Raw genomic sequence first — 115,343 nt, forward strand, 5'->3', positions numbered from 1 at the left:
CAGTGGGCATCTGCAAGCGATGGGCCGCCTCGATCGCCGCGTGAACATACAAGGGCAGGACATCGATCTGGCCGGTATCGAGGCGAAGCTGCTGGCGCTACCCGGCGTCGCCCAGGTCATCGCCGTGGTTCGCGCGCACCGCACGGATGGTCAGCATATCGACGCGTATGTGGTGCCACACGCCAACGCGCTGCTGCATGCACAAACGCTTGGCGAACAACTTGCCGATGCATTGCCGGCTCGCGAGATGCCACGGCATCTTGTGGTGTTGCAGGAGCTGCCGCGACTGGCCGACGGCAACACGGACTCGGACGCGCTGCCCGCGCCGCAGGAGGGTACGAGCGATGAGCCCGTGGCATTGGCCATGCAGCCGAAGACGCCCAATGAAAAGCTGCTTGCGGGCATCTGGTGTCAACTTCTGGGTGTTGCCCAGGTGCGTACCAGCGACAACTTTTTCGATATCGGCGGCCATTCGTTGTTGGCGGTCGACATGGTGGCGCGCGTGCAACGTGAGCTAGGGGCGAGCTTGAACCTGCTCGATGTCGCCAACAGCACGCTGGGCACGCTGGCGGCGGAACTCGCACACGCACCGGTAAAAACCGAGCCGCCGGCCAAACACGGGCTGCGCCTGCGCAACCTGTTCGGGCGACGCTGATATGAACCTTTCGGTCCGGGGGGAGCCGATATGATGTCGCTGGCCATCCTTGCCTGCTGGGGTTGCGCAGGTCTGCTTGCCCACGTTTTCGTGGGCTATCCCTTGTGGATGTGGCTACTCGCGCACGTGCATCCGCGCCCGGTCCACAAGCGCGGCATGACACCGACCGTGACGGTGATCATCGCCGTCCATGAAGGCAGCCGCCACATCAAGGCGAAGCTGAAAAGCCTGCACAGCATGGATTATCCGCCGGAACTGATCGACATCATCGTTGCCTGCGACGGCTGCAACGATGCGACGCCGGCACTGGCGCGCCATTTCGGCGGCAGCAATACCCGCGTGCTGCGCTTCCCGGTACGTCGCGGCAAGGCGGCTTGCCTGAACGATGCGGTGGCGCTCGCACGCGGCGACGTACTCTTGATGACCGATGTTCGGCAACGGTTGTCGCCGATGGCTCTGCGCGAACTGACGGCGAATCTGGCCGACCCGACAGTCGGTGCCGTGGGCGGTGAATTGCAGATGGAAAACGTCCGTTCCGGCTTCGCGCAAGGCGTGGACGCCTACTGGCGCTACGAAAAGCTGATCAGGCAATCGGAAAGCCGCTCGGGCTCCACCATTGGCGTCAGCGGCGCGCTGTACGCCATCCGGCGCGAACTGTTCGAACCGCTGCCGCCGGGCACGGTGCTCGACGACGTGCTCGTTCCGATGCGCGTTGCCGCGACGGGACGGCGCGTGGTGTTCGAACCGCGCGCCATTGCCTGGGACCAGCCTTCGCAACTTCCCGAGCAGGAGCGCAAGCGCAAGATTCGTACGCTCGCCGGCAACTATCAGTTGATCCAGCTCGCGCCGTGGCTGATCGATCCCTGGCGCAACCCGCTGTGGTTCCGCTTCGTGAGCCACAAGCTGTTGCGCCTGATGGCGCCATGGATGCTGCTGCTGTTCGCATTCAGCACCGCCGCGTTGGCGACGCGTCACCTGCCCTATCTATGGCTGCTGCTGTTGCTGCTTGCCGGCGCCTCGCTGGTCGTGGTCGGGCGCGTACTGCCCCGGCTGTCGCGCTGGTTACCGGTGCGCCTGGCTGTCGCCTTCTACTACCTCAATCTGTTCGCTGCACAGGCGTTGATCGCCTTTACCCGCAACCGAGGGCTTCATTTATGGTGAATGACATGGAAGGCGATGGCCGCGCATCCGGCATCCGCGGTCGACTGGGCGACCTTTGCTACAGCAGCGGCCTGTTGCATTCGCTGCAGCGCGTACGCTCGTGGTGGCAGAAAGACCTGCGCATCCTGGCCTATCACCGGATCATGCCGATACCAGATCCGGCAACCTACGATTTCGACCTCGAGTTGATCAGCACCTCGCCCGAACGGTTCCGCGAGCAGATGCGTCTGTTGAAGCAGCGCTTCCAACCGGTACGCCTCACCGATGTCGCCGCTGCCCTGGAAGCCGGCGACCCGTTGCCGCCCGATGCGGTGGCGGTGACCTTCGACGATGGCTACGACGATAACTACCGCATCGCTGCTCCCATCCTGACCGAGCTGGGCATCCCCGCCACGTTTTTTGTTTCCACCGGACATATCGACAGCGGGCGTCCCTTTGCCTACGACTGGCTCGTGCACATGTTGTTGCGTACCGGCTCGCCCAGTCTGCAATTGCCTGAGCTTGGCATCGACATGGCCATGCCGGCCGATCGCCAGGCCCGTCGGGATCTGGCCGGGCGCATCCTGCTTGAAATGAAAGATCTGAGCGCACTCGCACAGTCGGCGCTGATCCAGCGTCTCGAAAACGACTGGCGCATGCCCAGTGACGTGACACCCGACGAGTGCCGACCGATGACCTGGCAGCAGCTGCGCGAAATGCGTGCCGCGGGGCTCGAAGTGGGCTCGCACGGCGTGCACCACCGCATGCTGGCCAAGCTGCCGGACGATGAGATGGAGCGCGAAGTACGCGAATCGAAGGCCACGCTCGACCGCGAACTCGGCAGAATGCCAGGCTTGATGTCCTACCCGGTCGGCGGCGATCGCGCCTTCAACGATCGTGTGGTGCGGGCAACGCGCGACGCGGGCTTCGATCTGGCGTGCTGCTACATCTGCGGCACCAATCCCAGCCCGGCATCGAATCGGTTCTCGCTTTATCGCCTGCCGGTGGAACGCATGATGGGCCTGGGCTGGTTCGCCACCATGCTGACCCTGCCCAGCCTGATGAGCTACCAGACGGTAAGCCGCGAACCGGCTGCGCAGAGCGAGGACGCATGTACCCCCTGATCCTGCTCTATCTGATATTGACCATCGTCCGCCCGCAGGACTACCTGCCGGGCCTGGAGAACGTGCCGCTGCTGCCGGTGGTGCTGGTGCTGTCGTTCCTGGCATGGCTGGCATCGTCTGCCAAGACCTTCGCCGCGCCGCAGTTCGTGCTGCTGCCGGCGTTCCTCGTCGTCCTGATGATTTCCCAGCTGACCAACGGCTGGGCCGGCGGCATGAAGGACGAACTGATCAAGTTCGGGCCGACGGTCATCGCGTTCTATATCTTTGCCGCGGGCTGCACCACGCAGCGACGCGTCACCATCGGCATGGCTGTGTTCGTCCTTTGCTCGATGATCCTGGCGTTGCACGGCGTCGAGCAGGCCAAGACCGGTATGGGCTGGACCGGCATACCGTTGAGCGAGGAAGGCCGCATTCAGTACGTCGGCATCTTCAACGATCCGAACGACCTGGGCCTGCTGTTCGCCGCGACCTTGCCGATGGCCGTGTTTCTGAGCCGGCGCAGCGGGATGCTCGGCCGATGGTTCTGGTTGGCCGGTGCGCTGCTCCTGCTGTACGGCACCTACCTGACCAATTCGCGCGGCGCCCTGCTCGCTGTCCTGGTCGTCGCTGGATGTTATGTCTGGTATCGCCGCGGCCTGTTCACCGCCAGTGTGTTGGGCGTGATCGGTCTGGCCTGCATGAAGATACTGTCCTCGCGCATGCAGGAACTGGATGCCGAAGAGGAGTCCGCCGCCGGACGTGTCGATGCATGGTATTCGGGCATTCACATGTTCATGTCTCACCCGACCTTTGGCGTCGGCGCCGGCAACTTCACCGAATACAACGAACTCACCGCGCACAACTCGTTCGTGCTGGTACTGGCCGAGACCGGTTTCATCGGCTTTCTGCTGTGGCTGGCCTTCGTCGGCTACAGCTTCTGGATGGTGCTTGCCGTGGTACGTCACAAGCCGGACCTGACCGATCCCGTGCTGGCAACGTCATGGCGGGCCGAACGCGCGATGGCATTGACGCTGCTGCTTTCGCTATGCGGTCTGTTCTGCGCGGCGTTCTTCCTGAGCCGCAGCTACATGATCGTGCTGTATCTGTTTGCCGCGATGGTCACCGGCTACTACATCGGCGCAAGACAGCGACATCCGGGCCTGCCTGATCTACGGCTGTCCGATAGCGGATGGCGCTGGGTACCGGCGGCGGCAGGTGGCGTCGCGGCTTTGTTTGTTCTGGTTGCCGTGCTGTTGCGCACGACATGACGATCATTGAATTTCCAGGGAGACCGACGCCATGAGCGGCTGGTACGAAACGACGTTCCGCAAGGCGCTGTACCCGGCCTACGAAAGTGGCTTGCGCGGGCGACGTACGCTGGCCTATCTCGACGACTATCAGCACGATCAATGGCTGAGCCCGGAACGGATCGCGGCCCTGCAATGGCAACGTCTCAAGCGCCTGCTCGAACATTGCTACAACGAGGTGCCCTATTACCGCAAACGCTGGAGGGCACTGGATATCGCGCCGGCCGATATTCACAACCTTGCCGACTATGCGCGTCTGCCGGTGCTCACCAAGGCCGATATTCGCGACCATTTCGACGACCTGAAAGCCGAGTCCCTGCGCGACAAGCTTCTCTACAAGGCCACGGGCGGCTCGACCGGCGAACCGCTGCGATTCGGCTATACGCGCGAAAGCAACGACCGGCGCGTTGCGGTGATGTGGCGCGGCTACGATTGGGCCGGCTCGCGGATGGGCCGCCGTACGCTGTATCTGTGGGGTGGCTCCGTAGGCGAGCCCACGCGTGCGCATCAGCTGAAGGACCGCATGTACAACGCGCTGTTCGCGCGGCGTGTGCTGAACACCTTCCACATGACCGACGCCAATATGGCGCAGTACGCGGACGCGATCGATCAGTATCGACCCGAAATCATCGTTGCCTACGTCGGCCCCTTGCTGCGCCTCTCGCAATGGCTGATCGCCAACGGGCGCAAGCCCTGGCAACCCCAGGCCATCATCGGCGGCGCCGAAGCGCTGCACGATTTTCAACGAACGATCATCGAGCAGGCCTTCGGCTGCCCCGCGTACAACACGTATGGCTGCCGCGAATTCATGCTGGTCGCCGCCGAGTGCGAGCAGCATCGCGGGCTTCACGTCAATGCCGATCACCTGGTGGTCGAGTTGCGCCAGTCCGGCGACACCCACACGGAGTCGCAGGCCGGCGAAGTGATCATTACCGATCTCTTCAACTACGGCATGCCGTTCGTGCGCTACCTCAATGGCGACATGGCCACCGCGTCGGACGAACAATGCGCCTGTGGCCGCGGCTTGCCGATGCTGGCGCGCGTCGACGGCCGCGTACTCGACACTATTCGCACACCGGCCGGCCATGCCTTGCCGGGTGAATTCTTCCCGCACATGCTCAAGGACGTGCCTGGACTGGCTCGCTTTCAACTGGTGCAGCGCGAGCTGGACCGGCTCGACCTTACCATCGTGCGCGGCGATGGCTTCGACGAGAACTCGCTTGCCTATATCCGACGCGAAGTCGGCAAGGTTCTGGGCGACAGCGTCCAGCTCCAGTGCCACTTTACCGACGACATTCCGTTGACGCGTAGCGGCAAGTTGCGCGTGACCGTGTCCGAGCTGGCGCCATGAACATCACCCACTTCGTCGAGAACCTCGACCGTGGCGGCCTGGAGCGCATGGTGCTCGAACTGGTCAAGCTGCAACATCGGCAAGGCCATCGCTGCCAGGTCGTCTGCCTCTACGAACGCGGCTCACAGGCCCATGAGCTTCATGACCTGGGCATTCCGGTCACGGCTTGCGATAAACGGCAAGGACTGGATCTGCGCGCGTTGGCGCGCGCGCGGCAGCTGATACGTAACCACGCTACCGAAGTGCTTCACACGCACAACGCGGTAGCGCATTACCAGGCGGTATGGGCAGCCTATGGGCTGGGCACGCGGCAGGTCATCAATACCCGGCACGGCATGGGCAGCAACCAACGCGCGGCCCGACGCGAATGGCTCTATCGCCGCGCCTTGGCGAGTACCGACACGGTCGTCGCCGTCTGCGAAGCGGCACGCGACGATGCGATCCGGCGCGGCATCGTACCGATGGCCAAGACACGCGTCGTCCCGAACGGAATCCAGGTCGGCAGCTTCCAGGCAGCATCGAACACCATGCGCCGGCGCCTGCAGGACCGACTCGGCCTGCCCGAGCAGACACAGCTGATCGGCAACGTGGGGCGCCTCAACTGGGCCAAGGACCAGGCCGGCCTGATCCGCTCCTTCCGCCGCGTCAATGACCAGCTCCCGGACACCGCCTTGTTGCTGGTCGGCGAAGGCGAACTGCGCAAGGACCTTGAAGTCAGGGCCGCCGAAGAAGGCGTCACCGATCGCGTGCATTTCCTCGGCGATCGCAACGATGTGCACGAGCTGCTGCAGGGTCTGGATCTGTTCGTGCTCTCGTCCGTGAGCGAAGGCTATTCGCTGGCCCTGCTCGAAGCAGGCGCTGCCGCCTTGCCGATCGTCGCCACCGATGTCGGTGGCAATAGAGAAATCATTCGCGACGGCAAGACCGGACGACTGGTACCCGCGGGCGACCCGATCGTGCTGGCCGACACCATGCTTTCGCTGTTGCGCAATCCATTCGAAGCACGTGCCCTGGGCAAGTCGGCGCGCAGCTGGGTCGAACAACACGGTTCATTGGACGCCATGGCCGGCAGCTATGCCCGGCTCTATCTGGGCTCGCCCGCATGAGCGACGCGATGAAGATCCTGGTACTCACCAACCTGTTCCCGACGCCGTGGGATCCCTTGCGCGGCGCATTCAATCGCCAGCAGTTCGAGCGACTCGGGCAGCGCCATGAGGTCGACGTACTGGTCGCGGTGGATTTCCGTGAACGACTGCGGCGCGCGCCGGCTGCGGTGCACGTGCCGAATGTCCGCACCGATTACTTCTCCTTCGTCTATCCGCCGGGCATCGGACGCTTCCTGCATGCCTTGTTCTGGCTGCTTTGCCTGCTCTGGCAACGCGGCCGTCGGCTGCGCGCAGCACACTACGATTGCATGCTGGTGAGCTGGGCCTATCCCGACGGCGCGGCGGTGAGCTGGCTGGCCCGTCGCCTGGGCATTCCGTGCGTGCTGAAAGTGCATGGCAGCGACCTGAATGTGCAGGCCCAATACGCGTTACGCCGCCCGCAGATTCGCTACGCACTGCATCACGCCGATGCGGTCGTGTCGGTCAGCCAGGCGCTGGCGGACAAGGCCATTGCGCTTGGCGCGGATCCCTCCCGGGTGCATGTGCTCTACAACGGTGTCAACCAGGCATTGTTTGCACCGGGCCTGCGCAGTGAAGCGCGAGCCCGGCTGGGGCTCGCCACAACAACACCGCTATTGCTCTATGTCGGCAATCTCAAGGTAAGCAAGGGCTGCCTCGATCTGCTCGAAGCCTTTCCGGCGGTGCGTGCCCGGTATCCGGCAGCCCGGCTGATCTATGTGGGCAATGGCCCCGACCGCGATGCACTGCGCGCGCGCATCGTTGCGCTGGGCTGCCAGGCGCAAGTCGAACTTGCCGGCGCGGCGGCCCACGACGCACTGGGTGACTGGTTCCGCGCGGCGGATCTGTTGTGCCTGCCCAGCCACAACGAAGGTGTACCGAATGTCGTGCTCGAGGCCATGGCTTGCGGTACGCCGGTGGTGGCGACACGCGTGGGGGGCATTCCCGAGGTCGTTCCCGACTACGCCGGCATCCTTGTCCCGCCACACGATCCCGCCGCGCTGTCCGAAGCGCTGATCGAAGCGAGCGGGCGGCACTGGGATCCACGCAAGATTGCGCTGCACGCGGGCGGTTTTCGCTGGGAAGACAATGTGGACCGGCTGGAACGCGTGCTGCAGGAAGTCGTCGTACATGGCACCGCGGCATGGGAGGCCCGGGTATGAATATGCGGCCGAGAAAACAACAACTGCTCGGGCTACTGCCCGACTCGCTGGTCATGACGCATGGCGCTCGCCAGGGAAGCACCCGCTATCTGACCTTCGATGACGGCCCCGATCCGGATTACACCCCGCCGTTGCTGGATTTGCTTGCCAAGCATGGCGTGCGCGCCAGCTTCTTTCTTGTTGGCGAAAAGATCGAACGCCATCCGCGCCTGGTTCGGCGCATCGTCGATGAAGGTCATCTGGTCGGCAATCACTCTTACAGCCACTGGTCGTTCAAGAACATGACGACGGCCAAGAAGCTTCGTGAGATCCACAGTACCGATGCCTTGCTTCAGACGTTCGACAGGCGCAAGCATCATCTTATGCGCCCGCCGCACGGCTACGTCGGAGCCGACCTGCTGTGGCATTTCGCCAGGGAGCGTCGCAGCTTTGCCTATTGGTCGTACGACAGCCTCGACTATCAGGAACGACCGACCGACGCCTTGATTGCTCAGTTGCGCAACTCGCCGCCTCGCGCCGGCGATATCGTCCTGATGCATGACGACAGCGATCGAGCGCGGGCGGCGTTGAGTGTCATGCTGCCCGAGTGGCTGATCGATGGCTATCTGTTCGACGTACTGCCGGGGGAGGCAGGATGAACATCATTTATCACCACCGCACGCGTGGCAGGCATGTCGAGGGAGTGCATATCCGTGGCGTGGTGCACGCGCTGCGTGAACTGAAACACGACGTAACGGTGATCTCGTTCCCGGGCGCCGACCCCGAGCACGAGCCAGCCATCGCCACGAGCGCGACCCGTCGCGGGCTGCTTGCCGCGATGGTCACCGGCCTGCCGGGCGTCCTGTTCGAATTCCTGGAGATCGGCTACAACCTGGTTACCTTGCTGCGAATGAGTGCAGCGATCCGTCGCCTGCGTCCGCAGCTTATTTACGAGCGTTACTCGCTATTCCTGTTTGCCACGGTGTGGCTCGCGCGGTGGCGGCGCATTCCCATCATCCTGGAAATCAACGACTCGGCACTGGTCGAGCGCGTGCGCCCGTTACGACTGAAAGCGCTGGCACGTCGCATCGAAGGCTGGTGCATGCGCCAATGCACCGGTCTGGTGTTTATTTCCAGCTACTTCCGCGAACAGGCCGAAACGGCGTATGGCGACATAGCCCCCGCAGTGATTTCGCCCAATGCGGTCGACCTGGCCCGCTTCGATCCTTCGCGTTTCGACCATGCCGGCCTGCGCGCCGAGCGCGGCCTGACCGGGCGCATCGTCTGCGGCCATATCGGTGTGTTCGCACACTGGCATGGCGTCGATGCGTTTGTGGAAGCGATCGCCGCGCGTCTTGCCGAAGTACCGCAACTGGCCCTGGTCTTCGTCGGCGACGGGCGCACCCTGCCCGCCGTACGCGCGCTGGTCGCCGAACGCGGGCTGGCCGATCGCGTGCTGTTGCCCGGCCGCGTCGCCCATGACGAGATCGCCAGTTGGATCGCCTGCATGGATTACGCCGTGCTGCCCAATTCGAACCGCTACGGCTCACCCATGAAACTGTTCGAGTTCATGGGCATGGGTGTAGCCGTCGTGGCACCCGATTACGCGCCGGTGGCCGAGGTCATCGGCGACGGCCATACCGGCTGGCTGTTCCCGCAAGGCGAAACGGCAACCTGCGTGCAGCGCGTACTCGACCTGGCCACGCAGGAAGAAGAACGCCGTCGCGTCGGCGCCGCGGCACGCGACTACATCGTGCGCGAACGCCAATGGCGCAACAACGCCGAGCAGCTGCTTGGGCTGCTGCCGGCCACGGAGTCACGCTGATGTGGACGATACTGATCGCGCTGCTTGCCGCGTTTGTCGTACTCGTGATCGGCCTGCTGGCCTGGGCGATTCGTGCGCGAAACATGCAGATCTGGCTAGGCAGCTATCTGCGCCGACGCCGGCCGGTTCCCACCAAAGGGCCGGTCCATGTGATGTTCTGCTTCGTCGACCACTTCGAACCGGCCTGGGGCAAGGTCGACCTGGAAACCCAGCGCGCACGCGTCGACCGCTGGTGCCGGGACTATCGGTCATTGGCCTCCGCTCACCGCGATGCGGACGGCCGCCATCCTCAACACACGTTCTTCTATCCGGAAGAGGAATATCTCGAGGAACATCTGGACAAGGTAGCCGCGCTCTGCGCCGACGGTTATGGCGAGCTTGAGATTCACCTGCACCACGACAACGATACGGCAGAAAACTTTCGCGAAACCATTTCACGTTTCAACGAGCTGCTGCACGAGCGTCACGGCGCCCTGCCGCGCGACCCGGTAACCGGACAGCTACGCTTCGGCTTTATCCATGGCAACTGGTGCCTGGACAATTCACGCGCCGACGGGCGCTGGTGCGGCATCAACAACGAGCTGATCCTGCTGCGCGAGCTGGGCTGTTATGCCGACTTCACCCTGCCCTCCGCACCCAGCGACACGCAGACGCGCACCATCAATTCGATCTACTACGCCACCGACGACCCGCTGCGACCGAAATCGCACAACACGGGGGTGCCGGTTCGCGTTGGCGGCAAGCCATCGGGCGACCTGATGATCGTGCAGGGTCCGCTCGGGCTGAATTGGCGCGAACGCCGGTTCGGCTTGATCCCCCGTATCGAGAATGCCGATGTGCGGCGGGCCTGTCCGCCCACGCCGGCTCGCGTGGATGCGTGGGTGCGCACTGGCATCCATGTCGAAGGACGGCCGGAATGGATTTTTATCAAGGTGCACACCCATGGCACGCAGGAGCGGGATATGGACACCCTGCTCGGCGCCGCGGCGCACACCATGCACGATCACCTGGAGCGGGCGTACAACGACGGTGTAAATCACGTCCTGCATTACGTCACTTCGCGCGAGATGTACAACATCATCAAGGCCGCCGAAGCCGGCAAGGACGGCAACCCCAACGCCTGGCGGGATTTCGAGCTGCCGGTACCGTCAAAGGGGATGGCCTATGCGTAGCGTACTGATCTGTCATGCCGGCGACGATTTCGACCGCGAAGGTCTGGCCGCATGGCTGGCGTCGTTCTCGCAGCTGGCCGGCGTCGTCGTGTTGCAGGAGAACTCAGCGCAGAAACGCGCCCGAGTGCGCCGCGAAATTCGAAGGGTCGGCTGGATGCGGTTCCTGGACGTCGTGGCCATGCGGCTCTATCAACGCTTTGCGCTTGCCACCCGCGACCGCCACTGGATGCAGTGGGCCTTGACGGCCATGCACAATCGCTACGGCTCGCCACCTCAGGTTCCCGTCATCGTTGCCAGCGACGTCAACGATGCCGACGTGATGGCCTTCCTGCGCAAGGCCAAGCCCGACTTCGTCCTTGCCCGCTGCAAGCAACTGATCAAGAAGAAGCTGATCAAACTGCCACGGCTGGGCTGCTTTGTACTGCACCCGGGGATATGCCCCGAATATCGCAACGCGCATGGTTGCTTCTGGGCGCTGGCGCAACGCGATCTCGACCGGGTCGGCATGACCCTGCTCAAGGTCGATGCCGGCGTCGATACCGGGCCCGTCTATGGCTATTACCGCTACTCGTTCGACGAGCGCCAGGAATCGCATGTGGTGATCCAGTACCGCGTCGTGATGGAAAACCTCGACGCCATCGCCACGCGACTCAAGGACATCGATGCCGGCACCGCGAAACCGCTGGACACCAGCAACCGCGCCAGCGCCGCGTGGGGGCAACCCTGGTTGACGCGCTATCTGCGCTGGCAGCGCGAGGCCATGCGAGTCCAGACCTCATGAGCTGCGCCGCACTGATGTATCACGATGTCGTCGTCCCCGGGGCGAGCGATGCGAGCGGGTTTCCCGGCCCGGCTGCCGCACACTACAAGCTCGATGTCACCGCGTTCGCCCGCCACCTCGCCGCGCTTGCACAATCGGGCCTGTCGTTCGACTCGGTCCTGACCGAGCCAACACTCGGCACCGTTCGCTGTCTGCTCACTTTCGACGACGGCGGCGCCAGTGCCGCTGCCGTAGCTACCGTGCTGGCCGAACACGGCATGATCGGGCATTTTTTCATCACCACGGCGCACATCGGAACACCCGGCTTTGTCACCTACAGCGACATACTCGCGCTACGCGCGGCCGGTCATGTCGTAGGCACCCATTCGCATACGCATCCGGCAGAGATGTCCAGGCTGTCGCCCACCGTTCTTGCCTCGGAGTGGCGCTTGAGTACTGATCGCCTGAGCCACTTGCTGGGCGAACCGGTCACCGTCGGTTCGGTACCGGGCGGATTTTATTCGACCGATGTGGCAAGAGCGGCAGCCGCCGCTGGCATCCGTTACCTGTTTACCTCCGAACCCTCCACAAGCACATGGCAAGTGGATGGCTGTACCGTTTTAGGGCGATACGCGCTTTGGCAGGACTCACCGGCATCGCTGGCAGTCGCGCTTGCCCTGGGCACGCAAGGCGCCCGGCAACTGCAATGGTTGGCGTGGAATGCGAAGAAGCCGCTGAAGCGCTGGGCGCGGCCGGTTTATCGGGTGGTGCGTGGGAGTTTGTTGAGGGCGCGCTGATCTGCGAGAGAAAGCGAATAGATCGTCTGAACACCGAGACAGGAACGAAGCCATAACGCCACTGGATTCCGGCCTTCGCCGGAATGACGAGAGGGGTAGCAAGGCAGAGGAGCTTTAAGTCCTCACCGCCACGACGCCTCGCGCACAGGTTCGGCGTACATCAGAAGCGCCGGAAGCGTCCCCTATCGGTTCGAGTAGACGGTCCGAACGGTTTTATCCCTCAATGCTGCTCAGAGCCTTGGCTCTAAAGGCCATTCTCTCTTTGGTTACTTTCTCTTTACTCCGGACCTAAAGGTCCTCCGCCCTCCGGGCCGGCTTCGCCGTTCGCACTACGTGCGTGGGCCAGCAAAGAGAAAGTGACTCGCTCGCCGGCAGGCGAGTGAAACGCCCGCTGCGTAAGCGGCCAGGTCGCCCGAACACACAGGCAAGAACCGGGCACAGCCGAAACCGGCTTCATATTTTCAAGCACAACGCACGGTTACATCACGGCCTGTCGCGACTGAAGTCGCTCCTACAAACATCTTGAAACGCCTAGCTTCGTATCAATCTGTCTTACGCATTGCCTTGTGCGCACGCTGGTACAACCGGCGCACAGGCGCAATCACTCCGAAGCAGAGGCGCGGCAGCAGTCCGCGAACCACATACAGCGACCCACATGCAGTTTGCCGATCAGCAAGCACCCGCTTGTACTGATTATCGCCATACCCAAAATCGATAACTTCCCCAGGATAACGATCAAGCAAATCCTGCACCGCTTGAAACACCAGCGCCGACCCCACGCCCAGCGACGCGAATTCTTCGTCATACCCCGTATCGTCGAGCAGATAACGCCCACCCAACCGATAACCATGCACATAAGCGATCGGACGCTCACCCAGCATCAACATATGACCGATAACCTGCTCTCCTGCGGCCAAATGCTGAAACAGGTTGCGTCGCGCGGGCAGTTCCCAATCGATCGCCTGCGCGGACGCATGCCAGCTACGTGCATAGACCTGGTTCATCAGCGCCGCGTATTCGTCGATCTGCTCCGCACGATCAAACAGACGCAACTCAGCCTGGTCGCCCAGCTTCTTGTACACATTGCGCAACCGCCGCGTCAGGTCATTACGCCGCTTCGAACCGAGCGTAGCCAGATACGCCGCCGATGAGCCTTGCGGTTGGATCACCCAGTTCAGTTGATCGAGCAGATTGGCCTGGACGGTGGCGAACGTTCGCTTACCTTGCGACAACGCCGCCGCAAATCGATTAGGCAGCTCCGTTTCCTGGATCCGCATGACACGCACCGAGCGATCCCGCTGCAACACGTCGGCAATCATCCGCTCGACCAGGGAACGATCGTCGGGCAATGCTACGACGCCGGCACCCAGCAAACGCCATGTCCGGCCGCGGTAGATCGAAACCCGATACTTGCCCAGCGCCAGTTGGGCGCGGTGCTGCTCCACCAGGAAGGGAGCGTAACCAATCACCTGCCCCAGCCCGTTGCTGGCAACCACCAGATGCAGGGTCGCCTCCGAACCACGCCACGCCAACTCGAACGCCAGCCAATCAGGGTGCTGGACAATGCCCGAGGCAGCGCCCGTGGTTTCGGCCAGTCGCGCCAGTTCGTCGCGCGATGCATGCAGCGCCACGGTGGTACCGATCACCGTACAGGACAAGCGCGCTTCCTGAGGCGTAGTCATGGCACGGAGTTCACGGGAGGCCGCTGCAGGTTGTTCAAGCCACGCATCACCATGCGTCCCGGCGGACCGAGCCGAGCGGCGATCGAAGCCATCAGGCGGAAGTCGTCACTGCTCCAGTACCCCACCCACACGCTGCCCGGCGTGAAGATGGCGACGAACACGACGCTGCCGAGCAGGAATCCGTAGTGCCCTGGTGTCCACGCCGTCACCAGCCACGCAGCGCCCGTCGCCATCGCACCGACCACGAACAACTTTGCCATGGCCGCCACCGGCAGACCGTGGCTGGTGGCCCGGCGCAGGTAATAAATCGCCAGGCCCAGCTCGGTCAGTCGCGTTGCCGCATAAGCGAGGACGGCACCCGGCAGGCCAAGCGGCGGTACCAGCAACAGTCCGAATACGGCATTGGCGACAAGCGAAACAACCGTCACGCGTACGCGATCGGCTTGACGGTCCACCACGGTCTGGAAGGCGCCGATCCCGTTTCCTATAAGCAGCAAGCCCGCCAGGACCAGGAAGGACTCGATGGCCGGGATGGCATCGACATAGCGGTTGCCGTACATCAAGGTGACGATCTCAGGTGTCGTCACAAAGCCGAGCCCCGCAATAATCAAGCCGACCGCCCAATAGAAACGCGTGGCCTCGGCCAGGAAATATGCCGTACGGTCGTGGCCGTGCTCGCCGAACGACTTGGCCATGTAAGGCAGCAAGGTGCTGGTCAGTCCCACCGAGAAAAGCTGCACGGCACCGCGCGTCAGTGTCACCGCGATCGCAAAGAAACCTACCGCCGTGGAACCGCTGAACGTATTGAGCAGGAACACCTCAAAAGTACCGGCCTTGAAGGAGCCCAGCAGTACCAGCATCGCCGTCAGTCGCAGATGCCGCGACAGCCGCGCACGCATTTCCACGGGGATCGGACCGGCTTCATAAGGCTGACAGTAACGACGATAGGCAAATCGATTGATCAGATTGAGCAGCAGCGACGCAATCGCAAACAGTGCGATGAATGCCAACAGCCCTGCATGTGCCAGCGTCGCCCCGATCACCAGCACGATACCGATGGCTCCCGCGCCCACCACGGCTATCGCTTCGGGCTCGAAATGTTCCTGGCCTTTCTCGATGGCCACCAGCATGCCGTAATTGGCTTTGGCCACCGTCGCGATGACGACCAGGCCAGTCACCGGCAGAAGGAAACCCTCCCACTCGTCCGGCCTGACGATAAAGACGACCAGCAGAAAGATCGCCATCACGATCAGCGAGCTCAGATGCTGCACCTGGCTCAGGCGATAGGCGATATGCGATGCAATACGGGTTGCACCGGAGCCATCGGCTTCGGCGATAAACTTGGTCGACGATGTCGTCAAGGCGTGGTTGCTGCAGGTAATCAGCCAGCCGCACAACCATACGGTAAACGCGTAACGGCCGAAGTCGGCCGGTCCCAACGCTCGCGCAATCCAGATGCTGACGACCAGGCCGAGCGCGTATTCGATATAACTCGACACCGAAACGATGGTCACGCTGCGCAGTACGGCCAGACGACGATTCATGGCGTAGCCCGCCGGGCTATCGTGAGCGCAGCGCCACTACCTGGCGGCTGGCGGATCAGCCATTGCGCGACGCCGCTGCCGCGGTTGTTCCAGTTGAAGCGCCGCAAGGTATCGTCGGCAGCGGCACAGGTCTTGTCGTAGGAGGCGGCCAATGCATCGAAACGATGCTTCAACGCGGCGCGTTGCGTCGGGTCGCGCTCGAAGTAATAGGCCGCGGCAATCGGCAATCCCAGCTCGACGTTGTGGGCATCGCTGTACCAGCCTTCCGATTCCTGGATACCGGTGATGGCCTGGTCGGTCGCATGCGCGGACGACCAGTACCAGGCGATCTGTCCACCGGCACCGGAACAGGGATTGCGCCAATCATGCGGATGGACCAACCGTTCCTGCGCGATCCAACCATAACGTTCGAGATACCGGCCGAAGCCGGTAATCATTTCAGGGATGCGCGGATCGTCGGTTACCAACCATGCGTGCCACAGCCCGTCGATAATATTCTCCGTCATCCACGGCGAGCTACCACGCACGTCAGTGCCGGGATTCCAGCTATCGTTCTCGTGCAGATTCCAACTGTTGCGCCACGAGCCGTCGTTGCCCAACTGGTCCGGATTGTTGTGCTGATGATCGTAAAGCCAGCCGACGCGCTCGTTGATGCGTTCCAGATAGCGCTTGTCGCCGGTCAGCTCATAACCGCTGACCGTTTCCAGCAAGCCGAGCCCGGCCAGCCGTTCGGTGAAATAGTCCGAAGCGTGCCGATAAGGACCGGCACGATTGTTCCAGCCGCCGTTCTGCCAAAGCGTCATCATATGGTCGACCGTGGCCGCATCGTGCTCGCTGTCGTCGCCGGTCAGGGCCAGCGAAAGCAGGATCGGTTCCAGGTAGACATATTTCACGTCGCAAGGCTTGTCGCCATAGGTCCAGCCGCCGGCGCATTGCGGGCTGATAGGCAAGCCATCGCGACGGATGTATTTCATGTAGAAGCGATAGCTGAGATCGGCCGCCTGCAGATAGTCGAAACGACCGGTGCGTATATACGCCTTGTAAAGCGTCGAGGGACGGTCGAACAGCCAGGCCGTCGGGTCGCTCGCCGGTAGCTTCTTCGCCCATTGGAACTGCGCGGCAACGTAGCCGGCATACGCTTCGTCGGACGCGGCCGGCAGTTGCGGGCCCGCCAGCAACGAGGCGCATAGCCAGCTCGGTGTCAACGTTGCCAATACCGCCGGGGCGCGCAAACCCTGCCCGCTGTCGACCAGTCCATTTGCATAAGGCCAACCGGCAAGATCGTGCTGTCGCGGCTGACCGAGTGCAAAGTAATAAGTGGCCGGTTTGGCGTCCAGATGAGCACGAAACTGAGCGCGCACCGCACGCACGCTACCGTCCTTGGCATACCACAACAGTGTCGCCTGCACGGCCGCGGGCACTTCCATGCCCTTGTCGTCGAGGATGCGTACAAGGCGCGCATCGCGCAGCATGCCGGGCGGAAACGGAATACCCACCGTCACCTGCACATCGGCATCCGTCCCGGCGTTTCTGTGCAACACCATGCTTTGCTCAGGCACCACACCCGGCGGCAAGGAAGCCGGCTTCGGTGCGCTTCCCTTGGCAAAGGCACCCGCCGCCATCGTCATGGCGACGATGCCGGCTAGCAGAATCAGTATCCTTGGCATACGACGACCATCGGCTAGGCCACCGACGTCAATGGCGATTTACGGGCGAGCTGCCACTCCCACATCAGCGCCGTGCGCACGATGAAGTCCAGATCGTCGTATTGCGGTTGCCAACCCAGCACCTGCTTGAGTCGCATGCTGCTGGCAATCAGTTTGGGCAAGTCCCCCGGTCGGCGCGGCAGCTCGAGCACGTTCAACGGCTGTCCGCCGACGCGCTCCACGGCATCGATCACTTCGCGCACGCTGTAGCCGTGTCCATAACCGCAATTGAGCGTCAGCGAGTCGCCGCCGTCGCGCAGATGATCGAGGGCGTGCAGATGCGCCGAGGCCAGGTCGTCGACATGGATATAGTCGCGGATCCCCGTCCCATCAGGCGTGTCGTAATCGGTACCGAATACCGAGAGACTGGCACGCTTGCCGACCGCGTGCTCGCAGGCCACCTTGATGAGCAGGGTCGCCTGCGGCGTGGAATGCCCGATGCGCCCTTGCGGGTCGCAGCCGGCCACATTGAAGTAACGCAGAATGACATGCCGCATGGCACCGGTTGCACAGTGATCGCGCAACATGGTTTCGGACATCAGCTTGGAGGTGCCGTACGGATTGATCGGCTGGGTCGGCGTGTCTTCGTTGGCAACGCCATCGGAGGTAAAGCCGTACACCGCGGCCGTGGACGAAAAAATGAACTTGTCCACGCCGGCCTCGGCGCAGCAAGCCAACAGATTGCGGGTATTGCAGGTGTTGTTGCCATAGTACTTGAGCGGATCGCTTACCGATTCGGGCACCACGGTGTGCGCCGCGAAATGCAGGACGGCATCGACCTGATGTTCGGCGATGACCCGGGAAACGAGCGAGGTGTCGCCAACGTTGCCGACGACGAGCTCGGCGCCGCGTACCGCTTCGCGAAAACCGGTGCTCAGGTTGTCGATGACGACGACACGGTCGCCACGCGCAACCAGCTGCTGCACCACATGGCTGCCTATATAGCCGGCGCCTCCGGTAACAAGAACCTTGTTCATGCTCGTGTACCCGCTTTAACGATAGGGAAGTTCTCTGCTATCCAGTGCTCGATGTTGTCGAGCAAGCGGTGGCGATCGCCGGTCAAGATATAGGTGTGGTCGCTTTCCCGCAGAAAACTGGTACTGACGTAGGGATGGCTCATGACGCTGCCAAAGCATTCGCGAAACTGGCGCGCGTGATTGAAGTAGTTGCTGATGCCACCGCTATAGATCAGACACAGCCGCATGCCGCGCTCGATCATGCCGGCCAGATCCGTGCGTACGACCGCCTGCGGCGAAGGCGCCACGGCGAAGACCGGCTCCGGGCTGCGCGGCGCAGCAACCTGCTGGTTGCGACTACGCGTAAGCGCATGACGCCAACGTTCCATATCGAACAGGCGCGGGACGTAGTGCCGCACGCGATAGCCGAAGGTGCGATACGCATAACCGTCGAGAAACACCACGCCGGCCACCTTGTTGTCGTTGCAGGCCACGCTGTGGGCGTTCTGAGCGCCGGAACAAAGACCAATCAGCACGAAACGATTGCAACCGGCCTGCTGCCCGAGCAGCGTCATGGCATCGTCGACATCGGCGCAAACCTGCTGCACTTTCGTCTGCGACTCGCCGCTGGAGCCGCTGTCGCCCAATGTGGATAAATCAAAGCGCAGGGTTGGATAGCCCTGGGCATTGAGACGCCGGGTCATTTCCACATGCAGGCGGAACGGGCCGATGCGATGAACCAGACCGGCATTGAGCACGATCACGCCGACGGCGGCTGACGCTTCGTCCGGCACCCCAGCGATACCGACCAAGTGCCTGGCACGCCCGAAACGGAAGGCCTGCTCGCGTGTCATGCCGAGGCCCTCACATGGCTGGTCACGGTCTGAATGAGCGGATGCGACAAGATCGCCACCTCCAGACGATTCAGATCGTCCCAGGGCGCGGCCGGCTCCAGCCTCTTGACCGAGATATTGGCTACGCCGCTGTCAGGCAGCTCGCCGAGCGAGTCCAGCACCAGCGTGGGCACCGACGAGGTATCCAGCTGCAATTCGGTAATCTGGCCGCGCAAGCGCTCACTGGTCGCAAATCCCAACCATTGCTCGGCGACATCCGATGCCGAACGCGGACGTGTGAATCGTTGTCGGTCCTGTCGCAACGCCGACTGCATGGCATCAAGGCGCGACACGTAGCTTCCGCCATCGAACACCGGATCCCAGGCCACCAGGCCGGCGAAGCGAGCGGCGGGTGCCGCGGCGATGGCCATGCTGCCGCCCAGGCGTGCACCAAAGGCAATCACCCGGTCGGCGCCGCTACGCCTGCGCAATTCGTCGGCAGCGGTGGCGATATCCGCCACGCAGCGCTCCCAGTCGACATCCGCGCTCCCGCCTGCGGAATCGCCCGTGCCGTAGTAGTCGAAACGTAGCGCGGCAATACCCTCGCCCGCCAAGGCATTGGCTAGCTGGCGATACAGCCGATGGCAGCGGATATGATCCTGACCCAACGGCGGACACAACAGCACTGCGCGACGCGCAGGCCCACCGGTGGCATGAAAGAGTCCGAACAGCGCCGCGTCGTCGCCGAAGTAAAAGGGCAGCTCGGCTTCTGGGCTGGTAATCATCATCGCCGGTACACCACGCCAAAAAAAAGCTCGGTTTCGCGATAGCTCTGATCCACCGCGTTACTGTTTCGCCGCTGGCGGATCACCGATGCGTGCCAGCTCCAATGCGGTGTCCACTGGCTGTTCAAGTCGAGACCGAAACGCAGGGTTCGATCGGTGCGATTGAGCGTCTGGTATTCGAGCTTCTCGCCAGCCGCGAACGCCGAAAGCAGCAGGGTGGGCCGCAACCGATAGGTTGCGTTGAGGCTGCCGCCACGCCCCACCTGGTCGAAAGTCGGATCGTTGAGGTAATGCAGCTTCCGATAGACAGGCGCGACCGAGAACGTCCAGCGCTCGGTGTTGAACGTGTAGGTCGCCTCCAGCAATCGCTGCAGATACACCTGCGAATCGATGACGGCGCTACCCGTGCTGATGCCGCTCCCGGTCACAGTGCCGCCACCGAGGTCGGTGATCGTGGTCTGCCCCGGCGTGAGCATCATGTCCTGTGCCGCATCCGCGTATTCGTAGGATCCGGACACCGTGAATCCCGTGCGCAAGGTCGGCTGCCAGCCCAGCGTCACGCGCGCCATCGGACTGGAATCGCTGGGCGCGTGATCGAAGCTCAGTTGCGACCAGCCAATCAATATGTCGGCGTTGAATTTCGCCAACTTGCTGGTGTAACGCAGAAAGCCTTCATTGCGCGTGTAGTTCGGGCCGGCATCGGCACCGTTTTCAAAACTCACCCGCTGCGTCTCGACGTTGGCCGACAACTGATCGGTGGGGCTGATATCGCGGAACACACGAAACGCGGCAACACCACGCGATGAATTGAACTCGCTGACTTTCGACGCATAGCTGTTGATGTAGCGAAGCTCGGCCTGGCCGCGCATGGCGTCGCCGAACTGCAGATGCAGTGTCGGACCTACCGAAAGCACATTGGTCTGCTGCTGGTTGTCGGGCGCATTGCTCGCCAGCGAATCCACCGGCTGCACGGCCGCATAGTCCTCGACGGACAAGTCCAGCCGCTGCGGCAAGACCGTCCAGTTGGCCTGCCCCGCGAGCTGGGTCTGGGTCTGGTTGTCGAAACGACTCCCCGGATAATCGCGATACTCGAGCGTACCGAGCACATTCGCCTGAAACGTGGACCCTTGCTGCTGATAGGTAAAATTGAGCCCCGGAATGAGTACGTTCTGGCTGATCGGGTCGGTCGTGCTCAGCGTGATGTTGTCGCTATGTTCGATGCCCATATACAGCGAATAGTCGAACTTGCCCGCCCATACCGCGCCAGGGGCGGCGGCAAACACGAGCAAAAGAGCACGAGCAAGCGTAGTGGAAGCCGGCATCATCCTTTCCCGGTAGCTTTAGCGGCGTGAAGTTGTGCATCGACAGCGTTGAAAACCGCTCTAGGGCGGCTGATTGAAAACCACCCCGGCGAGCTTGTCCGGCTCGAAATTAGCCACGGCCTGGCTGATCGATGCCGGTGTATCGCGGCCGTAACCGGCGACCACCACCACGAAATCGGCCAGGTCCGAAAGAATGCGTGCATCGGGCGAGCCCTTGATGGCCGGCCCGTCGAGAAACAGATAGCGATCGGCGTAGCGGCTGCGCAGCGAATCGATGGCGGTACGCATCCGTGACGAAGAAAAATACTCGCCACCGTTTTCCCGTGCCCTGCCCGACGGAATCAGGCGCAGGCGCGGAATGCCGGTGGGATAGATGATCGATTCGATGCCGCGCGCCTGATGCTCCAGCAGATCGATCAGGCCGCCATTGACCGGCAGGACGCCCAGTTCCTTGTGCTGATTGGGATAGCGAAGATTGCAATCCACCAGCAGGCTGGTCTTGGTTTCGTCAAACGCAAAGGCCGCAGCGAGATTGCGCGCAACGAAGCTGCCACCGCAATGCGGACTGACCGAAACCACCAGCGTGACGAAGTTTTGCCGACCCGCCAGTTCGAGCAGACGCGTGCGAATGCCGCGAAACGCATCGGAGTGCCGGCGAGCCGACTCTTCGCGATGGATCATGCGACGCTCTTCGAGCTGCAGCGGAGCGAGAGCACCGGCCTGCTCGCTCATCAGCGCGATCGAGTGACTATGCGACGAGCGCGTCTCGATACTGCTGGCCGCAGCCTGCAGCACATCGCTGATGTGATGGGAGAACATTTTCTCGCTGTCTTCGTTCTTCATATCTACCCCTTCATCCGGAGCCAGAACAGGGCCAGATAGATGGCGGCCACTCCGACGACTATCAGCAGCAGCATCGAATTGTTCAGCTGCTCGCGCCGGCGATCGCGCGGCGTCGGATAGAACGGAATCGACGCCAGCACAGGCAAGCCCGTGGTGTGCTCGAGCTGCCAGGCCGAACGCACACGCGGGTCGAAACGAACCAGCGCAAACAGCAGGCCGAATGGGACCGCCAGCGACATGGCAAGGCCCGCCACGCTGAAGTGCATGAAGCGCAGACCCGACGGAGTCAACGGCATCACTGCCGGGTTCTGGATCAGGAAGGTGAGACCACGCTGCTCGGCGTCCAGGTTCATCGACACGCGAGCGTTTTCGCGGCGCTTGAGCAAGTCCTGGTAGACATCGCGATTGACGTTGTAATCACGTGTCAGTTCAGCAGTCACGTTTTCCGAATTGGCGATGCGTTTGCTGCGTTCCAGCTCGGACTGCAGCATCGACTCGCTGGCGCCGATCCGTGCTGCCGCACCCGCGGCGTCGCCGCGCGCGCCAGCGAGTTGGATCTTCAGCTGCTGATACAGCGGATTCATCTGCACGGCGTTGTCCAATGGCATCGGCGTGCCGGAGCGCTCGGCGCTCTGCTTGAGCTGTTCGGACTGCGCCAGCTGCTGGCGCAAATCCTGTATCTGATGCCGCAGGCGGATCACGTCCGGGTATTCGTCGGTATACGTCAGCAGCAAGGTGTCGAGCTGACTCTGCAGGCCGGCCAGCTGAGTCTGATAAAGGCCGCCGGTGGTCTGCACCGCATTGACTTCGGACTCGCCGTTCAATTGCGCAGAGAGCGCCGCTTGCTGCGATTGCTTCTCCATCATGTACATGCGCGTGCTTTCGATCTGCGTGCGCAATTGGCTGATCCGGGTATTGGTATCCGCCTCGCTGCCAGGCCGCGCGTCCGCATTGGCGTCGCGATAGATCTTCAGCTTGTCTTCGGCGTCGGTAAGCTTTTTACGGTAGGTTTCCACCTGGCTGTTGATGAACTCATAAGCGTCGCGACTCTCGCGCTGCTTGGATGCCAGACTTTCGCTGATGAACAGCTGGGCCAACTGCCGGGTGACGTCAAAGGCCCGCTTGGGATCGGAGTCGGAATAACTGATGGTGATCAGGTTGTCGCGTGAGGTCTGCACGATGGTGCGCGACTTGATGCCTTCGATAAGGCGATCCTGCTCGACCGGCGTAGGGTTCGTCGCCATCCAGCCGCCGATGGCCAGTATTTCGCCCATCACCTTGCGGCTGAAAATCACGTCACGCGCGATGCCCGCGCGGTTCTTGTTGGCGGTGGGCGATGCAGCCCCCTCCATCAATGGCGTGATGATGCTGCTTTCCTGCGCCAGGATGGTGGTGGACGCCTCGTATTTCTTCGGCCACAACAGGCCGGCGGCTAGCGCGACCAGCGCGATAACGGCAAACAGCAGCGCCAGTCCGACACGGCGCCTTCGCGCTTCGCTGATCAAGGCGGGCAACGCCCCACCGAAAGGTACTAATTCCGCGCTCATGACATCCCCCTTGAATCCCTTTGAAACCGCTCCCGTGACATCAGAAAGCTCGCTGCGGCACCGTGATCACGTCGCCGGGCTGCACCGGATAGTTATTGGCCAGGTCACCCTGTTGCAGAATTTTTTCCAGGCGCACCGCGTATGACGTGGTGTTGTCGCCATCACTGCTCCTGCGATACAGCTCGGTGCGGTCGGGTGCGGCAAATTCCGTCGTACCGCCGGCCGCCAATACGGCATCGAGTACCGTCATGCCCTGCCGGTACGGAATCGAAATCGGGCTGCGCACGGCGCCGGTCACACGCACGCGCGATAGATATTCGTGGCTGCGCAGCGCGGTAAGAATCACGGCAACCTGCGGGTCGCGTATGAACGATTGCAGCTTGTCCTTGATCTGACCGGAGACTTCTTCGGTGGTCTTGCCGCCGGCAACGACGTCGCCGATCAGCGGCACCGTAATCTTGCCGTCCGGGCGAACCGGCACGCTGACGCTCAGATCCGGGTTGTGCCACACAGTGATCTGCAGCTGATCGTCGACGCCGATCAAATAGGTATTGACCGCCTGCGCATCGCCTGCCGGTTTCGGTGGCGCACTGGTGCTTCCGCCTGTGGCACATGCGGTCAACAGGGCGGCCAGACCTACGATCAAAAGGCTGCGCAAATTCTTCATTTGGGCTCACACCAATGTCTGAAACTGTAAACCACACTACACTAGTTGCCCTTGACGAAAACGATCGCAAACGATCTAGAAAGCTCAGCTAGCCGGCCTATGCCGTTGGTCGGATAGGGCAATGGCATGCTCCTTGCGAAACTCCGCAACGCCTTTTCGGCGACACGGATCCCATGGGTTTAGTCCAACAGCTCGGCCACCTGACCCACCCCGCGCTACACACGGCGCTCCTGTTGGTCATCGGTATCTTTTTTATCTATCGGCGACGTTATGGCGCAGGCGCGTCGGCGATCGCATTGGGCGTGCTGTGGCTTGCGCTGTGCTCCGCACCGACATTCGCTACCTGGTTGCAACGCGGACTGGAGCGGCCGTATGCACAACGCGATGCATCGGGCTACCCGAAGGCCGATGCCATCGTCGTGCTGGGTGGCGGGAAGTTATCCAATGATCCGGACTGGGACAGTGACGATCCCGACATGCAAGCAACCCGGCTTGGTTTTGGTTTGCAGCTTTTTCAGGATGGACGTGCCGGCACATTGCTTTTGTCCGGTGCCGACCAGGCGTTGAAGATGGCGCACCGATTGCAACAGGCAGGCGTGCCGGACGCGGCGCTGATCGTCGAGGGTGCCAGCCGCAATACACATCAGAATGCGCTTTATTCGATCGCCATGCTGAAGCAACGGAAATTGCGCCATGTTCTGTTGGTGACGTCGGGTATTCATATGCCGCGTGCTGAAGCGAGCTTCGCGCGGCAGGGTGTGGCGGTGATTCCTGCGCCTGCGCCTGATGAATATCAGGGGCCTTCGAGTTCGTGGTGGCCGCGGCGGGCTGCGCTTACGCTGAGTGCGCGGTGCCTGCGGGAATATCTTGGGATGTGGGTTTATAGGGTGCGTGGGTGGGTTTGAGTTGATTCTGGCACCGAGGGCTTAAAGCCCCCCTCACCCTAACCCTCTCCCCCGGCTGAGCCAGGGGAGAGGGGACTGACTGAGGGGAACCTCAGTGCTTGGCCTTCTCGTCACTTGCTCCCTCTCCCCTGGCTTCGCCGGGGGAGAGGGTTGGGTGAGGGGGCTGGGTGCTCGCGGGAGCCTCTCCTATCGCGCAGGCTAAGGCTGCACACTGATCCCCTGCGTCAGTCGCTTGGCCAGTCGTGGATTGCGCAGTTGCTCCAGCCACCACGCCAACGCCCTGCCCTCATGATCGCTATGCCACGCCACATAAAGCGTATTGGGTTCACGCTCCTCGGCAACGCGCTTTTCGACAAGATCGCCGCTACGAAGTAAGGTCGATACGCGATGACGCGGCAGCCAGCCAACACCCAGGCCTTCACGCTGCGACAGGATCTTCGCGCGCATGCTCGGCACGGCCAAGGTAGCCTGACCGCCAAGTACGCCATAACCCCGCCCGCCGACACCGCGCGACGAATCGGCAACAACGACTGCCCGGTACGGCGTGAGCTGCTCCTGCTGCAGCGGCTCCTTGACCTTGGCCAGCGGATGACGAGGCGATATGGCAAATACCCATTCGACGACACCCAACTCGAACCAGCGCAGCCTGGGCATCGATGGGGGCTCGTTGGTGGCGCCCACCACCAGATCGGCGCGTCCGTCGCGCAGCGCTTCCCACGTACCGCTAAGCACTTCGTGTGTCAGGCGCAAGGCAACACCCGACTCCAACGCATCGAAAGCACGTACCACCGGCAACAGCGTTTCGTACTCGAGAAGCTCGTCCGTCACGATCCACAGGCGGTCTTCCCAACCATGCGCCACCTGTTTCACGCGCCGGGTCAGGCGGGATACGTCCAGCGACAAGCGTGCCGCCTCTTGCGCCAGCAATTGGCCGGCCGGGGTCAGCTGCAAGCGATAGCGCCGCCGATCGAACAGCAACGCGTCGAAGCGCGCCTCCAGTTGCCGCGCCGCATGCGAAACGGTCGAGGGCGCTTTTCCCAGTCGCGCAGCCGCACGGGTCAGGCTTCCACTGGCTTGAATGGCTTCCAGCAAGGCCAATTCATCGTCGGACAACATATTCGAACCTTTCGAACGAGTACGTCGAAAGCATGGTACGGCAAACCAGCCACCATGGATCAACATGAGCAGCAGTTCCAGACACATCCACCACGACGGAGTCCATCACCATGAATCGTTTCGAAGGCAAGACCGTACTCGTCACGGGCGGCAACAGCGGCATCGGCCTGGCTGCCGCAAAGGCTTATGCCGCCGAAGGCGCGCGCGTCATCATTACCGGACGCGACGCCACATCCCTCGCACAAGCCCAGGCCGAACTGGGAGCCACCTCGGTAGCCATCGGCAACGATGCCGCTTCCCTGCCCGCCGCCAGACAGCTGGCAAACGAACTCACCGCGAAAGGCCTGACCCTCGATGCGGTGTTCATCAACGCCGGCGTGGCCAAGTTCGCGGCGTTCGCCGATGTCGACGAATCGCTGTGGGACCAATCGTTCGATGTGAATGTCAAGGGTGCGTATTTCCAGATCCAGGCGCTGCTGCCACTCCTCAACCAGGGCGCGTCGATCGTCATCAACGGCTCGATCAACGCGCATATCGGCATGCCGGCGTCCTCGGTGTATGCCGCAAGCAAGGCAGCGGTGATCTCGTTGGCCAAGACCCTGTCGGCCGAGCTGCTCCCGCGCGGCATACGCGTCAATGTGGTCAGCCCAGGGCCAATCCGCACGCCACTGCACAGCAAGCTGGGCATGGATGAGGCCACTGCCGCGCAGCTTCAGGCGCAAATCCCGGTCGGCCGCTTTGGCACCGCCGAAGAACTCGCCAGCACGATCCTGCATCTGTCGGCCAGCGAGTCCGCCTTTATTGTCGGTACGGAAATTATTGTCGACGGCGGCATGAGCCAGCTTTAGGGAATCTCGAATAACCACCTGGTCGTCATTCCGGCGCAGGCCGGGGCCCAGTGGCGCCATCACGGGGTTCTCGCGAAAAGCTCCGAACACGCTCGCGAAAACAGAGAACCGAAGCCACTGGATCCCGGCCTACGCCGGGATGACGATAGGGAAAACTGAGGTTATCGAGCTTCCTTTTATGGCGCATCGATAGCGCAGAAAGAACTTGCGTGAAGCGTTCGTCAATATCTCGAGAGTCGCAAGCTTGCATAGAGCTTGCGACTTCTTTTTTTGAATATCGCAATCGACGATTCAACCGCCGAATATGATCGCCTCGTCACAATTTATCGGGTGACAAAAAAAACATGAGCATTAGATGGTGGGCATTTTCTATCGCGACTCGTCTATATCAAACGATGCCATTCAACTTCAGGCATCGCGATTTTCGCAAGGATGCACGATGAGTTTTCCATAAGAGGTCAGATAGATAATCCCACCTACTGGAGAAACACGCTTATGAAGTTCGTCCCCTTTCGCAAGCCGAACGGCAAATCCAGCGTCCGCGCAATCGCTCCCGCCTTTATTTTCGCCAGCGCATTTATTTGTGGCCTCAACGCGCAGGCCGCCGATGCCGGTATTTATCGCATCATGCGGGCGCAGGTACCCGATGCCGTCAGTACCGGTCTGGCAGCACGCGTAAGCGATGCGCCGAGCACTCAGTCATTGAAACTCGCGCTGAATTTGCCGCTGCGCAATGAAGCCGAACTCGACAGCCTGATTCAGTCGATCTACGACCCGAGCAGCCCGAATTATCATCATTATCTGACCTCGGAAGAATTCACCGAGCGTTTCGCACCCACTCAAGCCGATTATGATGCCGTCGTCGGCTGGGCCAAGGTGAATGGCTTCAATGTCACCAGCACGGTATCGAATCGCCGACTGGTGGACGTCGAGGCGCCGGTCGATACGATCAACCGCGCACTGCACATCAAGCTCAGCAATTATCGGCATCCGACCGAGAACCGGAACTTCTTTGCACCCGATCGCGAGCCGACCGTGGATCTCGGCGTGCCGCTTCTGAAGATCACCGGCCTGACCAATGTCAGCCTGCCGCACAACCACATGCGTCGCGGCACGATCAGCCAGCAGATCAAGGCGCTGGCGCATGCCGAAGGCTCCGGTCCGTCCGGCAACTACACACCGACCGATATCCGCAAGGCCTATTACGGCTCCGGCTCGTTGAACGGCGCCGGCCAGGTCGTTGCGGTGTTCTCCTTCGAAGGTTACAAGGCCGCGGACCTGACGCTGTTCTACAGCCAGACCGGCACCCCCTCGACCGTACCGGTCAAGAATGTTCTGGTGAACGGCTTCAGCGGTACCTGCAATTCGCGCTGCGACGACGGCGAGCAGGTGCTGGATATCGGCAACGTCGTCGGCATGGCGCCAGGCCTCAAGCAGGTGCTGTTCTATGAAGGCGATAGCGCCACCGACGTGCTCAACCAGATGGCGACCGACAATACCGCCAAGGTGATTACCAGCTCCTGGGGCGGCGGCGACTTTGGCAGCGCGGACGATCCGATCTACAAGCAGTTCGCCACCCAGGGCCAGACCTATCTCAATGCCAGCGGTGACGACGGTGCGTACAACGCACAGACGTTCGACCCACCGTCACTGGACCCGAACATCCTGGATGTGGGTGGCACCTCGCTGACCACCAGCGGCGCGGGCGGCGCATGGGTCTCGGAGACCGGCTGGGGCGACACCTTCGAAGGGCTCTACGGTGCCAGCGGCGGCGGCTTCTACAAGCCGGCCGGCTATTCGATTCCGTCGTACCAGAGCACGGCCGGCGTGATCACCTCGACCAACAAGGGCTCGACCACGCTGCGCAACGATCCGGATATCTCGCTGGAAGCGGACTTCGACAACGTCACCGTCAGCCAGGGTTCGGTGGAAACCGGTGTGGCCGGAACCAGCTACGCCGCCCCGCGTTGGGCCGGCCTGCTTGCGCTGGCCAATCAGCAGTCGGTGGCCGCAGGCAATGGCACGGTCGGCTTCGTCAATCCGAAGCTTTACCAGCTGGCGCTGAGCTCCAGCTATCACAGCCTGTTCCATGACATCACCAGTGGCAGCAACAAGCCAGCCGCTGGTAGTGGCACGGGCTTCAAGGCCGTCGCCGGGTTCGATCTGGTGACCGGTTGGGGCAGCCCGATTGGACCGGCATTCATCAATGCCCTGGTCACGCCCTGAAACATCCGTAACACCTGCCGTGGAGGGCCGCCCCTGGGCGGCCCTTTCTTTTTCCCGCGTTGAAGTTCCCCAGCACCCTGCCGATAACCTGTCTTGAGCCGGCACGAAGTCCCCATCCCAGGGGCTTCATACCGCACGGTGGAACCACTCAAGCGAGACAGGCATGCTGAATTCCGCACCGAATCTGGATTACCTCAAAGCCGCATGGTCCGCCCTGGCCTGCATCAGCGGGCGCAACGCGGGGCAAAGCTATGAAGCCTCCGGGCTGACGCTCCAGCGCATCAATCACTCGACCATCGTGCACAAGGGCCAGGTACAGGTGGCGACCATGCCCTTGCATTACACACGCAGCGAATTGCGGGTGGGCTTTCTTGGCCGCATCGAAAACGAGGTTCGCAAGGCGGTCTCGGAGCTCGACAGCGTGCTGTTCCACAGCCTCGATGTGCCGGACGGTCACCATCTGGTGATCGAACTGGAAGAAAGCATGCGCTCATTGCGCCGTACGGGTGGACGGATGCTGTCGATCTTCGTGCAGCCGGATTCCGAAGTGGAGCACGAAACATTTTTCGTCGTGGAAATGCGCATTTTCCTGGATGCGCCGCGCGCGTGCCTGTTCGCCTATCGAGTGACGGCGCAAGGCGATGAAAAAATCGATCTGTTGGCCCAGGCACCCAAGCGCGCGCGCGTTCTCCGCGCGGCCAGCTACGCCGCGCTCGCACAACAGATGGCGAAAACTATCAATGCTGCGCTTTATCCCGAGACTGTCGCAGCAGGTTGAGATCGACCGCGCTGGCCATCGCCTGCATACCCTGTGCATTAGGATGCAGATGATCACCCGAATCGTAGCTCGCGTTTAATACCGCGGGATTCGACGGATCACGCAACGCGCGATCGAAGTCCACTACCCCATCGAACTCGCCGCTCTCGCGGATCCAACGATTGCCCGCCCGGCGAATCGCCTCACCGGCCTCGGTGTAATACCCGGCGCCTCGGTAAGGCAGCATGGTGCCACCGATAATGCGAATGCCAGCCGCATGCGCCTGCTTGATGAGCTCGCGGTAACCGCCGATCAACTGCTCCGCCGTGAGTGTGCTACCACCGACACCGGCATGGTTGCCAATATCGTTGATGCCCTCCATCAGGATCACGGTTCGTACCTGCGGCAAGGCAAGCGCGTCATGGCCAAACCGTTGAATTGCGCTGATGCCCTGACTGACAGGTGCATCGGTCAATACGCGATTGCCGCCAATGCCGGCATCGACCACACCCACGTGGCGATGAGCCTTGGCCAGCCTGCGCGCGAGAAAATCGGGCCAACGGGCGTAAGCGCTTTTCGGCGTGTCGTAGCCATCGGTAATCGAATCGCCAAACGCGACCACCGTACCCTCGCCATCCGAAGCGACATCGACGCCGGACAATACGTACCAGGATGTCTTCGAGGTTGTGTATGCGGACGCAGCAACCTCGCCGGCATGATTCTGCGAAGCGATATAGGTCGTATCGAAGGCATCGGAATGCCAGGACGTCGCACCGGTTTGCCCTGGCAGGTAGAGGCTGACCAACACGTTCTGCTCTGCCGCGACCTGCATCGGAATCGGATCGCTCCACCGCTCCTGGCCGGCAGGAATGATAAAGCTGCCTGCGTGCGATACCGTCACCTTATGTACGGATCCGGCCACCGCCACGGCATCGCGCGCCTGCAGGGCGACCGTTGCTTCACCGATATTCAGGGGACTGGTACCGCGCAGGTTCGACAAACGGATGCGCACTTGCGACCCGCCCGCACTGGGATGCGCGACCATCCGCACGGTGTTGTCGTTGAAGGCGGCGCCACCGGCCGTCATGCTGGGGGCCCAGACCGCTATCCGTTGATCAGCCTGCGGCGCCGCAGACGCAACATCGACAGCGGCTACCAACAACACCGTTAGTGCAGTCCGAGTCATCGCTTTGATCGTAAGCATCATGTTTTTGGCTCGATAGTGATCGACGTACCGGGGCGAAGCGCAATCGTCTTCGTCCAGTCGCCGCATTTCAAACGTGTCTGTTTGCCACCGACGCTTCGCAGCGTGACCGACGCGATCTTGCCAAGCTTCCAGGACAGGTCGACCTGAAAGCCGCCGCGCGCGCCCACGCCCGTCACGCTACCCGAGGCCGCCCATGCCTTGGGCAGTGCCGGCAACAGCTCGATCAGGCCGGGGCGCGAATTCATCAGCATTTCCAGCATGGCGGTGGGCGTGCCGAAGTTGGCGTCGATCTGGAACGCATCGCTGCCATCGGTCAGCTTGTACATGTCGAAGAAGTTCTGCGCCGTGCCGTTGCTATGGTTCGTCGATGGCGACAGATTGGTAAGCAACAATTGATAGGCCTTTTCCGGCTCGCCCAGACGTGCCCAGCACATCGCACGCCAGGCACAGGCCCAGCCATAACCGCCCGTGCGTCGGTCTTCGAGTAGTTTGGTAACGCCTTCGATCACGTCGGGTGGGCTGGTGTCGGTACGAATGCGATCGCCAGGAAAGAAGCCCACCAGCGGCGACAGATGCCGATGCCCTGGCTCACCGAGATTGTCCGGACTCATCCACTCCTCCAGCCAGCCATTCCTGGGACTGACCACAGGCAGATACAAACGCGCCTGCAGCTGCGCTATCGATGCGGCATAGCCCGCGTCCTTGCCCAATAGCGCACTTGCCTGGCGATAGTTCTCGAACAGATCCCAGACCCACTCCTGCGAATAGGTGTTCCCCTTGGTATCCAACGGCCCCTGCTCCGGCGACCAGTCGGCGTCGTCGATCAGGACCTCGCGCGCGACACCTGTTTTCGGATCTGTCACGGTAGTGGTCAACAACCGCGCCTCCCAAAACTCGCAGGCGCCCTTGAGCAGCGAATAAATCCGCGCTAGATAGGCGCGATCCTGGGTGTACTGATAGTGCTGCCACAGGTTGTTGCACAGCCACGCGTTCCCGGCCGGGTGCCACCGCCAGCCGCCACCGCCATAGATATTGGTGGAAATGCCCATCGTCCAGCCGGCGATCTTGCCCGAGCTGTTGCGAAACACGTTACGCGGATCGTTGAAGTGTTGACGCGTTGACGCCGTCCAGGAGGCGACCTGGCTGAGGCAATAGTGGGTCAATGCATCGAAGCACGAAGGCAGGCCCGCGCGGTCGGGTAGCCAGTAGTTCATCTGGATATTGATATCGCTGTGATAGTCGGCCATCCAGGGTGGCGAGTTGTCGTTTATCCAGAGGCCTTGCAAGCCGGTCGGCAAACTGTCGCGCGAGCCGGCGATCGTCAGATAACGCCCGAACTGCAGATAGGAGGCTTCCAGTTCCGGATCGGCAGGCGAACCTGCTGCTGCCCGCGCCTGCAGACGCTCCCACGAGTCCATCTCGCATTGCGCTTTCGTCGATGCACCCAGATCGACACGCATCGTGTCGAACAAGGCACGATAATCGGCTACGTGCGTGTGCAGCAGCGTGGACGGCGTCTGCCGCGCGGCAACTTCGGTTTTCTGGATCGACAGCTTCAATGGATCGAGCGAGGCATCCATATAGCCCTTGGCCACCTCCAGCGTGTAATTGGTACCGCCGCAAAAGACGACCGTGAGCGCTTCGCAGTTGGCAAAGTGAAGACCCTTGGCGTCGGCCGTCACGGTGCCGGACGATGCAAAAGCCTTTATGTTCGAAGCGTACTTGAGCCCATTATCCAGGGTCCCTTCAAAATGGCAGCTTGCGCTGCCGGCTTCCGCACGCGAGATATCACCGTGCATTCCGAACAACTCGACGGCACCGTTGTAGATGCCACCGCCAGCTTGCGACAGATGGATGGCAATCATGTCATCCGGATAGCTGGCAAAGATTTCGGACATGTACGCGACACCGTCCTTTCGGTACGAAACGCGAATGCATCCCTGGCCCAGGTCCAGCTCGCGACGATACTCGGTGATGTTCGCGGCCTCATGTCCTTCCACCACCAGATACAACTTGGCCAGCATCACCAGGCTGCCGAAGTGCTCCGGGGTGTAATCAAACTGGCCGTCGTCGCCCAGCACGACATCGCGCTTGCCCAGCCACATCGATGCGTCGGTGAGGTACAGACAGTTCAGCGCAGGGTCGCCACCAACCAAGGCACCGAGACGTCCATTACCGATCGGCAAGCCTTCGCGCAATAAGTTCGACTCCGCTGCCGGCGTGCGATACCAAAGCGCGTGCTTTGAAGCACCCGCCGGCAAGGGGCCGGCGGGGCGTTGTACAGGGCGGCTCTGGGCGAACCTGGGCAGGCCAAGCCAGGGCAGCGTGGCCATCATGGCGCCGGTCATTTTCAAGAACCGGCGCCGGGCGATCAGATCGACATGTTCTTCATCCAGGCACGCTTGCTGCTCTTCGTTACGCATCAGCACTCTCTTGGAAAATAACGAGCAGCAACTACTTGCTACCGGGGCAAGTCTGGGTACTGACGCCGACCAAACCCGCACCGGGTGCCACTACGATGCGATCAAGATCGGGTGCATACCCACCTGCATTGGGGTTGCCAATCTGGATCGTGTTGGTGCCGGCCTTGAGCGGCACGCTGATGATCGTCGGCACAGGATCGTCGAACGTACTTCCGTTCAGATCCAGCTGCCGCGCCTGGCCACCGTTGACCGTGACGAAGAACGTGCGCTGTCCGCTCGTCATATAGTCGATCTCCAGCTGATAGACGCCGGATACCGGGACAGTCACATTGGTGAAAGTCACGCTGTTGGCGGCACCGTTGCCGATGTTGCCCGCCTTGGAAAGACCCGATGCGTAGTTGCTGAAGCCCGCGGTCACCGTACCGCCCAAGCTGGCCGCCTCGGCCTCATACACGGTGGCTGCCGGCAGCGGCGCATGACCATCGCCGCTGATCACGATGCGATCCATATCCGGCGGATAGCTGGTCGGATTGCCGAACTGGATGCTGTTGTAACCGGCTTTCAGGCAAACCGGCACCGTGCTTGCCGATGGAATCTGGAAACTGCCGCCACCGGAGTTGAAGGTCTGGAATGGACCGTTATTCACCTTGTACAGCGACGAACGCAGACTCAACGTCAACGAGTCGATCTGCATCAGGTAGACGCCGGCATGACTCACATAAACATTGTTGAAGGTAACGGTGTTGCCCGCACCGAGGCCAAGACCACCGACCTTGCTGCCGCCGGAACAACCGCTGCAACTGGCCACACCCGCCGATCCGGCCAGCGTCGCCGATTCGGCTTCATAGCTGGTGCTGGGTGTCGATGCGGCATGCCCGGTCGCCGAGATCTTCAGCAGGCGCACGCCGTGCCCTTCCAGTCGGGTCGAGAACGAACGCCATGAACTACCGAGTTCGGTATGCGCCCACAAGTCGCGTACACGCCAGGCGCCATTGATGCCGAGTTCGTTCCACGGCAACTCGACCACCGCCGGTATCGCATTCATATTGAACAAGGCAACGTAGTAGTCGCCGTGACCGAGATCGGAAACCCATACCTGCTGATCGCCACCCCGTACCTGAGTGGCCGGCTTGCCGGATTGGTCAACGGCAAGCACCTCGTCGTTGGTCATCAGGCGTTTGCCGAAATCGTCGATCTTGGTCAGATCGCCACCCAGATACATCGGCGCATTGGCCATCGCCCATAGCGTCACCGCCGAGCGCTTTTCATCCTTGGTCAGACCGTCGAGCGTGCCATCGCCGACATCGAGCGAATCCAGATCGTTCCATCCCAGCGTCGCATTGGTTGCGTGCTCCCAGCCGGGAATATCGCGGAAGCGTTTGTAGATGCGCGGCCAGTCCGTCAATGTCGCGCAACGGCCTTCGCACTCGACGTCGTCATCGATACGGCGTGCATTGGAAAACTGTTGCCACGTGCTCAGATAGTCCTGATCGACCTGCCATGACACCGTCATCCAGATCGGCCGTCCTGTCTTGGCGATTGCCTTGGACCATGCTGCGACGTCATCGAGGTTGTTGATGCTCAGGTTGTCGCTATACGAGCCCGGCGTAACGCCGTCGAGCTTGATGAAATCCACACCCCAGGACGCAAACAAGGCAACGACCGAATCGATGTACTCCTGCGCGCCGGGCTTGCTGAAATCGATCTTGTAGTGATACGGCGACGTACCCGGGCCACCGAATGCATTGCCGGCGGTATAAGGCACCGCCAGGATGTCCTGGATGTGATACGACGTACCGAGAATTGGCGAATTCGCCAGCACCGCCGGCTCTTCGACACCGGGAATCCAGTAGATACCGGCCTTCTGTCCGTTCTGGTGGATATGATCGATCAGCCCTTTGATATCCGGGAAAATCGTCAGATTGGGCGTCGGCCGACCATTGGCATCAAAACTCCCCTGCCACCCCGAATCCATATTGATGTAGTCGAAGCCGTGCGCCTGCAAACCCGATGACAGCAGCGCGTCGGACTGCGTGATCATGTTGGCCTGGGTCAGGTAATTCGAGTCGAGCGTCTGCTGGCTGAAACTGCTCCAGCCGAGATAAGGCTTATGCGCAACGCCATTGACTTGCGCGCTCGCCATCGCGGCAACGCCGAACAAGCCAAGCGCCAATGCGCAACGTGGAAAAAGAGAACTGACAGCACGCCGCAGGGAGAGGCTGCGGCTGCGTACAGCGGGAGTAACTACGTTCGGATCGCGAGGCGCCCATACAGAGACATTCATCGAAGAATTCGTCCTTTAGGTATTAAACGGCCACAGGCGGGCTTTCACCGAAGCGTCCCCACGCCCCGTAGAAAGTATATTTGTAGTACAAATTAAACTAGGCCCGCGCGACTTACCCTGTCAAGAATTATTTGTAGGACAAATGAGAACTGCGGCATGGAGCGGTGGTATTGCGGCGGCGCAATATTTTTGCAGCGCAATATTTTTGCTGCGAAGAAGTATTGCGAGGAGTGAGTGGAGAGGAGTGAGGAGTAAGTAAGAGCGCAGTCGCACATCTCACCTCATTCCACCTATCCGTCATTCCGGCGAAGGCCGGAAGCGCTTTTCAACAGCGAAGCTGGTCATCTATTCCTCGGTCTCTCGCTCGTCAGAGGACATTTCGAAAACGGAAACGCTGAGGAATGGATTCCGGCCTTCGCCGGAATGACGATGAGGGGTAGGAAGACTGTGGCGAGCATCCAGCGCGCATTAAGTCCTCAGTGCCACGACGCCTCGCGCACAAATCCGGCGTACCTCAGAAGCGCCTGAAGTGTCCCCACTCGGTTCGAGTAGGCGGCACGAACGGTTTTATCCCTCAACGCCCGCTGCGTAAGCGGCCAGGTCGCGAAAGCACATAGGCAAGAACGAGACCGCCACGCCACTGGGTTCCGGCCTACGCCGGAATGACGATGTAGGAAGGATGTCGAGAATCCAAATTCACTACAGCTCAGCCACGCGTCTCCAACGCCCGATTAACCCGCAACGCAATCAACGTACACCCCACACCCGAAAGCAAATAAACACTCACCGCCACCAACCCAAACCTGGACGAAAGCCCAAGCGCAACCAACGGCGCAAACGCCGCCCCGATCAACCATGCCATGTCGGTAGTAAGCGCCGCCCCGGTATAACGAAACTTCGGTGCAAAGTTGGACGTCACGGTACCCGCAGCCTGCCCGTACGAAAGCCCCAACAAGGCAAAGCCAACGAGAATAAACGCGTCCTGCGCCGCCCGCCCGCCACCCAGCAACCAGGGCGCAAAAAGACTGAAGACACCAATCAGACAAGCCAGCGCACCAAGCGTATTACGACGACCAATCCGATCGGCGATGAAGCCCGAAGCGATGGTGCCGACAATCCCCAGAGCGCCACCGACGATCTGGATCGTCAACACCTGATCCACGGACTGTTCCGTACCCAACGAGATCCACGACAATGGAAACACCGTCACCAGATGGAACAGCGCATAGCTGGCCAGTGCAGCGAAGGCACCAAGGAAAAGGTTATAACCCTGCCCTCTCAGCAACTCGATAGTGCCGATCGGCTCCAGCTCCCGTTCTTCGAGCAACTGGGAATATTCCTCGGTAGCGACCAGGCGCAAACGCGCGAACAGCGCAACCACATTGATGGCGAAAGCGACAAAGAACGGATACCGCCAACCCCAATCGGCAAAATCGTCGACTGACAGATGTGTATGCAGATAAAGGAACAGCGAGCTGGCGATGACAAAGCCGATCGGTGCACCGGTCTGTCCCAGCATGGCGTACCAACCGCGTTTTTGCGGCGGCGCGCTTAACGCGAGCAGCGAAGGCAAGCCATCCCATGAACCACCAAGTGCGATGCCTTGCAGAAAACGGAAAAACGCCAGCAAGCCGATCGACCAGGCACCAATCTGGTGATAACCGGGCAGGAACGACATGCCCGCCGTCGCGGTACCAAGCAAAAAAAGTGCCGCGGTCAGTTTGGTGCTGCGATCCCAGCGCCGCTGCACCGCCATGAAGATGGTCGTGCCCAGCGGCCGCGCGATAAACGCGAGGGGAAACACCGTAAAGGAATACAGAATACCGGTCAGTGTGCTTTCGAATGGAAAAAATACCGTCGGAAACACCAGCACCGCAGCGATGCCGAACACGAAAAAGTCGAAGTACTCCGAGGCACGGCCGATAACCACGCCGATCGCTATCTCACCCGGCGTGACGGCGACGTGAGCATCGTGACGCTCGTTTCCCGCGGAAAGATCTTGCGGATCGCCAAAATTGCTCGACATGGCACGCCTCTCCCATTCGACTCAAACGGGGCTACAAAAAACCGTTCCCGGTAGTAGCATCTGGTATGCATGCTACTACCGCCATGGGACATTGTGTCCTATGTCTTGTGCACATTCGATCGCGTAACGTTCGACACGGGATCTTTCTAGGGATGCGTTGCCGGCCATGTCCTTGAAACCTTTTCGCGGACTGCTTCCCGTTGCCCTCGTCATGCTGGCGGGCTGCAGCACGGTCTTGATGTCCCCCTCGGGCGATGTGGCGCTCCAGCAGCGCAACCTGATCATCAACGCGCTGGTGTTGATGTTGATCATCATCGTCCCGGTGATCGCGCTTACCCTGTTCTTCGCCTGGCGCTACCGAGCCTCGGCCAAAGCCACGTACGCCCCGGAGTGGGATCATTCCGTCATGCTGGAGCTGCTGATCTGGTCGGCTCCGCTATTGATCATCATCGCCCTGGGCGCACTGACCTGGGTCAGCACGCACAAGCTCGACCCATATCGCTCGCTGGATCGCCTCTCCGCCGGGCGGCCGATCCCCGCAGAAGTGAAGCCGCTGGTCGTCGATGTCGTCGCGCTCGACTGGAAGTGGCTGTTCATCTATCCCGAGCAGGGCATCGCCACCGTCAATGAAATGGCCGCACCGGTCGACCGGCCGATCGAATTCAAGATCACCTCGTCGACCATGATGAATTCATTTTTCGTCCCTGCCCTTGCCGGACAGATCTACGCGATGCCGGGCATGGAAACACAGCTCCACGCCGTGATGAACAAGCAGGGGCAGTTCGAAGGTTTCTCGGCCAACTACAGCGGAGCCGGCTTCTCCTATATGCGCTTTGCGTTTCACAGCTTGAGCGCCGACGCATTCGACCAATGGGTGGCGCAGGCAAGACAATCCGGCGACAAGCTCGATCGCGAGAGCTATAACGCGCTGGCCAAACCCAGCACCAACGATCCCGTCCGGCGTTACGCAAGCGTGGCCCCGGGCCTCTACGACGCCATCCTGAATCTCTGTACCGAACCTCAGCGCCAGTGCGTAAGCGACATGGCGCACATGGGCGAGATGCGCCAGTCCGGCAAGTCCGGCGACGAACATCGGATGGATGCACCGGGAGCCGCCCAATGAGCCTGCACGTTGTTGAATCTTTGCGCAGGATGAGCCGCGATGCTTGACCATCCCGACATGACTCGAATGATTTTCGGCCGCCTGACCTGGGATGCCATCCCGCTGCACGAGCCGATCCTGCTGTGGACCTTTATTGCCGTGGCGATCGGCGCCGTGGCCGTGCTCGGCCTCATCACCTACAACCGCCTGTGGGGATATCTCTGGCGCGAATGGTTCACCAGCATCGACCACAAGAAGATCGGCATCATGTACATGGTGCTGGGATTGATCATGTTGCTGCGCGGTTTCTCCGACGCCGTCTTGATGCGTATCCAGCAGGCGATATCGTTCGGCCATTCGGTCGGCTACCTGCCACCGCATCACTACGATCAGATCTTCACTGCGCATGGCGTGATCATGATCTTCTTCGTGGCCATGCCGCTGATCACGGGCCTGATGAACTTTGTCGTGCCGCTGCAGATCGGTGCGCGCGACGTGGCGTTCCCCTTCCTCAACAATTTCAGCTTCTGGATGAGCACCGGCGGCGCCATCCTGGTGATGATGTCGCTGTTCGTGGGCGAATTTGCACGCACGGGCTGGCTGGCTTATCCACCGCTGTCGGGCATCGCGCAAAGCCCGGATGTCGGGGTGGATTACTACATCTGGGCGTTGCAGATCGCTGGCGTGGGGACTTTGTTATCCGGCATCAATCTATTGGTGACGATCGTCAAGATGCGCGCGCCCGGCATGAACCTGATGAAGATGCCGATCTTCACCTGGACTGCGCTGTGCACCAACGTGCTGATCGTCGCCGCGTTTCCCGTACTGACTGCCGTGCTCGCCCTGCTCGCGCTGGACCGTTACGTCGGCACCAACTTCTTTACCTACGACCTTGGCGGCAACGCCATGATGTACGTCAACCTGATCTGGATCTGGGGCCATCCGGAGGTCTATATCCTGGTGCTTCCGGCCTTCGGCGTGTTCTCCGAAGTCACCTCCACCTTCAGCGGAAAGCGCCTGTTCGGTTACACGTCCATGGTCTATGCCACGGTCGTGATCACGGTGCTGTCCTATCTGGTCTGGCTGCATCACTTTTTCACCATGGGCTCGGGTGCCAGCGTCAATTCATTCTTCGGCATCACCACGATGATCATCTCGATACCAACCGGTGCGAAGGTATTCAACTGGCTGTTCACCATGTATCGCGGGCGCATTCGCTTCGACGTGCCGATGCTCTGGACCGTCGGCTTCATGGTGACCTTCGTCATCGGCGGCATGACCGGCGTGATGCTCGCCGTGCCACCGGCGGATTTCTCATTGCACAACAGCCTGTTCCTGGTCGCACATTTCCATAACGTGATTATCGGCGGCGTGCTGTTCGGCCTGTTTGCCGGTATCAACTATTGGTTTCCCAAGGCCACCGGCTTCCGGCTGGATCCGTTCTGGGGCAAATGCGCGTTCTGGCTATGGCTGATAGGTTTCTGGGTCGCCTTTACGCCGTTGTATGTGCTTGGACTGATGGGCGTGACGCGACGCCTCAGCCATTTCGAAGACCCGTCGCTACAGATCTGGTTCCAGATTGCCGCCTTCGGCGCCTTTCTGATCTTGCTCGGTATCTTCAGCATGATCGTGCAGTTGATCGTGAGTATCCGGCGACGCGAATCGTTGCGCGATCTCACGGGCGATCCGTGGCAGGGACGCACGCTTGAATGGTCGACGTCGTCACCACCGCCGGCATACAACTTCGCTTTCACGCCGCAAATCCACGATACCGATGCCTGGTGGCAGATGAAGCACATGGGCTACCGCCGCCCCTTGCAAGGCTTTCTGCCGATCCATATGCCGAAGAACACCGGCGCAGGAATCATTCTGGCCGGCCTGAGCACGGTGCTTGGCTTCGCACTGATCTGGCAAATGTGGCTGCTCGTTATCGTGACCTTCGTGGCACTGCTGGTAGTCGCCATCGGGCATACGTTCAACTATGACCGCGACTATCACATCCCGGCCGATGAGGTCGCGCGCGTCGAAGCGCTTCGCACGGAGCAGTTAGCCAGCCATGTCTGAGACCACACTGTTACCCGCCGGAACACCGGGCTCGCCCCTGAGCTTCCAGGTTGCCGAGGACTACCATCCTCAGAACGGCACCCTGCTCGGGTTCTGGATTTACCTGATGAGCGACTGCCTCATCTTCGCCTGCCTGTTCGCGGTCTACGGCGTGCTGGGGCGCAGCTACGGCGGCGGCCCAACGGGACGCGAGGTGTTCGAGCTCCCGGTGGTTGCGCTCAATACGTCGCTGCTCCTGCTCTCGTCGATCACCTACGGCTTTGCCGTGCTGGAAATGCAGCGCAAACGTCAAAGCGGCACGCTGATCTGGCTGGCCATCACCGGCCTGCTCGGTGCCGGCTTTATCTTCTTCGAGCTAAAGGAATTCGCGCACCTCATCCATATCGGTGCCGGCCCGCAGCGTAGCGCGTTCCTGTCGTCGTTCTTCACGCTGGTCGGCACGCATGGCCTGCACGTTACCTGCGGCATCATCTGGCTGATCACCTTGATGGTGCAGGTATCGAAAAAGGGCTTGATCGAAGCGAACCGGCGACGCCTGATGTGCCTGTCGATGTTCTGGCATTTTCTCGACGTCGTGTGGGTCGGGGTCTTCAGCTTTGTCTATCTGATGGGAGTGCTGCCATGAGCGCACCGACCGAGGTGACCGGCCATGGTCATGAGCATCATGAAGACGAAGCCGCGCACAGCACGCTCAAGGGTTACCTGACCGGATTCGTGCTTGCAGTGATTCTCACGGCCATACCGTTCTGGCTGGTGATGAGCGGCGGCCTGGCTAAATCGAGCACCACGGCACTGGTCGTGCTTGGCCTGGCTGCCGTGCAGATCGTGGTGCACATGATCTACTTCCTGCATATGAACGCCAAATCGGAAGGTGGCTGGAACATGCTTGCGTTGATCTTCACCCTGGTGCTGGTGGTGATCACCTTAAGTGGCTCGATATGGATCATGTATCATTTGAACAACAACATGATGCCGGCAAGCATGCACGACATGTCGAACTTGCCCTAGCCCGATAGTCAGCGACCGATATGCCTCGAACCATGGAAGAACCGCGCACCCCGCGAGGGTTGTTTTCTCTCGCCCTGTGGGTCGTTTTCGGTGCGATCGTTTTTGCCGGCTTTGTGGCGCTCGGCACCTGGCAGATCTATCGCCGCGCGTGGAAGCTCGATCTGATTGCTCGCGTCGATCAACGTATCCACGCACCGGTGACGGCCATACCCGGCCCGTCCCAATGGCCGCAGGTGAATGCCGCCAGCGACGAATACCGTCATGTGCAATTGAGCGGCTCCTATCTTTACGACCGGCAGGTCCTGGTGTGGACGTCCAGCGACCTGGGCAGCGGCTATTGGGTCATGACGCCGCTGCGCATGGCCGACGACTCGATCGTCATGATCAATCGCGGGTTCGTGCTCGCCGATCGTTGCTCGACAACGGCCCCTTGCGCACCGGGAGCGACCGGCGACATTACGTTGACCGGCCTGATCCGCATGCCGGAAACCAGGGCGTTCCTGCGCCATAACGATATCGCTGCCGATCGCTGGTACACGCGCGACGTCGCGGCCATGGCGACGACACGCAAGCTTGAACACGTGGCGCCCTATTTTGTGGATGCAGACGCTCCGACCAACGCGACATCGCAACCTGATACGTCCTGGCCACGCGCAGGTCTTACGGTCGTGTCGTTCCCGAACAACCACCTGTCCTATGCGATCACCTGGTACGCGTTGGCGCTGCTTACGCTGGGCGCGGTGACTTACGTCGTTCGCGACGGCATCCGCTCGCGTAGATCGCCAACGGGTCCCCGCTGATTCTCGCCGCCCCGCCACCGATGGCGCATGGCAGCGGGTAGCCCATGGGTCAATGGATGACAGGGTTGGCGTGATGCTGAATCGGCGCCTCGTGATGCTGGGTCGGTGCCTGTTGTTGCTGGACCGCGTGGCTATTGGTCGCGGGTTGATGTTGGGCGGCCTGGTGCCACGCGTTACTGCTCTGGGCGATCGGGGTGTTGACCGCCTGCGCCACATTGACATCGGTATATTGCTTGAACGGTGAATTCAGATCGCCCTGCACCGCATAGGCACGACTCGCATCGTCGCTCAGCACGACATGATTGATCTGGCTGAGCCCATGCTCCCTGGCGGCAACAGTCAAGGCGGCGGCAAGGTTCGCGCTGTGATGATCGGAGGCGCGACCCTGCTGCGCGTCCAGGTGTTGTACCGCGCTGAGCGCGTCTCGATACATCGCGTTACCCGGATGCGCTGCATCGTTCAACTGTGAAGCAGCAGCGTGCGCGGCCGCCTGCGGATGATGCGCCTGCGCGGGATGAGCTGGATGGCCGTGATGAGCCGGATGAGCTTGCACAGCGGCGGGATGCGTCACATGCAGCAGGCGCTCTTCGGCGCCATTTCGGCGAACGTTGAGGTCAACGGTGTGATCGTGATTGACCGTGCGCGTCAGATCGGTGCGCGCGACATCGCTCCACTGCCCGTTGACGAAGGCGCGCCCCTGACCGGCGCGGTCCCATTCGACAAAGTCGCGGCCTTCGGCATAAAAGCCACGCCCATGGGCCGTGGCAGGGTTGCCATGGTTATACGAACCACCGCTTTCCAGCGCGTTGACCATCGCACGGCCATGCGTCGGATCGACGAAGGCATCCTTGACGGTGAGGTATTCCTGGCCTAGATGCGGATGAGCCGGATCGGCGTTCAGCCGCGTCGGGTTGACCAGCGGATTGGCGACCACATCCTGCCACGGCGCATGCATGGAGTTGTTTACGGTGGCATGCTGCATGGTGTTGAACAGGTCCGCACCACGAAGCGCCGCGTCGCGTCCCGATTGCATATAGCCAGGCATATGGTCGACGGCGCCACTGACGTCGGCCACACTGTGATAAGTGCAGTTGCCGACGTCGTGAACGATCTGTCCGCCCCAACGCTCGCTCTGGTTGTAGGCCTTGGCGGCGATCGCGATAAGCTTGGCTTGGTCGTCTGCCGACGCATGCTGATAGAGCTGGCTCGCACGCATGGGCGTCACCACATCGGTCATCAACTTGTTGACCTGTTCCACGTCACGGTTGTGGATGAAGGTGATGCCGTCGTTGCTGGCGAGAAAACTGTTGAGATGCGACTTGACGCCAGCATCGAGGTCGCGGCCGTTGTCCGCGTTGATCTGGTGACCGTTACGGCTCAGGTCGCTGATCGTCTGCGTACGCTGCGCATCGTTCAAGGCCCAGTCGGCGTGGTTGGCATGCGCCCAGGTCTGGTAGGCATCGACCAGTTGGGTAGATACGACACCACTGCTCTGGCCGAGGTCGCTTTGCAAGGTGCCGATCGAATAGCCGCTGGCCGCCACGGGGTGCAATTCGACGTTGCCCTGCGCATCACGAGTCGTATTTCCCGCAAAGCTGAGGCGATACGCTTGGTCGCCCCCTTCAGAACTCACACCGATCGCAAAATAAGCGACAGCCCTGGCTTCGTCGTCCGTTAAACCTGGCATGGATGCTCTCCCCTCAATACGCGTTCAATCAAGGATGCAGCGAGTTGCTCCGCTCATATCTTGTGAAGTTCAGCTACCGCACTTGCTGTCACCGTGAACCGGCTTGCCGTTCACGGATGCATGCAGTACGACATACTTCCTGAAAGTGTTGTCGCCTTTCTTGCCGGTCATCTGATACCACACCAGATCCGTACCCTGGCGCACGAAATAATCGGTCTCGTTGGCTTCGTAATCCGGGCAAACCGCATAACCGGCCTGCTCGTCGCTGCCGCAATAGCGCACGAACAGCTTGCCGTCGTGAATGCTGCCTTTGAGTTTGCCGTCCGAACCACTGGCCTGCGTGCCGTCGCTCCAGTCGCCGGTCACATCGGTGCCGGCCTGTACCAGTTTGATGTCGGCTGTGTGATGTTGACCGCAGGTCTGCCTATAGGCCCAGCTACCCTGAAAGGGATGGTCATCGGCTTGCGCCAGGCAGAACCCCTGAGCGAGCGCCAGGCCAGCGATTGCCACCATGGCCTTCCACACGCGCCGCGCCGTACCGCGTCGATAGTCGAACATGCGCACTCCTTGAATCCCTGGATCCGGGGTGCCTGGCTGCAGGCCGAGGCACCTTATCGGGATAATACTGAATCGCGCCGTATTTTATCGCCGCCGGAAACTGCGACGAATTTCCGGCTTTTTCAGAGCGCCTTGATCTTGATGTCCCGGAACCAGAGGCGAATCGGCGTCTCGCCTTTGTCCTCGGTGCCCTGCAGGGAAATATGCCCTTTGTGAAACTTGGCGAACCCCGGCATACGGGCAAACTTGGTGTGCGCCACCAGCTTGTCCCAGTCGGCGTCCCACAGATGCGTATCGACAACCTTGTGGCCGTTCTGGAAAAACTGCAGATGGCCGTGATCGGAAATAATTTCGAACTGATTCCAGTTGCCGGCCTCGCGCACGCGTTCGACATCGGATGAAATCAAATCGAAAAGATCGCCGGAGCGCTCGTAAAGCACCTGACTATCGGGCTTGGTGCAGACCAGGTCGGCGATCTGCATCTCCGGTCCGGTTTCGTAGGTTTCATGGTATTCGGGCGATTCGTGCACGTTGAACATGATGCCCGCATCAGCGCAGGCGGTCATTTTCCATTCGAGCTTCAGGTCGAAGTTCTCGTACTCGGCTCTTGTCACCAGATCGCCGAAGTCCTTCTCGTCGCCGGTGCGACCGCGTTCGAGCATGATCGCGCCGTCCTGCACACTCCAGTCCTTGCCCGGCGCCTTCTGCAGATACGAATGCCAGCCATCGAGGTTCCTGCCGTTGAAAAGCAGCTGCCAGCCATCGGCTTTTTCTTGCGGACTCAAGGTATTGACCGATTGCGCGGCAGCGACGCCGGACAGGGTGCAAGCGGCAACTATCACAGCGGCGAAAAGCGTCGATCGACTCACGGCTCAGAACCCCTCTTAGGTGATTTCGCCGATTTTGCATCGATCTAAATGGCGCCACTAGTGACTATTGGCATACCTGCGAAGGGTCAGCGCGGCACGTGATATGCCGATGGCGACGAGATCCGCGGATCGGCGAATACGTGTATTTCCGTGGCGCAGCCCATGTGCGCCTCGGGCGCCAGCGGCACGTAGACATCCAGATTGCCGCCCGGGTAGGAGCGCGCATATTGCTCGAACCCGTCATGCCCGCCGTAATGAGGCAGTTTGCTCAGCTCGTACCGCGAGACAAGCTGATCCACACGCGGATCCGCCGATGGCTTGAGAAACAGCGCCAGGCGAATCACCGCTTGTGTGTCATCGATAATTTCCACGACGATGCGCGAGAACGCAGCGTCCAGACCGACATATCCATAAGTCGTGGTGCGATAACCGCCGAAGCTCAATGCTGCATCGGTGGTCTTGCTTATCGTCGCACCCGTGTCGATGGCGCCCACCAGTCGGCTCAAGTCACGCAGATAGATCGGCCGTGAAGCCGCAAGCTCCGCTTGAATCGCATCCATGGACACTGTCACTGACATGGGCGGCTTCGTTGCAAGATCGCGGCCGCCTGAATGGCGGCCGCGATGGATGGCCTCAGAAAGATACCGTCAGGGTCAACCGAGCTGATTGATCGTTCGCGTGACTGGCAAACTGCCCGAAGTAGCTCGCGTCGACCCAGGCATGCGAGCCCAGCGGCATGCGCAGACCCAGGTCGACAACACCGGCGTTGCTGGCAACGGCCACGCCCTGGATGTTGAAACCAGGACCACCTGCAACGAAGTGCTCGTTGCGGCTCGCCTGCGTGTCACCCCAGGCATGCTGCCAGCCGATACCGGCATAACCGCGCAAGCCGCTCTGGCCCAGGCTTGTCGTGCTGCGCAAGCCCAGCGTACCGATCGTCTGGTTGGCCGTTGCCGCATCGATGTCCAGATCGGCCGCACCGCCCTGTTCGCGGAAACCATCGGTATGCACCTGTACGCGCGCGAGGTTGGCATAGGGCTCCAGGGTGGTGAACTGACCCAGGGGAATCACATAGCTGCCTTCCAGATAAGCCTGCGCGGTATGTGCGTCGTAGTCGCTGTTCGCACTCTGCGAGAAACCGGGGAAGCTGATCGAGCGATGGCCACGGATGTCCTGCCACGCGTAGATCACCGCACCGCGAAGCCGGAACGCACCCCATTCGGAATTGCCGTAGAAGCCGGCATACGTACTGTGGGCATTCGTATCCGAACCGAGCGAATCCACGCGCGTCGAATCCTGGCCGCGCGCAACCAGCACACCGAGCCGGGTCTGATCCAGCGGCAGATCGGCACCGACTACCAGGCCACTACCGTTCGATTGCATGTGCGAAGCATTGCCGTCGCCATCGTGATCGTCCCAATGTCCCCAGCCGGTGGTCCACACCACGACGCCGTCATGCGTTTCGCCGTTCGCCGTCTGGCCACCGTAGTCGATGCCCTGCAGATGCTGGTTCACCGCACTGCGGATATGGCTGCTGCTGTCGAACAAGGCGGTTTGCGTACTGGCATGCACTTCACCCGAGAGCTCGTTGAGCGCACGGCGTGCACCGTCTGGATCGAGCAAAGTCAACGCGGAATACACCGGATTGTCGAAGGTCAGGCCATCCATGCCGGTCGCGGTGTTCTTTTCGTTGTGCGTGTTGGCGATGTCGACAAAGCTCACCGCATTGCGCTGCAACGACAGATTCACCGCATTGGCGGTGTAGCTCAGCGTCGGCGTCAGGAAGGTCAGACTGGACTGCACGCCGGCAAATGTTCCGCTGACGCCCTGGCCGCCGGTGATGATGGTGTATTCGGTCGTCGGCTTGTAGTTGCCGGGGCTGAGCAAGGCCAGCGCGGTGCCGCCCTGGATGGTGACCGTGCCCGCAACGGCGATCAAGCTGCTTTGGCCGGCCGCGTTCGCCGTGACCTGATACGTCGAACCGCTGCGCAGCAACGCATTGCCGCTGACATTGAGCGGATCGGTAAGACTGCTTGGCATGATCGTGCCTTGCAGATCCAGGCCGCCGATCGTGCCGATGCCGCTGAGCGTCGCACCGCTGTTGACGACGACGTTGCTATCGAGCGTCGCGCTCGCATGGCCGGCATCGCCGACAATCAGCGTGCCCGACTGCACCGTGGCTGTTCCGGTCGCCGAGTTGTTCCCATTCAAGGTCAGCGCACCGCTGCCCTGCTTGGTGATGCTGCCGGTGCCGCCAATGCTGCCATTGAATGCGCCGTCGCTGTTCTGGTTGAACACCAGTGCGGCGTTGTCGGTGATGTTGCCGGTCAGGCTGGTCGTGTCGCCCTGCAAGGTGCCTGCACTGATGACGGTACCGCCGGTGTAGCTGTTGGCACCGGCCAGTATCAGCGTGCCCGCGCCTTGCTTGGTGACCGTACCCGCGCCGGAGATAGCACCGGCAAAGCTGCCATCCGTCCCCTGATCGAAGACCAGTGCGGCGTTGTCGGCGATATTGCCCTGCAGGCTGGCCGAGTTGCCTTGCAACGTGCCCGCACTGATCGTCGTGCCGCCGCTGTAGCTGTTGGTGCCACTCAGGGTGAGTACGCCCGCACCTTGCTTGACCACCGCGCCGGCACCGGAAATCGCGCCAGCGAAACTTCCGTCGGTCGCCTGATTGAACGCGAGTGTCGCATTGTCGGCGATATTGCCTTGCAGGCTGGTCGTGTCGCCTTGCAGCGTACCGGCGCTGATCGTGGTGCCGCCGGCATAGGTATTGGCGCCGGTGAGCGTCAACGTGGCCGCGCCTTGCTTGATCAAGCTGCCGCTGCCCGAGATCGTTCCGGCAAACGTACCGTCGCTGGTCTGGTTGAAGGCAAGCGCGGCGTTGTCGGTGATATCGCCTTGCAGGCTGCTGGTGGTGCCGGCAAGCGTACCCGCGCTGATCGTGGTGCCGCCGCTGTAGCTGTTGGTGCCGCTCAAGGTGAGCATGCCTGCGCCTTGCTTGGTCAACGAACCGCTGCCCGACACTGCGCCGGTAAAGGTACCGTCGCTCGCCTGGTCGAAGATCAACGCGGCGTTGTCGACGATGTTGCCCTGCAGGCTGGTGCTATTCCCCTGCAGTGCACCCGCACTGATCGTGGTGCCGCCGCCATAGCTGTTGGTGCCGCTCAGGATCAGCGTCCCCGCGCCCTGTTTCGTCACCGTGCCGCTGCCCGAGATGGAGCCGGCAAAGGTGCCGCCGTTTGCCTGGTCGAACACCAGTGCGGCGTTGTCGGCGATGTTGCCCTGCAGGCTGGTGCTATTGCCCTGCAAGGTACCGGCGCTGATCGTCGTGCCGCCGGTATAGCTATTGGCGCCAGTCAGGATCAGCGTGCCATCGCCCAGCTTGGTCAGGCCGCCGCTACCGCTCAGTGCATTGCTCAAGGTGAACGCGTTACCCGCGTCGGCAATATCGACACCGCCGCCAGCCGCACCCAGCGTGACCGCGCGTGCCGTGGTATTGAAGGCGGTGCCGGTAATGCGCAGCGTGCCGCCTTCGAAATCGAGGTTGGCCGATGCCGCGCCGAGATTCGCATCCGACGAGACCGAAAGTACACCCGCGCTCAACTCGGTACTTTGCGTGTACGTGCTGGCGCCGTTCAACACCAGGGTGCCCGCGCCGGTTTTGTTGAAACCGTTGCCGGTCAGCACATTGTCGATGGTCGCCGTCCAGCCTGCGCTGGCGGAGCTGCCGTCGCCCACGCGTATTTCACTGAGCGGAGCCTGCGCTGTCCCGGTCAAACCGATCGCATCGCCATTGAGGTGATAGCCGTCGCTGGCGAACTGGATGCCCAGTGTCGTCACCGGTTGCGCCCCACCGGCATCGTCGACGGTGACCGTGCCCGGTGCGCCGCCGAAGATCACGAATGCATTGGCCGGCTCGCGCGTGGCCGTCACACTGCCGGTGGCATCGGTCCAGTTCGCATTGGCTTGCGACCACACACCGCTGCCGCCGCCCAGCTGACTGTTCGTCGCCAGACCGTTGGCATTCCAGAAGTTGAGATCCATCCCGGCGGTCGTGATCAGGTTGATCTGCTTGCTGCCGGTCAGGTTCTGAATGGTGTAGCCACCGGGCGGTGGCGTGATGCCGCCATTGGCTTCGGTCAGCGTGCCGGTGTAGTTGAACAGGTTGTACAGGCCCGGGCCGAAACCACCCGCGTCGAGCGGATTGAGGGTGGCGCCATTGATGGTGAGGTTGCCGTTGACCTGGACGCTGTGGCCCTGCCCTGGCGTGTTGATGTTGGGGCCCGGCGCGCCGAACGAGAAGTCCAGCTGGCTGCCCTGTTCGAGCAGCACGTTGCCATTGACGGTGAAACTGCCCACCGGATTACCCGGCGCCAGATGGCCGCCCGATTGGACGTCCAGATCGCCGTTGACTTGACCGAAGCCGCCGAGCGATCCGGTATTGGCCACCGTGATATTGCTCTGCACGCTGGCCGACGCATGCGCCGCATCGCCGCCGATGATCAGGCTGCCGGATGTCACCTGGGTGGCACCGGTATAGGTGTTGACCCCGTTGAGCGTCAACGCACCGCCGCCGCTCTTCGTCACGCCACCCGTACCGGCGATCACGCCGGCAAAGTTGCCGCTGCCCACATCGAGCGTGGTGCCGCCCAGTTGAATCTGGCCGCCCGTGCCGGTCAGGCTGGCCACGGTCTGATTGCCCGCGGCCGAGACATCGAGCGTGCCGTTGCCGCTCAAGCTCAATGCCGAGCCCGCCGCCAGGCTGCCACCGGCACCCAGTACCAGCGTGCCGTCGTTGATGGTGGTGCCACCGGTATAGAGATTGGCACCGGTCAGGGTCTGCGTACCGCTGCCATCCTTGATCAAGGCACCGCTGCCGCTGATCACACCACCGAACGAGCCGTTCGCTGCACTGTCGAGCGTGAGCGTGTTGCCACCGATATTTACCGTACCGCCGCCACCGTTCAGCACGCCGACCGTCTGATTACCCGCGGCGGAAATATCGAACGTGGCGCCTGCCGCCAGATTGATCCCGCTCGATGCGGCAAGGCTGCTGCCGGCCCCCAGTGCCAACGTACCGGCATCGATGCCGGTGCTACCGGTATAGGTGTTTGCACCGCTCAAGGTCAGCGTGCCGCCGCCTTGCTTGGTCACATCGCCGGTGCCACTGATAACACCTGCATAGGTGCCGTTCGCGGTCTGATCGAAGATCAACGACGCGTTGTCGACGACATTGCCTTGAATGCTGGTCGTATTGCCCTGCAAGGCACCCGCGTCGATCGTCGTGCCACCGCTATAGGTGTTGGCGCCACTCAAGGTCAGAGTGCCGGCGCCATCCTTGGTGAGATTGCCTGTGCCCGATACCACGCCGGCAAAGGTTCCATTGGCCGCCTGATCGAAGATCAACGACGCATTGTCGACCACATTGCCCTGGATGCTGGTGGTGTCGCCTTGCAGTGCACCCGCGCTGATCGTGGTGCCGCCGCTGTATGTATTGGCGCCGGTTAGTGTCACCGTACCGGCACCCTGCTTGGTCAGGCTACCGCTGCCGGAAATCGCACCGGCCAGCGTTCCATTCGTCGCCTGATTGAGGATCAACGAGGCATTGTCGACCACGTTGCCCTGGATGCTGGTCGTATCGCCCTGCAATGCACCGGCGCTGATCGTGGTGCCACCGCTATACGTATTGGCACCGCTCAAGGTCAGCGTGCCCGCGCCCTGCTTGGTCAAGTCACCACTGCCCGATATCGCGCCGGTAAAGGTTCCATTCGTTCCCTGATTGAAGATCAACGACGCGTTGTCGGCGATATTGCCCTGCAGGCTGGTGGTGTCGCCTTGCAGCGCGCCCGCGCTGATCGTGGTGCCGCCGCTGTACGTGTTGGCACCGCTCAGGGTCAACGTGCCCGCGCCCTGCTTGGTCAGATCGCCACTGCCCGATATCACGCCGGCGAAGGTACCGTTCGTTCCCTGATTGAAGATCAGCGACGCGTTGTCGGCGATGTTGCCCTGCAGGCTGGTGGTGTCACCTTGCAACGTACCCGCGCCGATGGTCGTACCGCCGCTATAGCTGTTGGCGCCCGACAAGACCAAGGTGCCGTCGCCGGACTTGGTCAGGCTGCCGGTACCGGTCAGCGCCTGGTTGACGGTGAAGGTGTTGCCTGCATCGGCGATGTCGAAACCGCCGCCAGTTGCGCCAAACACGATCGCGCGAGGCGTGCTGGTGAAAGCCGTACCGGTCACCTGCAAGGTACCGCCTTCGAAATCGAGATTGCCCGACGCCGCACCGAGATTCGCATCGGACGATACCGAAAGTACGCCGGCGCTCAATTCCGTACCTTGGGTATACGTGTTCGCGCCATTCAAGATCAGCGTACCGGCACCGGTCTTCTGCAAGCCATTGCCGGTAAGCACGTTGTCGACGGTGGCAACCCAGCCTGCACTCGCCGCACTGCCATCACCCACACGCACCTCGGTGAGCGCACCGGGCGTTGCCGCCACCAGACCGAGCGGATCGCCATTGAGCAGGTAACCGTCGCTGGCGAACTGGATGCCTTGCGTGGTCACCGGCTGCGCGCCACCGGCGTTGTCGACCGTGACGGTACCCGCCGCACCACCGAAGATCACGAACGAATCGGCCGGTGCGCGTACCGCCGTAATGCTGCCGGTCGCATCGGTCCAGTTCGGGTTGGTCTGCGACCAGACGCCAGTGCCACCGCCCATCTGCGTCGCATTGGCCAGCCCGTTGGCGTTCCAGATATTCAACGACAGACCGACCGCGTTGATCAGATTGATCTGCTTGCTGCCGGTAAGGTTTTGAATGCTGTAGCCAACCGGCGCGGTGATGCCGCCATTGGTTTCGGTCAGGCTGCCGGTGTAGTTGAACAGGTTGTACAGGCCCGGACCGAACCCGCCCGCATCGGTCGGGTTGAGCGCGGCGCCATTGATGCTCAGGTTCCCGTTCACCTGCACGTTATGACTTTGTCCGAGCGTGGTCGCATTCGCTCCCGGCGCGCCGAACGCAAAGTCGAGCTGACTGCCCTGATCCAGCGTGACGTTGCCGTTTACCGTGAAAGTGCCGACCGGAAGGCCGCCGGGCGCCAGATGGCCACCCGCCTGCACCTCCACATTGCCGTCCACGTGGCCGAAGCCGCCCAGTGAGGCCGTCGTCGCCACGGTGACGTCGCTCTGTATGCCCGCCGTCGCGTGGGCTGCATCGCTACCGATGACCAGGCTGCCGGACGTGACCTGTGTCGCACCGGTGTACGTGTTGCTGCCATCGAGAACCAGTGCGCCGGCACCGGCCTTGGTCAGGCCGCCGTTACCGCCGATCGCACCGGCAAAGTTGCCGCTATCGACCGTCAACGCACTGCCGCCGCCAAGCAGGATCTGTCCGCTTGCGCCATTCAAGTTGGCAATCGTCTGGTTGCCTGCCGTCGATAGATCCAGCGTGCCGGTGCCACCGAGCGTGACCGCCGAACCCGCCGCGAGACTGCCGCCCGCACCAAGCGCCAGCGTACCGCCGGTGATCGTGGTGCCGCCGGTATAGAGGTTGGCACCCGTCAATGTCTGCGTGCCGCTACCTTGCTTGATCAATGCGCCGGTGCCGTCGATCACGCCGCCAAAGCTGCCATTGCCCGCGCCGTTGAGCGTCAATGTATTTGCGCCGATATCGATCGTACCGGCCGCACCGCCGAGCACACCCAGCGTCTGGTTGCCCGCCGCCGATAGATCCAGCGTGCTGCCTGCCGTCAGGTTGACGCCACTGGAGGCCGCCAGACTGCTACCCGCGGCCAGTGCGAGTGTGCCGGCATTGATCTGCGTCGCGCCGGTATAGCTATTGGCGCCGCTCAATGTCAGCGTGCCCGCACCCTGCTTCACCAGGCTGCCGCTGCCACTGACCGCGCCGGCAAAGTTGCCGCTGGCCGTCTGGTCGAACACCAGGCTGGCGTTGTCCACGATATTGCCTTGCAGGCTGGTGGTATCGCCTTGCAATACACCGGCACTGATCGTGGTACCGCCGGCATACGTATTGGCGCCACTTAGAATCAAGGTGCCGGCGCCATCCTTGGTCAAACTGCCGGTGCCAGAAAGCACACCTGCATACGTGCCGCTGGTGCCCTGATTGAACACCACGGCCGCGTTGTCGAGGATGTTGCCTTGCAGGCTGCTGCTATCGCCCTGCAAGGTGCCAGCGCTGACCGTAGTACCACCGCTATAGCTGTTGGTGCCACTCAAGGTCAGTACGCCGGCACCACTCTTGGTCAGGCTGCCTGTGCCGGAGATGGCGCCGACAAATGTGCCATTTGCCGCTTGATTGAAGATCAACGAGGCATTGTCGACCACGTTGCCCTGGATGCTGGTCGTATCGCCCTGCAATGCACCGGCGCTGATGGTGGTACCGCCGCTATAGCTATTGGCACCGCTGAGCGTAAGTACGCCCGCACCCTGCTTGACCAGCGCACCGGTGCCGGAGATGGCACCGGCGAAGGTACCGTCGGTACCTTGATTGAACGCGAGCGTCGCGTTGTCGACGACATTGCCTTGCAGGCTGGTGGTATCGCCCTGCAAGGTGCCCGCGCTGATCGTCGTGCCGCCGCTATAGGTATTGGCGCCACTCAAGGTCAGTACACCGGCACCGCTCTTGGTCAAGCTGCCGGTACCGGACACCACGCCGGCGAATGTCCCGTTGGCGACCTGATTGAAAATCAGCGAGGCATTGTCCGTGATGTTGCCTTGCAAACTGCCGGTATCGCCCTGCAGCGCACCCGCGCTGATCGTGGTGCCACCGGTATACGTGTTCGCGCCGCTCAACGTCAGCGTGCCCGCGCCCGTCTTGCTCAAGCTGCCACTGCCCGATACGACGCCTGCGTAGGTACCGTTCGTCGCCTGATTGAAGATCAGTGCCGCGTTGTCGACGATATTGCCCTGCAAGCTGGCGGAGTCGCCCTGCAAGGTGCCCGCGCTGATGGTGGTGCCGCCGCTGTAGCTATTGGCGCCATTCAATGTGAGCACGCCCGCGCCCTGCTTGGTCAGCGAGCCCGTGCCGGAGATCGCACCGACAAATGTCCCGTCGGTGTTCTGGGCAAAGATCAGCGCGGCGTTATCGAGCATATTGCCCTGCAGGCTGGTCGTATCGCCTTGCAGCGCACCTGCGCTGATCGTCGTTCCGCCGCTATACGTATTGGCACCGCTCAATGTCAGCGTTCCCGAGCCGGTCTTGGTCAGGCTGCCCGTACCCGACACGGCTCCCGCATACGTCCCATCGGTCGGCTGATTGAAGATCAGCGACGCGTTGTCGAGGATATTGCCGGTGATATTGCCGGTGTTGATCTGCAAGGCGCCGGCGCTGATGGTGGTGCCGCCGCTATACGTGTTGGTGCCCGTCAGGGTAAGCGTGCCCGCACCTTGCTTGATGAGGTTGCCGGTCCCCGATACGACGCCCGCAAACGTACCGTCGACAGCCTGGCCGAAGATCAACGATGCATTGTCGGTGATATTGCCCTGCAGGCTGCTCGTATCGCCCTGCAGCGCGCCGGCCGTAATGACCGTGCCGCCGCTGTAACTATTGGCGCCGCTCAAGGTCACCGTACCAGTACCCAGCTTGGTCAGGCTGCCGGTACCGGAGATGCCACCGACGAACGTGCCGTTGGTCGCCTGGTTGAACACCAGTGCGGCGTTGTCGACGATGGCGCCGGTCAGGCTTGCCGTCGTGCCCTGCAAGGTACCCGCGCCGATCGTGGTGCCACCGGTATAGGTATTGGTACCGCTCAAGGTGAGCGTGCCCGCGCCTTGCTTGTTCAAGGTGCCGGTTCCGGAGATGGCTCCGGCAAAGCTGCCATCGATTGCCTGATTGAACACCAGCGCGGCGTTGTCGACGATATTGCCTTGCAGGCTGGTGGTGTCGCCCTGCAACGTGCCGGCGCCGATCGTGGTGCCACCGCTATAGGTATTGGCGCCGCTCAGGGTCAGCACGCCCGCACCCTGCTTGCTCAGCGCCCCCGTACCGGAAATGACGCCGGCAAACGTACCGTTGGCTGCCTGGTTGAAAATCAGCGAGGCGTTATCCGCGATATTGCCCTGCAGGCTGGTGGTGTCGCCCTGCAGCGCGCCCGCGTTGACGGTGGTGCCACCGCTATAGGTGTTGGCGCCGCTCAAAGTCAGTGTACCGGCACCCTGTTTCACCAGCCCGCCGCTGCCGCTGATGACGCCGGCAAACGTACTGTTGGCTGCGCCTCCGGTGGTCAGCGTACGCGCTCCGAGCAGCACCTGGCTGCCAGCCACGCCAATGAGATTGCCGATCGTCTGGTTGGCGCTCGAGCCGGAGATATCCAGCGCGCTGGTAGCGCCTATCGTCACAGCACCATTGGCGGCAAGCGCACCACCGCCACTCAGCGCCAGGATGCCCGCATTGATATTCGTGCCGCCGGAATAGGTGTTGACGCCACTGAGGGTCAACGTGCCCGCGCCCTGCTTGACGACACCGCCTGTACCGGTAATCGCGCCGGCAAAGGTCGTGCTGGTTGCGTCGCCTACGGTAAGGTTGTGCGCACCCAGTGCAAGCTGGCTTCCCGCCACACCCGTCAACGAACCGAGCGTCGTGTCCGCTGACGCGGCGGAAATATCGAAGCGACCCGTGGCACCGGATAAATTCATGCTGCCGGTCGGCAGCAACGAACCACCGCCGCTGAGTGCAAGCGTTCCGGCGCTCACTATCGTGCCACCGGTATAGGTGTTGGCACCAGTCAAACTCAGGATGCCGCTACCGCTCTGGGTCAACCCGCCCGTACCCGACAACACACCCGACAAGGTGAAGTTGTTGGTTCCCGCGGCGGTAAGACCGCCCGTGCCCAGGATCACGTTGTTGGCGATGGTCAGCCCGCCGTTCGACGCGGCGATGGCACCGCCGTTGGCCGAGATCGCGCTAGCACCGAAGACGCCACCGTTGTCGAAATTGACCAGGCCGCCATTGAGCGTGGCATCGCCGCTGACCAGCGGGCCCTGCAGATTCCAGGTACCGCTATTGACGAGCAGATGCTGGAAATTGATATAGGTGCCGCTGGAAAGCGTGGTTACCGCGCCACCCGTGCCCGTACCGGTGCCGCTGGTCGGCAAGACATTTTGCAGGACCAGCGTGTTGTTGCCGCCGGCACCGCCGTCGACGACGCCGGTCGGCGCAAAGCCGAGCGTTACGCCGACCAGGCCAAGCACGTTGAGATCCAGACCGATGCCACCGGCCAGATTGACCGAAGAGCCGGACACCGCGGTAAACGTATTGGTGCTGCCGGCGCCCATCGAGACGCCGCCATTGATCGTGCCGGAGTTGGCGAACGTATTACCCAGACCCGGCGTAGCGGATGCCTGGAAGGCGACGCGGCCAGTGATCGTTCCCGTATTGACGAAATTGACGCTACCACCGCCGTAGACCGCCGACACGGGGGCATCCGATGGAATCAGGCTGATGCCAAGAAGCGCGTTCGAACCGATCGTGCCGTCGTTACGGATATTGGTGGTGCCGCCTGTGCCGTTCTGTACCGCCAGCGCCATGCCGGTCAGGCCATTGATGCTGACCCCGAGCAGCCCGGAGGTTCCGTTCATCACGCCGGTGGCGGCGTTGTTGACGTTTAACGTGCTGGCATTGCCATTGCCGATAAAGGTGCCTGACGAAAGCAGGCCGAGGAGCCCCAACAGGCTGGGATCGACCGTGCCGGCATTGTTGAACGTCACGTTATTACCGGTCAGCGACATCGCGGTGCCACCAAGACCCAGCAGCACGCCCGCACTCGCGCCCGTTTGCACGTTAACTGTGATGTTGTTCGCGGTCGCCGCATAGCTGGGAGCGAGAATATTGGCCGCCCCAGTGCAGGTGACGGTAGCGCCAGCGGTTGGGTTGGCGGGCGTACAAGCGGCATACACCGATGAACTCACCCAGGGCATTGCAATCGCCAGCGCCATGGCCAGACGCCGTCTGGGCCAGCTTGGCAAGGGGGAATCGCAACGCCCCGAGGACAATCCCGCATGCATCTGCGTCGTCAATTCGGAAGCTACTTGCCAAGCGTGCAACGCACGATTCCACACGAGCCTGTAAATGCGGTTCACGGTGTATCTCCTGATCTGGGCGGTAGACCAATCAATCTGCACATTCGAAACGCGACACTCGACCTCACTCGGCGATCGGCTATTGCGGCTATTCACCCTGATGAACAGGCAACAAGCGACCGTCGCGCACGCATTAAGCGCGCACGTGATTTATTCATCCTCAAACGAACTCAGTTAAATCGTGGCGACTCGATTTTCAGGCAATAGACACCCCTTCGCGCACAGATCGGCGAATTGAAAACGGATGGCGCAACGAAAACCTACCCACACCTCAAGGTGTTGATCAAACGTCGCTAGTAGTGTTCAAGGAAATGGAATGAGCCAAGAACTAGCTTGGCGGCCCCTGACAACACCTGCACGAGGGAGCCTGGTACTGCTCAAGCTCCAATACAGGTGTTCGAAAATTTGCCGTTTCCGGGTAGAACATTGATGTTGCCCTCCTTGTCGACCAGCGTGGGTATCAGCCACGCTGATGAATGCCACGGCACATCAGTGCCACGCGCATGCACCCTGAACTTCCCTGGTCAAATCGACGCCTCGAAGAGGAAATCGATTTTTTTATATGAACCTCACCGGCAATGAGGTGTAGCGATTAATACACCAAACAATTAAAGCTAGCAACAGATAAAATCGTAAGACAACTTATGTATACAATTAATAAAAATAAGCTCCTTCTTCACGAATAAATATTATTTAACGCAAAATTTTTAGATCGATAAAAACCGGCATAGTTAATCGATTCAAGCCTGACGCTTGCTCGCCGCCGCAGCCCACAAGACGATTGCATTGGCCAAAAAATCCACGGATAGTCAGGCTGGTACCCACCCGCGCCGCCCGTGAAACCTGCGGCAGCCGGGCTACCCAGACGCTCCACAATCCAAGGATTCGCCTCATGTCACGCCACCTCCTGCGCTGCTTCCTCGTGCTTCTCGGCGTTCTGTTGACCGCCGTCTTGCCGGCTTATGGAGCTCAGGGCGCGACATCGACAAGCTTCAAGGCCAAAGACGGCGTGGTCGTGCACGGCAACTACTATCGAGCCGCCCATCCCAAGGCACTGATCCTGCTGTTCCACCAGGCCGGTTCCAGCAAGGACGAATACGCCACCATCGCACCTCGCCTGGTCGAAGCGGGCTACAGCGCCCTGGCGATCGATCAGCGCTCCGGCGGCGACCTGTTCGGCCCCAACGAAACGGCGGCGGGCTTGGGGCGCAAAGCGGACTACCTGGAGGCCAAACAGGACCTGGAAGCCGCCCTGGCATGGGGGCAACAACAGAAACTGCCGGTCATGCTCTGGGGCAGCAGTTACTCCTCGTCCCTGATTTTCCTGGTCGCGGCGGAACATCCCGACGTGAAAGCGGTGCTGGCTTTCTCTCCCGGCGAGTACTTCGATAACAAGTCACTGGTGCGCGACGCGGCTTCTCATGTGACCGTGCCTATCTATGTCACGTCCGCCAACACCGATGAAGAAATCGAGGCGGCACGCAGCATCCTTGCCGCTTCCCCGTCGTCGTCGAAGCAGCAATACATACCGCGTACGGGTGGCGTGCACGGTTCGTCCACCCTGATCGAGGCGCGCGATCCCAAGGGCGCTGGCGATAACTGGAAAGCCCTGCTGGCTTTTCTTGCGCATACGTCGCCATAACACCGGCGTGGCTCACCAGGCGTAGGACACACTCACTACCCAGGCATCGCGACCGGCGCCCCAGGCCACCGGATAATGCACGTACTCGGCGCCGCGCACCGTCGTCCAGGCCAGTTGCACATCGCAATGGCTCAATGACACGCCCATGCCGGCACGATAGTCCATGCGAGCCTGGTTGGAGGGATACCCATTGCGCCGAAGCAGGCCCATATGGCCGAACGCATACCAGTGGTCGGTAAAATTGTGACTACCATTGAGCTCGGCATACACCACCGGGACACCGACACTGAAGTAGTCATTGGTGTAGTAAATGCGCGCGCTGATCTGCCGATAGGTCAGCCCGGCATAGATTTCCGGATATTCATAATGGTGCGGCCCGCTGTACTGCGTGTATTCCGCCCCCAGCTCCCAGCTGAACTCCGGTGCAAAACGACGGCTGATGCCGGCATAACCCAGCACCTGTACGCCGTTTTCCCGCGCAAGCCGCACATTGGACGCCATGCCGCCGGCGTACCAGCCTTCCGTCGGGGCATCGTAAGACAGGGATAGCTGCGCCGCGGGCTCTCCGTCGCTAAGCGATACGCCGCGATAGCGATAATCCGAAACGAACGCAGCCGACGTCGAGACCTGCGCGTGGGTCTGGGAAACACACAACACCGCGGCAACCGCCACCAGCTTTCGAACCACGAAACGAGACTCTTATCGGCGCGGCGCCGAGGATGTCACGCTTACCGCAGTGCAATCGCACGCACAGTGTCCACTGGCACGCGCCACCGCCGCGCACGCATCGATCATCGCAGGCCGCTGTGCCGTCAAGCCTAGCGTAGTTTCCGGCTCCATGGCGTCACGCAGGTGCGCCGCCGTGATCTCCGGCGACAATTCGCGCATCAGCGCCACCAGACCGCTGACTTGCGCGGCGGCGAATGACGAGCCGGTAACGAAGTCCCAGGCGCCGCCGGGCGCGGTAGCGGGAATATCGTGGCTGGGCGCGTATAGCACGCCGGGCGGGCCATGCTCGACATGATCGCCCGCCACGGCGAACACACCAGGGTAGGAGGCGGGAAAGCCACCCCCGGCCAGGTTTTCGTCGACCGCGCTGACCACCGTGATATGGCGTGCCATCACCACGTCCAGCAGGCGTCCGAGCAGGCGATCGTCCGGACCGGCCAGGCTCATGTTGAGCACGCTGGCCCGGCTTTCCATCGCAAACTGCAGGGCCTTGGCCAGCGTGAAGCTGCTGCAGATCGCTGTCGTGTCATGGGCGGGGTCTTCCCAGCAAGCGCGCAACGCCAGCAGATGCGCGTCCGGCGCGATGCCGGCAATGCCCAGGCCATTACCCTCGTGCGCCACCATGATGCCGGCCACTTCGGTTCCGTGCTTTTCCGGGCGATAGGGATTGTCGTCAATAAAGTTGCGGGCCTGCACGACCTGCCCTTGCAGATCCGGATGGGTGGCATCCACGCCGCTATCGATCTGGGCAATCGTGACACCCTTTCCAGTGGCGGTCTGGTGCAACTCCGACAGGTGCCAGCGCGACGCAGCCGGCTGCAGGGTGTACAGCGGGTCGCCCTTCCTGTCCGACTGACTCGCTTCGGGCTCGGCCAGCACATGGAACAACTGCATGGGCTGCGCCGACTCGACACGCGAGTCCTTGGCCAGCAGATCGGCCAATGCAGCGGTGGACACGCCGTCGGCCGCACGCATCACAAAGCAATCGAGGCCCAGCGAAGGCATGGGCCAATCGTCGATCAGCACCAGGTTGTGCTCGCGTGCCAGCTGACGCGCCACACGTCGACGCGCCGCTTCGTCGGAGGACGAACGGTAACTGCCCCCATAGACGCTGGCCGGCTGAAAGTGTTGCGGCGGCGCGCGCAGCATGACCAGCAATTGCGCATGTTCGGTCGACGCATCATGCGCGATCGGTAGAGCCGTACGCGGCGTGTTCGATGCACACGCGGCCAGCGCGAAACAGACAAGCGCCATGAGAAACAGGCGTTGCATCGTCAGCGTTCTCCGCCTGCATCCATGCGTTCGGCCAGGGTCACGCCATGCGCGGTACGCAGATTGTCGCGTACACGATTGGCGCGCTCCGGCGATACGCTGAGCAGATAGGCACCCGCCTCGGTGGGACCACCGACAATACGCGTATCGTTCGAACGCACCAGTTCGCGCATCTGCGCTTCGGTCAATTGCGGATCGAATGTCACTACCAGCAAGGCGCCACGCGTATCGGGCGAGCTGAGCGTGCGGTAGTCCCCGCTTGCCTGATGGTTATGCATCAGCATGCCGCCCAGCCCGACCACGACGACGGCTTGCGCGGCAACCACCCATGCCAACCAGCGATTACGGCGCCCCCAACCCCGACGTGGCGTAGCCGTCGATGGTGCGGAACCCTGCGATAGTGCCTGGGCACTGCGCATGCGGCGATGCAGGCGCTGCATCGCACGCGGCGCATCGGTCGATGCCACTGGCTCGCTGACCAGCTCCGCCTGCAGCGTACGCAGCCACTCGACTTCGCGCTGGCACTGCGCACAATCGGCCAAGTGCTGCGCCACTTGCTCGCGCTCTTCCCCTTCGAGCGTTCCATTGACCCACCAGGGCAATAGACGGTCCGCCTCGGCGTGTACCGATCCTTCGAATTTCAATACCCGTCCGCTCATATCGCCTCCCGACGCGACGCCAGCATCGTCTTGAGCTTGCGTCGTGCGTAAAACATGCGTGTTTTCACCGTGTCGACCGGACAGTCGACAATCTCGGCAATTTCACGGCAACCGTAGCCGAAGTAATAGGTCAACTCGATCACCGCGCGTTGCTCTGCCGATAACCTGTTCAAGGCGTCGCCCAGGTGCTGACGCAATTCCTGCTGTTGTAGTTCGTCATCCGGCCCCACATGCGTGCTGCCGCCGTGCTCGTCCTGGTCGAACTCCACCGTGTCGTCGATGCCACGCAGCGACTTCAGGGACTGTCGATACGCGATCGCGAAAATCCAGGTCGACACCTTGGCCGTATGGTTGAAGGTATAGGCCTTGCGCCACACCACCATCATGGTGTCGTCGATGATTTCCTCGGCCAGGCTGGACTGTTTGGTCATGCCGCGAACAAAGCGCTGCAACCGCGGGTGATAGATCCGATAGAGCGTTTCGAACGCCCCCATCTCTTCGGCAGCGACACGCATCAGCAAGGCGACTTCGTCCTGCGCGTCGTCCCCGCCGTTTCTGGTGCCGCCTTTATCTTGCTGTCGCCGCATGCATCGCTCCCGGAGCGCATTGACCCCCAGTGCCGGTGGATACCGGGGCCCGGGAGTTCGGTTCAATCGTGGCTATTTTGAACCGATCGGGCCCGGGTCGATATCCATAGTCGCAATCGGCGTCTGGCGACGTTTGCAAGACGGCGGCCGTGCCTGTCGGGGTCCCTTCCTCCTCTCCGCTGGCACGGTACGCCTTTTGTGCGCATCCTGAACGGTAGGCTCGTCCGCTCCACCCGCGGACTCACGATCCGGCACCTACCTCCCCCAAGGTATGCGCAAACGGGGCGATCCCGAGGTGCGGGCTGAATCCCACAGCCGGTCCTTCGATACGGTGATTGCCCCGGTTCTTTTCTTGGCCGGGGGTCAAAAGGGCCGGTATAGAGACCTCCGGGACCATCTAAAAACCTCTCCTACATCGTCATCCCGGCGCAGGCCGGGATCCAGTGGCTTCGGTTTCCAGTTTTCGCGATAGAGCAGATGCTTGTCGGTTCTCGCGATAACCGATTGCAAAGTCACTGGATCCCGGCCTGCGCCGGGATGACGACTAGGAGGGGTTTTTTTAAGGGTTTCAGGCTGCGGTTGCCTGTACTCTTACCGCCGCCGCCTGACGCTATCGCGCACATCCACGTCAAAGAGCAATTGCAGGTTGTCCTCCTCGCGCTTACCCGGCAAGGCGAACTGCAAGCCCTCTCGCGTCGGCAGCCTCGCGGCATGCTCGCGTACCCGTTCGGCAGGGATGGCGATGCGCCAGGCTACCGGCGAACCCGACAGGTTCGCGGTGTCGGCAGGAGTCAGTTCAAGCGAGTATCGGACCGCGAACACATCCGCAAATTGCGTCACCGCCTCGATCGCCTGCCCCGCCAATAGTTGGGCCAGCTCTTCTTCATCGATGCGAACGCGCAGATGCTGCCCTTCGATCTGTAACTTCATGGCGACGATCCCTGATGAGCCGCGTGCACCGGCAAACCGTTGCCGGGATGCAGGCTTGCCACTTGAACGATGCCGCCCAGCGGCACCTCGCCCGAGTGTTCAGGCAATATCACCCACCCATCGGCTTGTGCGAACGGCCCAATACGGAACGGCTGTTGTTGCGCGGATACATCGGCATGCAAGCGGCCCCGCGCATCGAGGCCTAGCCTCGCGCGAAGAAAATGGCGCAAGCCGGCCTTCGGTTGCTGCGCCGCATCGAGCAACGCATGAAAAACAGGCTCGGCCGCCTGCCCGCTCATCGCGCGCAACACCGGTGCCACGAAAAAGCGCAGGCCAACGGCGACGGCCATCGGCGTACCCGGCAGCGCCATGACCAGGGGACCTTCGCGCAGCTTCGCGGCGAGTTGCGGCTTGCCCGGGCGAATCGCCACCTTGTGAAACAACACGTCAGCATCGAACTGACGCAAGGTATCGGGCACGAAGTCGTAACGTCCCATCGACACCGCGCCGGTGCTGACAACCAGATCGGCACCGGCAGCAATAGCTCGCTTGAGCGCGGCGGCATAGTTCACCGCGGTGTCGTCCACCGTTTCGCAAGACAATACGTGTGCGCCGCAGGCAGTAAGCGATGCCGCCAGATACGGGCCGTTGGAGTTGTAGATGCGCTCGGCCGCAAGCGGCGCCCGCAGATCGGATTGAAGCTCCTTGCCGGTGCAGACGATAGCCACGCGCGGACGCCGCACCACCGTCAATTCGGCAACGCCCAGTGCCGCCAACAACATGATATGCGACGGTTCGATGCGCGTGCCTGCATCGAGTGCGAGCGCACCCTTGGCCACGTCGCTGCCGGTATAGCGCACATTTTTGCCGCAGACGATGTCGTCAAGCAGCCGGATGCGTTCGGGTGAGCCGTCGCCGTGGCTGGAGAGCAACTGCGTGCGCTCGACCGCAACAACTGCATCGAGCCCGTCCGGCAAGCGCGCACCGGTCATGATTTCCCAGGCCGCGCCGCTGGATGCCACCGCCACGTCGCCCGCCGCCTGCGAACCCTGCACGACATGTTCCGAGCCCACGGGCACGGCGTCCTTTGCCGCCAGGGCATAACCGTCCATCGCGGCGTGATCGAACGAGGGCAACGCCAGAGGACTGACGACGGCCTCGGCGAGAACACGCTCCGATGCGTCGGCCAACGCGCAAGTTTCAGTCGATAGTCGCGGCGCGTGGGCTAATAGTCGATCGACAGCCTGGGCATAGTCGATCATGACTCAGCCGTGCGCCTTGTCGTGATGATCGTGGCCGTGATGTGCGTGCGGCGGTTCGTGCTCATGCGCGCGTCCGGTGTGCGAACAGGCCACCCAGGCGGTATCGCCGGTCACGTAGTGTTCTTTTTTCCAGATCGGCAGCCGATGCTTGATCTCGTCGATGATGTAGCGGCAGGCGCGAAACGCCTCGTCGCGATGCGCCGAAGCCACACCGATCCAGACCGCCAAGTCACCGATCGCCAGATGCCCGGTACGGTGCATGCAGTGCGCAGCCAACACCCCGTAGCGCTCGACCGCCTCCTGCACGATGCGCTCGCCTTCGGCATGCGCCAGCTCGGCATAGGCTTCGTATTCCAGGCCGCTGACCTCGCGCCCATCGTTATGGTTGCGTACCCAGCCTTCGAAACTGCAGAAACCGCCCGCGGCGGGATGCTGCAACGGATCGCGCAGCGTTGTGATATCGACCGCCTGGTCACAAAGACTGAAGCGGCTCATCCGCCAGCCACCGGCGGGATGAAGACGACCGTATCGCCATCGCGCAGCAGGTGACTCCAATCGCTGAACTGCTCGTTCACCGCTACCTTCAAGGCATCGGCGGGCAAGGTAAAGCCGTGGCGATGGCGCAGCTCGTCATACAGCTCGCGCAACGAGCTTGCCGATGTCACCACCTGCTCGCCGCTGCCGCCCGCCTGCTCGCGCAATTGCGCGTAGTACTTCAGGTTAACCGTGGTCATGATGTCCGTTCCGGGCGGTCAACCGCCGATGTAATGCATTTCGATTTTATGGCGTGCACCGTTACGGCGCTGCGCACGTTCTTCACTGTAGCGGTCGGCGCGACGCAACCATACGTCACGCAACCTTGCCAGCAGTTGTTCGTCGGTGGCGCCGTGGCGCAGCGGCATGCGCAGGTCGGTGCCCTGGGTCGCGAAGAGGCAAGTATAAAGCGTGCCCTCCGACGACAGCCGCGCGCGCGAGCAGGCCCCGCAGAACGGTTGGCTGATCGAGGAAATCACCCCCACCTCGCCGGCACCGTCACGGAAGCGAAACCGCGAGGCGACCTCGCCGGGATATTGCGCGGGCACCGCCTCCAGCGGCCAGCGCGCATCGATACGCGCGATCAGCTCGCTCGAGGGCACGACCTGGTCACGCGCCCAGTCGTTGCGGTTGCCTACGTCCATGTATTCGATCAGCCGCGGAATGATGCCGGTGCCGCGAAAGCGCTCGATCAGGTCGAGCACGCTGTGTTCGTTGACGCCACGCTGGACGACGGTATTGAGCTTGATGCCGCCGGGAAACCCCGCCGCCTGAGCGGCATCGATCCCGGCCAGCACATCCTCGAGTGCGCCGCGCCCGCCACTCATGCGGTGGAACAGGGCCGGATCGAGCGTGTCCAGGCTGATGGTGACGCGATCCATGCCGGCCGCACGCAAGGCCTCGGCATATCGCGCCAGCAGCACGCCATTGGTGGTCATGGCCAGGTCGTCGATGCCGGGAATGCGGCGCAGACGCTCAACCAGTTCGGGCAGATGGGGCCGCAACAAAGGCTCGCCGCCCGTGAGACGCAGCTTGCTCACGCCAAGCTGGGCGGCAAGCCGGCTCAGGCGCTCGATTTCGTCGAAGCTCAGCCGCTCGTCGTTCCGCAAGAAGCTGAAGTGCTCGCCGTAGGTCGCCTCCGGCATACAGTAAGGACAGCGAAAGTTGCAGCGATCCATCACCGATATGCGTAGATCGTGCAGCGGACGCCCGTGCTGGTCGCGTGGCTTTGCTGCAGCATCGAGCGGTTCGAGGAGGGTGTGGAGATGGGTCATCGTGGAGAAATCATGGGTGCCGACCGGCGCTTTGACAACTGGCAGGCCTGGCGCCCCGGGGCTGGCTTGAACCAAATGCCCGCCATCAGGCACCACAGATCATGCTGCACCCGGGACCGTTCGACCTTAGTCGTGTAGCGCGTCATACGTGTTCACTTAACTATCGTGTATACATAGCCCGCTTCATCCATGACACCAACAAAGACACCAAATAAGGGGAATGCTTATGGCAGGGGTACCTGAAGCAGAAGTCCTGAACAAGGCGGGTGGGGGCTCGCCCGGTTTACTGGCCAGGGAACGCACGATCGCCGGTCCGCGCTTCAACCGCTGGCTGGTGCCGACGGCAGCGCTCGCCATCCATCTATGTATCGGTATGGCCTACGGTTTTTCGGTGTTCTGGCTGCCGATGACCAAGCTGGTGCCGGGGACCGATGCGGCCTGCGCCAACCTGGGCTTCTTTGCGCAATTGTTCAATGGCACCTGTAACTGGACCGTCCCGTCGGTCAACCACATCTTCGAGACCTTTATCGCCATGCTGGGTATCTCGGCGGCGATCTGGGGCGGCTGGCTGGAACATGCCGGCCCGCGCAAGGCCGGCTTTATCGCCGCGCTGTGTTGGGGCGGCGGCCTGATCATCGGCGGCATCGGCGTGTCGATGCACCAGCTCTGGCTTGTCTATCTGGGCTGCGGTGTCCTCGGCGGCGTGGGACAAGGCCTGGGATACATCACGCCGGTTTCGACCCTGATCAAATGGTTCCCGGACCGGCGCGGTCTGGCCACCGGCTTTGCCATCATGGGCTACGGCGGCGGCGCGCTGATCGGTGCACCTATTGCCGTGGCGCTGATGCAGAAATTCACCGTGAACGGTATCCCCGGGGTCGCCAGCACGCTGATGTGCATGGGCGTGATCTATCTGGTGGCAATGTCGCTGGGTGCCTTCGGTTTCCGCGTGCCGCCCAATGGCTGGAAACCGCTGGGCTGGACGCCGCCCACACAGTCGACCAGCAAGCTGATTACCCAGCGCCATGTGCATCTCAACCGCGCCTGGAAAACGCCGCAGTTCTGGCTGATCTGGGTGGTGCTGTGCATGAACGTGACCGCGGGTATCGGCGTGCTGTCGATGGCCAGCCCGATGCTGCAGGACGTCTTCGGCGGCAAGCTCTTGGGTCTGAGCGGCACCGGCGACCTCACGACCGCGCAAAAAGCCGCCATCGCCGCCTCCGCCGCAGGCTTGGTCGGCTTGATCAGCCTGTTCAACAGCCTGGGCCGTCTGTTCTGGGCGTCCACGTCCGATTTCCTCGGCCGCAAGCGCACGTATTTCGTCTTCTTCGCGCTGGGTATCGTGCTGTACTGCCTGTTGCCGACGCTGGGACATCTGGGCATGGCAGCCATGTTCGTCATCGCGGTCTGCCTGATCCTGTCGATGTACGGCGGCGGCTTTGCCACCGTGCCCGCTTATCTGGCCGATATTTTCGGCACGCAGATGGTAGGCGCGATCCATGGCCGCTTGCTCACCGCATGGTCGGTGGCCGGTGTGGCCGGTCCCTTCCTGATCGCTGCGATCCGCCAGACGCAGCTGGACGCCGGCGTCGCCAAGAACCTCGTTTACGACCACACGTTGTATATTTTGGCCGGCCTTTTGCTGATCGGCATGATCTGCAATTTCCTGGTCAAGCCGGTCAAGGAAAGCGCCCTGATGACCGACGAGGAACTGGCGCACGAGCGATCGCTGCAGAAGGAAGCCGGCACCGCCGCCAACGCCAACGATGCGGCACGTGGCAGTTTCGGTGTCGTCGGCTTTGTTGCCTGGGCCTTGGTCGGCATTCCGTTCCTGATCGGCGTGTGGATTGCCATGACCAAGGCAGCCGCGCTGTTCTGATGATCGACGTGATGAAGGTGATCGCATGAAACGCCCCGCGAACGTCGCCAAGCTGCCGGATCTCCCCGAGGAGATCCGTGCGGCGGTGCTTGAGGTGACGGACCGGCTGAAGGACTTGCCCGGTGCCCTGCTCCCCGTCTTGCACGGCGTGCAGGAAGCACTGGGTTATGTCCCTGAAGATGCCGTGCCGTTGATTGCCCGTGAAATGAATCTTTCGCGGGCGGACGTGCACGGCGTCATCAGCTTCTACCATTTCTTTCGTTCGCACCCCTCGGGGCGGCGCGTGATCTACGTCTGCCGGGCCGAGTCCTGCCAGGCGATGGGCGCCGTCACGCTGGAAAAACATATCAAACAGCGCCTGGGCGTAGACTTTCATCAGACCACCGCCGACGGTGCGTATACGCTTGAGCCCGTGTATTGCCTGGGCAATTGCGCCTGTTCGCCGGCGATCATGGTCGACGACGAGCTCCAGGGCCGGATGACACCGGCACGTTTCGACGCCTGGCTCGACGCGGAGGCGACATGAGTTTTACCGTTTACGTACCACGTGACGCCAGCGCGCTGTCGCTGGGAGCCGAAGCAGTCGCGCACGCGATCGCCGCCGAAGCCGCGCGGCGCGATATCGACATCACCATCGTGCGCAACGGTTCGCGTGGCCTGTATTGGCTGGAACCGATGGTCGAGGTCGCGACATCCACAGGCCGGGTCGCCTACGGTCCAGTGCAGAAGTCCGATGTCAAAGCATTGTTCGATGCTGATTTCGTCAACGGCGGCAAGCAAGCACTGTCGCTGGGCTTGACCGAAGAGATCGCGTTTCTCAAGAACCAGCAACGCCTCACCTTTGCGCGTGTCGGCATCGTCGACCCGCGCAGCCTGGACGACTACCGCGCACATGGCGGTTATCGCGGGCTGGAAGCCGCCTTGCACATGGACGGTGCAGCCATCGTCCAGGCGGTTACCGACGCAGGCCTGCGTGGCCGTGGCGGCGCGGCGTTTCCTGCCGGCATCAAGTGGAAGACCTGCCACGATATCCAGGGCGGTCAAAAGTACATTGTCTGCAACGCCGACGAAGGCGATTCGGGCACCTATTCCGATCGCATGATCATGGAAGGCGATCCGTTCGTGCTGATCGAAGGCATGACGATCGCAGGCATCGCGGTTGGCGCGACCCAGGGTTATATCTATCTGCGCGTCGAATACCCGCATGCGCAGCGCGCGCTGGAGGCGGCGATTGCCGCGGCCGAAGCCGCCGGTTATCTGGGCGGCAACATCGCTGGCAGCGGCAAGTCATTCCGCCTTGAAGTACGCATGGCCGGCGGCGCGTATATCTGCGGCGAGGAAACCTCCCTGCTCGAATCGCTCGAAGGCAAGCGCGGCCAGGTGCGTTTCAAGCCGCCGCTGCCGGCGATCCAGGGCTTGTTCGGCAAACCGACGGTGATCAACAACGTGATCACCCTGGCGACCGTGCCGATCATTCTGGACAAAGGCGCAGCCTATTATCGCGACTACGGCGTCGGTCGTTCGCGCGGTACCTTGCCGATCCAGCTGGCGGGCAATATCAAGCGGGCCGGGTTGGTCGAACGCGCTTTCGGTCTCACGCTACGCGAATTGATCGAAGGCTACGGCGGCGGCACCGCCAGCGGCCGACCAGTGCGTGCGATCCAGGTAGGCGGGCCGCTGGGCGCGTATATCCCGGCATCGCAACTGGACGTGCAGATCGACTACGAAGCCTTCGTCGCCATTGGCGGCATGCTCGGCCACGGCGGCATGGTGGTGTTCGACGACACCGTCGACATGGCCGCGCAGGCGCGTTACGCGATGGAGTTCTGCGCGATCGAATCCTGCGGCAAGTGCACGCCCTGCCGTATCGGTTCGACCCGTGGCGTCGAAGTCATCGACCGCATCGTGGCCGGCAATGCTGCCGAGCGCGAACGCGAAGAAGTGCTGCTGCGTGATCTATGCAACACCATGCTTGCCGGTTCGCTCTGCGCGCTGGGCGGTATGGCGCCGTTCCCGGTGCTCAGCGCACTCGATCATTTCCATGAAGATTTCGAAGCCAGCGCCACGACGGCAGCCAGCTGAGGAGTAAGACCCATGTTGTCCATTGTCGAGATCGACTACGGCACCCCGAAGTCTCCGTCCGAAGCGATGGTGACCCTGGAAATCGATGGCCGCAGCGTGCAGGTGCCCGAAGGTACCTCGATACTTCGCGCCGCGGCACAGGCCGGGATCAACATCCCCAAGCTCTGCGCCACCGAAATGCTCGACGCCTTCGGCTCGTGCCGCTTGTGCCTGGTCGAAATCGAAGGCCGCAAGGGTTATCCGGCCTCATGCACGACACCGGTCGGCACCGGCATGAAGGTCAGCACGCAGACGCCCAAGCTCGCTAACATTCGCCGTGGCGTGATGGAGCTGTATATCTCCGATCATCCGCTGGACTGCCTCACCTGCCCGGCCAATGGCCATTGCGAGCTGCAGGATATGGCCGGCGTGGTCGGTTTGCGCGAAGTGCGCTATGGCTACGAAGGCGCCAACCACGTCTTTGCCAAACAGAAGGACGGTACGGCCAATCCGTTGTTCGCGGCGAAGGACGAGTCCAATCCGTATTTCACCTTCGATCCGTCCAAGTGCATCGCCTGTTCGCGCTGCGTGCGCGCGTGCGACGAAGTCCAGGGCACGTTTGCGCTGACCATCCAGGGGCGCGGCTTCGAATCGAAAGTGGCCGCCAGCCAGGACAACCGCTTCCTCGACTCCGAATGCGTTTCCTGCGGCGCCTGCGTGCAGGCCTGCCCTACTGCGACGCTCTCGGAAAAATCGCTGATCGACAAGGGACAGGCCGAGCACAGCGCGATCACCACCTGCGCCTATTGTGGCGTCGGCTGCAGCTTCCGCGCCGAAATGAAGGGCGAGGAACTGGTGCGCATGGTGCCGAACAAGGATGGCCATGCGAACCATGGGCATTCCTGCGTGAAAGGCCGCTTTGCGATCGGTTACGCCACGCATCCGGACCGCATCAACACGCCGATGATCCGCGCGAAGATTTCCGACCCGTGGCGCATCGTCAGCTGGGATGAGGCCTTTGCGCACGTCGCCAAGGAGTTCAAACGTATCCAGGCGACGTACGGCCAACATGCGATCGGCGGCATCACCTCGTCACGTTGCACCAACGAAGAAACCTACCTGGTGCAGAAGCTCGTGCGCGCGGGCTTCGGCAATAACAATGTCGACACCTGCGCACGCGTCTGCCATTCGCCGACCGGTTACGGCCTGAAGGCGACGCTGGGCGAATCGGCCGGCACACAGGATTTCGATTCGATCGAATCCACCGACGTGGTGCTGGTGATCGGCGCCAACCCGACCGATGCACACCCGGTATTCGGCTCGCAGATGAAACGCCGGCTGCGCCAGGGTGCCAAGTTGATCGTGGTCGATCCGCGCCGCATCGACCTGGTACGCACGCCACACGTGAAAGCCGACTATCACCTCAAGCTGCGTCCCGGCACCAACGTCGCCATGCTCGACTCGCTCGCGCATGTGATCGTGACCGAAGGCCTGGTCGACGAGGATTTTGTCGCCCGTCGTTGCGAACCCGAAGCATTCAACAAGTGGCGCGACTTCGTCTCACATGAGCGATACAGCCCGGAAGCGATGGAAGCGACCACTGGCGTGCCGGCTGCACTGGTACGCGGCGCGGCGCGCATGTACGCCACCGGCGGCAACGGCGCGATCTATTACGGCCTGGGCGTAACCGAACACGCGCAAGGCTCGACCTCGGTAATGGCGATCGCCAACCTCGCCATGGCTACCGGCAACATCGGTCGCGAAGGCGTCGGCGTGAATCCGTTGCGCGGCCAGAACAATGTGCAGGGTTCGTGCGACATGGGTTCGTTCCCGCACGAATTCCCCGGCTATCGCCACGTCAGCGATACGGCGACGCGCCAATCGTTCGAGCAGGCCTGGGGCGTGCCGCTCTACGCCGAGCCGGGCCTGCGCATCCCCAACATGTTCGAAGCGGCACTGGATGGCAGCTTCAAGGGCCTCTATATCGAAGGCGAAGACATCGCCCAATCCGATCCGGATACGCAGCATGTCACCGCGGCGCTGAGCGCGATGGAATGCATCGTGGTGCAGGATTTGTTTCTCAACGAATCGGCCAAGTTCGCGCATGTCTTCCTGCCGGGCAGTTCGTTCCTGGAAAAGGACGGCACCTTTACCAATGCCGAGCGCCGCATCTCGCGCGTGCGCAAGGTGATGGAGCCCAAGGGCGGTCTGGCTGACTGGCAGATCACCCAGCGACTGGCGCAGGCGATGGGATATCCGATGGACTATTCGCATCCGTCCCAGATCATGGACGAGATTGCCCGCCTCACGCCGACGTTCCATGGCGTCAGCTTCGACCGGATCGACGAGCTTGGCTCGATCCAGTGGCCTTGCAACGAGCAGCATCCGACGGGAACGCCGGTCATGCACGTGGAAGAATTCGTGCGCGGCAAGGGCCGCTTCATGCTGACCGAATACGTGCCGACCACCGAAAAGGTCAACGCCGAGCATCCCTTGATCCTCACCACCGGCCGTATCCTGAGTCAGTACAACGTCGGTGCGCAGACACGCCGCACGGCGAACGTGATGTGGCATGACGAGGACCGACTGGAAATCCATCCGCACGATGCCGAGGAACGCGGCATCAACGAGGGCGATTGGGTCGGTATCCAGAGCCGTTCCGGTGAGACCGTGCTGCGCGCGATGGTGTCCGAGCGCATGCAACCGGGCGTGGTGTACACCACCTTCCACTTCCCCGGCTCCGGCGCCAATGTGATCACCACGGAGAACTCGGACTGGGCGACCAATTGCCCGGAATACAAGGTCACGGCGGTGCAGGTGACGCGCGTGACGCAGCCATCCGAATGGCAGAAGCGCTACTACGCCTTCTCCGATGCGCAGCAGGCGTTGCTGGAACAATCGGTGGATAACGCTTGATCGAGACGGATACAGCGAGTTCCGAAGGCTATGTGACCCGCAGTGTCGAGCGCTGGCGCGATGGGCGCGTCATCCAGGAAGACGACGCGGTGGCCGAAGAAGTACCCGTCGCCATGGTCTATAACGGCGATACCTTTGCCGTGATGATGGCCACGCCGCATGATCTTGAGGATTTCGCGCTCGGTTTTTCGCTCAGCGAGGGGCTGATCGCCACGCCCGAGCAACTGCTGGACATACAGGTCAGCACCCTGCTTGAAGGCGTCGAGATCGCCATGCATGTGCCCGACGATACGCCCGCCGCACATATCGGTGCGGAGCGCCAGCGCCTGCTGCCCGGGCGCAGCGGGTGTGGTATCTGCGGTACGCGCGATCTCGAACAAGCCATACGCCAGGGCGATCCCGTCGGCATCGGCGCGACGCTTACCCGCGAAGCGCTCGAACATGCCCTGGCGCAGCTGCAGAAGCTTCAACCGATGAACATCGCCACGGGTGCCGTGCATGCCGCCGCATGGGCGGATCGTTCCGGTGCTATCCAACTCGTTCGCGAAGACGTGGGCCGGCACAACGCGTTGGATAAATTGCTCGGCGCCATGCGCTATCGCGCGCTCGACCCGGCCGACGGCATGGTGCTGGTGACCAGCCGGGCCAGCTACGAAATGGTGACCAAGGCCACCAGTGCGGGAGTGACGTTGCTGGCTGCGATCTCGGCACCGACGGCGCTCGCCATCGAACTGGCCCGCAGCGCCGGCATCACCCTGGTGGGTTTTGCGCGTCGTGGCAGCCACAATATCTACACCCACCCTCACCGCCTTGCCGCCGCAAACCGTACGGAGTCGCCATGAGAATCGAACGCCTCGTCGCCATGGCCAACGACATCGCCACCTACTTCACCATCGAGCCCGACCACAACGCTGCCGTGGCCGGCGTGCGCGATCACCTCACGCGCTTCTGGGATCCGGTAATGCGCCGTGAGATCAAGGCGTACCTCAACGAAGACGGCGAAGGTTTGCTGCCGCTCGCGCGCGAAGCCGTGGATAGCCTCCAAGTGCCGCCTGCGTCATGAACGCTTAAGCGAACTCTAGCGCTCGCGTCCTCGCTCCTCACACCAAACCGCCACACGCGCTTGACGCGACAAAGCCGACGCTCTGCGGATAGGTCAGCAGAACCGGAGCAGCGAGCATGGCAAAAAAGAGCGCGAAAAAGACCGAACAGACCCCCAGCCGCGCCAAGACAGAGCAACGCGGCACCGGCGACGAACTGCATCAGGTCGCCGGCGGAACGCATCCTGCCCTCACGACCAATCAAGGCACGATCGTCAGCGATAACCAGAACTCGCTGCGCAGCTTCCCACTTGGCCCTACCCTGCTCGAAGATTTCGTCCTGCGCGAAAAAATCTTTCATTTCGATCACGAGCGCATTCCCGAGCGTATCGTGCATGCTCGCGGGTCAGCCGCGCACGGTTACTTCGAACTGACTCGCTCGTTATCGCGCTACACGACTGCCAGGATACTTACCGAAACCGGCGTCAGGACACCCTTGTTTACCCGCTTCTCGACCGTGGCCGGTGGCGCAGGCTCGGTAGATACGCCGCGCGATGTTCGCGGTTTCGCAGTGAAGTTCTATACCAAGGAAGGAAACTGGGATCTGGTCGGCAACAATATCCCGGTGTTCTTTATCCAGGATGCCATCAAGTTTCCCGACCTGGTTCATGCGGTAAAAATGGAACCTGATCGTGGTTTCCCGCAATCGGCGACCGCGCACGACACCTTCTGGGATTTTATTTCGCTGACACCCGAAGCGATCCATATGATCTTCTGGGCAATGTCGGACCGGACCATACCGCGTTCACTGCGCATGATCGAAGGTTTCGGCATCCACTCGTTCCGCCTGATCGATGCCAAAGGCCAGTCGACCTTCGTGAAATTCCACTGGCGTCCGGAATTGGGCTTGCAATCGACGACGTGGAACGAAGCGGTAAAGCTCGCTGGTGCCGACCCGGACTTTCAGCGCCGCGACCTGTTCGAAGCGATACAGTCTGGCAACTTCCCCGCGTGGGAACTGGCCGTGCAGTTGTTTACCGAAGAAGAAGCGGCAAAGTTTCCTTTCGACCACCTCGACCCGACCAAGATCATTCCCGAGGAAACGGTGCCACTCAAAGTCATCGGCCGCATGGTGCTGGACCGCTGGCCGGACAACTTCTTCGCCGAGACCGAGCAAGTGGCCTATTGCCCCGCCAATATCGTGCCGGGTATCGACTTCAGCAATGATCCGCTGCTGCAAGGACGCCTGTTCTCCTATCTCGATACGCAGCTCAAGCGACTGGGCTCGCCGAACTTCCACCAATTGCCTATCAACGCGCCCAAATGTCCGTTCGCCAATCATCAACGCGATGGCCAGATGCAGATGCAGGTGCCACGCGGGAGAGTTGCCTATGAACCTTCGTCGCTGGGTGACGATACCCCGCGAGAAGATCCCAAACGCGGTTTTCATAGCGCGGGCATCGAAGAAGGCGGCATGCGTGGACGCATACGTTCGGAAACCTTTACCGATCACTACAGCCAGGCACGCCTCTTCTACCGCAGCCAGAGTGCGCCGGAGCAGGCGCACATTGCGTCGGCCTTTACCTTCGAGTTGTCCAAGGTCGATACCGCGCACGTCCGCGAGCGGATCGTCGGCCACATCCGCCATGTCGATGAGGCGTTGGCACGCTGTGTTGCCGATGGGCTGGGATTGGGCAATCTGCCACCGCTTCCGGCCGCCGCCACGCTGGCGATCGATATGCCGCCTTCGCCCGCCTTGCAGATCATTGGCAAGATGAAGGACACGCTCGCCGGTCGGGTTGTCGGCGTGCTGATCGCCGACGGTTCGGATGCGAAGACCGTCGATGCCATTCGTAAAGCCGTCGAAGCGGAAAACGCGACCGTCAAACTCGTCGCGCCCAGACGAGGCGGCATCAAGCTTTCGGGCGGCAAAACCGTCGATGCCGATGGGCAGCTAGCGGGCACGCCGTCGGTGGTATTCGATGCGATTGCGCTGGTTCTTTCTGCCGGCGCGGCCAACACGCTGGCGGAGGATCCTGGCACGCTCGAATTCGTCCGCGACGCCTTCCATCATCTCAAGGCCATCGGCCATGACCAGGGCGGCGGTGATCTGCTGCATCGCACAGGCGTGGAAACGGATCAGGGGGTGGTCGTGCTGTCCAATCTCAAGGCGTTCGTTCGCGCGGCGAAGACACGGCAGTGGAGTCGCGAATCGTAGGCTTGCTTCGTATCGCCTCCTGCTTCCCCCTCACCCCAACCCTCTCCCCTGGCTATGCCGGGGGAGAGGGTTGGGGTGAGGGGGGCTTTTAAGCATCCAAGGCCCGAGCCAAAGCAAACGCCGCATTCACCAACGCCACATGGCTGAACGCCTGCGGAAAATTCCCAAGATGCCGTTTGGCGCGTGGATCGTATTCCTCGGCGAACAACCCCACATCATTGGCCAATGCAAGCAACCGCTCGAAAAGCTCGCGCGCCTTGTCCAGCTCGCCCTGAAGCACATAGTTCTCGACCAGCCAGAAACTGCACGCCAGGAACGCGCCCTCCCCTGGCGGCAAGCCATCGACACCGGTCGCGGTTTCATAGCGCAGCACCAGGCCTTCGGTCAGCAGACGTTCCTCGATACGCGCCACCGTATTCCTGATGCGCTCATCCTCGGGCGGCAGGAAACCCACGGTAACGAGTAACAGCAAGCTGGCATCCATTTCCCTGGAACCATAGGCCTGGGTAAAACAGTTGTGCTCCGGATCGACACCGTGCTCGCAGACGCTCGCATGAATACGGTCGGCGACGTCGCGGTAATGCTGGCGCATCGATTGATCGGCGGTGTGATCGCTATGGGCAGCACGATCGAAAGCGACCCAGGTCATCACCTTCGAATGCACGAAATGGCGAGGCTCCGCACGGATTTCCCAGATGCCTTGATCGGGCTCCTGCCAGATTTTTTCCAGACGGCCCAATAGCGCATCGCGTACCGCCAGGCCATGTTCCACCACCGGCAAGCCGCGCTTGATGGCCGCAGCCATGGCATGCGAAAGCTCACCGAAAATATCCAGTTGCATCTGCTTGGCTGCCGCGTTGCCCACGCGGACCGGACAGGACCCTTCGTAACCCGACAGCCAGGGAATCGTCCATTCATCCAGACGCCGTTCGCCGCGCAAGCCATACATGATCTGGATCTGGTCCGGGCTGCCGGCAACGGCGCGAATCAGCCAGTCGCGCCAGGCCAGCGCCTCGTCGTCGTAACCCGCATTGAGAAACGCGAGCAGGGTCAGCGTCGCATCGCGTAACCAGCAATAGCGATAATCCCAATTGCGTTCGCTGCCGATAAATTCCGGTAGCGATGTGGTTGGCGCGGCGACGATGCCGCCCGTCGGCAGAAAACTGAGCCCCTTGAGCACGATCAACGAGCGCTTGACGATGGATGCCCAGGGACCAGCACCCACACACCGCCCGGACCAGTCGTACCAGAACGCCTTGGTCTGTTCGAGCGCATTGTCGGCATCGACCGGTTCGGGTGCATCCACGTAAGACGACGCGTGACTCAATACGAAAGACACCGACTCGCCTTCGGAAAGGGTGAAGTCGGCCACCGAGTGACCATCGTCGCCACGAATTTCTACTGTCGAGCGCAGAATGAGCTGATCGGGACCTGCAACCAGCCGATGCGTCTGCTCCTCGACCTTGCTCACCCAGGGCACCGTCGTGCCGTAATCGAAACGCACCACCAGCTTCAGGTGCATGTCGACCGTGCCCTTGACGCCCCGCACGATGCGCACGATATGGCTGCGCACCGGATCGGCCGGCATGAAGTCGATCAACTCCACCTGCCCCTGTTCGGTGTCGAACAAGGTCTGCAAGACGAGGCTGCCATCGTCGTAGTGGCGAGTCGTCTTGATGACATCGGCCACGGGCGCAATGCACCAGCAGCCGTTTTCATCATCGCCAAGCAAGGCGGTAAAGCAGGAACCGGAATCGAAATGCGGCAGGCAAAGCCAGTCGATCGACCCATTGATGCCGACCAGCGCCGCCGTCTTGCAGTCGCCGATCATGGCGTAGTCTTCGATGCGGAGCGTCATGGCCGGCCTCAGCCGATCTTGCGCCATGCACGCCCATCGCGCTGCAACAGCGCATCCGAACAGGACGGACCGTCGCTGCCGGCCGCGTAATCGGGAAACCCGATGGATTTGCGACTGCTCCAAAGGTCCAGAGCCGGCTGCACGACGCGCCACGCACCTTCGACCTGGTCGGCGCGCTGAAACAGCGTTGCGTCCCCGATCAGGCAATCGAAGATCAGCGTCTCGTAACCGTTGGCCGGTGCCTGCTGAAACCAGTCGGCGTATTTGAAATCCATCGATACGCTGTCGAGTTCCATCCGAGTGCCCGGCTGCTTGGCGCTGAAGTGCAGACGAATACCTTCATCGGGCTGGATCTGGATGATCAGCCAGTTGGCACCCAGCTCCTCCACCGGGGCGTCCTTGAACAAGGCATACGGCGCCGCCTTGAAGCGCAGTGCGATCTCGGTCCAACGCTTGGAGAGACGTTTGCCGGTGCGCACGTAGAACGGCACACCGGCCCAACGCCAGTTATCGATCTCCAGCTTCATCGCGACATAGGTTTCGGTATCGGAATCGGGCGCCACATTCGGCTCCTCGCGATAGCCCGGCACCTCGGTGTCGCCGATCCTGCCCGCACCGTATTGCCCACGGCAGACGTTCTCGGCCCTCACCGGATGCATCGCCGAGAACACGTCGGCCTTCTTGTTGCGTACATCGTCGGCGGCAAACGACACCGGCGGTTCCATCGCCACCATCGCGATCAACTGGAACACGTGGTTAGGCACCATGTCGCGCAAGGCACCGGTGACTTCATAGAAACTGCCGCGCTTTTCCACACCCACCGTTTCGGCCGCCGTCACCTGCACGTGGTCGATGCGGTCGCGATTCCACATATGCTCGAACATGCCGTTGGCGAAACGAAACGCCATGATGTTCTGCACGGTTTCCTTGCCGAGGAAATGGTCCATACGGAACACCTGGGTCTCGTGGAGCACCTTGAGGATCCGCTCGTTCAACGCCTTGGCCGAATCGAGATCGTGGCCGAATGGCTTCTCGACAATGACGCGGCGCCAATGCTCGCCCTCCTCCTTGGTAAGGCCTGCAGCGGCAAGCTCGTCGATGATCGGCCCGAAGAAACGATCGCCTACCGCAAGATAGAACAGGGTATTGCCGCCGAGCTGGTGCTGCTTGTCCAGCTCCGACAGGACATCGCCCAGATGCTTATAGGTATCGGCCTTGGTGATATCGCCGACGACAAACGTCGCATTCGCGGTCAGCCGCGCCCAAACCTGCTCATCGACCTGATTGTTACCCGCCGGCGCGTTTTGCAGCGTGGTGGCGAGAAACTCTTTCAGCCCTTGCGTCCACGCCTTGGCGTCGCTGTCGTTCCGATCCACGCCAACCAGCACGAAGTTATCCGCCAGCTTGCCGGCACGACAAAGGTTGTACAGCGCCGGTACTACCAGGCGCTTGGTGAGATCACCGTTGGCGCCAAAGATCACCATGGCTGCGGGGGGCGCCACTTTGCGCGGCGCCGAGGACTTCGCGGATTCTTTCGATTGATCGCTCATGCATCCATCTCGGCAGGCTTAAAACCTGCATAGCATGCACAGATCGGGTCGAGCGAAGCGTGAACAAACCGTTCACGGCTGGCAGTGTGTCAGGCGCTCTTCTCGTTCGGTTCCACGTCAAGCCAGGTAGGCGGCAAAAACAGCGATGAGAACCGGAACATAGAGAATCAACATCGCTCGAGCTACATAAAGGCCGTATTTTATTTTCGCGCCCAAATGACCCGGCAACTTCGAATCGAGCATCATGTCCCAGATGGCGATTGCGCGTTTCATGCCGACCTCGGCGTCAGGCTTGAAATATGTCGGATCGGCCCGTGCTACCTCCGACCGGACCCATCTGACAAGGACATAGTAAATCGCGGCATAGCCCCACATGATCAAAATAACGACATTGGCGCTCACATCATCCCCCCCGGGTCAACATTTCGAAAATCCTATTCCGCGGGATCCGCGCAGATCGTCGCCCTGTCGGAGCGAGAAATCGTCACAGATCCCGGGATGGCATCATTTTTCAAAGCTTGTCTTTTCAATCGTGCCATCCCGCGACCACAAGCCCACTGGGCGTGTATGCCGTGAAGAACGCTAGCGCTAAAGCTTCGTCGCCACAACTGGTAAGACTTTTTTTCGGACAAATCCGATAATTCTTGAGGGCTGCTACGGCGCCCTGGCTAAAAAAACAAAAAGCCGGCTAGTCACCGGCTTTTTGTATATCAACCACCTTAGCCAACGATTACTTGGCCTTGGTTTCCTTTTCCATCAACGTGGCGACCATATTGGCCGGCACTTCCTGGTAACGGTCGAACTCCATGGTGAAGTTACCGCGGCCGCTGGTGGCCGAGCGCAGGAAGTTGATGTAGCCGAACATTTCGGCCAGCGGCACATAGCCCTGGACGAACGACGACGTACCACGCTGGCCCTGGTCGCTGACCGAGCCACGACGACGGTTGATGTCACCGATGACGTCGCCGAGGTAATCGGCTTCGGTCACCACTTCGAGCTTCATCACCGGCTCGAGCAGCTTGGGCTTGGACATCTTCTGCGCTTCGCGGAAGCAGGCGCGACCGGCGATTTCGAAGGCCAGCGCCGAGGAGTCGACGTCATGGAACTTGCCGTCCACCAGGCGTGCCTTGAAATCCAGCACTTCGTAACCGGCGATCTGGCCCTGGCGCGACTCCACCTTGATGGCGTGCTCGACGGCCGGGATGTATTCGCGCGGCACGCGGCCACCGACCACTTCGTCGGAGAACACCACGCCCGAACCCGGCTCGCCCGGCTCGAAGATGATCTTCACTTCGGCGAACTGACCCGAACCACCCGACTGCTTCTTGTGGGTGTAGACATGTTCGACGGTCTGACCGAAGGCTTCGCGGAAGCTGACCTTGGGCTTGCCCATGTTCGCTTCCACACCCAGCTCGGTGCGCATACGGTCGATGGTGATTTCCAGGTGCAACTCGCCCATGCCCTTGAGCACGGTCTGACCGGTTTCCTGGTCGACTTCCATGCGCAGCGACGGATCGGCCTTGACCATCTTGTAGAGCGCGGTGGACATCTTGTCGATGTCGTTGCGGCTCTTGGGCTCCACCGCCACGCTGATCACCGGATCGGGGAAGCGCATGCGCTCCAGCAGCACCGGATGGTTCGGATCGGTGAGCGAGTCGCCGGTCTCGGTTTCCTTCATCGACACGAAAGCGCAGATGTCGCCGGCGCGGACTTCGTCGATTTCCTTGGTGGTGTTGGCTTGCACTTCGACGATACGGCCGATGCGCTCTTTCTTGCCGCGGGTGACGTTCTGCAGCGTGTCGCCCTTCTTGATCACGCCCGAGTAGATACGGGTGAAGGTCAGCGTACCGAACTGGTCGTTGATGACCTTGAAGGCCAGCGCGCGCACGGGTGCATCGTCGGTCACCAGCTGTTCGCCGATGACGTTACCGTCTTCGTCCACCATCGAGATGCCGCCGTTCTCGCCCGGGTACGGCATGTAGTCGATGACGCCGTCGAGCAGCTGCTGCACGCCCTTGTTACGGTACGAGGAGCCGCAGAACACCGGCACGATCTCGCCCTTCACGCAACCCTTGCGGATGAACTTCTTGAGGTCTTCGATCGACGGCACGGTGCCTTCGCCAAGATAGGCGTCCAGCGCGGCTTCGTCCTGCTCCACGGCCGTCTCGATCGACTGCATGCGCAGCTCTTCGAGCTTGGACACCCACTCCTTGTCGGCGGCCGAGGCGAAGTTCTTGATCTTGTCGTGGCCGGCGATGTCGGCGAGCGGGATGGTTTCCCACTTGCTGTCCTTGTCGTCACCCAGCCAGATGTAGCCGACGCCGGCGATCAGGTCGGCCATGCCGATGAACTCGTCGTGGCTGCCCAGCGGGATCTGGCACAGCAGCGCGTTGGCGCCCAGGCGGTTACGGATGCCGTCGACGCAATGTTTGAAGTTGGCGCCGATACGGTCCATCTTGTTGACGTAGCACATGCGCGGGACGTTGTACTGGTCGGCCAGACGCCAGTTGGTCTCGGTCTGCGGTTCCACACCGGCCACGCCGTCGAACACCACCACGGCGCCGTCGAGCACGCGCAGCGAACGGTTCACCTCGATGGTGAAGTCCACGTGTCCGGGGGTATCGATCACGTTGATCTGGTGACCCTTCCACTCGGTCGACACGGCGGCCGACTGAATGGTGATACCACGCTTGCGCTCCTGCTCCATGTAGTCGGTCGTGGTCGAGCCCTTGCCGTCCTTCGTGTCATGCACGTCGACGATCTGGTGCTTCTTGCCGGTGTAGTACAGCACGCGCTCGGTCGTGGTGGTCTTGCCGGCGTCGATGTGCGCAATGATGCCGATGTTACGGTAAAGCGAAAGCGGTTTCTGGCGTGCCATAGTGGCCGGCTCCGAGATTTATCAGACGATGGTAAACCGCTAATTATACGCGCAAATGATTGCCAGTGGTGGCTTGTGTGACGCCGAAGTGCGTCAGGGCGCCTGCCAGGCAGGCGTAGACGAACCCAAAGCGCTCGCAGGCCTTGAGAAATGCAGGCCGAGCCCTCCCATCGATACGGGCGATATCAGCCTCTGCGCCGGCCCCCATGCGGTGGTTTCGATGTCCGGTGCCCGGTCGAGTTCGGTTTCCGGCGCCAGCGCGGACGAATCTGACTGCCGGCCCAGATCGAGCAGCAGCTTGGCCGTGCGCGCGAGGGAGAGCCGCGCGATGCAGCCGAAGCCATCGCGCCGGCGATGCGCAAGGCCACGGATCGCCGCGGCAGCCATCACATAGCCGGTACCGAGATCGAGCGCCTGCACCGGTAGCGGCACCGGCTGCTCGGCCCCACGCCAGTTCATGCCGTCGTGCGCGATGCCCGTACTCATTTGCACCAGGCTGTCGAACCCCCGGCGACCGCACCAGGGCCCGGTCGCCCCGTAGGCGTTCAGGCTGACGTCGATCAGGCCCGGACAAAGCCTCTGCCGTGTTTCGGCGTCATAACCAAGCCGGTCCAGGGCGCCGGTACGGTAGCCGTGAATCAGCACATCCGATGCCGCCAGCAAGGATTCGAAGATGGCGCGGTCACCCGCCGAGCGCAGATCGAGCCGCGCGCAGCGCTTGCCCGGCGTCACCTCCGGTATCAGCGCGGGCTCGTCCCAGTCGGGCGGATCGATGCGCAGCACCTCGGCGCCCCAGCCGGCAAGAAAACGCGTCGCAACCGGTCCGGCCAGTACACGCGTGAGGTCCAGTACGCGAATGCCGGCAAGCGGGCGCAACGCGTCGATCGCCGAGGCGCGATCGGCAGTCGATGTACCTCGTTCGCTATGTAGCAAGGGCTCCGCGTTCACCGCCCTGCCCTGGGGATGATCGTTCCACTCGGCGACGCTGTGCATCTGTGCAGCACAGCCGCCGGCTTCGACGATCGCTTGCTCCAGCTCCGTCGCATTCCACCGGGATACCGCCAGTGCCATGGGTTGCTTGTCCGCATGCGGCCCCAATACCCGCTGGGCGGCAGCCCGATGCGCCGGCGCATTGGTATGTAGACGAATCCAGCCGTCCTGCGCACGGTAGTCTCCCGCCAGCGCATCCCATGGCGCCGGCGGCATCCAGCCTTGTGGCCGGATCGATGCGTGAAACCACATCGAGGCAAGCCGGCGATCGATGACAATGCCTTCGCTGTGGCTATCGATCCATTCGTCCAGCGCCAGCGCGGCGGCCGCCATGGTGGCGCTGGCAAAATCAGTCACGAAAAAGGCCGAAGGCAACGCGCCTTCCGAGGTAAAAGACAGCGTATCCAGGCGGCTGCGATCGCCACCGCATGCCGACCATACCGTCTCGGTCAACGCGTATGCCCTGTCGCTCATCGCTTCTTCTCCGCCGGTTTTACCGCGGGCGATTGTGCAACATGGCTTGCACGGGAATCGAGTGAAGCGATCGCCGCCTTGGCCGAAAAGCGAGGCGCTGAGCTAAGCGGTGGTATTCAATAAAGCGCCCGAACTGCTGTCTCCCATCTGCGTCAATGCCTCGGCCAGCTTCTGCATGGCCGATTGCAATTGGCCCAATGTCGTCGCGACGCCGGACTGCGCCGCCGTCACCCGGGCAAGCGTTGCCGGGTTGTCCGGGCTGCTTTGCGCGGTGGCTGTCTTGAGTTCCTGCTGTTCGCGCTGCAACTGCTTCTCGAGCTGCTCGATCAGCTTGAGCAAGGCCTCGACCGCCGGACTGCCCTGCGACTTGGCGCTACTGCTGTCATTGGAAGCCAGTGACGTAGGACGTGACTGGACATCCACATGTGCGCCGCTGCTGCCGTTCGCATCGGCAGACGAGATCGAACGGACATCCACGTTGGCTGGGGTGATCATCGAATTCCCGCGGATTAGTCCCTTAATGCGTTTCTCATCGTCCGCGTCGGCAAGAACTTTAGCCGCAGCCCGATCCATGCCGTCAAAATGAATGGATATTAAATATCCCGCATTGATCGCTTGCAATTAAATAGCGCGCTATGTAAATTACGAACCCATGAAGACCCAGCCCTCCATCAGCAAGAACGACCTGCCCGCGCCGACGCTCGATGGCCAGTTGTGCTTCGCGCTGTATTCGGCCGGGCTGGCCATGAACAAGGTCTACCGCAAGTTGCTGCGCGAGTTGGACATTACCTATCCGCAATACCTGGTGATGCTGACCCTGTGGGAAAACCCGAGCATGAGCGTGTCCGAGATCGGCGAACGCCTGTATCTGGATTCGGCCACGCTCACCCCCTTGCTCAAACGCCTGGAAGCTGCCGGCTTCGTATTGCGCCAGCGCTCCCGCGAAGACGAACGTCAGGTTGTCATCACCCTGACCGAGCAAGGGCGCAAGTTGAAGTCAAAAGCCAGCGACGTGCAGTTCGGTGTTTTTTGCGCAACCCAATGCGCGCCCGACGAGCTGATGAAGCTCAAGGACGATTTGCAGATGTTGCGTGCCAAGTTGTCCAGCGAGAACTGAAAGCAAACCCTTTTTTCGATCATAAACATAGCGCGCTATTAAATAGCTAGCTATCCATACCCAGGAGAGAGACCATGAGCATCCAGAACGTTCTTTATCGCGCCCAAGCCAAAGCCACCGGTGGTCGTGACGGCCGCGCCGTTTCGTCCGACGGCGTCCTCGATGTACAGCTGACCACGCCCAAGGAGCTTGGCGGTAACGGTGCGCATGGCACCAATCCGGAACAGCTGTTTGCCGCCGGTTACTCGGCCTGCTTCCTCGGCGCGTTGAAGTATGTCGCCGGCCAGGAGAAGAAGGCGCTCCCCGCCGACACCTCCATCACCGGCCAGGTCGGCATTGGTCCGATTCCGACCGGCTTTGGTATCGAAGTCGAATTGACCATCTCGATCCCGGGCCTGGCTCGTGAAGAAGCCGAAGCGCTGGTGCAGAAGGCGCATATCGTGTGCCCGTATTCGAATGCTACGCGCGGCAATATCGATGTGACGTTGACTGTGGTTTAACACGGTTAGAAAAGATGAAAAAAGCCGCCTGATGTAACGGGCGGCTTTTTCTTTTGTTGTCTGATTTGCGTCAGAGCCGCGACTAAAGGAAACCACGAATAGCCTCTGTTCTCATCGTCGCCCCGGCGAACGCCGGGGCCCAGTGTCTTCAGCACGTTAGGGCACAAGGCACTGGGTCCCGGCGTTCGCCGGGACGACGGATAGGAAAAGACTCTTAGAAGTGACTCCCATAACCTCGGCAGCACTCAAGCAAGCATCAACGCCGCCGCACGCTCGGCAATCATGATCGTAGGCGCATTGGTATTACCGCTGATCAACGTCGGCATCACCGATGCATCGACAACACGTAGACCATCGATACCGCGCACACGCAACTCGCTGTCGACAACGGCGTCGTTGTCCTTACCCATCCGACACGTGCCGACCGGATGATAAATCGTCTCTGCACGGCGACGGATAAAGTCCTCGATATCCGCATCGTTCTGCAGCACACGCTCGGGATAGCGCGGTTCGCCGCGATGCGGCGCGAATGCCGGCTGATTGAGAATGGTCCTCGATACCTTGGCCACCTCGATCATCAGCTTCAGGTCATGCCCTTCCGGATCGCCGAGGTAGTTGGCATCGATAGACGCCGCCCTGGCCGGATCGGACGACGCCAGGCGGATACGGCCGCGGCTGCGCGGGTGCAGGTAGCACGCGTGCAAGGTGTAACCCCGTCCCGGCAATTCACGATTGCCGTGATCGTCCAGTTGCGCGGGAATGAAATGAAACTGGATATCGCAGCGGTCGTCCTGGGCAAAACGGCTGCGCACGAATCCGCCGCCCTCGGCGGCATTGCTCGTACCCGGCCCGTCGCGATGCATTAGGTAACGCAGGGCCACCGCCGGCTCGTTGAGATGATCGTATGTCGACGGCCACGTCGTGCCGGTGACCGAACAGATATCCAGATGATCCTGCAAATTGCCGCCCACACCGGGCAGGTCCGCAGCAACGTTGATGCCGTGACTGCGCAGATGATCGGCAGGACCCAGCCCCGATAGCATCAACAATTGCGGGCTGTTGATCGCACCACCGGCAAGAATGACCTGGTTCGCCTCGATCCGGCTGCCATCGACGAGCTCCACGCCGTATGCCCGACCGCGATCGATCAATACCCGCGCCACCTGCGCACGCGTGCGTACCTCGAGATTGCCGCGTGCCCGTGCCGGTTGCAGATAGGCGGTTGCCGCCGAGCATCGGCTGCCATTGCGCTGGGTGACCTGATAAAGCCCGAAGCCCTCCTGCGTGGCACCGTTGAAGTCCGGATTGCGGGGGTAGCCCGCCTGGACCCCGGCCTCGATAAAGACGTCCGACAAGGGATGGTGATAACGCAGATCCGAGACCCCAAGCGGACCATCTGCGCCATGCAAGTCGTCGGCGCCGCGCGTATTGCCCTCGGAACGACGGAACCATGGCAATACCTGATCCCAGGACCAGCGGGCATCACCGGTTGCCTGCACCCAGGCGTCGTAGTCCTCGGGCACGCCCCGGATGTAGCACATCGCGTTGATCGAACTGGAGCCGCCCAGGGTCTTGCCGCGCGGCCACCACAAACGCCGGCCGCCCAGTTGAGGCTGCGGCTCGGTGAAATAGCTCCAGCCGAACCAGCGCCCGCCATACAGACGCCGCAGCCCGCGTGGGTAGCCGACCAGTTTGGCCAACCCGATGGGCATATGGATCAAGGGATGCCAGTCGGCCGGCCCGGCTTCCAGCAACAAGACCTTCTGGGCAGGCGACTCGCTCAATCGATGCGCCAGCACGCAACCGGCCGAGCCGCCGCCAACGATCACGTAATCGTAAGTCATGCCGTCCCCTTCCCTTGAGCGTCGAGGGATCATGCGCGAGTACGGGGCGCTTGGGAACTTGCAGCGCAGCGAAAAAAAACGTGCCGCCCGAAGGCGGCACGTCGTTATGTCCCGCTGGGACTCAACAATCAGTTGTCGAAGTCGTAGCCCATTTCCACATAGACCGCACGACCCAGGGCACTGTAGTTGCCCTCGTCGAAGTACGGCCAGTTGCCGTTGGTGGTGTCACGCGGCGGCTTCTTGTTGGCGATGTTGTTCATCACCAGCGAGATCGATGCCTTCGGCGTGATCTTGTAGTTCACGCTGCCATTGAAGGTGATCCACGGACCGATGTCCTTTTCCGTGCCGATCGCGTTCCAGGTCTTGCCGTTGCGGATACCGAATACCGTGGTGCTCCACTTGCCGATGTTCCAGGTCGCCGTGCCGGTGACGCGGCTCTTGAACTCATCGGAGTTGTCGCAGCACAGGTAGTTCAGCGTCTGATCGCCCGCCTTTTCCTGGTAGGTGTGCTTGAACTCGTCGTAGTAATCCAGACCCAGTAGGAAGCTACCGAAGTTCGCCGTCTTGAAGTGGTAGTTCAACGACGACTGGACGCCAGTCTGGTACTCGGTTGCCACGTTGATCGGGTAGGTGTCGACTTCGTTGACCGCACTGGGGTTGATCGGCGCGGTCGCCGAGTTGCGCTTGACCTCACCGATCACCTGCTGACAGGTCGGCGAATTGATATCGAAGGTGGTCTGACCGTTCTCGGACACACCCAGGCGGCAGTTCGCTTCCTGGTTGAGGATTTCGTCGCTGCTCAGCGTGACCACTTCGTTGGAGATGCGGATGGCGTTGTAGTCGACCGACCAGCTCAACGCATTGTCCGCAGTCGACCAGACGAAGCCGTAAGTGAACGTCTTGGCGGTGATGTCCTTGAGCTTGGTATTGCCCTCGGACACCGCCAGCGTCTGAATGCCAGACTGCGGGCAATTGTTGTAGTTGGAAGAGTTATACCCGCCCTGGCGACACAGATAGTAGTCGGTGTTGGTCGAGTATCCGCTCGAATGCGACGAGAACAGGTAGAACATGTCCGGCGCACGGAACGCGGTCGAGTAGCTGCCGCGCAGCAGCAACGTATCCATCGGGCGGTATTCCAGACCCAACTTGTACGTGCCCTTGCCCGGCGTCTGGCCACCGTACTTGTAGCGGTCGAAACGGCTGGAAAGATCGACCGTCACCGTTTCCAGCACCGGTACGCGCATTTCCGCACCGATCGCATAGGAGCTGCGCTTGCCCGAAGCGACTGTCGTGCCACCCACGCCACGGAAATAGCCTTCGGCCGCCAAGGGGCTGGCCGAATGGTTGTCGAACCGCTCGTTACCGTTCTGCGCGATCAAGGCAAAACCGACGTCGCCAGCCGGCAGGGTGAACAGGCTCGGCGTGTTGGCGGTGATCGTCTCGTTCTGCGTCCACGACATTGAATCGGCGCGATCCGTAGCGGTGAACTGGTTGTAAAGCGCACGGGTGATCGGTTGATACAATCGATCTAAATTCGGGGCGTAAATCGCATAGCCGTTAGCATCGGTGCCCAGCTGCGGCCCGAGGTAGTACTGGTCGACGCCGTTATTGGCCAGGAAGTCCTTCGAATTGCGGACCACATTGGACTGCGAACGGTTGTAGTACGCGTCGTAGTTCCAGCTCGACGAGCCGATCTGGCCCTTGATGCCGAATGTGACGTCATAGGTACGCGTATAGACGTGCTGATAGGTCGCGTCCGCACCCACTTCTTCCGGTGCATAGATGCGCTGCCACTCTTCGTACTGGCCGCTGGTCTGGTTGTAGAAGGTGTTGTTCCAGAACGGACTGCCACCCGAATAGGTCGGGTTGCTGAAGCTGTACAGCATTTGCGAATACAGCTCGGTGGTGTCGTTGATGTGGTAGTGCATGTTGAGCAGACCGTTGGCTTCGGTGCTCTGGTTGCTCAAACTTGCCTGGGCCACGTTGTTCGGGCTGCCGCAGTAGTAACCGAGGTTGGAACCCGCACGGAACGAATAGGCCGTGCTGTCGCGATACAGATAGCTCAACGGTGCGCAGGTCGCCGCACCCGGATCGATATAGTGCGCATTGTCGCCCGCGGCCATGCGCAGGAAGGTGCGCGACGGCACGCCCGGCTTGCCGGTCGGGTCGTCGTTGTACGAATCGATATAGCTGCGCTGGTAGGCCCAGACCGGATCTTCCTTGGAAATCTGGACGCCACCGCTGATGTCGAAGTTGCCCCAGGTGTGGCCCGAGCTGACCTGCAAGCGCTTATTCAGACCGCCACCGTCGCTGTAGTCGCCCACACGCAAGGAAACGTGCGTGCCATCGACGTGGTCCTTCATCACGATGTTGACCACACCGGCAATCGCCGACGAGCCGTAGATCGACGACTGGCCACCGGTCAACACGTCGATATGGTCGATCAAGCCGACCGGAATATTCGCGATATCGGTGATGTTGTTATTGCCGTTGTATGCGAGCGGATAGCTCGCCATCGGACGGCCGTTGAGCAGGGTCAGGGTGAAGCTCGGACTCAGGCCGAACAGACTGATGGTCTTGGCGCCCGGCGTAAAGCCGCCGGTGAACTGCGGGTCCTGCACCGAGCCATTGGCGATCGGCAAGGCACGCAAGGCTTCGAACGTGTCGGCAAAACCCTGACGATCGATATCCTTGGCGGTGATGGTGGTCTGCGGCGACGGACCTTCGATCTGGGCACGCGGAATCAGGGAGCCGGTAACCTGCACGGCCTCCAGCTTCTTGACCTTCTTGTCGTCGGCGCTGCTCGTGGTGCTGCTGTCATCCTGCGTGGCGGTCTGGCCATTGCCGGCAGGCGGTTGCGCCGGCGGTGCATCGCCAGCCAGGGCCTGCGCAATGGACAACGCCAGGATGGACGTTGCAAATGCGTATACGAATTTCGGTTTCATAAAACGACGGTACTCCCCAATAACGTGTCGAAAAGGCCGTCTATGCGACGGCACCACCACGAACAACGTCCTTTTATTGGCCGCAACACAGCGAGCAGCACGATCGAGTCGCACTACCCAGGGCGTCCCCTGCGGCCTCCAGCTCCTGTCCTATAGCGACCCGGTTCCTAAGACGGATTCCCGAGCCACTCGATTTCTGCAACCACCACGCCATGCGCGCCTTGCACGTGCCAGCGGTAGTAGCTGTAGTTCCCCGGATGGGCGACGCCGAAGGCACGCGTCTGTCGACGCCATGCGAACTGCTCGCCCTGCCGCTTGTCGATCACCGTCCAGTGCTTGCCGTCGATCGAACCCTCCAACACCCAATCGGAAGGATCGCTACCGGCCTTGGCCGAGGACGTCAGCGTGTACATCTGTACTTGTTGAGAAGCGGGCAACTGCAGTCGCACCTCGCCCTTGGTCAGGCTCGCTTCGGTATCGGAGGTGTTGTCGCTGATCGCCTTGGCCGCGGCGGCATCGCCATCGACCGTGACCTGCGCACCGCTCACATCGGCAAGGTCGGTCATCGGCGACGGAGCGCCGTTGCCGGTAGTCAACGATGGCAGACGAGCATCGTCACCGGTGCCCCAACGCGAAGGTGTCGGGCCCATGTCGAACACCAGATGGGCGCCGTGGGCCAGGTCGTCCTGGCCGATCCAGGTCTTGTCGTAGGGTTTGCCGTTGAGCGTGACGCTCTGGATATAACGGTTGCGATCACTGACCTGGGGTGCATCGATCACAATCTCCGCACCGCCTTGCGCGTGAATCTGCATATGCGGGAAATACGGTGCGCCGATCGCATAGGTCGGCGTGCCGGCACGCAGCGGATAGAAGCCTGCTGCGCTGAACACCCACCAGCCCGACATCTCGCCGTTGTCTTCGTCGCCTGGATAGCCCTGGCCGATCTCGCTGCCGACGTACAGACGCGTCAGCGCATCGCGCACCTTGTCCTGCGTTTTCCACGGCTGGCCGGCAACGTCGTACATATAGAGGATGTGATGCGACGGCTGGTTGCTGTGGCCATACTGGCCCATGCGTACGTCGCGCGCTTCGAGCATCTCGTGAATCACGCCACCGTAATCGCCGACGTGGAAATAGCCCGGTGCACCGAAAAATGCATCAAGCTTCTTGGCCAGGCCGTCGAAACCACCGTACAGATTGGCCAGGCCCTGCCCATCCTGCACGCCGCTGTCGAAGGCCATGTTCCATGCATTGGTTTCGGTGTAGTCGCCACCCCAGGCAAACGGATCGAAATCCTTGGCGTCGATGCGCCATTGGCCATCGGGTTTGCGTCCCATGAAGAAGCCGGCGTCGCAATTGAACAAACGCACATAGTTGCGCGCACGGCTGCTGAAATAGCGCGCGTCATCGGCGTAGCCGCGATAGGTATCGCCGGGCACGGGATGTTCGGCGAGGTTCTTCGCCAGTTCGGCGATGCCGAAATCGTTGAGGTAACCGGCCATCGACCACGACAGGCCTTCATCGGTCGAGTTATCGGTATAGCCGGTAAAGATCGAGCGCTGCACGCCCTTGCGCCCGGCGCCGGCGATATCGCTGACGACGGTCGCATCCTTCAGGGCCGCCTGATAGAACGAACGCACGTCGAAGCCATGGATGCCCTTGTTCCAGGCATCGGCAAATGCCACGTCCGCACTGGTGCCGACCATCAGGTCGGCATAGCCGGGCGACGACCAGCGTGCGATCCAGCCGCCGTCACGGTACTGCTGCACGAAACCGTCGATCAAATGGGCAGCGTCATGGGGCGTGAGCAAGGTATAGGCCGGCCACGCGGTGCGATAGGTGTCCCACAGACCGTTATTGACATACGGCTTGCCAGCGACGATGCGCGCACCCGTCTTCGTCGGCGTGTTCTCGCCCGTCGCTGCGGAGAACGGACTCGCATAGCGATAGTCCGGCTTCGCTGCGGTACCGACATTTTCGAACGCCTCGTTCGGATACATGAAGAGGCGATACAGATTCGAATAGAGCACCGTCTTGTCGCGACCGCCGGCACCGGGAATCTCGACAATGTTCAGCAGCTTGTCCCAGCTTGCAGCCGCGGCGGCCTGCACACCTGCGAAGGTCGCGTCGGCGGGCAACTCCATATCGAGATTATGCTTTGCCTGATCCACGCTGATCAGCGAGGTCGCAATGCGCATGCTCACGGTCTTGCTCGCATGCGTATCGAAACCGAACCAGGCCGCGACATGGTCCCTGCCCTGCCCGGTCAAGCGGCCGCTTTCCTTGACCGGCTGATCGAACACGGCATAGAAGAACATGCGTGTCGCGCCGGTCGACAACTGGCTTGCCACATCCGAGTAGCCGCTGATGCTCGCATGCGCGGCATCGAGCTCGATGCCACCCTTGTCGTTGCGGTTGTCGAATACCAGCTGCGAACGATCACCGGTAAAGCTGAACTGCATCATCGCCGCGTGATCGGTCGGCGTCATCCTGGTGACGATGCCGTTGTCGAACGTGACCTGATAAAGATCGGCGCGCGCGATTTCGTTGTCGTGCGAGAAGCTCATCGCACGCTTGGCGCGGTCGAGCGTCGGCTCGCCGCTGGCAGCGGACGCCGGCATCACCTGGAAGGTCTGGCGATCGCCCATCCAGGGGCTGGGCTCGTGGCTGAGCGAGAAGGCTTCGATGCGCGGACGGTTATCCGCGCCATTGTGGTCCTGGTACTGATACATCCAATCCGAGCTGGCTACCGTCACCGGCGTCCAGAAATTGAACCCATGCGGCACGGTAGCGGCCGGAATGTTATTGCCACGCGAGAAATGTGCGTTGGCATTCGTGCCGCGCCGCGTGTCGACATATTCGTGCGGCGCGAGCGCATCGCCCGGCGCGGTCGAGGCACCCAGGCGGATATCGTCGATATAGCCATGAAAGGCCGGGCTGCCTGCGGGGGCATCTTCCACCAGTTCGATCGCGGCGATCTTTCTACCTGCCGCCACGGCACCGATATCGATGTCCACCAGGTTCCACTGGTTACCGTGCAGGATGCGCGCATCGCCCTGTGCCGCCGCCTGCGCGGCCGTGCGGTGCTGATCGATCGCGCCCAGGCCGGAGAGACGCTTGCCGTCGGTGAACAACACATCGACCGCCACGTGCTGCGCCGGCGCGGCCGTGTCATCTTCGACCATGGTCGGAAAGATCAGATAGGACAGGTGCAAGCCTGAAGCGGCGCTCAGACCCTCGGGCTTGAACAGCGTCGTACGCCGCTCGGCGCGTTGCACCACCGCGTCCGCGTCGTAGCGCAGCGCGTGCATGCCGGTAAAACCGGCCCCCGGCTTCGCCGTCAACACTTCGTTCTTGGCCGGACCGGCCACCACCGAAGTACGCCATCCCGCTACGGCCTTGGCCGACAAGGCCGACAAGGCCGGCTGGCCGTCTTCGAACGAATCGAAGAACGCCGCCTTGGCCGTCTCGGCATAGGCAGGCAACGATGGCAACGAGACCAACGCCATGGCGATGCCTAGCGTCAACGACGACCAGCGCGTGCCCATCCCGGTGTTGCTGTTTTGTAGCTGCAGCCGCTTACCCATCCAGCTCTCTCCCCGTGCGATGCGGCGTCTGCTCTCCTCAGGCGCCGCATGCGATCGATTCAAATCAGGTGTCAATGAAAATCCGCGCGGTGATCACGAATGCGGCGGCGAGAACGACGGCGGCACATACTTGAGGTCGCTGCCCCAGCTCGTATCGGCGCTGCCTTGCAAACTGAAATTCAGATGGCCGCCATGCTCGACCACGCTCGCCGGCAGCCAGGGTTTGACATGCGCCTTGCCATTGAACGTCAGCGCGTGCACGAACGGCACATCGGTACCGGCCTGCGGCGCGTCGATCACCAGGTCGCCGCCGGCGCGATGCACCACCGCGTGCGTGAACAGGGGGCTGCCCAGCATCAGCTCGGCGCGACCGGGAATTTCCGGATACATGCCCAGCGCCGACCACACGTACCAGGACGACATTTCGCCGAGATCGTCGTTGCCCGGAATACCGTCGGGCGTGTTCTTCCACAGCGTGTTGACCACGATGCGCACCGATTCCTGCGTCTTCGACGGCTGACCGGCGAAGTCGTAGAGCCAGGGCGCCGCCACCGAGGGTTCGTTATCCAGCTCCGAGTGCAACGGACCGGCCTTGGTCAGCGCCCACTTGCCGTTGTCGTCGTGGAAGAAGCGATCCAGGCGTGCGCTGGCTTTCTGATAGCCGCCCAATTGGTCGAACAGGCCATGCACATCGAATGGGATCATCCACAGGTAGACCGCAGCGCTGGCTTCGACAAAACCATCGTCGGTTTCCGGCTTGAATGCCGGCCAGCTACCGTCCGCATTGCGGTTCTGGATATAGCCGCCTTCAGGCGTCGCATTCGGATTGAAAATATTGCGCCAGTAGCCCGCGCGGGTCAGGAACTGCTTCTCGCCCGCCTTGTCGCCCACCTGGGCCGCAAGCTGGGAGAGCGCAAAGTCCGCGGTGACGTCTTCGAGCGTTTCGGCTGCACCACCCCAAGCGTGCGATTGCGTCGCGATGTAATGCAGCTTCAGCCACTGGTCCAGCGATGGGCGCTGGCCCACGCACTCCACATTGCAACCATCGTCGGAGCTGTCGTGTGCGGTCGGCACGGTGGCCGCCTTGACCAGCGAGGCGTACGCACCCTTGAGATCGAAATCGCGCCCGCCGAACGCGTAGATATCCGCCAGCGCCGGCACGGCCGGGTCACCACTCATGACGTGGGTGCCGCCGCTGTTGTGCGTCCAACGATCCCACTCGCCATCGTTCTGCCTGGCCTGGTTGTACAGCGACTGTGCGATATCGCTGCCGATCTTGGGATTGATCCAGGTCACCAATTGGAGATGCGAACGATAGATATCCCAGCCTGAGAAATTGGCGTATTGGATTTTCTGGCTGCCATCGACGCGATGGGTCTGCTGGTCGAAACCGCGGTACTCGCCGTTGACGTCGCTATAGACGTTCGGATGCATCAGCACGTGATACAGCGCGGTGTAGAACGCGGCGCGTTGATCGAGCGTGCCGCCGTCGACGGCGATACGGCCCAGCGCATCATTCCACGCCGTGCGCGCCGCGTCGTGCACATGCGCGAGACTCGTACCTTTGGGGATTTCCGCTTCCAGGTTCGCCTTGGCATTGGCGAGGCTGACATAGGAAATACCAACGCGAACCGTTACCGGCCCCTTGGCCGGATCAAACGCCAGCCATACACCCGAACCCTTGCCCGGCTCCGGGAAACCCTTGTCACCGTAACCCGTGCCGCCCTTTGCGGAGGTCGTCCCCGGCTTGAGCTGGTCGTTCTCCCACGCGCCGACATCGCCGATCGGCTGGTCGAAACTGGCGACGTAGTAAAGCGTGTAGTAGCTGCGCTGGTCGGCCTTCGCGAGATAGCCACAGAAGTTGCCGCTGGTGACCGAACCGCTGACCGTATTGGCCGCCTTGTCGACCTGCACCTGCGAATCGCTCGAGCCGACTTCGGAATCCGAAGCGCGAATCAGCAGGTTCGCCGGCTTGCCTGCCGGAAAGCTGAAGCTCGCCATGCCGCTGCGCATGGCCGCACCCAGTTCGACCTTGACGCCGTCGGCCAGCGTCACGCGATAGTCGCCGGCCTTGGCCGTCTCGTTGGCGTGCGTGAAGTCGCTGGCGTACGTGCTGTCCTTCAGATCGGTCGACGGCGAACTCGTCACCGCTTGCGTGATCGGCATGAACGGCACATCGCCACTGGCACCCGCACAACCGGCGCCGGACAGATGCGTCAGGCTGAAGCCGCGGATACGCGTGGCGTTGTACTCGTAACCGCTGGGCGACGCCGTATGCGTGTGCTTGCCGCGCGTGTTTTCCGGACTCCACTGCAGCATGCCGAAGGGCATCACCACACCGGGGAACGTATTGCCGCCGTTGGTCGTACCGATCAAGGGATTGACGGCATCGGCGGGCGACACGGCGCTTTGCGCCCATGCACTGCCAGCCATCGCCAGCGAAACGCTGGCGCACAGAACGAGGGACTTTATCGATGCAACGGAACGGGACATAGGCGACATCACGGACTCAGACGAAGGGGGGAATGCCAAACGCCGCTCGCGCGGCTTGGCCCTTGGCCGGGTTCGTCGCAAATTCGCCAACATTTTCTGTTGCCATACGACGGTCCCGACTCGGTTGATCCAAGACAACTGACACGCGGCCTCGAAAGGCCCTGCAACTCAAACGCCTGGCCGCAGCCGGGCCGCATATGCGTGGCCGGAAGCACCCAGACAAAAATTTAGATCGATCCAAATTTCGTGCGGAAAAATGTGCGGTTAGGTCTTCTGTCGTCTGGAATGTCCCCGGGAATCGATGGTGGCGATGCGAAAGACGCAGCTGGATAAACACCGTCAGCCTGCGTGTGGCGGCGACTCTACATCGAAATTTAACGGACGGCTATGCCCCCAAACGATGTTGCGTTGCGGCAACGAAAACGATTGCTGTCAAAGCGCCCGCGTCGGCGCCGCAAAGCAGCCGCGCAGAAAGTCCGCGAAGGTGTGGATCAATAACGACGTTTGCCGGTGTTGCGGATAGACCGTATGTACAGCAGCCACCGGCGGTCGCCATGCATCCAGCACGGTGACCAACTGCCCCGCTTCGATCGCGGCGCCCACAATGAAAGTCGGTAGATAGGCAATGCCGAGATCTTGAATCGCTGCGTCGCGCACCAGTTCGCCATTGTTTGCGCGCATGCGTCCGTTCACCGTGATACGCGTTGGCGACGCACCGCCAAACAACCATTCGACGTGGCGGCCGTGCCCGTAAAGCAGACAGTCGTGCCTGGCCAGATCAGCCGGATGCTCCGGCGCACCATGCCGCTGCAAATACGCAGGGCTGCAACACGTAACGATCGTCATCGGTGCGATGCTGCGCGCGATCAGCGACGAATCGGCCAGGCTGCCGATGCGAACAGCAAGATCGTAGCCTTCGCCGAGCAGATCGACCGTGCGATCGCTCAGGTCGAGTTCGATCGATACCTCCGGATAGGCCGCGAGGAACTTCGGCAGGACCGGACTCAGATGCATCGTGCCGAACGACATCGGCGCGGTAACGCGCAGCCTGCCGCGCGGTATGCGATTGGTACCGGAAATGCGCTGCTCCAGACCGTCGACATCCTGCAGGATGCTGCGCGCCTGCTCTTCGTAAGCACGCCCCAGGTCAGTCGTGCGCAAATGCCGCGTACTGCGCGTCAACAGCCGTACGCCCAGGCGCGCTTCCAGCGCCATGATGCGTTTGCTCAGGAATTGCTTCGATAGCCCCGCTTTTTCGGCCGCAGCCGTAAAGCTCCCCGCATCAACAACCTCGATAAACAGCCGCATGTCTTCGAGCTGGCTCATTGTCAACTCCAAGGTGACAGTGTCGCGCATTCTACGCGGTTTATCAGCCCAAAGGGCGACATTAGCATGTGCTTCAACAAATCCGCCGGACACGCCGGCCCCAAACACCAAGGACACCGCGCTCATGAACACTCGCAACCTGCCGGCCGTCGCCCTCATCGGCCGCGTACTGCTCTCCACCCTTTTCCTGATCAGTGGCTTCGGCAAACTTGCCGCACCCGCGGCAACCAAGGCCTACATAGCCTCCGCTGGCCTGCCCTTGCCTGACCTGGCCTATATCGCCGCAGTCATTGTCGAAGTGGGCTTCGGTCTGGCACTGCTGGTGGGCTACCGCAGCCGCATAGTGGCCACGGTCATGGCGCTGTTTACCCTGGCTGCCGCCTTCGGTTTTCACGCGCACTTCAATGACCTCAATCAGCAGATTCATTTCCTGAAGAACTTCGCCATCGCCGGTGGCCTGTTGCAGATCGCAGCGCTTGGCGCAGGTGCCTGGACCATCGATGGCCTGCTTGCACGCCGCAGCGCTTCGCACTGATCGATCCAAACCGATAGTTACTTATTACGGAGAACGCCATGTTCGATATTCTCAAAGCCAATGCTCGCGGCGTCGCCAATCACGGCTGGTTGAATTCACGCCATAGCTTTTCGTTCGGCCATTACTACAACCCCGAACAGATCGGTTTTTCCGACCTTCGCGTGATCAATGACGACCGCGTCGCACCGGCCCAGGGCTTCGGCCAGCATCCGCACCGCGATATGGAAATCTTTTCCTATGTGCTCGAAGGCAGCCTGGAACATAAGGACAGCATGGGCACCGGCTCGGTGATCCGCCCGGGCGATGTGCAGCTGATGAGCGCCGGTAGCGGCGTGACGCACAGCGAGTTCAATCACTCCAAGAACGAGCCGGTGCACTTCATGCAGATCTGGCTGATACCCGCGGAGCTCAATGCCGCGCCGCGATACCAGCAGGAGCATTACGCCGATGAAGAAAAGCGTGGCCGTCTGCGCCTGATCATTTCGCCGGATGGTGCGGAGGGTTCGCTGAAGGTACGTCAGGATGCGCGTGTTTATGCTGGCTTGTTTGATGGTGCGGAATCGGCCACGTTGACGTTGCCGGCGAACCGTTACGCTTATATCCAGATGGCTCGCGGCAGCGTGACGGTGAACGGGCAGCGCTTGAATGAAGGTGATGGCGCACGTGTTCGCAAAGTCGATAGTCTGAACTTCAGTGATGGCGATAAGGCCGAGGTGTTGGTGTTTGACTTGCGGCCGAATGAGTTGCCGCAGATGGGGTGAGTTTTTGGGTGGCACGAAGATCAAGAGCCCCCCTCACCCCAGCCCTCTCCCCCGGCAAAGCCAGGGGAGAGGGAGTCAAAAAACACGCAACGTTCAAACTTGCCTCGATGTGCCCCCTCTCCCCTGACTCCGCCGGGGGAGAGGGTTGGGGTGAGGGGGCCGGGGACTCGCGAAATCCCCAGCAAAAGCTTGAAAACCCCGCTTTTCGCCCCTTCTATACTGTTACCCCCATTCCAAGAAACAGACCCAGCCCCATGATCGAACTAGTCGGCTTCGATGGCGACGATACGCTGTGGCATAGCGAAGGCTATTACCAGAGCGCGCATGCCGAATTCGAACGTATCGTCGGTCGTTACGCCGACCTGGAAAACCTGCGCCTGCACGAGCGCTTGCTGGAAACGGAGCGACGCAACATCAAGCTCTTCGGCTATGGCGCCAAGGGCATGACCTTGTCGATGCTCGAAGCGGCGATCGACGTGACCGACTCGCGCATCAGCGCCAAGGATTTGCATCGCATCATCGCCATCGGCAAGGACGTCCTGGCGCATCCGGTGGAGCTTCTGCCCGATATCCGCGCTGCCGTCGAAGCTGTCGCCGGACGCTATCGTGTCGTGCTGATCACCAAGGGCGATCTGTTTCACCAGGAGCAGAAAGTCGCCAACTGCGGCCTGGCCGATCTGTTCCAGCGCATCGAAATCGTGTCCGAGAAAGACGAGCGCGCCTATCGCCGCGTGCTGGGCGAATGTGCGGTGCCGATCCAGTCCTTCGCCATGGTCGGCAATTCGCTGCGCTCGGATATCGCACCGGTCGTCACCCTTGGCGGCTGGGGCGTGTATATGCCTTATCACGTCACCTGGGCACACGAAGCCGATACCGATTTCGCGGACAGTTCGCCGCGTGTCATGCGTGTGGACAGTGCGAAAGATATCGTCGGCGCACTCGACGAACTCGATCGGCGCGCTGCGGCATGAACACCACTGCCACGGCCATGCTCGACAGTCTGGAGCGCGATCGCGCACGACTGGCGCAATTCATCGAACGCCATCCGCGCCTGTTCGTACTCACCGGCGCCGGTTGCAGCACGGACTCGGGTATTCCGGACTATCGCGATACCGATGGCGGCTGGAAACGACCGCCGCCGGTCACGTTCCAGGCTTTCATGGGCGAGGAATCCACGCGTCGACGTTACTGGGCACGCAGCCTGGTCGGCTGGCGACGCTTTGGCCGCGCCCATCCCAACGATACCCACCGTGCCCTGGCCAAGCTGGAGCAGGACGGCAGGGTCGATATCCTGATCACCCAGAATGTCGACCGCCTGCATCAGGCCGCGGGCAGCGAGAACGTGGTCGATCTGCATGGTCGGCTGGATCTGGTGCGCTGCATGCACTGCGAAACACGTAGCTCCCGTAGTGATTTCCAGCATGCCCTGGAGCACAGCAACCCGGATTGGCTGCATCTGGAAGCCACCGACGCCCCCGACGGCGACGCCGATCTGGACGGCCTGGATTTCTCCGGGTTTCACGTACCGTCCTGCCCGCGCTGCCAGGGCATCCTGAAGCCCGACGTGGTGTTTTTCGGCGAGAACGTGCCGCGCGAGCGCGTCGACGCCGGTATGCGCGCCGTACAGGACGCCGATGCCCTGTTGGTGGTCGGCTCGTCCCTGATGGTCTACTCCGGCTATCGCTTTGCCTATGCCGCCTCGCGGGCTGGCAAGCCCATAGCCGCGCTCAACCTGGGCCGGACCCGTGCCGACCCTCTGTTGACCCTCAAAATCGACCAGCCTTGTGCAGCGGCCCTGGGTTTCGTCATATAGTCGACCTCCGATCTGCGTTCCTGTCGTTCTCCGGTCGAGACGAAATCGTATGAATGCACAGAAGTCCCTGGTAGCTGGTCCGGATCATTCCAACGGCGAGTTTCGCCGTTGCTGCCGCGCTATCGAGGGCTATCTGCAAAAAGCCGAGCAGGCGCGCATCGATCTGCTGCTGCAGTACGACGCCAAGCGACTGCATAGCTGGCGCGTGAACCTGCGTCGCGTAACGGCCACCCTGGACAAGCTGATCCATATCCACGGCGGCGATGAAGCGAACGTCTTGCTGGAAGCGCTCAAGCAACATCGTGACGCCACCGGCTCCAGCCGTGACCTGGATATTCTTGCCGAAGAAACGTTGCCGGCGTTTGCCACCGAACATCCCGGCAGCATCCCGACACCCGCGTTGTGGCAAAAACTGGAGCAGCAACGCAATCAGGCGCGCCATGACATGCTCGATGCGCTGCGTGAGCATTCATTGGCCCCATGGATCGCCGACTTCAACGCCTGGTCGCAGAAACATGATGCGCCCAGCGACAAGACACTGCGGCACGCAGCGTCCGCGGCGATCGAATCGGCACATCGCAAACTTTCCAGGCGCGCGGACAAACTCGACGGCGGCCGCAAACCCTTGCATCGCATGCGCACGGCAACGAAAAAGCTTCGCTACACCATCGAACTCTTTCAGCATGCGTTTCCGCACAAGGCCGCCCATGCATGGCTTGAAGCGCTGACCGATCTGCAAGGTCAGCTTGGCAAGGCGCACGATCGGATGACGGGACGCAATCTGGGCAGCGTATTGCTCGCCGACCAAAGCGACGAGAAATTCATCAAGCAGTTGCGTCGCTGGAGCAAACGCACGGCGCATCGCGCGACCATTCATGCCGACACCTCATACAAACACCTTTCCAAATTGGAACCGTACTGGCGCGGCTGATGGCAGAAACAGAGATGCCGTCTAAATAAATTTTCATGTGCATGGCGGCATGCCCGCCCTTGCAATCAGGCAAGCCAGCGCCATTCCATCGTTTTCACCTCACTGGCAGGAGTTCACATGGAATTTAGACGTCTAGGTGCATCGGGCTTCAAAGTCCCCGTCTTGAGTTTCGGTACCGGCACGTTCGGCGGCAAAGGCGAGTTCTTTCAGGCCTGGGGCCAGACCGATGTGGCGGAAGCCAAGCGCTTGGTCGACATCTGCCTCGACGCCGGCCTGAACATGTTCGACAGCGCCGACATCTATTCCGGCGGCGCCGCCGAGTCGGTACTCGGCGAGGCGATCAAGGGCCGCCGCGACAAGATCCTGATTTCGACCAAGGCCACCTTCCGTTTCAGCGACGAACCGAACGATGTGGGCTCGTCGCGCTTTCATCTGATCAACGCCGTGGATGCCGCGCTCAAGCGCCTGGGCACCGACTACATCGATCTGTTCCAGCTACATGGTTTCGATGCGCTGACCCCGGTCGAGGAAACCTTGTCGACGTTGGACAATCTCGTGCGTGCCGGCAAGATCCGCTATCTGGGCGTGTCGAATTTCTCCGGCTGGCACCTGATGAAATCCTTGGCGGTGGCCGACCGCTATGGCTACACCCGCTATGTCGCCAACCAGGCGTATTACTCGCTGATCGGTCGCGACTACGAATGGGAGCAGATGCCGTTGGCTGTCGACCAGGGTGTGGGCGCCGTCGTCTGGAGCCCGCTGGGCTGGGGCCGTCTCACCGGCAAGATTCGTCGCGGCCAGCCGCTGCCGGAAACCAGCCGTCTGCACAAGACCGGCGACATGGGTCCGCAGATGCCCGACGAACTGCTCTACCGCGTGGTCGATGCGCTGGACGACATCGCCAAGGAAACCGGCAAGACCGTCCCGCAGATCGCCTTGAACTGGTTGCTGCAGCGCCCCACCGTCTCAACCGTTGTCATCGGTGCGCGCAATGAGGAACAGCTCAAGCAGAACCTCGGCGCCGTCGGCTGGAACCTCACCACCGAACAGGTGGCCAAGCTCGACGCGGCCAGCGAAGTCACGCCGGCATATCCGTACTGGCATCAGAAGGGATTTGGCGAGCGCAATCCGTTTCCGGTGAAGGTGTGAGGGTCTAAAGCCGCCCGCCACCAAGGGTAAAGCCGGCTACCGGCTTTACCTTCGGGAACGAAAAAACTCCCGCAACATCGTCGACGCTTCATCCGCCAGCAAGCCGCTTTCCACCTGGACGCGATGGTTGTGCCGCTCGGAAACCAGCGTATCGAACACGCTGCCGGCCGCCCCGGTCTTCGGATCGGTGGCGCCATAGACCACCCGTGCAATCCGCGCGTGCACCAGCGCCATCGCGCACATGGCGCAAGGCTCCAACGTCACATAGAGCGTCGCGCCGATCATTCGATAGTTGGCCAGCTTCTCGCCGGCCGCCCGCAACGCCTGTATCTCGGCGTGTGCGGTCGGATCGTTGAGCGTGATATTTCGGTTCCAGCCCACGCCGATAATCTGGTCGTCGAGCACCAGCACGGCACCCACCGGCACCTCGTTCTCGGCATCGCGCGCATGCTCGGCAAGCTGCAGGGCGCGGCGCATGTAGTTTTCGTCGGCAGCTGAAAACGCCTGGGCGGGTACGGGGCTTTCGTCGGTCATGAGGGTGCGCCGTGGAAGGGTCGCGAGGAGCGACGTCGGGCGACTCCATCGTGGATCAGGCGGCAGAATACTAGAAAAGCCGGCCAATCGCCCCGACAGGGCGATTGGCCGGCCATTTTCTAAAGATCAAGACGGACGCTTTTCACGGGTCAACAGAAGCAGCAGGCGATCGCGTACATCGCGAACCAAGGCGCTTCCGCCTACCGCACTTATCGCATATCGATCGTTATCGAATGCGTCGGCCAGCCTGGCGAGCGGACGCCAGGTAAAGAACCATTGCAACCACACATACAGGGCCGCGCATACAGCAAAAAACGCGATCCCGACGATCGACCAGAAGGCCTCCTGGTCGATCCCACGATCGGAACGAGTCGACGGATTCAGTGCAACCAGTGCGGCGTGGCCACTGCTCAGCTTGAGCGGCGTTACCCAGATATCGGCCGACTGCAAACGCATCCCCGTGCCCTGTTCGCTGCCTGCGGCAAGAATCTCCTGGCGATGCGCGCCCAACAATTCGACAAGACCCGCATCGAGGCCACTCGAATAGGACACCGGCTGCGGCGAAGCATCGAGCACCAGCGCGACATCGCCATGTACCAGGTGCCCAACCTTGGCGAAGAAGCTCTCGCTGGCATGCGAGGCGGTAATCAAATACCCCTGCGGCGTGCGGCCCCGCAGCAACGGGCTCACGACGACCCAAAGCAGATCGCCATGATCGAGCCATGCGCCCTGCACGGTCGTGAGCTGACTGATCGATGCCACGACCAGCGGATCGTGCGCAATGCTCGCGCGGTCCTTGCCCAACGCGCCGATGGCGGTAATCGGTGTACCGGTCGGATCGAGAAGCATGACGATATCGTCGCCATGGCGACGCTGCTTCAACAAATCGCTGATCGACAGATTGTCGACCGCGCCGCCAAGCTGCGGATTGGGTACCAACGACTGGGTGACATAGTCGACGAAGGCAGGATCGCCGGCCAACGTCTGTGCACGAAGCTGGAGCATTTCCAGCTCCTGCGCCTGCAAGTCATGCACGATCTCGCTGGACGTCTGCAAACGCGCCAGGGCACGCGTCCGCTCTCCCCGATGGGCGTTCCATAGCGCGGCGGCCATGGCCAAGGCTGCGCAAACGATCACGAGAATCCATCCACCCCATAACGCTTTGGTCGAGGGCTTCATGGATGCGCAGCCTGATTCAGTTCCGTGGCGACGCGCGGCTTGATCGCGACCAGCTGCATCGAGATGTCCTTCTGCGGCGCGCCGACAGACTGGCTTTTAAGGGTTCCACGAGGATTCCAGGCATACAGAGTCCCAGGACCCGGCGGCAAACCATGCAGCGAGAAACTCCCGTCAGCCGCTACCGCCGCCATGTATGGCGTGGGCACGACCAACAGGTCCAGCTCCATGAAGTGATGCACATTGCAGCTCACCAGCACGGGGCCTGGCTGAGTAAAGCGGTGACTCAATACTTCACCGACTTTCTGAAACTGGTAGTTGAAAACCGATCCCGGCGTGGACGAATACAGGTTGTGCAGCACCTGGTCCAGGTTGGCGAACTTCACCGTGCTGCCGGCAGGGATCGCCATCGCCGCGGGGCGAAAATCCTGATCGACCGAATACACCGTGTAGGTGCCTGGATGTACTTTGGCCTTGCCTGACTTGGGCACGAAATAGACGAGCGTGTCGGTCACTTCGCCAGCGGCGAGGACCTGCCCCGGATTGGCGACCAGCTCCACGTGGCCGGAAATCTCCGATCCCGTGGATGCGTGCATTTGATGCGCAGTGGCGGCGCTGGCCGTCGCGGCCAGCCCGCCCAGTGCCATGGCAAGGCACAGACGAAGAACGAACATGTAGCCCCCTGAAGTTGCGTCGACGATTGTCTGGAATGCAAACCCGTCGCAGCTTATAGAGTGCGGCAACATCAATCTAATTGATTGATGAAATGAAGTTCATTCGTTTGGCCTATGGCAGATCCGTTACATATCCTTGAATTACGCCGGTAGCGATACGCCGGTAAGTTTCTCGCTCAAGACCCAAAGCTGTTCGGCCTCGTCGTGATCGATCGCCCATGGGCGCACGCCAAGCGAGGCTTCCGAATCGGCTGCTACGGCTTGTGCGATATCGCTGTTCTCACAATACAGGCCACCCATGCCATCGAGTTGGGGGCTGGTGGCGCACCACACGCTGGTAGCCGCGCCCTGCGGTGGCGACTTCATATCGCGCGATGGATCAAAAACAGGCGTGCCATCTTCTCTGACGAAACCGGTAGCGACCAATTCCTGCTTGCTCAAATGCCGCGCCAGTTCCGTCACGATACCGCCCGGGTGCAAGGCAAATGCGCGGATGCCATAAGGCTGACCGAGCTGATCGAGCTTGATCGCAAACAACGCGTTGGCCGTTTTCGACTGACCATAGGCCACGCGCTTATCGTAATCACGATGCTCGAACTGCGGATCGTTGAAATCCACCGGCGAAATACGATGGCCACGCGATGACACCGACACGACACGCGCGCCGCCGGCCCGGCGCAATGCCGGCCATAGGCGCAGCGTCAGTTGATAGTGGCCAAGGTGATTGGTGGCGAACTGCGATTCATAGCCGCGTGCATCGCGTGTCAGCGGATTCATCATCACTCCGGCGCTGTTGATCAGGATGTGCAGCGGCTGTCCGGTTGCCAGAAACCGCTCGGCAAACGCATCGATGGAAGCCGGATCTATCAGGTCGAGCGATTCGACCGTGACATGGGCGATACCGTCTAGGTTCTTGTGTGCGCGTTCGAGATCGCGCGCCGGCACGATGACCTTTGCACCGGCCGAGGCCAGGGCCTTGACCGTATCGATGCCGATGCCCGAATAGCCACCGGTCACGATGGCGACCTTGCCGCTGAGATCGATGCCGGCAATGACGTCGTAGGCCGTCGAGGCCGGGCCGAAGCCCGAGGAAATGGGGGATTGCTGGTGGGACATGGATGACTCCCGTTCGAAGTGGCGTTCACTATGCGCCGCCAGGACCGGATTTCGAATGCTTGTTCATACGGATTTCTTGCGTCAAAATCTGGGCCATGGCCGATCCACTCTCCGATATCCTCGAACTGGTCGACGCCCAGTGCGCCATGAGCGGCGGCTTCCGTGCCGGTACGCGCTGGTCCCTGCGCTATCCGCCGCCGACCCAGATCAAGTTCTGCGCCATGATGAAAGGCCATGGCTGGTTCATGCTCGAAGACGGCGCCCTGCCGATCGAGCTCGATACCGGCGACGTGGTGCTCATCAATAGCGACAAGCCGTTTATCCTGACCAGCGATCCGGCGCTCGATCCGATCGACGCCACCACGATCTTCGCGCGCAAGGTCGATGGCATCACTCGCTATGACGATGGCGACGACACGTTCATCCTCGGTGGCCACGTCACGCTCGACGAAACACGTGGGCATCTGCTGCGCGACGCTTTGCCACCCGCGCTCCATGTCAGCGCGGCTTCGAGCGAGGCGGCCATCCTGCGTGGGTTGTTGCAGCAACTCGTCGGCGAAATCGCCCAACGTCAACCTGGCTCCGCGCTGGCTTCGGCCAATCTTGCACAACTGATGTTCGTGCAGATGTTGCGTGCGCATCTGGAATCAAACGATCGACTGGTCAGCGGTTGGCTGCAGGCGCTGGCCGATGGGCGTATTGCACCGACACTGCAGCTGATGCATGGCGACCCGGGCCGCAACTGGGGACTGGAAGAACTGGCCAGGGAAGCCAACATGTCGCGCACGACCTTCGCCGAGCGCTTCAAACAGGTCGTCGGCATGGCACCGCTGGCCTATCTCACCCGTTGGCGCATGTACCTGGCTGAGCGCGCCTTGATCGAAGAAGACACACCCGTCGCCCAGCTCGCCTTCTCGCTTGGCTACACCTCCGAAAGCGCTTTCAGCAATGCGTTCAAGCGCACCATGGGGCTGGCGCCGAAGCGCTACCGTTCGCGCGCGAGACCTGCGGCAACCGTGCTCGATGCTGTCTGAGACAACTCACATCACGGGATACGGCCCGTCGGTAAACACTGTGTCGTGATATCCCTTGCTGCCCACCTCGCGGGCGAGCGTGCTGCGGAGATCCGTGCCGTTACGTAGACTGTCCAGCACATGTTGAAAACCGTAACGCGGCTGCCAACCCAACGCCTCTCTGGCGCGCGTATTGACGTAGACGCGATCGAGCCCGTCGAGAAGGCGCCAGCCCTGCGCGGCGTAAAGCGCCGCACATGCCGGAAAGCGCGCCTGCACTACCCTGTCGGCATGTAACCTGATGCTCGCCAGGTCACCGGGCTCGAATGGCGTCGTCGCCGAAACGATGTAGCGGCCAAAACCCAGCCTGGGTGTCGCGTCCAGCGCCAGAAGATGCGCACCGACGACATCCTCGATATCGGCTCGTCGATACAACAATTCATTGGCCTGCGCATTGTCCGGCGCAAAAGCCGAGCGCACCTGCGGATCGTCATCGGCCTCGGGGAAAAAGCGCGATGTGCGCAGCACGATCGCTGGAAGCCGATGCCGCCTCGCAAACAGTTCGCACAGATTCTCCGCCGCGAGCTTGCTCACGCCATAGATGTTCTTCGGCACCGGAACGACGTCTTCTGTGATCCATGCCGCCGGCTCGCCGACTGGTGGAACGAGCGCCGATCCAAATACGCTTGTTGTGCTTGTAAATACAAACGCACAGGCCTTGCTACTTGCTGCTTCTTCAAGAAGATTGAGCGTACCGGTGATATTGGTATCGATAAAATCCTGATACGCATGCGTGGCGACGTGCGGTTTGTGCAGCGTTGCCGTGTGGATGATCTGGTCGATACCAGCCAAGCACTCGCGCACGAAAGTGCGGTCGCTGATCGACCCCACCCGATCCGTAAACGGTGATGGCTTGAGATCGATGCCAAGTACGTCTCGGCCTGCTTTTCTCAACGTACGCATCAGCGCTTCGCCAAGATGGCCCGCGCTGCCGGTGACCAATATCTTCATGTGCGTCCTCTTGCCTGGGGAGGTCGCGGTAGCGACTGAAGTCGCTCCTACAAACTCAGGCAGGCCCAGCTAGGTTGTAGGAGCGACTTCAGTCGCTACCGTCCCGCCACATCACGTTAGCAGCCACAGCCAGCGCGATATACGCATAAAATATGCACGGCATCCCAAGGAGCACGCTCATGGGCACGATCAACGCTTTCGGCTTCGACATGCGCCGCATGCGCCTGCTGCGCGGCATGAAACAGCAACACCTGGCGCAACTGCTCGGCGTGGACCAGGCAACGATATCGCGCTGGGAACGCGGCACGCTCGCACCCTCGAAAAAGCAAAACGACGCCGCGCGACGCCTGCTGGTCGACAAACCGGCCCCGACACAAGATGCAGTTCTGAAGCGCCTGGTCGAATCATCGACGCAAAAAGTGCATCTGATCTGCAGCCGCAGCCATCGTCTGCTCGCCGCATCCCCTGCCCGCACGGCCGCATGGCAAGTCGATGCCACCGCACTGCTGGGCACCTCCATGCTCGGCTACGCCAGCGACGACATCCTGCAGGCCGAGGCGAGCTTGAACGAACTCGGCTGGCACGAGGGCGAGATCGCCGCGCTCGAAGTGCGCACCGGTGCAAACCGCGACCCGCGCGTACCGATCGTGCCTGGAACGATGCTGTGGGAACGCATCGTGCTGGCGGATGGCACGATCGGGCGCCTGGTCACTACGCTGGCTTGAGCCGGATCAGCTCGCTTGCGGGGTAGCGGTGTTGACCGCCAATTGAGCCGCGAAAGCCCTTTGATAGGCAGGCCGTGCTTCGCCGCGGGCGACATAGGCGGCCAGGTTCGGAAATTCACCCAGGATGCCCGACGGTCGGGTCCTGAGCAGCACCGATACCATGATCAGATCGCCCACGCTGAATGCACCATCGAGCCACTCGGCATCGCCCAGGCGAACCGAAAGCTGACCTAACCGCTGACGGATACGGTCCGCCACCAGCGGCACGCGTTCCGCGCTCCAGGGCTTGTCACCTTCCGCAAACTTGGCGTTCGAGAGTTCGAGGATCGGCGGTTCCACCGTGCTGAGCGCGGCAAACATCCAGGTAATGGCGCGCGCCCGGGCATCGGGATCGGTCGGCAGCAGCCCCGTATGACGCTCGGCGATGTGGAAGACGATCGCGCCTGTCTCGAACAACGCAAGATCACCTTCCTCATACGTTGGAATCTGGCCGAAAGGATGAAGGCTCAGATGGGCCGGCTCCTTCATTGCACGGGGCGAAACGAGGCGAACCTCATAAGGTTGGCCAGCCTCTTCAAGCGCCCAGCGAACGCGCGTGTCGCGTGCCAGTCCCTTGCCACCATCGGGCGAGCATTCAAAAGCGGTAATCGTGATCGTCATCGAATGGCTCCTCTAGACCAGCATCGGTAGCTGTGGGTTCTGAGCTTAGTTAAATGGCCGAATCTCGATCTCGCTCGGCCCGGGCATGGGATTCGGGCAGCGCTTCGCCCAGGCGAGCGCCTCGTCCATGTCCCTGACGTCCCATATCCAGAAGCCGGCGACCAGTTCATGGGTTTCGGCAAAGGGCCCATCGATCACCCTGCGACCGGAACCATCGAATGCGACACGCTTGGCCTGCGAGGTGGGCTGTAGCCCCTCGGCCATGAGCAGAACGCCAGCCTCGCGCAGTTCGTCGTTGAACCTGCCCATCGCCGCCATCATCCCGGCCACCCACTCCGCCGAGGCCGTCCCGTTTTCGCTCTCGTCGGTCGCCTTCACGAATACCATCACGCGCATCGCCTTTCTCCCACCCTGGAGCCGGCTTTACCGGCTTGATATAGGAACGACGAACAAGGCTTTAGAAAATCGACAGCATCCCGAGAATTTTTTCTGCGCTCGAGACTTAACCGGATCGAGCCTCTTTGGAACCCGGAAAATTTCAGCGTTCTCCAGACTGCACACGGACACAGGTATACCCCAGACGCAGATCCGACGTCCCTGCCTGCGCGGCGCCTTCAGGGTCGAAAGAAGCCATGTCATTCGCCGTTCGCGGATCGTCAAAATGCCCCGGATGAGCTGCTGACGTTCCAAATACCTTGTCGACGATAAAGCCGTCGCCACAACGTCCATAGAGAACAAATCCACCTGTCAGCATGTAGCTTGCGTACGCCTGCCAGGGTTTCAATTCCCTGCCCGCGCTGCGCACATGAAATACGACGGGATGGTCGCCGGGCCGATAGATAACGTGCATGCCTACCCTATAGGCGCGGACCTGCTTATCGGGTTTGACGCTTGAATAATCCGCGAACGGCAGCTTCGCTGGACACGTCCCCACCGGCTCCACGTTTTTGACATCCTGGAAGGTATCGAGCGAAAAATATCCGGTACCCGAAAAGTCGATGGCACCACTGGATTTGACTCGACATCCCCTCAGAACATCGAGCGCTCGGGATTTTTCGTCTGCTTGCACCAGTTCGACGGAACGTTGCCCGCAATGGGGCCGTTCCAATTTCAACTCGAACCACTGACGGATGCCGTCGTGAAAGATGAGCCGCCCCTCCAGCGTCTGGACCTGTGAGGGGCTAGTGGGTCCCGCGGCGCCAGCACTCGGACAGGCTTGCCCGAAAGCTCGGTTTCCCGCACAGGAAAGAAGCAGTAGCAGTAACGCGCAAGCTCCCATCGAGGCGGGTTTTCGGTGCATGAGATGCGCTTTACCTGGTGGGTTGGGACCGCTTCAGCACCCAGTGTATCTCGCGTCCGTCATTCCCACTCGATTGTCGCCGGCGGCTTGCCGCTGATGTCGTAGACCACGCGGGAGACGCCACGAAGTTCGTTGATGATGCGATTGGACACCTTGCCCAGGAACTCATACGGCAAGTGCGCCCAATGCGCGGTCATGAAGTCGATGGTTTCCACCGCGCGCAGCGCGATCACCCATTCGTAGGCGCGAGCGTCGCCCACCACGCCGACCGATTTGACCGGCAGGAACACGGCGAAGGCCTGGCTGGTCTTGTCGTAGAGATCCCAGGCGCGCAGCTCTTCGATAAAGATCGCGTCGGCGCGCGCCAGCAGCTCGGCGTATTCGGCTTTGACTTCGCCGAGGATACGCACGCCCAGGCCGGGGCCGGGGAACGGATGGCGGTAGACCATTTCGCGCGGCAGGCCGAGTTCGACACCGATGCGGCGGACTTCGTCCTTGAACAGCTCGCGCAACGGCTCGACCAGCTTGAGCTTCATATGCTCGGGCAGGCCGCCGACGTTGTGGTGGCTCTTGATGACGTGGGCCTTGCCGGTCTTGCTGCCGGCCGACTCGATCACGTCGGGGTAGATGGTGCCCTGCGCCAGCCACTTCACTTCGCCGCCGCTGGCCTGGGTGAGCTTGGCCGACTCCTCGTCGAAAATCTCGACGAACAGGCCGCCGATGATCTTGCGCTTGGCTTCCGGGTCGCTGACACCAGCCAGCGCATCGAAGTAGCGCTGCGCCGCGTTGACGCGGATGACCTTGACGCCCATGTGCTTCGCCATGGTCGCCATGACCTGGTCGCCTTCCTGCCAGCGAAGCAGACCGGTGTCGACGAAGACGCAGGTAAGTTTGTCGCCGATCGCTCGATGCAGCAGCGCCGCGACCACGGAGGAATCGACGCCGCCGGAGAGACCGAGCAGTACCTGATCGTCACCGACCTGGTCGCGTACGCGGGCGATCTGGTCTTCGATGATGTTGGCGGCCGTCCACAGCGTGCGGCAACCGCAGATGTCGGTGACGAAGCGACGCAACAAGGCTTCGCCTTGCTTGGTGTGCGTTACCTCCGGATGGAACTGCACGCCGTACCAACGCTTTTCCTCGTTGGACATGGTCGCCACCGGCACACGATCGGTGCGGCCGGTGACGGTGAAGCCCGGCGGTTCTTTCGCGACGTGATCCCCATGGCTCATCCACACATCGAGTGCGGGCTTGTCGGCCGGGTGATCGGTAAGGCCCTTGAGCAGGCTGTCCTGCGCGATGATCTGCACGGTGGCGTGGCCGAACTCGCGTGCGTCGGCGGCCTCCGTCGCACCACCCAGCTGCGCGGCGAGGGTTTGCATGCCGTAGCAGATGCCGAGCAGCGGCAAGCCCGAATCGAAGACCTCTTGCGGCGCCTTGGGTGCACCTTCGAGCGTAGTCGATTCCGGGCCACCGGAAAGAATGATGCCCTTCGCACCGAAGGCAGCGATCTCGGAGGGATCGTGGTCCCAAGCCCAGATTTCGCAATAGACACCGATCTCGCGAATGCGACGGGCGATCAGCTGCGTGTACTGCGCGCCGAAATCGAGGATGAGGATTTTATCGGTGTGGATGTTGGTCATGGGCACTGGCCAAGAGATCGACGGTGGGCTCTTGCTCGTCATTCCGGCGTAGGCCGGAATCCACTACTCGAGCGCGATGCTCGCCATGCGTTGCCATAAACCGAACGCGTGACGAATGGATTCCGGCCTGCGCCGGAATGACGAGGTTGAAGGACCGGGGCCGCGTCAACCTCGCCATGCACTCACTCAGGAATTAAGCCGATAATTCGGCGCTTCCTTGGTGATCTGAATATCGTGCGGGTGCGCTTCGGTAACGCCGGCCGAGGTCACCTTGACGAATTGCGCGTTGTTGCGCACGTCGTCAATGGACGCTGCGCCGAGGTAACCCATCGAAGCGCGCAGGCCACCGATCAGCTGATGGATGATGTTGCGCAACGGGCCACGGTACGGCACGCGGCCTTCGATGCCTTCGGGCACCAGCTTGTCGGGATCGGCGTCGTCCTGGAAGTAGCGGTCCTTGGAACCGAGCGCCATCGCACCGAGCGAACCCATGCCGCGATAGCTCTTGTACGAGCGGCCCTGGAACAGCTCCACTTCGCCCGGCGATTCTTCAGTGCCGGCAAACATGGAACCGAGCATCACGGTCGACGCACCGGCGGCAAGCGCCTTGGGGATGTCGCCCGAGTAACGGATACCGCCATCGGCGATCAGCGGGATTTCGTCTTTCAGCGCAGTGGCGACCAAATCGATCGCGGTGATCTGCGGCACGCCCACGCCGGCAACCACACGCGTGGTGCAGATGGAACCGGGGCCGACGCCGACCTTGACCGCATCGACACCGACATCGAGCAGCGCACGCGCCGCTTCGCCGGTGACGATGTTGCCGGCGATGACCTGCACCTGCGGATAGTTCTTCTTGACCCAGCCGGCACGCTCGATCACGCCTTGCGAATGACCGTGCGCGGTGTCCACTACCAGCACGTCGACGCCGGCATCGACCAGCGCAGCCACGCGCTGCTCGGTATCACCGCCCACGCCGACGGCCGCGCCGACCAGCAGGCGCTCGAGGCGATCCTTGGCGGCGTTCGGGTTGTCACGGGCTTTCTGGATGTCCTTGACGGTGATCAGACCGCGCAGCTGGAAATCGCCGTTGACGACCAGCACCTTTTCGATGCGGTTCTTGTGCAGCAGTTGCAGCACTTCGTCCTGGCTGGCGCCTTCGGGTACGGTGATCAGCTTTTCCTGGCGCGTCATGATGTTGCGCACCGGGTCGTCATGCTTGCGCTCGAAACGCAGATCGCGGCTGGTGACGATGCCGACCAGCTTTTCGCCGTCGACAACCGGCACGCCGGAGATATTGTGTGCGCGGGTGAGTTGCAGCACTTCGCGAATCGAGGTGTTTGGGCCGACCGTAATGGGGCTGCGGATCACGCCGGCTTCGAATTTCTTGACCAGTCGAACTTCGGCCGCCTGCTGCTCGGCGGTCATGTTCTTGTGGATGATGCCGATACCGCCGTTCTGCGCCATGGTGATCGCCAGACGCGCTTCGGTCACCGT

Annotated in this window: 88 protein-coding genes and 4 pseudogenes (2 of these 92 cut by a window edge); 39 read left to right on the plus strand and 53 right to left on the minus strand. The window is 61.6% G+C overall.

The window, feature by feature from the left end; all coding sequences use genetic code 11:
- The 12 genes in view from ACZ6WW_RS14805 to ACZ6WW_RS14860 are tightly spaced (at most 31 nt apart) and all read left to right on the plus strand, a layout consistent with a single transcriptional unit that may run on beyond the window.
- Positions 1–655, plus strand: the 3' portion of a protein-coding gene (locus tag ACZ6WW_RS14805; RefSeq protein WP_465274887.1) for an amino acid adenylation domain-containing protein. 5,735 nt of this gene lie to the left of the window's left edge; 655 of the gene's 6,390 nt are visible here — the last part of the coding sequence; its start codon lies off the left edge, out of view; it ends in the stop codon at positions 653–655.
- 30 nt (positions 656–685) lie between these two features.
- Positions 686–1,816, plus strand: coding sequence for a glycosyltransferase family 2 protein (locus tag ACZ6WW_RS14810; protein ID WP_465274888.1), 1,131 nt, complete (start codon positions 686–688; stop codon positions 1,814–1,816).
- A complete protein-coding gene (locus ACZ6WW_RS14815; protein WP_465274889.1) occupies positions 1,810–2,919 on the plus strand; it encodes a polysaccharide deacetylase family protein in 1,110 nt (369 codons plus the stop codon). The genes ACZ6WW_RS14810 and ACZ6WW_RS14815 overlap by 7 nt, the downstream gene beginning before the upstream one ends.
- Positions 2,907–4,166 carry an O-antigen ligase family protein gene (locus ACZ6WW_RS14820; protein ID WP_465274890.1) on the plus strand — a complete coding sequence of 420 codons (1,260 nt, stop codon included), beginning with the start codon at positions 2,907–2,909 and terminating at the stop codon, positions 4,164–4,166. Before ACZ6WW_RS14815 ends, ACZ6WW_RS14820 begins: the two co-directional genes overlap by 13 nt.
- Before the next feature lie 31 nt (positions 4,167–4,197).
- Complete coding sequence (locus ACZ6WW_RS14825; RefSeq protein ID WP_465274891.1) at positions 4,198–5,556, plus strand: phenylacetate--CoA ligase family protein; 1,359 nt, start codon at positions 4,198–4,200, stop codon at positions 5,554–5,556.
- Positions 5,553–6,662: a GT4 family glycosyltransferase PelF gene (gene pelF / locus ACZ6WW_RS14830; protein WP_281848975.1), complete on the plus strand. Its 1,110-nt coding sequence runs from the start codon at positions 5,553–5,555 to the stop codon at positions 6,660–6,662. The genes ACZ6WW_RS14825 and pelF overlap by 4 nt, the downstream gene beginning before the upstream one ends.
- Complete coding sequence (locus ACZ6WW_RS14835) at positions 6,659–7,843, plus strand: glycosyltransferase family 4 protein (protein WP_465274892.1); 1,185 nt, start codon at positions 6,659–6,661, stop codon at positions 7,841–7,843. The genes pelF and ACZ6WW_RS14835 overlap by 4 nt, the downstream gene beginning before the upstream one ends.
- A complete protein-coding gene (locus ACZ6WW_RS14840) occupies positions 7,840–8,481 on the plus strand; it encodes a polysaccharide deacetylase family protein (RefSeq protein ID WP_465274893.1) in 642 nt (213 codons plus the stop codon). The genes ACZ6WW_RS14835 and ACZ6WW_RS14840 overlap by 4 nt, the downstream gene beginning before the upstream one ends.
- A complete protein-coding gene (locus tag ACZ6WW_RS14845; RefSeq protein ID WP_465274894.1) occupies positions 8,478–9,647 on the plus strand; it encodes a glycosyltransferase family 4 protein in 1,170 nt (389 codons plus the stop codon). Before ACZ6WW_RS14840 ends, ACZ6WW_RS14845 begins: the two co-directional genes overlap by 4 nt.
- Positions 9,647–10,819, plus strand: a complete 1,173-nt coding sequence (locus ACZ6WW_RS14850; protein WP_465274895.1) for a hypothetical protein — start codon at positions 9,647–9,649, stop codon at positions 10,817–10,819. The genes ACZ6WW_RS14845 and ACZ6WW_RS14850 overlap by 1 nt, the downstream gene beginning before the upstream one ends.
- Entirely contained in the window at positions 10,812–11,600 is a 789-nt protein-coding gene (locus ACZ6WW_RS14855; RefSeq protein ID WP_465274896.1) for a formyltransferase family protein, read from the plus strand. The genes ACZ6WW_RS14850 and ACZ6WW_RS14855 overlap by 8 nt, the downstream gene beginning before the upstream one ends.
- Positions 11,597–12,376 carry a polysaccharide deacetylase family protein gene (locus ACZ6WW_RS14860; RefSeq protein WP_465274897.1) on the plus strand — a complete coding sequence of 260 codons (780 nt, stop codon included), beginning with the start codon at positions 11,597–11,599 and terminating at the stop codon, positions 12,374–12,376. The genes ACZ6WW_RS14855 and ACZ6WW_RS14860 overlap by 4 nt, the downstream gene beginning before the upstream one ends.
- A 542-nt stretch (positions 12,377–12,918) precedes the next feature.
- Here ACZ6WW_RS14860 and ACZ6WW_RS14865 read toward each other — a convergent pair.
- Genes ACZ6WW_RS14865 through ACZ6WW_RS14910 form a run of 10 tightly spaced genes read right to left on the minus strand, consistent with a single transcriptional unit; the run spans position 12,919 to position 24,261 of the window.
- Positions 12,919–14,058, minus strand: a complete 1,140-nt coding sequence (locus ACZ6WW_RS14865) for a GNAT family N-acetyltransferase (protein WP_465274898.1) — start codon at positions 14,056–14,058, stop codon at positions 12,919–12,921.
- On the minus strand, positions 14,055–15,602 hold the full coding sequence (locus tag ACZ6WW_RS14870; RefSeq protein WP_465274899.1) for an oligosaccharide flippase family protein: 1,548 nt from the start codon (positions 15,600–15,602) through the stop codon (positions 14,055–14,057). The genes ACZ6WW_RS14865 and ACZ6WW_RS14870 overlap by 4 nt, the downstream gene beginning before the upstream one ends.
- Entirely contained in the window at positions 15,599–17,269 is a 1,671-nt protein-coding gene (locus tag ACZ6WW_RS14875) for a hypothetical protein (RefSeq protein ID WP_465274900.1), read from the minus strand. The genes ACZ6WW_RS14870 and ACZ6WW_RS14875 overlap by 4 nt, the downstream gene beginning before the upstream one ends.
- Before the next feature lie 14 nt (positions 17,270–17,283).
- The gene (gene galE, locus ACZ6WW_RS14880) at positions 17,284–18,285 is read right to left on the minus strand and encodes a UDP-glucose 4-epimerase GalE (protein WP_465274901.1); all 1,002 of its coding nucleotides are present in this window, start codon (positions 18,283–18,285) and stop codon (positions 17,284–17,286) included.
- Entirely contained in the window at positions 18,282–19,118 is an 837-nt protein-coding gene (locus tag ACZ6WW_RS14885; protein WP_281848986.1) for an alpha/beta fold hydrolase, read from the minus strand. The genes galE and ACZ6WW_RS14885 overlap by 4 nt, the downstream gene beginning before the upstream one ends.
- A complete protein-coding gene (locus ACZ6WW_RS14890; protein ID WP_465274902.1) occupies positions 19,115–19,885 on the minus strand; it encodes an alpha/beta fold hydrolase in 771 nt (256 codons plus the stop codon). Before ACZ6WW_RS14890 ends, ACZ6WW_RS14885 begins: the two co-directional genes overlap by 4 nt.
- Positions 19,882–21,204: a hypothetical protein gene (locus ACZ6WW_RS14895; protein ID WP_465274903.1), complete on the minus strand. Its 1,323-nt coding sequence runs from the start codon at positions 21,202–21,204 to the stop codon at positions 19,882–19,884. Before ACZ6WW_RS14895 ends, ACZ6WW_RS14890 begins: the two co-directional genes overlap by 4 nt.
- A 60-nt stretch (positions 21,205–21,264) precedes the next feature.
- A complete protein-coding gene (locus ACZ6WW_RS14900; protein WP_465274904.1) occupies positions 21,265–22,047 on the minus strand; it encodes a CpsD/CapB family tyrosine-protein kinase in 783 nt (260 codons plus the stop codon).
- A 2-nt stretch (positions 22,048–22,049) separates the two neighbouring features.
- Positions 22,050–23,594: an XrtA system polysaccharide chain length determinant gene (locus tag ACZ6WW_RS14905; RefSeq protein WP_465274905.1), complete on the minus strand. Its 1,545-nt coding sequence runs from the start codon at positions 23,592–23,594 to the stop codon at positions 22,050–22,052.
- A 40-nt stretch (positions 23,595–23,634) separates the two neighbouring features.
- Positions 23,635–24,261 (minus strand): XrtA/PEP-CTERM system exopolysaccharide export protein, encoded by a 627-nt coding sequence (locus ACZ6WW_RS14910; protein ID WP_465274906.1) that lies wholly within the window; start codon positions 24,259–24,261, stop codon positions 23,635–23,637.
- Between the two features lie 173 nt (positions 24,262–24,434).
- On the opposite strand from ACZ6WW_RS14910, the gene ACZ6WW_RS14915 reads away from it, so the two are divergent.
- Positions 24,435–25,166 carry a YdcF family protein gene (locus ACZ6WW_RS14915; RefSeq protein ID WP_465274907.1) on the plus strand — a complete coding sequence of 244 codons (732 nt, stop codon included), beginning with the start codon at positions 24,435–24,437 and terminating at the stop codon, positions 25,164–25,166.
- Between the two features lie 198 nt (positions 25,167–25,364).
- On the opposite strand, the gene ACZ6WW_RS14920 is transcribed toward ACZ6WW_RS14915, so the two are convergent.
- Positions 25,365–26,282 carry a LysR family transcriptional regulator gene (locus ACZ6WW_RS14920; protein WP_465274908.1) on the minus strand — a complete coding sequence of 306 codons (918 nt, stop codon included), beginning with the start codon at positions 26,280–26,282 and terminating at the stop codon, positions 25,365–25,367.
- Between the two features lie 110 nt (positions 26,283–26,392).
- On the opposite strand from ACZ6WW_RS14920, the gene ACZ6WW_RS14925 reads away from it, so the two are divergent.
- The 3 genes from ACZ6WW_RS14925 (at position 26,393) to ACZ6WW_RS14935 (ending at position 30,134) form a co-directional block, all read left to right on the plus strand.
- The gene (locus ACZ6WW_RS14925) at positions 26,393–27,130 is read left to right on the plus strand and encodes an SDR family oxidoreductase (protein WP_465274909.1); all 738 of its coding nucleotides are present in this window, start codon (positions 26,393–26,395) and stop codon (positions 27,128–27,130) included.
- Between the two features lie 495 nt (positions 27,131–27,625).
- Entirely contained in the window at positions 27,626–29,356 is a 1,731-nt protein-coding gene (locus tag ACZ6WW_RS14930) for a S53 family peptidase (protein ID WP_465274910.1), read from the plus strand.
- A gap of 163 nt (positions 29,357–29,519) precedes the next feature.
- Positions 29,520–30,134 carry a hypothetical protein gene (locus tag ACZ6WW_RS14935; protein ID WP_465274911.1) on the plus strand — a complete coding sequence of 205 codons (615 nt, stop codon included), beginning with the start codon at positions 29,520–29,522 and terminating at the stop codon, positions 30,132–30,134.
- Here ACZ6WW_RS14935 and ACZ6WW_RS14940 read toward each other — a convergent pair.
- The 4 genes from ACZ6WW_RS14940 to ACZ6WW_RS14955 form a co-directional block, all read right to left on the minus strand.
- Positions 30,094–31,320, minus strand: a complete 1,227-nt coding sequence (locus ACZ6WW_RS14940) for an SGNH/GDSL hydrolase family protein (RefSeq protein ID WP_465274912.1) — start codon at positions 31,318–31,320, stop codon at positions 30,094–30,096. The genes ACZ6WW_RS14935 and ACZ6WW_RS14940 overlap by 41 nt on opposite strands.
- A complete protein-coding gene (locus ACZ6WW_RS14945) occupies positions 31,317–33,743 on the minus strand; it encodes a glycosyl hydrolase family 95 catalytic domain-containing protein (protein WP_465274913.1) in 2,427 nt (808 codons plus the stop codon). The genes ACZ6WW_RS14940 and ACZ6WW_RS14945 overlap by 4 nt, the downstream gene beginning before the upstream one ends.
- Before the next feature lie 31 nt (positions 33,744–33,774).
- Positions 33,775–36,027, minus strand: coding sequence for an alpha-galactosidase D (locus tag ACZ6WW_RS14950; protein WP_465274914.1), 2,253 nt, complete (start codon positions 36,025–36,027; stop codon positions 33,775–33,777).
- Between the two features lie 706 nt (positions 36,028–36,733).
- On the minus strand, positions 36,734–38,053 hold the full coding sequence (locus tag ACZ6WW_RS14955; protein WP_465274915.1) for an MFS transporter: 1,320 nt from the start codon (positions 38,051–38,053) through the stop codon (positions 36,734–36,736).
- A gap of 166 nt (positions 38,054–38,219) precedes the next feature.
- Here ACZ6WW_RS14955 and cyoA point away from each other — a divergent pair, with 166 nt between their 5' ends.
- The 5 genes from cyoA (at position 38,220) to ACZ6WW_RS14980 (ending at position 43,027) form a co-directional block, all read left to right on the plus strand.
- Complete coding sequence (gene cyoA / locus ACZ6WW_RS14960) at positions 38,220–39,176, plus strand: ubiquinol oxidase subunit II (protein ID WP_465274916.1); 957 nt, start codon at positions 38,220–38,222, stop codon at positions 39,174–39,176.
- Positions 39,177–39,245: 69 nt separating this feature from the next.
- Complete coding sequence (gene cyoB, locus ACZ6WW_RS14965; RefSeq protein WP_465275173.1) at positions 39,246–41,219, plus strand: cytochrome o ubiquinol oxidase subunit I; 1,974 nt, start codon at positions 39,246–39,248, stop codon at positions 41,217–41,219.
- Positions 41,212–41,844 (plus strand): cytochrome o ubiquinol oxidase subunit III, encoded by a 633-nt coding sequence (gene cyoC, locus ACZ6WW_RS14970; RefSeq protein WP_281849002.1) that lies wholly within the window; start codon positions 41,212–41,214, stop codon positions 41,842–41,844. The genes cyoB and cyoC overlap by 8 nt, the downstream gene beginning before the upstream one ends.
- Positions 41,841–42,227 carry a cytochrome o ubiquinol oxidase subunit IV gene (gene cyoD / locus ACZ6WW_RS14975; protein ID WP_281849003.1) on the plus strand — a complete coding sequence of 129 codons (387 nt, stop codon included), beginning with the start codon at positions 41,841–41,843 and terminating at the stop codon, positions 42,225–42,227. Before cyoC ends, cyoD begins: the two co-directional genes overlap by 4 nt.
- Before the next feature lie 32 nt (positions 42,228–42,259).
- Positions 42,260–43,027 (plus strand): SURF1 family protein, encoded by a 768-nt coding sequence (locus tag ACZ6WW_RS14980; protein ID WP_465274917.1) that lies wholly within the window; start codon positions 42,260–42,262, stop codon positions 43,025–43,027.
- 49 nt (positions 43,028–43,076) lie between these two features.
- Here ACZ6WW_RS14980 and ACZ6WW_RS14985 read toward each other — a convergent pair whose 3' ends face one another.
- From ACZ6WW_RS14985 to ACZ6WW_RS15020, 8 genes and pseudogenes are all read right to left on the minus strand, one after another.
- On the minus strand, positions 43,077–44,714 hold the full coding sequence (locus tag ACZ6WW_RS14985) for an XVIPCD domain-containing protein (RefSeq protein WP_465274918.1): 1,638 nt from the start codon (positions 44,712–44,714) through the stop codon (positions 43,077–43,079).
- 69 nt (positions 44,715–44,783) lie between these two features.
- On the minus strand, positions 44,784–45,272 hold the full coding sequence (locus tag ACZ6WW_RS14990; protein WP_465274919.1) for a hypothetical protein: 489 nt from the start codon (positions 45,270–45,272) through the stop codon (positions 44,784–44,786).
- A 122-nt stretch (positions 45,273–45,394) separates the two neighbouring features.
- A complete protein-coding gene (locus ACZ6WW_RS14995; protein WP_465274920.1) occupies positions 45,395–46,141 on the minus strand; it encodes a 3-keto-disaccharide hydrolase in 747 nt (248 codons plus the stop codon).
- Positions 46,142–46,227: 86 nt separating this feature from the next.
- Positions 46,228–46,719 carry a hypothetical protein gene (locus ACZ6WW_RS15000; protein ID WP_465274921.1) on the minus strand — a complete coding sequence of 164 codons (492 nt, stop codon included), beginning with the start codon at positions 46,717–46,719 and terminating at the stop codon, positions 46,228–46,230.
- A 1,384-nt stretch (positions 46,720–48,103) separates the two neighbouring features.
- A pseudogene (locus ACZ6WW_RS15005) lies at positions 48,104–51,715 on the minus strand (beta strand repeat-containing protein); the annotation flags it as partial.
- 84 nt (positions 51,716–51,799) lie between these two features.
- A pseudogene (locus tag ACZ6WW_RS15010) lies at positions 51,800–53,842 on the minus strand (autotransporter-associated beta strand repeat-containing protein); the annotation flags it as partial.
- A gap of 105 nt (positions 53,843–53,947) precedes the next feature.
- Positions 53,948–56,359 (minus strand): annotated as a pseudogene (locus ACZ6WW_RS15015) (autotransporter-associated beta strand repeat-containing protein); the annotation flags it as partial.
- 213 nt (positions 56,360–56,572) lie between these two features.
- A pseudogene (locus ACZ6WW_RS15020) lies at positions 56,573–58,336 on the minus strand (autotransporter-associated beta strand repeat-containing protein); the annotation flags it as partial.
- A 796-nt stretch (positions 58,337–59,132) separates the two neighbouring features.
- On the opposite strand from ACZ6WW_RS15020, the gene ACZ6WW_RS15025 reads away from it, so the two are divergent.
- Positions 59,133–59,882, plus strand: coding sequence for a dienelactone hydrolase family protein (locus tag ACZ6WW_RS15025; RefSeq protein ID WP_465274922.1), 750 nt, complete (start codon positions 59,133–59,135; stop codon positions 59,880–59,882).
- Between the two features lie 12 nt (positions 59,883–59,894).
- Here ACZ6WW_RS15025 and ACZ6WW_RS15030 read toward each other — a convergent pair whose 3' ends face one another.
- The 9 genes from ACZ6WW_RS15030 to moaA form a co-directional block, all read right to left on the minus strand.
- Positions 59,895–60,569: a TorF family putative porin gene (locus ACZ6WW_RS15030; protein ID WP_465274923.1), complete on the minus strand. Its 675-nt coding sequence runs from the start codon at positions 60,567–60,569 to the stop codon at positions 59,895–59,897.
- A 12-nt stretch (positions 60,570–60,581) separates the two neighbouring features.
- Positions 60,582–61,883: a S8 family peptidase gene (locus ACZ6WW_RS15035; RefSeq protein WP_465274924.1), complete on the minus strand. Its 1,302-nt coding sequence runs from the start codon at positions 61,881–61,883 to the stop codon at positions 60,582–60,584.
- Positions 61,884–61,885: 2 nt separating this feature from the next.
- Entirely contained in the window at positions 61,886–62,542 is a 657-nt protein-coding gene (locus tag ACZ6WW_RS15040; RefSeq protein ID WP_465274925.1) for an anti-sigma factor family protein, read from the minus strand.
- Positions 62,539–63,129: an RNA polymerase sigma factor gene (locus tag ACZ6WW_RS15045; RefSeq protein WP_465274926.1), complete on the minus strand. Its 591-nt coding sequence runs from the start codon at positions 63,127–63,129 to the stop codon at positions 62,539–62,541. The genes ACZ6WW_RS15040 and ACZ6WW_RS15045 overlap by 4 nt, the downstream gene beginning before the upstream one ends.
- 591 nt (positions 63,130–63,720) lie before the next feature.
- On the minus strand, positions 63,721–64,059 hold the full coding sequence (locus ACZ6WW_RS15050; protein WP_465274927.1) for a DUF7009 family protein: 339 nt from the start codon (positions 64,057–64,059) through the stop codon (positions 63,721–63,723).
- The gene (locus ACZ6WW_RS15055) at positions 64,056–65,321 is read right to left on the minus strand and encodes a molybdopterin molybdotransferase MoeA (RefSeq protein ID WP_465274928.1); all 1,266 of its coding nucleotides are present in this window, start codon (positions 65,319–65,321) and stop codon (positions 64,056–64,058) included. The genes ACZ6WW_RS15050 and ACZ6WW_RS15055 overlap by 4 nt, the downstream gene beginning before the upstream one ends.
- 3 nt (positions 65,322–65,324) lie before the next feature.
- The gene (locus ACZ6WW_RS15060) at positions 65,325–65,816 is read right to left on the minus strand and encodes a molybdenum cofactor biosynthesis protein MoaE (protein WP_465274929.1); all 492 of its coding nucleotides are present in this window, start codon (positions 65,814–65,816) and stop codon (positions 65,325–65,327) included.
- Positions 65,813–66,055 carry a MoaD/ThiS family protein gene (locus ACZ6WW_RS15065; protein WP_281849016.1) on the minus strand — a complete coding sequence of 81 codons (243 nt, stop codon included), beginning with the start codon at positions 66,053–66,055 and terminating at the stop codon, positions 65,813–65,815. The genes ACZ6WW_RS15060 and ACZ6WW_RS15065 overlap by 4 nt, the downstream gene beginning before the upstream one ends.
- Before the next feature lie 18 nt (positions 66,056–66,073).
- Positions 66,074–67,129, minus strand: coding sequence for a GTP 3',8-cyclase MoaA (moaA, locus tag ACZ6WW_RS15070; RefSeq protein WP_465274930.1), 1,056 nt, complete (start codon positions 67,127–67,129; stop codon positions 66,074–66,076).
- 226 nt (positions 67,130–67,355) lie between these two features.
- Here moaA and ACZ6WW_RS15075 point away from each other — a divergent pair, with 226 nt between their 5' ends.
- The 7 genes from ACZ6WW_RS15075 (at position 67,356) to ACZ6WW_RS15105 (ending at position 77,243) form a co-directional block, all read left to right on the plus strand.
- The gene (locus tag ACZ6WW_RS15075; RefSeq protein WP_465274931.1) at positions 67,356–69,008 is read left to right on the plus strand and encodes an OFA family MFS transporter; all 1,653 of its coding nucleotides are present in this window, start codon (positions 67,356–67,358) and stop codon (positions 69,006–69,008) included.
- A 25-nt stretch (positions 69,009–69,033) separates the two neighbouring features.
- On the plus strand, positions 69,034–69,534 hold the full coding sequence (locus ACZ6WW_RS15080; protein ID WP_281849019.1) for a formate dehydrogenase subunit gamma: 501 nt from the start codon (positions 69,034–69,036) through the stop codon (positions 69,532–69,534).
- Positions 69,531–71,090, plus strand: coding sequence for a formate dehydrogenase beta subunit (locus tag ACZ6WW_RS15085; protein ID WP_465274932.1), 1,560 nt, complete (start codon positions 69,531–69,533; stop codon positions 71,088–71,090). The genes ACZ6WW_RS15080 and ACZ6WW_RS15085 overlap by 4 nt, the downstream gene beginning before the upstream one ends.
- A 12-nt stretch (positions 71,091–71,102) precedes the next feature.
- Positions 71,103–73,985: a formate dehydrogenase subunit alpha gene (gene fdhF / locus ACZ6WW_RS15090; RefSeq protein WP_465274933.1), complete on the plus strand. Its 2,883-nt coding sequence runs from the start codon at positions 71,103–71,105 to the stop codon at positions 73,983–73,985.
- The gene (fdhD, locus tag ACZ6WW_RS15095) at positions 73,982–74,827 is read left to right on the plus strand and encodes a formate dehydrogenase accessory sulfurtransferase FdhD (protein ID WP_465274934.1); all 846 of its coding nucleotides are present in this window, start codon (positions 73,982–73,984) and stop codon (positions 74,825–74,827) included. The genes fdhF and fdhD overlap by 4 nt, the downstream gene beginning before the upstream one ends.
- Entirely contained in the window at positions 74,824–75,048 is a 225-nt protein-coding gene (locus ACZ6WW_RS15100) for a formate dehydrogenase subunit delta (protein WP_465274935.1), read from the plus strand. The genes fdhD and ACZ6WW_RS15100 overlap by 4 nt, the downstream gene beginning before the upstream one ends.
- A gap of 116 nt (positions 75,049–75,164) precedes the next feature.
- Positions 75,165–77,243, plus strand: coding sequence for a catalase (locus tag ACZ6WW_RS15105; RefSeq protein WP_465274936.1), 2,079 nt, complete (start codon positions 75,165–75,167; stop codon positions 77,241–77,243).
- Positions 77,244–77,331: 88 nt separating this feature from the next.
- Here the strand turns inward: ACZ6WW_RS15105 and ACZ6WW_RS15110 are convergent, their stop codons facing one another.
- The 6 genes from ACZ6WW_RS15110 to ACZ6WW_RS15135 form a co-directional block, all read right to left on the minus strand.
- Positions 77,332–79,101, minus strand: a complete 1,770-nt coding sequence (locus tag ACZ6WW_RS15110; RefSeq protein WP_465274937.1) for a glycoside hydrolase family 15 protein — start codon at positions 79,099–79,101, stop codon at positions 77,332–77,334.
- 8 nt (positions 79,102–79,109) lie between these two features.
- Positions 79,110–80,651 (minus strand): glucose-6-phosphate dehydrogenase, encoded by a 1,542-nt coding sequence (zwf, locus tag ACZ6WW_RS15115; protein WP_465274938.1) that lies wholly within the window; start codon positions 80,649–80,651, stop codon positions 79,110–79,112.
- Positions 80,652–80,768: 117 nt separating this feature from the next.
- Positions 80,769–81,053 carry a hypothetical protein gene (locus tag ACZ6WW_RS15120; RefSeq protein ID WP_281849026.1) on the minus strand — a complete coding sequence of 95 codons (285 nt, stop codon included), beginning with the start codon at positions 81,051–81,053 and terminating at the stop codon, positions 80,769–80,771.
- Positions 81,054–81,381: 328 nt separating this feature from the next.
- Positions 81,382–83,529: an elongation factor G gene (gene fusA / locus ACZ6WW_RS15125; protein WP_281849027.1), complete on the minus strand. Its 2,148-nt coding sequence runs from the start codon at positions 83,527–83,529 to the stop codon at positions 81,382–81,384.
- 93 nt (positions 83,530–83,622) lie between these two features.
- Positions 83,623–84,993, minus strand: a complete 1,371-nt coding sequence (locus tag ACZ6WW_RS15130; RefSeq protein WP_465274939.1) for a CoA transferase — start codon at positions 84,991–84,993, stop codon at positions 83,623–83,625.
- 102 nt (positions 84,994–85,095) lie between these two features.
- Positions 85,096–85,488 carry a hypothetical protein gene (locus ACZ6WW_RS15135; protein ID WP_465274940.1) on the minus strand — a complete coding sequence of 131 codons (393 nt, stop codon included), beginning with the start codon at positions 85,486–85,488 and terminating at the stop codon, positions 85,096–85,098.
- Positions 85,489–85,645: 157 nt separating this feature from the next.
- Between ACZ6WW_RS15135 and ACZ6WW_RS15140 the strand changes: the two genes are divergently transcribed.
- Positions 85,646–86,110, plus strand: coding sequence for a MarR family winged helix-turn-helix transcriptional regulator (locus ACZ6WW_RS15140; protein WP_465274941.1), 465 nt, complete (start codon positions 85,646–85,648; stop codon positions 86,108–86,110).
- Positions 86,111–86,184: 74 nt separating this feature from the next.
- Positions 86,185–86,610: an organic hydroperoxide resistance protein gene (locus ACZ6WW_RS15145; protein WP_281849031.1), complete on the plus strand. Its 426-nt coding sequence runs from the start codon at positions 86,185–86,187 to the stop codon at positions 86,608–86,610.
- A gap of 245 nt (positions 86,611–86,855) precedes the next feature.
- On the opposite strand, the gene ACZ6WW_RS15150 is transcribed toward ACZ6WW_RS15145, so the two are convergent.
- The 5 genes from ACZ6WW_RS15150 to ACZ6WW_RS15170 form a co-directional block, all read right to left on the minus strand.
- Positions 86,856–88,454 (minus strand): GMC family oxidoreductase, encoded by a 1,599-nt coding sequence (locus tag ACZ6WW_RS15150; protein WP_465274942.1) that lies wholly within the window; start codon positions 88,452–88,454, stop codon positions 86,856–86,858.
- Between the two features lie 128 nt (positions 88,455–88,582).
- Positions 88,583–91,399: a TonB-dependent receptor plug domain-containing protein gene (locus ACZ6WW_RS15155; RefSeq protein WP_465274943.1), complete on the minus strand. Its 2,817-nt coding sequence runs from the start codon at positions 91,397–91,399 to the stop codon at positions 88,583–88,585.
- Positions 91,400–91,566: 167 nt separating this feature from the next.
- Entirely contained in the window at positions 91,567–94,986 is a 3,420-nt protein-coding gene (locus ACZ6WW_RS15160) for a GH92 family glycosyl hydrolase (RefSeq protein WP_465274944.1), read from the minus strand.
- Positions 94,987–95,079: 93 nt separating this feature from the next.
- Positions 95,080–97,479 carry a GH92 family glycosyl hydrolase gene (locus ACZ6WW_RS15165; RefSeq protein ID WP_465274945.1) on the minus strand — a complete coding sequence of 800 codons (2,400 nt, stop codon included), beginning with the start codon at positions 97,477–97,479 and terminating at the stop codon, positions 95,080–95,082.
- A 432-nt stretch (positions 97,480–97,911) separates the two neighbouring features.
- The gene (locus ACZ6WW_RS15170; RefSeq protein WP_465274946.1) at positions 97,912–98,805 is read right to left on the minus strand and encodes a LysR family transcriptional regulator; all 894 of its coding nucleotides are present in this window, start codon (positions 98,803–98,805) and stop codon (positions 97,912–97,914) included.
- A 124-nt stretch (positions 98,806–98,929) separates the two neighbouring features.
- Between ACZ6WW_RS15170 and ACZ6WW_RS15175 the strand changes: the two genes are divergently transcribed.
- The 6 genes from ACZ6WW_RS15175 (at position 98,930) to ACZ6WW_RS15200 (ending at position 103,994) form a co-directional block, all read left to right on the plus strand.
- Positions 98,930–99,340, plus strand: a complete 411-nt coding sequence (locus ACZ6WW_RS15175) for a DoxX family protein (protein WP_465274947.1) — start codon at positions 98,930–98,932, stop codon at positions 99,338–99,340.
- Between the two features lie 38 nt (positions 99,341–99,378).
- Positions 99,379–100,101 carry a pirin family protein gene (locus ACZ6WW_RS15180; protein ID WP_465274948.1) on the plus strand — a complete coding sequence of 241 codons (723 nt, stop codon included), beginning with the start codon at positions 99,379–99,381 and terminating at the stop codon, positions 100,099–100,101.
- A gap of 254 nt (positions 100,102–100,355) precedes the next feature.
- Entirely contained in the window at positions 100,356–101,072 is a 717-nt protein-coding gene (locus tag ACZ6WW_RS15185) for an HAD family hydrolase (protein ID WP_465274949.1), read from the plus strand.
- Positions 101,073–101,089: 17 nt separating this feature from the next.
- Positions 101,090–101,914 (plus strand): NAD-dependent protein deacetylase, encoded by an 825-nt coding sequence (locus ACZ6WW_RS15190; RefSeq protein ID WP_465275174.1) that lies wholly within the window; start codon positions 101,090–101,092, stop codon positions 101,912–101,914.
- 49 nt (positions 101,915–101,963) lie between these two features.
- Positions 101,964–102,845, plus strand: a complete 882-nt coding sequence (locus ACZ6WW_RS15195) for a CHAD domain-containing protein (RefSeq protein ID WP_465274950.1) — start codon at positions 101,964–101,966, stop codon at positions 102,843–102,845.
- 117 nt (positions 102,846–102,962) lie between these two features.
- On the plus strand, positions 102,963–103,994 hold the full coding sequence (locus tag ACZ6WW_RS15200; protein WP_281849042.1) for an aldo/keto reductase: 1,032 nt from the start codon (positions 102,963–102,965) through the stop codon (positions 103,992–103,994).
- 45 nt (positions 103,995–104,039) lie between these two features.
- Here ACZ6WW_RS15200 and tadA read toward each other — a convergent pair whose 3' ends face one another.
- The 4 genes from tadA to ACZ6WW_RS15220 form a co-directional block, all read right to left on the minus strand.
- A complete protein-coding gene (tadA, locus tag ACZ6WW_RS15205) occupies positions 104,040–104,528 on the minus strand; it encodes a tRNA adenosine(34) deaminase TadA (RefSeq protein ID WP_281849043.1) in 489 nt (162 codons plus the stop codon).
- A 126-nt stretch (positions 104,529–104,654) separates the two neighbouring features.
- The gene (locus ACZ6WW_RS15210; protein ID WP_465274951.1) at positions 104,655–105,707 is read right to left on the minus strand and encodes a hypothetical protein; all 1,053 of its coding nucleotides are present in this window, start codon (positions 105,705–105,707) and stop codon (positions 104,655–104,657) included.
- Positions 105,704–106,378: a cupredoxin domain-containing protein gene (locus tag ACZ6WW_RS15215; RefSeq protein WP_465274952.1), complete on the minus strand. Its 675-nt coding sequence runs from the start codon at positions 106,376–106,378 to the stop codon at positions 105,704–105,706. Before ACZ6WW_RS15215 ends, ACZ6WW_RS15210 begins: the two co-directional genes overlap by 4 nt.
- 141 nt (positions 106,379–106,519) lie before the next feature.
- Positions 106,520–107,494 (minus strand): oxidoreductase, encoded by a 975-nt coding sequence (locus ACZ6WW_RS15220; protein WP_465274953.1) that lies wholly within the window; start codon positions 107,492–107,494, stop codon positions 106,520–106,522.
- A 95-nt stretch (positions 107,495–107,589) separates the two neighbouring features.
- Between ACZ6WW_RS15220 and ACZ6WW_RS15225 the strand changes: the two genes are divergently transcribed.
- Positions 107,590–108,528 (plus strand): AraC family transcriptional regulator, encoded by a 939-nt coding sequence (locus ACZ6WW_RS15225; RefSeq protein ID WP_465274954.1) that lies wholly within the window; start codon positions 107,590–107,592, stop codon positions 108,526–108,528.
- A gap of 6 nt (positions 108,529–108,534) precedes the next feature.
- Here the strand turns inward: ACZ6WW_RS15225 and ACZ6WW_RS15230 are convergent, their stop codons facing one another.
- On the minus strand, positions 108,535–109,518 hold the full coding sequence (locus ACZ6WW_RS15230) for an NAD-dependent epimerase/dehydratase family protein (RefSeq protein ID WP_465274955.1): 984 nt from the start codon (positions 109,516–109,518) through the stop codon (positions 108,535–108,537).
- A 179-nt stretch (positions 109,519–109,697) separates the two neighbouring features.
- Here ACZ6WW_RS15230 and ACZ6WW_RS15235 point away from each other — a divergent pair, with 179 nt between their 5' ends.
- Positions 109,698–110,243, plus strand: coding sequence for a helix-turn-helix transcriptional regulator (locus tag ACZ6WW_RS15235; protein ID WP_465274956.1), 546 nt, complete (start codon positions 109,698–109,700; stop codon positions 110,241–110,243).
- Positions 110,244–110,249: 6 nt separating this feature from the next.
- Here ACZ6WW_RS15235 and ACZ6WW_RS15240 read toward each other — a convergent pair whose 3' ends face one another.
- From ACZ6WW_RS15240 to guaB, 5 genes are all read right to left on the minus strand, one after another.
- The gene (locus tag ACZ6WW_RS15240) at positions 110,250–110,903 is read right to left on the minus strand and encodes a glutathione S-transferase family protein (RefSeq protein WP_465274957.1); all 654 of its coding nucleotides are present in this window, start codon (positions 110,901–110,903) and stop codon (positions 110,250–110,252) included.
- 45 nt (positions 110,904–110,948) lie between these two features.
- A complete protein-coding gene (locus ACZ6WW_RS15245) occupies positions 110,949–111,299 on the minus strand; it encodes a YciI family protein (protein ID WP_465274958.1) in 351 nt (116 codons plus the stop codon).
- Between the two features lie 142 nt (positions 111,300–111,441).
- Positions 111,442–112,011, minus strand: a complete 570-nt coding sequence (locus ACZ6WW_RS15250; protein ID WP_465274959.1) for a hypothetical protein — start codon at positions 112,009–112,011, stop codon at positions 111,442–111,444.
- A gap of 251 nt (positions 112,012–112,262) precedes the next feature.
- Positions 112,263–113,846 carry a glutamine-hydrolyzing GMP synthase gene (gene guaA, locus ACZ6WW_RS15255; RefSeq protein ID WP_465274960.1) on the minus strand — a complete coding sequence of 528 codons (1,584 nt, stop codon included), beginning with the start codon at positions 113,844–113,846 and terminating at the stop codon, positions 112,263–112,265.
- 186 nt (positions 113,847–114,032) lie between these two features.
- Positions 114,033–115,343, minus strand: the 3' portion of a protein-coding gene (gene guaB, locus ACZ6WW_RS15260) for an IMP dehydrogenase (RefSeq protein WP_281849053.1). It continues 147 nt past the right edge of the window; 1,311 of the gene's 1,458 nt are visible here — the last part of the coding sequence; the start codon falls outside the window, past its right edge; the stop codon is at positions 114,033–114,035.

Source organism: Dyella sp. NPDC103356 (assembly GCF_055584465.1).

Excerpts from the sequence above, each read along its gene's own strand:
- ACZ6WW_RS14950 (WP_465274914.1), bottom strand. The coding sequence starts at position 36,027 with ATGAATGTCTCTGTATGGGCGCCTCGCGATCCGAACGTAGTTACTCCC.
- ACZ6WW_RS14855 (WP_465274896.1), top strand. The coding sequence starts at position 10,812 with ATGCGTAGCGTACTGATCTGTCATGCCGGCGACGATTTCGACCGCGAA.
- ACZ6WW_RS15055 (WP_465274928.1), bottom strand. The coding sequence starts at position 65,321 with ATGATCGACTATGCCCAGGCTGTCGATCGACTATTAGCCCACGCGCCG.
- ACZ6WW_RS14850 (WP_465274895.1), top strand. The coding sequence starts at position 9,647 with ATGTGGACGATACTGATCGCGCTGCTTGCCGCGTTTGTCGTACTCGTG.
- cyoA (WP_465274916.1), top strand. The coding sequence starts at position 38,220 with ATGTCCTTGAAACCTTTTCGCGGACTGCTTCCCGTTGCCCTCGTCATG.
- ACZ6WW_RS15165 (WP_465274945.1), bottom strand. The coding sequence starts at position 97,479 with ATGTCCCGTTCCGTTGCATCGATAAAGTCCCTCGTTCTGTGCGCCAGC.
- ACZ6WW_RS15175 (WP_465274947.1), top strand. The coding sequence starts at position 98,930 with ATGAACACTCGCAACCTGCCGGCCGTCGCCCTCATCGGCCGCGTACTG.
- ACZ6WW_RS14940 (WP_465274912.1), bottom strand. The coding sequence starts at position 31,320 with ATGATGCTTACGATCAAAGCGATGACTCGGACTGCACTAACGGTGTTG.
- ACZ6WW_RS14915 (WP_465274907.1), top strand. The coding sequence starts at position 24,435 with ATGGGTTTAGTCCAACAGCTCGGCCACCTGACCCACCCCGCGCTACAC.
- pelF (WP_281848975.1), top strand. The coding sequence starts at position 5,553 with ATGAACATCACCCACTTCGTCGAGAACCTCGACCGTGGCGGCCTGGAG.
- ACZ6WW_RS15100 (WP_465274935.1), top strand. The coding sequence starts at position 74,824 with ATGAGAATCGAACGCCTCGTCGCCATGGCCAACGACATCGCCACCTAC.
- guaA (WP_465274960.1), bottom strand. The coding sequence starts at position 113,846 with ATGACCAACATCCACACCGATAAAATCCTCATCCTCGATTTCGGCGCG.
- ACZ6WW_RS15025 (WP_465274922.1), top strand. The coding sequence starts at position 59,133 with ATGTCACGCCACCTCCTGCGCTGCTTCCTCGTGCTTCTCGGCGTTCTG.
- ACZ6WW_RS14895 (WP_465274903.1), bottom strand. The coding sequence starts at position 21,204 with ATGCCGGCTTCCACTACGCTTGCTCGTGCTCTTTTGCTCGTGTTTGCC.
- ACZ6WW_RS14865 (WP_465274898.1), bottom strand. The coding sequence starts at position 14,058 with ATGACTACGCCTCAGGAAGCGCGCTTGTCCTGTACGGTGATCGGTACC.
- ACZ6WW_RS15040 (WP_465274925.1), bottom strand. The coding sequence starts at position 62,542 with ATGAGCGGACGGGTATTGAAATTCGAAGGATCGGTACACGCCGAGGCG.
- cyoC (WP_281849002.1), top strand. The coding sequence starts at position 41,212 with ATGTCTGAGACCACACTGTTACCCGCCGGAACACCGGGCTCGCCCCTG.
- ACZ6WW_RS14985 (WP_465274918.1), bottom strand. The coding sequence starts at position 44,714 with ATGCCAGGTTTAACGGACGACGAAGCCAGGGCTGTCGCTTATTTTGCG.
- ACZ6WW_RS15085 (WP_465274932.1), top strand. The coding sequence starts at position 69,531 with ATGAGTTTTACCGTTTACGTACCACGTGACGCCAGCGCGCTGTCGCTG.
- ACZ6WW_RS15065 (WP_281849016.1), bottom strand. The coding sequence starts at position 66,055 with ATGACCACGGTTAACCTGAAGTACTACGCGCAATTGCGCGAGCAGGCG.
- ACZ6WW_RS15220 (WP_465274953.1), bottom strand. The coding sequence starts at position 107,494 with ATGTCCCACCAGCAATCCCCCATTTCCTCGGGCTTCGGCCCGGCCTCG.
- ACZ6WW_RS14820 (WP_465274890.1), top strand. The coding sequence starts at position 2,907 with ATGTACCCCCTGATCCTGCTCTATCTGATATTGACCATCGTCCGCCCG.
- ACZ6WW_RS14910 (WP_465274906.1), bottom strand. The coding sequence starts at position 24,261 with ATGAAGAATTTGCGCAGCCTTTTGATCGTAGGTCTGGCCGCCCTGTTG.
- ACZ6WW_RS15240 (WP_465274957.1), bottom strand. The coding sequence starts at position 110,903 with ATGACGATCACGATTACCGCTTTTGAATGCTCGCCCGATGGTGGCAAG.
- ACZ6WW_RS15110 (WP_465274937.1), bottom strand. The coding sequence starts at position 79,101 with ATGACGCTCCGCATCGAAGACTACGCCATGATCGGCGACTGCAAGACG.
- ACZ6WW_RS14810 (WP_465274888.1), top strand. The coding sequence starts at position 686 with ATGATGTCGCTGGCCATCCTTGCCTGCTGGGGTTGCGCAGGTCTGCTT.
- ACZ6WW_RS14900 (WP_465274904.1), bottom strand. The coding sequence starts at position 22,047 with ATGAAGAACGAAGACAGCGAGAAAATGTTCTCCCATCACATCAGCGAT.
- zwf (WP_465274938.1), bottom strand. The coding sequence starts at position 80,651 with ATGAGCGATCAATCGAAAGAATCCGCGAAGTCCTCGGCGCCGCGCAAA.
- ACZ6WW_RS14945 (WP_465274913.1), bottom strand. The coding sequence starts at position 33,743 with ATGCGTAACGAAGAGCAGCAAGCGTGCCTGGATGAAGAACATGTCGAT.
- ACZ6WW_RS15190 (WP_465275174.1), top strand. The coding sequence starts at position 101,090 with ATGCTCGACAGTCTGGAGCGCGATCGCGCACGACTGGCGCAATTCATC.
- moaA (WP_465274930.1), bottom strand. The coding sequence starts at position 67,129 with ATGACCCATCTCCACACCCTCCTCGAACCGCTCGATGCTGCAGCAAAG.
- ACZ6WW_RS15200 (WP_281849042.1), top strand. The coding sequence starts at position 102,963 with ATGGAATTTAGACGTCTAGGTGCATCGGGCTTCAAAGTCCCCGTCTTG.
- ACZ6WW_RS15195 (WP_465274950.1), top strand. The coding sequence starts at position 101,964 with ATGAATGCACAGAAGTCCCTGGTAGCTGGTCCGGATCATTCCAACGGC.
- ACZ6WW_RS14835 (WP_465274892.1), top strand. The coding sequence starts at position 6,659 with ATGAGCGACGCGATGAAGATCCTGGTACTCACCAACCTGTTCCCGACG.
- fdhF (WP_465274933.1), top strand. The coding sequence starts at position 71,103 with ATGTTGTCCATTGTCGAGATCGACTACGGCACCCCGAAGTCTCCGTCC.
- ACZ6WW_RS15080 (WP_281849019.1), top strand. The coding sequence starts at position 69,034 with ATGAAACGCCCCGCGAACGTCGCCAAGCTGCCGGATCTCCCCGAGGAG.
- ACZ6WW_RS14815 (WP_465274889.1), top strand. The coding sequence starts at position 1,810 with ATGGTGAATGACATGGAAGGCGATGGCCGCGCATCCGGCATCCGCGGT.
- ACZ6WW_RS14925 (WP_465274909.1), top strand. The coding sequence starts at position 26,393 with ATGAATCGTTTCGAAGGCAAGACCGTACTCGTCACGGGCGGCAACAGC.
- ACZ6WW_RS15135 (WP_465274940.1), bottom strand. The coding sequence starts at position 85,488 with ATGATCACCCCAGCCAACGTGGATGTCCGTTCGATCTCGTCTGCCGAT.
- ACZ6WW_RS14890 (WP_465274902.1), bottom strand. The coding sequence starts at position 19,885 with ATGATGATTACCAGCCCAGAAGCCGAGCTGCCCTTTTACTTCGGCGAC.
- ACZ6WW_RS15140 (WP_465274941.1), top strand. The coding sequence starts at position 85,646 with ATGAAGACCCAGCCCTCCATCAGCAAGAACGACCTGCCCGCGCCGACG.
- ACZ6WW_RS14905 (WP_465274905.1), bottom strand. The coding sequence starts at position 23,594 with ATGAGCGCGGAATTAGTACCTTTCGGTGGGGCGTTGCCCGCCTTGATC.
- ACZ6WW_RS14990 (WP_465274919.1), bottom strand. The coding sequence starts at position 45,272 with ATGTTCGACTATCGACGCGGTACGGCGCGGCGCGTGTGGAAGGCCATG.
- ACZ6WW_RS15180 (WP_465274948.1), top strand. The coding sequence starts at position 99,379 with ATGTTCGATATTCTCAAAGCCAATGCTCGCGGCGTCGCCAATCACGGC.
- ACZ6WW_RS15215 (WP_465274952.1), bottom strand. The coding sequence starts at position 106,378 with ATGTTCGTTCTTCGTCTGTGCCTTGCCATGGCACTGGGCGGGCTGGCC.
- ACZ6WW_RS14885 (WP_281848986.1), bottom strand. The coding sequence starts at position 19,118 with ATGACACGCGAGCAGGCCTTCCGTTTCGGGCGTGCCAGGCACTTGGTC.
- ACZ6WW_RS15230 (WP_465274955.1), bottom strand. The coding sequence starts at position 109,518 with ATGAAGATATTGGTCACCGGCAGCGCGGGCCATCTTGGCGAAGCGCTG.
- ACZ6WW_RS15000 (WP_465274921.1), bottom strand. The coding sequence starts at position 46,719 with ATGTCAGTGACAGTGTCCATGGATGCGATTCAAGCGGAGCTTGCGGCT.
- ACZ6WW_RS14840 (WP_465274893.1), top strand. The coding sequence starts at position 7,840 with ATGAATATGCGGCCGAGAAAACAACAACTGCTCGGGCTACTGCCCGAC.
- ACZ6WW_RS15155 (WP_465274943.1), bottom strand. The coding sequence starts at position 91,399 with ATGAAACCGAAATTCGTATACGCATTTGCAACGTCCATCCTGGCGTTG.
- ACZ6WW_RS15210 (WP_465274951.1), bottom strand. The coding sequence starts at position 105,707 with ATGAAGCCCTCGACCAAAGCGTTATGGGGTGGATGGATTCTCGTGATC.
- ACZ6WW_RS14935 (WP_465274911.1), top strand. The coding sequence starts at position 29,520 with ATGCTGAATTCCGCACCGAATCTGGATTACCTCAAAGCCGCATGGTCC.
- ACZ6WW_RS14875 (WP_465274900.1), bottom strand. The coding sequence starts at position 17,269 with ATGCCAAGGATACTGATTCTGCTAGCCGGCATCGTCGCCATGACGATG.
- ACZ6WW_RS15145 (WP_281849031.1), top strand. The coding sequence starts at position 86,185 with ATGAGCATCCAGAACGTTCTTTATCGCGCCCAAGCCAAAGCCACCGGT.
- ACZ6WW_RS15045 (WP_465274926.1), bottom strand. The coding sequence starts at position 63,129 with ATGCGGCGACAGCAAGATAAAGGCGGCACCAGAAACGGCGGGGACGAC.
- fusA (WP_281849027.1), bottom strand. The coding sequence starts at position 83,529 with ATGGCACGCCAGAAACCGCTTTCGCTTTACCGTAACATCGGCATCATT.
- ACZ6WW_RS15185 (WP_465274949.1), top strand. The coding sequence starts at position 100,356 with ATGATCGAACTAGTCGGCTTCGATGGCGACGATACGCTGTGGCATAGC.
- ACZ6WW_RS14860 (WP_465274897.1), top strand. The coding sequence starts at position 11,597 with ATGAGCTGCGCCGCACTGATGTATCACGATGTCGTCGTCCCCGGGGCG.
- ACZ6WW_RS14930 (WP_465274910.1), top strand. The coding sequence starts at position 27,626 with ATGAAGTTCGTCCCCTTTCGCAAGCCGAACGGCAAATCCAGCGTCCGC.
- ACZ6WW_RS15225 (WP_465274954.1), top strand. The coding sequence starts at position 107,590 with ATGGCCGATCCACTCTCCGATATCCTCGAACTGGTCGACGCCCAGTGC.
- ACZ6WW_RS15130 (WP_465274939.1), bottom strand. The coding sequence starts at position 84,993 with ATGAGCGACAGGGCATACGCGTTGACCGAGACGGTATGGTCGGCATGC.
- ACZ6WW_RS14825 (WP_465274891.1), top strand. The coding sequence starts at position 4,198 with ATGAGCGGCTGGTACGAAACGACGTTCCGCAAGGCGCTGTACCCGGCC.
- ACZ6WW_RS15050 (WP_465274927.1), bottom strand. The coding sequence starts at position 64,059 with ATGAAGTTACAGATCGAAGGGCAGCATCTGCGCGTTCGCATCGATGAA.
- ACZ6WW_RS15060 (WP_465274929.1), bottom strand. The coding sequence starts at position 65,816 with ATGAGCCGCTTCAGTCTTTGTGACCAGGCGGTCGATATCACAACGCTG.
- ACZ6WW_RS15105 (WP_465274936.1), top strand. The coding sequence starts at position 75,165 with ATGGCAAAAAAGAGCGCGAAAAAGACCGAACAGACCCCCAGCCGCGCC.
- ACZ6WW_RS15150 (WP_465274942.1), bottom strand. The coding sequence starts at position 88,454 with ATGACTTACGATTACGTGATCGTTGGCGGCGGCTCGGCCGGTTGCGTG.
- ACZ6WW_RS15245 (WP_465274958.1), bottom strand. The coding sequence starts at position 111,299 with ATGCGCGTGATGGTATTCGTGAAGGCGACCGACGAGAGCGAAAACGGG.
- ACZ6WW_RS15075 (WP_465274931.1), top strand. The coding sequence starts at position 67,356 with ATGGCAGGGGTACCTGAAGCAGAAGTCCTGAACAAGGCGGGTGGGGGC.
- ACZ6WW_RS15035 (WP_465274924.1), bottom strand. The coding sequence starts at position 61,883 with ATGCAACGCCTGTTTCTCATGGCGCTTGTCTGTTTCGCGCTGGCCGCG.
- cyoD (WP_281849003.1), top strand. The coding sequence starts at position 41,841 with ATGAGCGCACCGACCGAGGTGACCGGCCATGGTCATGAGCATCATGAA.
- galE (WP_465274901.1), bottom strand. The coding sequence starts at position 18,285 with ATGAACAAGGTTCTTGTTACCGGAGGCGCCGGCTATATAGGCAGCCAT.
- ACZ6WW_RS15160 (WP_465274944.1), bottom strand. The coding sequence starts at position 94,986 with ATGGGTAAGCGGCTGCAGCTACAAAACAGCAACACCGGGATGGGCACG.
- ACZ6WW_RS15170 (WP_465274946.1), bottom strand. The coding sequence starts at position 98,805 with ATGAGCCAGCTCGAAGACATGCGGCTGTTTATCGAGGTTGTTGATGCG.
- ACZ6WW_RS14980 (WP_465274917.1), top strand. The coding sequence starts at position 42,260 with ATGGAAGAACCGCGCACCCCGCGAGGGTTGTTTTCTCTCGCCCTGTGG.
- ACZ6WW_RS15235 (WP_465274956.1), top strand. The coding sequence starts at position 109,698 with ATGGGCACGATCAACGCTTTCGGCTTCGACATGCGCCGCATGCGCCTG.
- tadA (WP_281849043.1), bottom strand. The coding sequence starts at position 104,528 with ATGACCGACGAAAGCCCCGTACCCGCCCAGGCGTTTTCAGCTGCCGAC.
- ACZ6WW_RS14870 (WP_465274899.1), bottom strand. The coding sequence starts at position 15,602 with ATGAATCGTCGTCTGGCCGTACTGCGCAGCGTGACCATCGTTTCGGTG.
- ACZ6WW_RS14920 (WP_465274908.1), bottom strand. The coding sequence starts at position 26,282 with ATGTTGTCCGACGATGAATTGGCCTTGCTGGAAGCCATTCAAGCCAGT.
- ACZ6WW_RS14955 (WP_465274915.1), bottom strand. The coding sequence starts at position 38,053 with ATGTCGAGCAATTTTGGCGATCCGCAAGATCTTTCCGCGGGAAACGAG.
- ACZ6WW_RS14845 (WP_465274894.1), top strand. The coding sequence starts at position 8,478 with ATGAACATCATTTATCACCACCGCACGCGTGGCAGGCATGTCGAGGGA.